The sequence below is a fragment of the Rhizobium sp. BK529 genome (genome assembly GCF_014194105.1).
Classification (GTDB): domain Bacteria; phylum Pseudomonadota; class Alphaproteobacteria; order Rhizobiales; family Rhizobiaceae; genus Rhizobium.
In genome coordinates this window covers 171,852-287,194 of record NZ_JACIAU010000006.1, presented here as the reverse complement: position 1 = coordinate 287,194, position 115,343 = coordinate 171,852, and the positions used below count along the sequence as shown (strand labels likewise).

Annotated in this window: 99 protein-coding genes, 1 tRNA gene and 4 pseudogenes (2 of these 104 cut by a window edge); 57 read left to right on the top strand and 47 right to left on the bottom strand. The window is 59.6% G+C overall.

What is annotated here, in order from left to right; all coding sequences use genetic code 11:
• The 9 genes and pseudogenes from FHX08_RS28865 to FHX08_RS28830 all read right to left on the bottom strand — a co-directional run.
• Positions 1 to 363, bottom strand: the 5' portion of a protein-coding gene (locus tag FHX08_RS28865; RefSeq protein WP_132656970.1) for a chemotaxis protein CheW. It extends 114 nt beyond the left edge of the window; 363 of the gene's 477 nt are visible here — the first part of the coding sequence; it begins with the start codon at positions 361 to 363; the stop codon falls past the left edge of the window.
• A 74-nt stretch (positions 364 to 437) separates the two neighbouring features.
• The gene (locus FHX08_RS28860; protein WP_132656971.1) at positions 438 to 2,258 is read right to left on the bottom strand and encodes a methyl-accepting chemotaxis protein; all 1,821 of its coding nucleotides are present in this window, start codon (positions 2,256 to 2,258) and stop codon (positions 438 to 440) included.
• 162 nt (positions 2,259 to 2,420) lie between these two features.
• Positions 2,421 to 3,569 (bottom strand): annotated as a pseudogene (locus tag FHX08_RS32135) (methyl-accepting chemotaxis protein); the annotation flags it as partial.
• A 153-nt stretch (positions 3,570 to 3,722) separates the two neighbouring features.
• A pseudogene (locus FHX08_RS32130) lies at positions 3,723 to 4,478 on the bottom strand (HAMP domain-containing protein); the annotation flags it as partial.
• 555 nt (positions 4,479 to 5,033) lie between these two features.
• Positions 5,034 to 6,746, bottom strand: coding sequence for a methyl-accepting chemotaxis protein (locus FHX08_RS28850; protein ID WP_132656973.1), 1,713 nt, complete (start codon positions 6,744 to 6,746; stop codon positions 5,034 to 5,036).
• 30 nt (positions 6,747 to 6,776) lie between these two features.
• Positions 6,777 to 7,286, bottom strand: coding sequence for a chemotaxis protein CheW (locus FHX08_RS28845; RefSeq protein WP_112754646.1), 510 nt, complete (start codon positions 7,284 to 7,286; stop codon positions 6,777 to 6,779).
• Complete coding sequence (locus FHX08_RS28840; protein ID WP_132656974.1) at positions 7,283 to 9,367, bottom strand: chemotaxis protein CheA; 2,085 nt, start codon at positions 9,365 to 9,367, stop codon at positions 7,283 to 7,285. The genes FHX08_RS28845 and FHX08_RS28840 overlap by 4 nt, the downstream gene beginning before the upstream one ends.
• Entirely contained in the window at positions 9,364 to 9,732 is a 369-nt protein-coding gene (locus FHX08_RS28835) for a response regulator (RefSeq protein ID WP_112544064.1), read from the bottom strand. Before FHX08_RS28835 ends, FHX08_RS28840 begins: the two co-directional genes overlap by 4 nt.
• Complete coding sequence (locus FHX08_RS28830) at positions 9,729 to 10,058, bottom strand: STAS domain-containing protein (RefSeq protein ID WP_132656975.1); 330 nt, start codon at positions 10,056 to 10,058, stop codon at positions 9,729 to 9,731. Before FHX08_RS28830 ends, FHX08_RS28835 begins: the two co-directional genes overlap by 4 nt.
• 343 nt (positions 10,059 to 10,401) lie before the next feature.
• Between FHX08_RS28830 and FHX08_RS28825 the strand changes: the two genes are divergently transcribed.
• Positions 10,402 to 12,147: a chemotaxis protein gene (locus tag FHX08_RS28825; RefSeq protein WP_132656976.1), complete on the top strand. Its 1,746-nt coding sequence runs from the start codon at positions 10,402 to 10,404 to the stop codon at positions 12,145 to 12,147.
• A gap of 10 nt (positions 12,148 to 12,157) precedes the next feature.
• Here FHX08_RS28825 and FHX08_RS28820 read toward each other — a convergent pair whose 3' ends face one another.
• A complete protein-coding gene (locus FHX08_RS28820; RefSeq protein ID WP_184328102.1) occupies positions 12,158 to 13,240 on the bottom strand; it encodes a tetratricopeptide repeat protein in 1,083 nt (360 codons plus the stop codon).
• Positions 13,241 to 13,250: 10 nt separating this feature from the next.
• The gene (locus tag FHX08_RS28815) at positions 13,251 to 13,904 is read right to left on the bottom strand and encodes a thiamine phosphate synthase (RefSeq protein WP_132656978.1); all 654 of its coding nucleotides are present in this window, start codon (positions 13,902 to 13,904) and stop codon (positions 13,251 to 13,253) included.
• Between the two features lie 108 nt (positions 13,905 to 14,012).
• Here FHX08_RS28815 and FHX08_RS28810 point away from each other — a divergent pair, with 108 nt between their 5' ends.
• A complete protein-coding gene (locus FHX08_RS28810; RefSeq protein ID WP_184328101.1) occupies positions 14,013 to 14,777 on the top strand; it encodes a sulfite exporter TauE/SafE family protein in 765 nt (254 codons plus the stop codon).
• Positions 14,778 to 14,843: 66 nt separating this feature from the next.
• Complete coding sequence (locus FHX08_RS28805) at positions 14,844 to 15,104, top strand: ArsR/SmtB family transcription factor (protein ID WP_025669780.1); 261 nt, start codon at positions 14,844 to 14,846, stop codon at positions 15,102 to 15,104.
• A gap of 154 nt (positions 15,105 to 15,258) precedes the next feature.
• Here FHX08_RS28805 and FHX08_RS28800 read toward each other — a convergent pair whose 3' ends face one another.
• Positions 15,259 to 15,432: a YdcH family protein gene (locus FHX08_RS28800; RefSeq protein WP_132656980.1), complete on the bottom strand. Its 174-nt coding sequence runs from the start codon at positions 15,430 to 15,432 to the stop codon at positions 15,259 to 15,261.
• A 230-nt stretch (positions 15,433 to 15,662) separates the two neighbouring features.
• Between FHX08_RS28800 and FHX08_RS28795 the strand changes: the two genes are divergently transcribed.
• From FHX08_RS28795 to FHX08_RS28770, 6 genes are all read left to right on the top strand, one after another.
• Positions 15,663 to 15,866 (top strand): YdcH family protein, encoded by a 204-nt coding sequence (locus FHX08_RS28795; RefSeq protein WP_007826473.1) that lies wholly within the window; start codon positions 15,663 to 15,665, stop codon positions 15,864 to 15,866.
• A 16-nt stretch (positions 15,867 to 15,882) separates the two neighbouring features.
• Positions 15,883 to 16,377 carry a 5-(carboxyamino)imidazole ribonucleotide mutase gene (gene purE, locus FHX08_RS28790; RefSeq protein ID WP_132656981.1) on the top strand — a complete coding sequence of 165 codons (495 nt, stop codon included), beginning with the start codon at positions 15,883 to 15,885 and terminating at the stop codon, positions 16,375 to 16,377.
• On the top strand, positions 16,374 to 17,441 hold the full coding sequence (locus FHX08_RS28785) for a 5-(carboxyamino)imidazole ribonucleotide synthase (protein WP_184328116.1): 1,068 nt from the start codon (positions 16,374 to 16,376) through the stop codon (positions 17,439 to 17,441). The genes purE and FHX08_RS28785 overlap by 4 nt, the downstream gene beginning before the upstream one ends.
• 174 nt (positions 17,442 to 17,615) lie before the next feature.
• Entirely contained in the window at positions 17,616 to 17,741 is a 126-nt protein-coding gene (gene ykgO / locus FHX08_RS28780; protein WP_109457334.1) for a type B 50S ribosomal protein L36, read from the top strand.
• Between the two features lie 99 nt (positions 17,742 to 17,840).
• Positions 17,841 to 18,458, top strand: a complete 618-nt coding sequence (locus tag FHX08_RS28775; RefSeq protein ID WP_132656982.1) for a hypothetical protein — start codon at positions 17,841 to 17,843, stop codon at positions 18,456 to 18,458.
• A gap of 78 nt (positions 18,459 to 18,536) precedes the next feature.
• Positions 18,537 to 19,586: an alpha/beta fold hydrolase gene (locus FHX08_RS28770; protein WP_132656983.1), complete on the top strand. Its 1,050-nt coding sequence runs from the start codon at positions 18,537 to 18,539 to the stop codon at positions 19,584 to 19,586.
• Here the strand turns inward: FHX08_RS28770 and FHX08_RS28765 are convergent.
• Positions 19,538 to 20,341, bottom strand: a complete 804-nt coding sequence (locus FHX08_RS28765; protein ID WP_184328100.1) for an SDR family oxidoreductase — start codon at positions 20,339 to 20,341, stop codon at positions 19,538 to 19,540. The two genes, FHX08_RS28770 and FHX08_RS28765, sit on opposite strands and share 49 nt — an antisense overlap.
• Complete coding sequence (locus FHX08_RS28760) at positions 20,338 to 20,667, bottom strand: nuclear transport factor 2 family protein (RefSeq protein WP_132656985.1); 330 nt, start codon at positions 20,665 to 20,667, stop codon at positions 20,338 to 20,340. The genes FHX08_RS28765 and FHX08_RS28760 overlap by 4 nt, the downstream gene beginning before the upstream one ends.
• A 106-nt stretch (positions 20,668 to 20,773) precedes the next feature.
• On the opposite strand from FHX08_RS28760, the gene FHX08_RS28755 reads away from it, so the two are divergent.
• Positions 20,774 to 21,061 (top strand): winged helix-turn-helix transcriptional regulator, encoded by a 288-nt coding sequence (locus tag FHX08_RS28755; protein ID WP_246698416.1) that lies wholly within the window; start codon positions 20,774 to 20,776, stop codon positions 21,059 to 21,061.
• Between the two features lie 82 nt (positions 21,062 to 21,143).
• Here FHX08_RS28755 and FHX08_RS28750 read toward each other — a convergent pair whose 3' ends face one another.
• Positions 21,144 to 21,860 (bottom strand): SDR family oxidoreductase, encoded by a 717-nt coding sequence (locus FHX08_RS28750; RefSeq protein ID WP_184328099.1) that lies wholly within the window; start codon positions 21,858 to 21,860, stop codon positions 21,144 to 21,146.
• Positions 21,861 to 21,974: 114 nt separating this feature from the next.
• Between FHX08_RS28750 and FHX08_RS28745 the strand changes: the two genes are divergently transcribed.
• The 4 genes from FHX08_RS28745 (at position 21,975) to FHX08_RS28730 (ending at position 27,126) form a co-directional block, all read left to right on the top strand.
• Positions 21,975 to 22,829, top strand: coding sequence for a helix-turn-helix transcriptional regulator (locus FHX08_RS28745; RefSeq protein ID WP_132656988.1), 855 nt, complete (start codon positions 21,975 to 21,977; stop codon positions 22,827 to 22,829).
• Between the two features lie 61 nt (positions 22,830 to 22,890).
• On the top strand, positions 22,891 to 24,633 hold the full coding sequence (gene ggt, locus FHX08_RS28740; protein ID WP_184328098.1) for a gamma-glutamyltransferase: 1,743 nt from the start codon (positions 22,891 to 22,893) through the stop codon (positions 24,631 to 24,633).
• A gap of 387 nt (positions 24,634 to 25,020) precedes the next feature.
• Positions 25,021 to 26,082 carry an AraC family transcriptional regulator gene (locus FHX08_RS28735; protein ID WP_184328097.1) on the top strand — a complete coding sequence of 354 codons (1,062 nt, stop codon included), beginning with the start codon at positions 25,021 to 25,023 and terminating at the stop codon, positions 26,080 to 26,082.
• A 69-nt stretch (positions 26,083 to 26,151) separates the two neighbouring features.
• Positions 26,152 to 27,126 (top strand): threonine/serine dehydratase, encoded by a 975-nt coding sequence (locus FHX08_RS28730; protein WP_184328096.1) that lies wholly within the window; start codon positions 26,152 to 26,154, stop codon positions 27,124 to 27,126.
• 54 nt (positions 27,127 to 27,180) lie between these two features.
• Here FHX08_RS28730 and FHX08_RS28725 read toward each other — a convergent pair whose 3' ends face one another.
• Positions 27,181 to 27,978, bottom strand: coding sequence for an SDR family NAD(P)-dependent oxidoreductase (locus tag FHX08_RS28725; protein WP_184328095.1), 798 nt, complete (start codon positions 27,976 to 27,978; stop codon positions 27,181 to 27,183).
• Between the two features lie 128 nt (positions 27,979 to 28,106).
• Here FHX08_RS28725 and FHX08_RS28720 point away from each other — a divergent pair, with 128 nt between their 5' ends.
• Positions 28,107 to 29,051, top strand: a complete 945-nt coding sequence (locus FHX08_RS28720; protein WP_184328094.1) for a GlxA family transcriptional regulator — start codon at positions 28,107 to 28,109, stop codon at positions 29,049 to 29,051.
• Positions 29,052 to 29,478: 427 nt separating this feature from the next.
• Here the strand turns inward: FHX08_RS28720 and FHX08_RS28715 are convergent.
• Together FHX08_RS28715 and FHX08_RS28710 are read right to left on the bottom strand one after the other, a co-directional pair.
• Positions 29,479 to 30,286: pseudogene (locus FHX08_RS28715) on the bottom strand (phytanoyl-CoA dioxygenase family protein).
• A gap of 257 nt (positions 30,287 to 30,543) precedes the next feature.
• Positions 30,544 to 31,473, bottom strand: coding sequence for a LysR substrate-binding domain-containing protein (locus FHX08_RS28710; protein ID WP_184328093.1), 930 nt, complete (start codon positions 31,471 to 31,473; stop codon positions 30,544 to 30,546).
• A 106-nt stretch (positions 31,474 to 31,579) separates the two neighbouring features.
• On the opposite strand from FHX08_RS28710, the gene FHX08_RS28705 reads away from it, so the two are divergent.
• From FHX08_RS28705 to FHX08_RS28695, 3 genes are read left to right on the top strand one after another with little or no spacing between them, the layout of a single operon-like run.
• Complete coding sequence (locus FHX08_RS28705; protein WP_132656997.1) at positions 31,580 to 31,996, top strand: tautomerase family protein; 417 nt, start codon at positions 31,580 to 31,582, stop codon at positions 31,994 to 31,996.
• On the top strand, positions 31,993 to 32,397 hold the full coding sequence (locus tag FHX08_RS28700) for a cupin domain-containing protein (protein ID WP_132656998.1): 405 nt from the start codon (positions 31,993 to 31,995) through the stop codon (positions 32,395 to 32,397). The genes FHX08_RS28705 and FHX08_RS28700 overlap by 4 nt, the downstream gene beginning before the upstream one ends.
• Entirely contained in the window at positions 32,394 to 32,945 is a 552-nt protein-coding gene (locus FHX08_RS28695) for a DUF4865 family protein (protein WP_132656999.1), read from the top strand. Before FHX08_RS28700 ends, FHX08_RS28695 begins: the two co-directional genes overlap by 4 nt.
• A 75-nt stretch (positions 32,946 to 33,020) precedes the next feature.
• Here FHX08_RS28695 and pyk read toward each other — a convergent pair whose 3' ends face one another.
• Positions 33,021 to 34,460, bottom strand: a complete 1,440-nt coding sequence (gene pyk, locus FHX08_RS28690) for a pyruvate kinase (RefSeq protein ID WP_132657000.1) — start codon at positions 34,458 to 34,460, stop codon at positions 33,021 to 33,023.
• Positions 34,460 to 34,933 (bottom strand): DUF1036 domain-containing protein, encoded by a 474-nt coding sequence (locus tag FHX08_RS28685; RefSeq protein ID WP_132657001.1) that lies wholly within the window; start codon positions 34,931 to 34,933, stop codon positions 34,460 to 34,462. The genes pyk and FHX08_RS28685 overlap by 1 nt, the downstream gene beginning before the upstream one ends.
• 215 nt (positions 34,934 to 35,148) lie before the next feature.
• On the opposite strand from FHX08_RS28685, the gene FHX08_RS28680 reads away from it, so the two are divergent.
• The 3 genes from FHX08_RS28680 to FHX08_RS28670 all read left to right on the top strand — a co-directional run bounded on the left by FHX08_RS28680 (position 35,149) and on the right by FHX08_RS28670 (position 36,613).
• On the top strand, positions 35,149 to 35,937 hold the full coding sequence (locus FHX08_RS28680; protein ID WP_132657002.1) for an N-formylglutamate amidohydrolase: 789 nt from the start codon (positions 35,149 to 35,151) through the stop codon (positions 35,935 to 35,937).
• A gap of 17 nt (positions 35,938 to 35,954) precedes the next feature.
• Positions 35,955 to 36,260, top strand: coding sequence for a DUF1244 domain-containing protein (locus tag FHX08_RS28675; RefSeq protein WP_132657003.1), 306 nt, complete (start codon positions 35,955 to 35,957; stop codon positions 36,258 to 36,260).
• An 89-nt stretch (positions 36,261 to 36,349) separates the two neighbouring features.
• Complete coding sequence (locus FHX08_RS28670) at positions 36,350 to 36,613, top strand: DUF2312 domain-containing protein (RefSeq protein ID WP_007822869.1); 264 nt, start codon at positions 36,350 to 36,352, stop codon at positions 36,611 to 36,613.
• Positions 36,614 to 36,797: 184 nt separating this feature from the next.
• Here FHX08_RS28670 and FHX08_RS28665 read toward each other — a convergent pair whose 3' ends face one another.
• Complete coding sequence (locus FHX08_RS28665; protein WP_132657004.1) at positions 36,798 to 38,672, bottom strand: DUF882 domain-containing protein; 1,875 nt, start codon at positions 38,670 to 38,672, stop codon at positions 36,798 to 36,800.
• A 179-nt stretch (positions 38,673 to 38,851) separates the two neighbouring features.
• Complete coding sequence (locus tag FHX08_RS28660) at positions 38,852 to 40,396, bottom strand: sigma-54 dependent transcriptional regulator (protein WP_132657005.1); 1,545 nt, start codon at positions 40,394 to 40,396, stop codon at positions 38,852 to 38,854.
• A 207-nt stretch (positions 40,397 to 40,603) separates the two neighbouring features.
• Between FHX08_RS28660 and FHX08_RS28655 the strand changes: the two genes are divergently transcribed.
• The 12 genes from FHX08_RS28655 (at position 40,604) to FHX08_RS28600 (ending at position 52,859) form a co-directional block, all read left to right on the top strand.
• On the top strand, positions 40,604 to 42,457 hold the full coding sequence (locus tag FHX08_RS28655; protein WP_132657006.1) for a M3 family oligoendopeptidase: 1,854 nt from the start codon (positions 40,604 to 40,606) through the stop codon (positions 42,455 to 42,457).
• A gap of 27 nt (positions 42,458 to 42,484) precedes the next feature.
• Complete coding sequence (locus FHX08_RS28650; protein ID WP_184328092.1) at positions 42,485 to 43,645, top strand: aminodeoxychorismate synthase component I; 1,161 nt, start codon at positions 42,485 to 42,487, stop codon at positions 43,643 to 43,645.
• Positions 43,642 to 44,271: an aminotransferase class IV family protein gene (locus FHX08_RS28645; RefSeq protein ID WP_184328091.1), complete on the top strand. Its 630-nt coding sequence runs from the start codon at positions 43,642 to 43,644 to the stop codon at positions 44,269 to 44,271. Before FHX08_RS28650 ends, FHX08_RS28645 begins: the two co-directional genes overlap by 4 nt.
• A gap of 2 nt (positions 44,272 to 44,273) precedes the next feature.
• Positions 44,274 to 44,558 carry a YciI family protein gene (locus FHX08_RS28640; protein ID WP_184328090.1) on the top strand — a complete coding sequence of 95 codons (285 nt, stop codon included), beginning with the start codon at positions 44,274 to 44,276 and terminating at the stop codon, positions 44,556 to 44,558.
• A 46-nt stretch (positions 44,559 to 44,604) separates the two neighbouring features.
• On the top strand, positions 44,605 to 45,462 hold the full coding sequence (locus tag FHX08_RS28635) for a heme-dependent oxidative N-demethylase family protein (RefSeq protein ID WP_184328089.1): 858 nt from the start codon (positions 44,605 to 44,607) through the stop codon (positions 45,460 to 45,462).
• Positions 45,463 to 45,592: 130 nt separating this feature from the next.
• Positions 45,593 to 47,038, top strand: a complete 1,446-nt coding sequence (locus FHX08_RS28630) for a homospermidine synthase (RefSeq protein WP_132657011.1) — start codon at positions 45,593 to 45,595, stop codon at positions 47,036 to 47,038.
• Positions 47,039 to 47,209: 171 nt separating this feature from the next.
• Positions 47,210 to 47,578: an outer membrane lipoprotein Omp10 gene (omp10, locus tag FHX08_RS28625; RefSeq protein ID WP_132657012.1), complete on the top strand. Its 369-nt coding sequence runs from the start codon at positions 47,210 to 47,212 to the stop codon at positions 47,576 to 47,578.
• Positions 47,579 to 47,778: 200 nt separating this feature from the next.
• Positions 47,779 to 49,713: a bifunctional UDP-sugar hydrolase/5'-nucleotidase gene (locus FHX08_RS28620; protein ID WP_132657013.1), complete on the top strand. Its 1,935-nt coding sequence runs from the start codon at positions 47,779 to 47,781 to the stop codon at positions 49,711 to 49,713.
• Positions 49,714 to 49,839: 126 nt separating this feature from the next.
• Positions 49,840 to 50,871 carry a ferrochelatase gene (hemH, locus tag FHX08_RS28615; protein ID WP_184328088.1) on the top strand — a complete coding sequence of 344 codons (1,032 nt, stop codon included), beginning with the start codon at positions 49,840 to 49,842 and terminating at the stop codon, positions 50,869 to 50,871.
• Between the two features lie 156 nt (positions 50,872 to 51,027).
• Complete coding sequence (locus tag FHX08_RS28610; RefSeq protein WP_184328087.1) at positions 51,028 to 51,291, top strand: hypothetical protein; 264 nt, start codon at positions 51,028 to 51,030, stop codon at positions 51,289 to 51,291.
• An 83-nt stretch (positions 51,292 to 51,374) separates the two neighbouring features.
• Positions 51,375 to 52,400 (top strand): SPFH domain-containing protein, encoded by a 1,026-nt coding sequence (locus FHX08_RS28605; RefSeq protein ID WP_132657016.1) that lies wholly within the window; start codon positions 51,375 to 51,377, stop codon positions 52,398 to 52,400.
• A 3-nt stretch (positions 52,401 to 52,403) separates the two neighbouring features.
• Positions 52,404 to 52,859, top strand: coding sequence for an NfeD family protein (locus FHX08_RS28600; protein ID WP_132657017.1), 456 nt, complete (start codon positions 52,404 to 52,406; stop codon positions 52,857 to 52,859).
• On the opposite strand, the gene FHX08_RS28595 is transcribed toward FHX08_RS28600, so the two are convergent.
• Complete coding sequence (locus FHX08_RS28595) at positions 52,860 to 53,855, bottom strand: SIS domain-containing protein (protein ID WP_184328086.1); 996 nt, start codon at positions 53,853 to 53,855, stop codon at positions 52,860 to 52,862. It abuts the gene before it with no gap.
• Positions 53,856 to 53,998: 143 nt separating this feature from the next.
• Between FHX08_RS28595 and FHX08_RS28590 the strand changes: the two genes are divergently transcribed.
• Entirely contained in the window at positions 53,999 to 55,540 is a 1,542-nt protein-coding gene (locus FHX08_RS28590) for an outer membrane beta-barrel protein (protein ID WP_184328085.1), read from the top strand.
• Positions 55,541 to 55,546: 6 nt separating this feature from the next.
• Here FHX08_RS28590 and galU read toward each other — a convergent pair whose 3' ends face one another.
• Entirely contained in the window at positions 55,547 to 56,434 is an 888-nt protein-coding gene (gene galU / locus FHX08_RS28585; RefSeq protein WP_132657020.1) for a UTP--glucose-1-phosphate uridylyltransferase GalU, read from the bottom strand.
• 204 nt (positions 56,435 to 56,638) lie between these two features.
• On the opposite strand from galU, the gene FHX08_RS28580 reads away from it, so the two are divergent.
• Both FHX08_RS28580 and FHX08_RS28575 read left to right on the top strand, forming a co-directional pair.
• Positions 56,639 to 57,862, top strand: coding sequence for a lytic murein transglycosylase (locus FHX08_RS28580; RefSeq protein ID WP_132657021.1), 1,224 nt, complete (start codon positions 56,639 to 56,641; stop codon positions 57,860 to 57,862).
• A 191-nt stretch (positions 57,863 to 58,053) separates the two neighbouring features.
• On the top strand, positions 58,054 to 59,265 hold the full coding sequence (locus FHX08_RS28575; RefSeq protein ID WP_132657022.1) for an SGNH family hydrolase: 1,212 nt from the start codon (positions 58,054 to 58,056) through the stop codon (positions 59,263 to 59,265).
• A gap of 143 nt (positions 59,266 to 59,408) precedes the next feature.
• On the opposite strand, the gene FHX08_RS28570 is transcribed toward FHX08_RS28575, so the two are convergent.
• The 3 genes from FHX08_RS28570 to gltB form a co-directional block, all read right to left on the bottom strand.
• Positions 59,409 to 60,050, bottom strand: a complete 642-nt coding sequence (locus tag FHX08_RS28570; RefSeq protein ID WP_132657023.1) for a hypothetical protein — start codon at positions 60,048 to 60,050, stop codon at positions 59,409 to 59,411.
• Between the two features lie 252 nt (positions 60,051 to 60,302).
• Complete coding sequence (locus FHX08_RS28565; RefSeq protein ID WP_132657024.1) at positions 60,303 to 61,757, bottom strand: glutamate synthase subunit beta; 1,455 nt, start codon at positions 61,755 to 61,757, stop codon at positions 60,303 to 60,305.
• Positions 61,758 to 61,981: 224 nt separating this feature from the next.
• The gene (gene gltB, locus FHX08_RS28560) at positions 61,982 to 66,706 is read right to left on the bottom strand and encodes a glutamate synthase large subunit (RefSeq protein WP_132657025.1); all 4,725 of its coding nucleotides are present in this window, start codon (positions 66,704 to 66,706) and stop codon (positions 61,982 to 61,984) included.
• Positions 66,707 to 67,254: 548 nt separating this feature from the next.
• Here gltB and FHX08_RS28555 point away from each other — a divergent pair.
• Entirely contained in the window at positions 67,255 to 68,307 is a 1,053-nt protein-coding gene (locus FHX08_RS28555; RefSeq protein ID WP_132657026.1) for a threonine aldolase family protein, read from the top strand.
• Positions 68,308 to 68,416: 109 nt separating this feature from the next.
• On the opposite strand, the gene FHX08_RS28550 is transcribed toward FHX08_RS28555, so the two are convergent.
• Positions 68,417 to 69,271 (bottom strand): LysR family transcriptional regulator, encoded by an 855-nt coding sequence (locus tag FHX08_RS28550; protein WP_132657027.1) that lies wholly within the window; start codon positions 69,269 to 69,271, stop codon positions 68,417 to 68,419.
• Positions 69,272 to 69,365: 94 nt separating this feature from the next.
• Here FHX08_RS28550 and FHX08_RS28545 point away from each other — a divergent pair, with 94 nt between their 5' ends.
• A complete protein-coding gene (locus FHX08_RS28545) occupies positions 69,366 to 70,370 on the top strand; it encodes a bile acid:sodium symporter family protein (protein WP_132657028.1) in 1,005 nt (334 codons plus the stop codon).
• Between the two features lie 72 nt (positions 70,371 to 70,442).
• On the opposite strand, the gene FHX08_RS28540 is transcribed toward FHX08_RS28545, so the two are convergent.
• The gene (locus FHX08_RS28540) at positions 70,443 to 70,913 is read right to left on the bottom strand and encodes an Hsp20 family protein (RefSeq protein ID WP_132657029.1); all 471 of its coding nucleotides are present in this window, start codon (positions 70,911 to 70,913) and stop codon (positions 70,443 to 70,445) included.
• A 323-nt stretch (positions 70,914 to 71,236) separates the two neighbouring features.
• A complete protein-coding gene (locus FHX08_RS28535; protein WP_132657030.1) occupies positions 71,237 to 71,764 on the bottom strand; it encodes a hypothetical protein in 528 nt (175 codons plus the stop codon).
• 236 nt (positions 71,765 to 72,000) lie between these two features.
• On the opposite strand from FHX08_RS28535, the gene FHX08_RS28530 reads away from it, so the two are divergent.
• Positions 72,001 to 72,972, top strand: coding sequence for an alpha/beta fold hydrolase (locus tag FHX08_RS28530; protein WP_132657031.1), 972 nt, complete (start codon positions 72,001 to 72,003; stop codon positions 72,970 to 72,972).
• Between the two features lie 38 nt (positions 72,973 to 73,010).
• On the opposite strand, the gene hisN is transcribed toward FHX08_RS28530, so the two are convergent.
• The gene (gene hisN, locus FHX08_RS28525; RefSeq protein WP_132657032.1) at positions 73,011 to 73,784 is read right to left on the bottom strand and encodes a histidinol-phosphatase; all 774 of its coding nucleotides are present in this window, start codon (positions 73,782 to 73,784) and stop codon (positions 73,011 to 73,013) included.
• 249 nt (positions 73,785 to 74,033) lie between these two features.
• On the bottom strand, positions 74,034 to 74,915 hold the full coding sequence (locus FHX08_RS28520) for an N-formylglutamate amidohydrolase (protein WP_132657033.1): 882 nt from the start codon (positions 74,913 to 74,915) through the stop codon (positions 74,034 to 74,036).
• Positions 74,916 to 75,104: 189 nt separating this feature from the next.
• Here FHX08_RS28520 and cpdR1 point away from each other — a divergent pair, with 189 nt between their 5' ends.
• The 3 genes from cpdR1 (at position 75,105) to FHX08_RS28505 (ending at position 76,323) form a co-directional block, all read left to right on the top strand.
• Entirely contained in the window at positions 75,105 to 75,467 is a 363-nt protein-coding gene (gene cpdR1, locus FHX08_RS28515; protein ID WP_007527565.1) for a response regulator CpdR1, read from the top strand.
• Positions 75,468 to 75,551: 84 nt separating this feature from the next.
• A tRNA-Val gene (locus FHX08_RS28510) sits at positions 75,552 to 75,626 on the top strand.
• A 199-nt stretch (positions 75,627 to 75,825) separates the two neighbouring features.
• Entirely contained in the window at positions 75,826 to 76,323 is a 498-nt protein-coding gene (locus FHX08_RS28505; RefSeq protein ID WP_409527425.1) for a hypothetical protein, read from the top strand.
• A gap of 13 nt (positions 76,324 to 76,336) precedes the next feature.
• Here the strand turns inward: FHX08_RS28505 and FHX08_RS28500 are convergent, their stop codons facing one another.
• The 3 genes from FHX08_RS28500 to FHX08_RS28490 all read right to left on the bottom strand — a co-directional run bounded on the left by FHX08_RS28500 (position 76,337) and on the right by FHX08_RS28490 (position 77,666).
• Positions 76,337 to 76,978: a hypothetical protein gene (locus tag FHX08_RS28500; RefSeq protein ID WP_245508354.1), complete on the bottom strand. Its 642-nt coding sequence runs from the start codon at positions 76,976 to 76,978 to the stop codon at positions 76,337 to 76,339.
• Between the two features lie 233 nt (positions 76,979 to 77,211).
• Entirely contained in the window at positions 77,212 to 77,388 is a 177-nt protein-coding gene (locus tag FHX08_RS28495; protein ID WP_165911955.1) for a hypothetical protein, read from the bottom strand.
• A 38-nt stretch (positions 77,389 to 77,426) separates the two neighbouring features.
• Entirely contained in the window at positions 77,427 to 77,666 is a 240-nt protein-coding gene (locus FHX08_RS28490; RefSeq protein ID WP_132657036.1) for a hypothetical protein, read from the bottom strand.
• A gap of 371 nt (positions 77,667 to 78,037) precedes the next feature.
• Between FHX08_RS28490 and FHX08_RS28485 the strand changes: the two genes are divergently transcribed.
• A complete protein-coding gene (locus FHX08_RS28485) occupies positions 78,038 to 79,132 on the top strand; it encodes a DUF475 domain-containing protein (protein ID WP_132657037.1) in 1,095 nt (364 codons plus the stop codon).
• Positions 79,133 to 79,258: 126 nt separating this feature from the next.
• Here the strand turns inward: FHX08_RS28485 and FHX08_RS28480 are convergent, their stop codons facing one another.
• The 8 genes and pseudogenes from FHX08_RS28480 to FHX08_RS31900 all read right to left on the bottom strand — a co-directional run bounded on the left by FHX08_RS28480 (position 79,259) and on the right by FHX08_RS31900 (position 87,279).
• Positions 79,259 to 79,429: a hypothetical protein gene (locus FHX08_RS28480; protein ID WP_165911956.1), complete on the bottom strand. Its 171-nt coding sequence runs from the start codon at positions 79,427 to 79,429 to the stop codon at positions 79,259 to 79,261.
• A 279-nt stretch (positions 79,430 to 79,708) separates the two neighbouring features.
• A complete protein-coding gene (locus tag FHX08_RS28475; protein ID WP_132657038.1) occupies positions 79,709 to 81,226 on the bottom strand; it encodes a tripartite tricarboxylate transporter permease in 1,518 nt (505 codons plus the stop codon).
• Between the two features lie 92 nt (positions 81,227 to 81,318).
• Positions 81,319 to 81,810, bottom strand: a complete 492-nt coding sequence (locus FHX08_RS28470) for a tripartite tricarboxylate transporter TctB family protein (protein WP_132657039.1) — start codon at positions 81,808 to 81,810, stop codon at positions 81,319 to 81,321.
• Positions 81,807 to 82,751: a tripartite tricarboxylate transporter substrate binding protein gene (locus FHX08_RS28465; protein WP_132657040.1), complete on the bottom strand. Its 945-nt coding sequence runs from the start codon at positions 82,749 to 82,751 to the stop codon at positions 81,807 to 81,809. Before FHX08_RS28465 ends, FHX08_RS28470 begins: the two co-directional genes overlap by 4 nt.
• A 340-nt stretch (positions 82,752 to 83,091) precedes the next feature.
• On the bottom strand, positions 83,092 to 85,017 hold the full coding sequence (locus FHX08_RS28460) for a methyl-accepting chemotaxis protein (RefSeq protein WP_132657041.1): 1,926 nt from the start codon (positions 85,015 to 85,017) through the stop codon (positions 83,092 to 83,094).
• 454 nt (positions 85,018 to 85,471) lie between these two features.
• Positions 85,472 to 86,536 (bottom strand): ABC transporter substrate-binding protein, encoded by a 1,065-nt coding sequence (locus FHX08_RS28455; protein ID WP_184328084.1) that lies wholly within the window; start codon positions 86,534 to 86,536, stop codon positions 85,472 to 85,474.
• A 43-nt stretch (positions 86,537 to 86,579) separates the two neighbouring features.
• Positions 86,580 to 87,113, bottom strand: a pseudogene (locus tag FHX08_RS28450) (GNAT family N-acetyltransferase); the annotation flags it as partial.
• 40 nt (positions 87,114 to 87,153) lie between these two features.
• Complete coding sequence (locus FHX08_RS31900; protein WP_281027486.1) at positions 87,154 to 87,279, bottom strand: hypothetical protein; 126 nt, start codon at positions 87,277 to 87,279, stop codon at positions 87,154 to 87,156.
• Positions 87,280 to 87,460: 181 nt separating this feature from the next.
• Here FHX08_RS31900 and FHX08_RS28445 point away from each other — a divergent pair, with 181 nt between their 5' ends.
• From FHX08_RS28445 to FHX08_RS28385, 13 genes are all read left to right on the top strand, one after another.
• Positions 87,461 to 88,138 (top strand): response regulator transcription factor, encoded by a 678-nt coding sequence (locus FHX08_RS28445; RefSeq protein ID WP_132657043.1) that lies wholly within the window; start codon positions 87,461 to 87,463, stop codon positions 88,136 to 88,138.
• Positions 88,135 to 89,517 (top strand): sensor histidine kinase, encoded by a 1,383-nt coding sequence (locus tag FHX08_RS28440; protein ID WP_132657044.1) that lies wholly within the window; start codon positions 88,135 to 88,137, stop codon positions 89,515 to 89,517. Before FHX08_RS28445 ends, FHX08_RS28440 begins: the two co-directional genes overlap by 4 nt.
• A 108-nt stretch (positions 89,518 to 89,625) precedes the next feature.
• A complete protein-coding gene (locus FHX08_RS28435) occupies positions 89,626 to 92,946 on the top strand; it encodes a DUF2126 domain-containing protein (protein WP_184328083.1) in 3,321 nt (1,106 codons plus the stop codon).
• A 14-nt stretch (positions 92,947 to 92,960) separates the two neighbouring features.
• Positions 92,961 to 95,372, top strand: a complete 2,412-nt coding sequence (locus tag FHX08_RS28430) for a circularly permuted type 2 ATP-grasp protein (protein WP_132657046.1) — start codon at positions 92,961 to 92,963, stop codon at positions 95,370 to 95,372.
• Positions 95,369 to 96,256, top strand: coding sequence for a transglutaminase family protein (locus FHX08_RS28425; RefSeq protein WP_132657047.1), 888 nt, complete (start codon positions 95,369 to 95,371; stop codon positions 96,254 to 96,256). The genes FHX08_RS28430 and FHX08_RS28425 overlap by 4 nt, the downstream gene beginning before the upstream one ends.
• A gap of 116 nt (positions 96,257 to 96,372) precedes the next feature.
• Entirely contained in the window at positions 96,373 to 97,557 is a 1,185-nt protein-coding gene (locus FHX08_RS28420; RefSeq protein WP_132657048.1) for a vWA domain-containing protein, read from the top strand.
• Between the two features lie 276 nt (positions 97,558 to 97,833).
• Positions 97,834 to 100,296, top strand: a complete 2,463-nt coding sequence (locus FHX08_RS28415; RefSeq protein WP_132657049.1) for a glycogen/starch/alpha-glucan phosphorylase — start codon at positions 97,834 to 97,836, stop codon at positions 100,294 to 100,296.
• Positions 100,293 to 102,500: a 1,4-alpha-glucan branching protein GlgB gene (gene glgB / locus FHX08_RS28410; protein ID WP_132657050.1), complete on the top strand. Its 2,208-nt coding sequence runs from the start codon at positions 100,293 to 100,295 to the stop codon at positions 102,498 to 102,500. Before FHX08_RS28415 ends, glgB begins: the two co-directional genes overlap by 4 nt.
• Positions 102,501 to 102,519: 19 nt before the next feature.
• Positions 102,520 to 103,782 carry a glucose-1-phosphate adenylyltransferase gene (gene glgC / locus FHX08_RS28405; protein ID WP_132657051.1) on the top strand — a complete coding sequence of 421 codons (1,263 nt, stop codon included), beginning with the start codon at positions 102,520 to 102,522 and terminating at the stop codon, positions 103,780 to 103,782.
• A gap of 3 nt (positions 103,783 to 103,785) precedes the next feature.
• Complete coding sequence (gene glgA / locus FHX08_RS28400; RefSeq protein WP_184328082.1) at positions 103,786 to 105,228, top strand: glycogen synthase GlgA; 1,443 nt, start codon at positions 103,786 to 103,788, stop codon at positions 105,226 to 105,228.
• A 6-nt stretch (positions 105,229 to 105,234) separates the two neighbouring features.
• Positions 105,235 to 106,866, top strand: coding sequence for an alpha-D-glucose phosphate-specific phosphoglucomutase (locus FHX08_RS28395; RefSeq protein WP_184328081.1), 1,632 nt, complete (start codon positions 105,235 to 105,237; stop codon positions 106,864 to 106,866).
• A gap of 12 nt (positions 106,867 to 106,878) precedes the next feature.
• The gene (glgX, locus tag FHX08_RS28390) at positions 106,879 to 108,849 is read left to right on the top strand and encodes a glycogen debranching protein GlgX (RefSeq protein ID WP_184328080.1); all 1,971 of its coding nucleotides are present in this window, start codon (positions 106,879 to 106,881) and stop codon (positions 108,847 to 108,849) included.
• Between the two features lie 89 nt (positions 108,850 to 108,938).
• Positions 108,939 to 109,427 carry a MaoC family dehydratase gene (locus FHX08_RS28385; protein ID WP_132657055.1) on the top strand — a complete coding sequence of 163 codons (489 nt, stop codon included), beginning with the start codon at positions 108,939 to 108,941 and terminating at the stop codon, positions 109,425 to 109,427.
• 15 nt (positions 109,428 to 109,442) lie between these two features.
• On the opposite strand, the gene FHX08_RS28380 is transcribed toward FHX08_RS28385, so the two are convergent.
• The 4 genes from FHX08_RS28380 to FHX08_RS28365 are packed head-to-tail and all read right to left on the bottom strand — an operon-like array spanning position 109,443 to position 114,581.
• Complete coding sequence (locus FHX08_RS28380) at positions 109,443 to 109,991, bottom strand: sarcosine oxidase subunit gamma (protein WP_132657056.1); 549 nt, start codon at positions 109,989 to 109,991, stop codon at positions 109,443 to 109,445.
• Complete coding sequence (locus FHX08_RS28375; protein ID WP_132657057.1) at positions 109,984 to 112,977, bottom strand: sarcosine oxidase subunit alpha; 2,994 nt, start codon at positions 112,975 to 112,977, stop codon at positions 109,984 to 109,986. The genes FHX08_RS28380 and FHX08_RS28375 overlap by 8 nt, the downstream gene beginning before the upstream one ends.
• Positions 112,974 to 113,315: a sarcosine oxidase subunit delta gene (locus FHX08_RS28370; protein ID WP_132657058.1), complete on the bottom strand. Its 342-nt coding sequence runs from the start codon at positions 113,313 to 113,315 to the stop codon at positions 112,974 to 112,976. Before FHX08_RS28370 ends, FHX08_RS28375 begins: the two co-directional genes overlap by 4 nt.
• A gap of 12 nt (positions 113,316 to 113,327) precedes the next feature.
• Positions 113,328 to 114,581 carry a sarcosine oxidase subunit beta family protein gene (locus FHX08_RS28365; RefSeq protein ID WP_132657059.1) on the bottom strand — a complete coding sequence of 418 codons (1,254 nt, stop codon included), beginning with the start codon at positions 114,579 to 114,581 and terminating at the stop codon, positions 113,328 to 113,330.
• Between the two features lie 242 nt (positions 114,582 to 114,823).
• Between FHX08_RS28365 and FHX08_RS28360 the strand changes: the two genes are divergently transcribed.
• Positions 114,824 to 115,343: the 5' portion of a FecR domain-containing protein gene (locus FHX08_RS28360; protein WP_132657060.1), read on the top strand. Its footprint extends 644 nt past the window's final position; the window shows 520 of its 1,164 coding nt (coding positions 1-520); it begins with the start codon at positions 114,824 to 114,826; its stop codon lies off the right edge, out of view.

The window sequence follows — 115,343 nt, the reverse complement described above, 5'->3', positions numbered from 1 at the left end:
CCAGCGCACGCCGATATCGGGCGCGGCTTCGATCTGGTCGCGCCGAAAGGGCGTCACTTCGAAGACGCGATCGGCGACGAGGCCGAGCGTCAGAACGCGGTTTTCCATGGGGACGTCGAGAACCAGCACGCGTGTATGCGGCGTTGGCACCGTCTTCGACATGCCGAGCTTCAGGCGCAGGTCGATCGTCGGAACACCCTGGCCACGCACGTCGCGCAGGCCGAGCAGATAGTCGGGACCGTTCGGAATCTTGAAGGCTTCCGCATAGTCGAGGATTTCGCGCACCACCTCCACCGGAACGGCGAAGATCTCCTCACCCAGGCTGAAGGTCACGAATTGAGCTTCCAGAGATGTTGTTGCCATATCAAGCGCTTTCGTTGGAATCGGGCGCCCCCATTATCGGGGACGCCTGTTAACATATTGGAAGGACCTGATACTCAGGCGCTTTCCCTGAAATCGGCGTCGCCATCGTCGGGGCCACCCATGGAGAGGTCGAGGGCAAAGCCCTTGGCGCGTGCCTGCTGACCGGCGACCGAATTGGCAGCCGCGGTCTTCTTGGCAGCCGGCTTTCGACTGGCAGCCGGAGCCGCGCTGCGAACTGTGACCTTCGCCGCCGGTATCCGGGACTGGCGATCGCCCGCCGTATCGACTTTGAAGAAGGCGATCGAGGCCTGCAACTCCTCAGCCTGGGTCGCCAGTTCTTCTGATGTTGCCGACATCTCTTCCGAAGCACCCGAATTCTGCTGGGTGACCTTGTCGAGTTGCTGGATCGCTTCGTTGATCTGGGCCGCACCGATATCCTGCTCGCGGCAGGCGGCACTGATCTCGGAGACGAGTTCGGCAGTCTTGCGAATATCTGGAACCAGGCGTCCGAGCATGTCGCCGGCTTCCTGTGCGGCCTTCACCGTATCTCCGGACATAGCGCTGATTTCGGCGGCTGCCGACTGGCTGCGTTCGGCAAGCTTGCGGACTTCCGAAGCGACGACCGCAAAGCCCTTGCCATGTTCACCGGCGCGAGCAGCCTCGACGGCGGCATTCAGAGCAAGCAAGTCGGTCTGACGGGCGATCTCCTGAACGATGCCGATCTTCTCGGCGATGGTTCGCATCGCCTGGACGGCACGGGAAACCGCTTCACCCGAGACTTCGGCATCCTTGGCGGACTGGCGGGCGATCTTTTCGGTTTGGGCAGCATTGTCGGCATTCTGCTTGATGTTGGAAGCCATCTCTTCCATCGAGGCAGAAGCCTCTTCAGCCGAAGCCGCCTGTTCGGTCGCACCCTGCGAGACTTGTTCAGCGCTTGCCGACAGTTCCTGACTACCTGCGGAGACATTTTCTGCGGCAGCGATCGCATCGGCGACGACACCGCGCAGGCGCTCGACCATCTGTTCCAGAGCGATACCCAACGTATCCTTTTCGGAAAGAGGTTTCGGAGAAACGGTCAGATCGCCGTTGGAGATCTGGTTGGCGATCTGTGCCGTGTTACGCAGATTGCCGGTCATCTTGGTCATCGAATTGACCAGATCGCGGATTTCGTCATTGCTCTTGTGCTCGATATCCTGTTCGAGGTCACCGATGCTGACGGCATCTGCAAGCTGGACGGCACGCTTCAGGCCACGCGAGATGTTGAGCAGGATCCAAATGGCGGCGGCGGAGGATATAACAATCAAGCCGATCGTCATGATGACCAGCATGTTGCGTGACTGGGCATACTGTTCGTTGGTGGCAGTGTCGGTTTCGGCGACGTTGCCGGTTACTGTATCGTTCAGCTTCTCAAGAATGGCGAGGAGCTGAATGGTGACCTGTTGACCCTCACCCATGGATATGGCGCCGGCCTGGACATTCGACTCATTGGTATTCTGCTTGGCAAGGTCGGCGACCCGGTCCTGCAGAGACGTCCACCTACCATAGAGATCGGCAAACTGGGCCATGCCACTGCGAATATCCGGGTCGGACGAGCCGGCCAGGCGTTCCTGCAGCGTCTTGATCTGATCGCGCTGCTGGGAGATTTCATCGACATAACCGGTGATCTTGGTCGCATCCGTATTGATGATCGCGTCCTTCTCCGCTCGGATCGAGCGCATGACGGCATCGGAAAGATCACTAGAGTCGCGAAGGTTTGCGACAGGCCCCGCAACCATGACCGAGATGTCATCGTTGAGCGAAGAGAGATTGTAAATCGAAAGACCTGCCATAGCGCAGGTCAGGAGAACAATGAAACCGAACACCAGTCCCAGTTTCAGTTTGATGGTGAAGCGCATTTCTGGACCCCTTCAGGACATTGCGGCAGTGCCGCAGAACTCAAATCTGAATGAAAAACGCTTCATGCGTTACCGGCCGGAGCCAACATAGACCGGCTCAACATCGCCGGCTGTGAAGAGGCCAGATTGCAACGGCCTCTTCTTTGTCGAAGAGGAAAGACCTTACGCGCTTTCCCGGAAGTCATCGTCTGCCGTATCCGGCCCGCCCATGGACATATCCAAGGCAAAGCCCTTGGCGCGTGCCTGTTGGCCGGCGACGCTGTTTGCGGAAGTTGCATTGCCGGCCGGTTTACGACCTGCCGACGGAGCCGGGCTGCGCGTGGTCACCTTGGCGGCCGCTGCACGCCCCTGGCGACCGCCCGTCGCCTTGCCGCCTGCCGTCTCCACCTTGAAGAAAGCAATAGACGTCTGCAGCTCTTCAGCCTGGGCAGCCAGTTCTTCTGATGTTGCAGACATCTGCTCGGAAGCACCGGCATTCTGCTGGGTTACCTTATCGAGCTGCTGGATCGCCTCGTTGATCTGTGACGCACCAATATCCTGTTCGCGGCATGCCGAGCTGATCTCTGCCACCAGCTCCGCCGTCTTCCTGATGTCAGGTACCAACCGGCCGAGCATGTCGCCAGCCTCCTGAGCGGCCTTCACGGTATCGCTGGACATTGATGAGATCTCCGCGGCAGCCGACTGGCTGCGCTCGGCGAGCTTGCGAACTTCAGAAGCAACGACCGCAAAGCCCTTGCCATGTTCACCGGCACGAGCGGCTTCGACAGCAGCGTTCAGGGCGAGGAGATCTGTCTGACGGGCGATTTCCTGCACGATGCCGATCTTTACGGCGATCGTCTGCATGGCTTCGACCGCGCGGTTGACAGCATTGCCGCTCATCTCCGCATCCTTTGCGGATTGACGCGCGATCTTTTCGGTCTGGGCCGCATTGTCGGCATTCTGTTTGATGTTGGCCGCCATCTCTTCCATCGAAGAGGAGGCTTCTTCCGCAGCCGAAGCCTGTTCGGTGGCGCCCTGCGAGACCTGCTCCGAGCTCGCCGAAAGTTCCTGGCTGCCGGCCGATACATTCTCGGCCGCCGCAATTGCATCCGCGACGACATCGCGCAGACGCTCGACCATCTGCTCCAGTGCAGTGCCGAGTGTGTCCCTGGCAGAAAGTGGCTTCGGAGAAACCGTCAAATCACCGGCGGCAATCTGCGTGGCAATCTCTGCAGTGGCACGGAGGTTGGCGACCATGCTCTGCATCGCGATGCCGAGCGTGTCCTTGCCCGAAAGCGGCTTGACGTCCACCGCAAGGTCGCCCTCGGCGATCAAATTGGCAACGTCGGCGGTGGCGCGCAAATTGGTCACCATCCCGAGCATGGCGATACCGAGCGTATCCTTGTCCGAGAGCGGCTTCGGCGTGACGCTGAGGTCGCCGTTCGAAATCTCGTTTGCGATACCAGCCGTATTGCGGAGATTATCGGTCATGATGTTGATCGTGTCGACCAGATCCTTGATCTCGTCGTTGCTCTTGATCTCAACCTTCTGGTTCAGATCACCGATGGCGACGGCATTGGCGACATTCATGATCTTGCGCAGACCGCTATTGATGCCGAGCGCGATCCACAGCGCGGCAGCGAAAGCGATAAGAGACGCGCCGACAGCCAGACCGATCAGCAGGTTTCTGGTGTTGCCATAGAGGATTTCCGTATCGTCGTCGGCCTGCGTCATCGCCTTCTGCTGATGCGTGACGAGCGCTTTAAAGACCTCTTCCAGCTCCGCGACGATGGCGCGAACCTCACCGCCGGAATAGGCTGTGGCCGCTGCCCTGTCGCCGCTTTCCTGGATGGAGGCAACCTTGTTGGAACCATCGGCGAAACGTTTGCTGAGTTCTACGAGCTTATCCCAAGTAGGCTTGGTCTCTGCCGTTGCAAGCTGTTCGCCAGCTGTCGCAAAGGAGAGCATTTCGTCCATGCTCTTTGCGGAGCTTTCGTAGTTTTTCCGGGCCGTTTCAGGATCCATTTCCAAAAGGGCGTTCTTCTGCCACCTGATGGCATCGAGCTCGGAAGCTTTGGCCTCCAAGGCGAGCTCCAGGCTTTTTGCAGGGCCCGCGATCAGATCGCCGACAGAATCGTTCAGTGAGCTTAGGCTGATAATTCCATAAACCGCGCTGCCCACCAGCAATAATATAACGAAACCGAACGCGGCCGCGAGCTTAAGCTTGATCGTGATACGCATCGCAATACCCCTATTTGAAAGCGACGTAATAAGTGTGGATCGGTGGTTCTCATTGCGGCGTCATGCAGCAACGTATTTCGGTAGCTAAGACAGCCGCGCAGAGACTTCGCGGCCTTGCGCCCGGCGTTCCTGGGCGCCGGATGCTTGTATCAGGCGCCAGTTGCCTGGCCCCCGACGGTATTAACTCAGGCGCTCTCGCGGAAACCGGCGTCGCCCTCGTTCGGGCTGTCCATAGACATAAACTGCTCGACGTCCGGACATGGGTCGTCATTCTGCAGCTCCGGGCGGCACGCATTTCAGGATAGTCACATGGAGAGGATCATCGTCGCTTGCTCCACACGCCCGTCGTCACGGCCGCTTCGGAGCTCACAATCGGCTTGCAAAACCGCAGCGCGTCTGACTGCGGAAGATCCCCGCCTTGGGGAAACCGATGCGCCGCCTGCTGTTGAAGCCGGCAGGCGGACATCTGCCGATCGATACCAACGCATACACACGTTGGGTATTTCCTAAGCCGCGGGCCAAAGGTCCGCGGCGGTTACTCCATCAGCGAAGCGCTCAGGCGCTTTCGCGGAAATCGTCGTCGCCGGCATCCGGACCGCCCATCGACATATCCAGGGCAAAACCCTTAGCGCGTGCCTGCTGAGCGGAAACCGTGTGACTATGATTGTAGCTATGCGTCGCCGGAGCCGGCTTGCGCGGAGCGGCGGCCGGCGCCTTGACGACCTTGGCAGCCGTCTTCGCACCGGTCTTCTGTCCGCCGGCGCGGGTTGTACCTGCGGTATCGACCTTGAAGAAGGCGATCGAAGCCTGCAATTCCTCTGCCTGAGCCGCAAGCTCTTCTGAAGTCGCCGACATTTCTTCCGAGGCACCGGCATTCTGCTGGGTCACCTTGTCGAGCTGCTGGATCGCTTCGTTGATCTGCGAGGCGCCGATATCCTGTTCGCGGCAGGCGGCGCTGATCTCGGAGACCAGCTCGGCAGTCTTGCGGATATCCGGAACCAGGCGGCCGAGCATTTCGCCGGCATCACGGGCGGCCTTGACCGTATCGCTCGACATGGAGGAGATCTCGGCGGCTGCCGACTGGCTGCGTTCGGCGAGCTTGCGCACTTCCGAGGCAACGACTGCAAAACCCTTGCCATGTTCGCCGGCACGGGCGGCTTCGACGGCAGCATTCAGGGCAAGCAGGTCGGTCTGGCGAGCGATTTCCTGGACGATGCCGATCTTCTCCGCGATCGTGCGCATCGCATCGACGGCGCGGTTGACGGCGTCGCCGGAAGCTTCCGCGTCCTTGGCGGACTGGCGGGCGATCTTCTCGGTCTGGGCGGCATTGTCGGCGTTCTGCTTGATGTTCGCAGCCATCTGCTCCATCGAAGCGGAGGCCTCTTCGGCGGAAGCTGCCTGTTCGGTCGCACCCTGCGAGACCTGTTCGGAGCTCGCCGAGAGTTCCTGGCTGCCTGAGGAGACATTGTCGGCGGCAGACAGAGCGTCCGCGACCACACCGCGCAGGCGTTCGATCATGACGTTGACGTTGCCGAGCAGCTCGCCGATTTCGTCATGCGTGGTGATTTCCGCCATCTTCGTGAGATCGCCTTCGGCAACTTCGCGGACAACGGTGTTGGCGCGGGTGAGACCCTTGCTGATCGTATTGGCGATCCAGAAGGCGGTGAGGACAGCGATCAGCAGCGCCACCGCGGCAACCGAGATCATCATTGTGCGCGTCGTACCATACTGCTGTTCGGCACCGTCATCAGCATCCTGCATACGCTGCTTTTCAAGCGTGAGGATCTGATCGAGAGCGGCATCGATGTCGTTGGCCGCCTGGCGGGCCGTCGTGACCGAGACATTGTTGGCAGCGTCCGGATTACCGGCCTTTATGAATTCGCGGATTTGATCGTCGGCCTGGTTGAATGTCTTGGAGAGATCGGCCACGCGATCCCAGTGCTCTTTGCCTTCGGCCGTCGAAAGCTTCGTCACGGCGGCAAAGGCATCCGTGAAGTCCTTACGAGCCTGATCGCCCTTGTCGATCGCACCGGAAGCATCATCGGCATTGCGTGCCGTCAGAAGATTCTTTTGCTGGCGAATAGCCTCAAGCTGGGCGATGTTGATCTGCTGCGCCAGGTCGAGGCGCGCGGCAGGACCGGCAAGAAGATTACCGAGCATATCATTCATCGTGCCGAGGCTGAAAATGCCGTAGGCTGCGGTGCCTATTAGCATGAGAATGATGAAGGTGAATGCACCCACCAATTTTGTCTTGATCGTCAATCGCATCGTCTTAACCCCTCAATGATTGGCCCCCGGCTAGTTGACGGCCCCCGCCGTCTCATGCCTCGATGAGAAAATTGCCTGCAAATTCGGGAGGATGATGAACTCTCCACCCCGCTTGACCAGGCAGTTGATGTAATCCGCGCGCCAGCGCATACCCACACTCGGCGGCGGCTCGCTGGCGTTCTTCGTCAGCGTCGTCACTTCGTTCACCTTATCGGTGCGGATACCGACGAGCGTCTGCTCCCCCTGCAGATCGACCTCGATGACAATGATGCGGCTGTCGATCGTCGCTTCCGAAGCTTCCATCCCGAAAGCGAGACGAAGATCGGCAAGCGGAATGACCTTGCCACGGAAGTTGATGACGCTGGCGACGAAAGGCTGGGCGCCCGGCACCGCAGTCTCGGGGAGCAGATCCAGGATTTCCTGGACGATGACCGCTTCCAGCGCGAATGTCTCGCCGTTGAGATCGAAGGTCAGAACTTCGACTTCTTCGGCATAATTCCAGTGATTATCGAATTTTTCGGCTGTTGCTGCTGTGCTCATCCTGCCACGCGCAATTGCGCCTCCTGTTGCTGACCCGCGGCAACGAGGTGCCCGACGTCAAGAATGAGAGCGACGCTGCCGTCGCCGAGTATGGTGGCGCCAGAGAAGGTCGCCACGTCGTTGTGCAGTTTCGACATCGACTTGATGACGGTCTGGTGGTCGCCGATGATCTGGTCGACCACGAGGCCGACACGTTCGGTGCCCGTCGAGATGACGACCACCTTCTGGTGTACGTCCGGCTTGGTGCCGGTGCGGAAGAGATCGCGAAGCCTGAGGAAAGGCACCAGACTGTCGCGCAGCGAGATGAAGGAGCGCCCGCGCGAGCGGAGATCTTCTTCGAGCGACAGCTCGAGGCATTCCTCGACCGCCGAGAGCGGGATCACGTAACGGCCGGAACCGACACGCACCAGCAGCCCATCGATGATGGCGAGCGTCAGCGGAATGCGCAGCGAAACTTCCGAGCCCTGCCCCGGCAGGCTGACGATATCGATTGCACCACGCAGCGCCTCTACCGTCTTCTTGACGACATCCATGCCGACGCCGCGCCCGGAGAGATTGGTGATCTGCGCGGCAGTGGAGAAGCCCGGTGCAAAAATGAGCTGGAGCAGTTCCTGATCGGAAAGCGGCTGGCCGGGCGCAATCAGGCCCGAGGATTCCGCCTTGGCGCGAACTCGCTCACGGTTGATGCCGCGACCGTCGTCCTTGATGGAAATGATGACTTCACCGCCGGACTGGCGGGCGGCAAGCGTCACGGTACCGGCTTCCATCTTGCCGGCTGCAAGGCGTTCGGCCGGCGGCTCGAGGCCGTGATCGATCGAGTTGCGAACGAGGTGAACCAGCGGGTCAGCCAGACGCTCGATGACGGTCTTGTCGACTTCGGTTGTCTCGCCTTCGGTGACCAGTTCGATAACCTTGCCGGTTTCCCGCGCCAGATCGTGGACGAGGCGGCGGAAACGCGAGAAGAGCGTTCCGACCGGCACCATGCGTAGCACCATCATCGTGTCGCGCAGCTCACCCGAAAGGCGTTCGATTTCTTCCGAGACCGAGCGGAGCGCAATATCGGAGCTGGAGCTTGCGAGCTGGCTGAGACGCGACTGAGCGATGACAAGCTCGCCAACACGGTCCATCAGTTCGTCGAGACGTTCTGCAGGGACGCGGACATTTTCCTGCGCCTTTGCCTGAGCTGCGGCCTGAGTGGGGGCGGGCGTTTCGCGCTTCACCGGGACTGCCTCAACCGGACGGAATTCCGTGGCCGCGGCTGGCGCGGATGCCACAGGCGTCGGCGCAGCAGACGTTGATGCGACAGGCGCCGCAGCCGCAACCGGAGCTTCATCCTTCTTTGCCTCGGCTAGCATAGCCTGCCGACCGGCGATTTCCTGAACGTCGAGCTCCATGTCGTCCATGACGAAGATGAAGACATCGTCGATGGCGGATCGATCCTGCTCGCTCGTCAGAACGACTTCCCACGAAACATAAAGTTCGGTTGGAACCAGATCATTGAGTGGCGGAATGCCAGCAGTATTTGCGCGGACTGTGCATTCGCCGAGATCGCGCAGCTCATCCAGAAGACCGAGCGGGTTGGTGCCGTTGGCCATGGCATTTGCCGGCAGACTGAAACGGATGCGCCAGGTCGTTGTCTTTTTGGCCGGAGCGGCCGCGGTGGCGACGGGTGCCATGGCGGGAGGTGCGGCAGACTTGGCCTCTGCCTTGCCGCCGACGGCAGCCTGGAGTTGGGCCAGCAGCTTCTGACCGATATCGCCGTGATCGGCATCCGGTTGCTCGACAAGGGCGCGCATATGATCTTGCGCGGCAAGAACGGCGGCGACAAGCTCGGCGGTTGCCGGAACCTCGCCCTTGCGAACGCGGTCGAAGGCCGTTTCGCAATGATGCGTGAAGGCCGCAAGTGCCTCGAAGCCGAACATCGCACCGGAGCCCTTCAACGTATGAAGGCCACGGAACACGGCGTCGACGAGGTCCTTGTTTTCGAGGTCGTGGGTCAGGTCGAGAAGGCCGGCTTCGATCGCCTCCAGGCATTCGGCGGCTTCGGTTCGGAAGACTGCGACGGGATCAAGTGAGCTCATCTGCCGAGAACCTTCTTCACGATCTTAACCAGATTTTCCGGATCGAACGGCTTGGTGAGCCAACCGGTGGCACCGGCGGCCTTGGCACGGGCCTTGAGATCCGCATCAGATTCCGTTGTCAGGAAGATAATCGGCACGCCGGCCTGGGCGGGCAGCTTGCGCAGTTCCTCGATCATCGTCAGCCCGTCCATGACGGGCATGTTGAGGTCGGTGACGATCAGGTCGAAATTGCCGCTCTTGGCGGTTGCCAGACCCTCGGCGCCATTGACGGCTTCGGTGACCGTGTAACCGGCATTGGTTAGCGTGACCTTGGTGGTCAGCCGGATGCTGGCGGAATCGTCGACGGTCAGGATGTTTGCGCTCATAATGTCACCTCTTTATGCAACCAGAACTTCTGGTCTTCTTGATCGAAGGCTGCCGTAAATCCGGCGCGCTCAAGAACCTTGAGCAGCGAACCGCCGACTGGAGCCGAAAGGGTAAAAGTCTTGCCTGCGGCCTTCGCCTGGCGGCGGGCGGCTTCGATGAGCTGAAGAAAACTCAGATCCGCTTCTGCGTTCTCGGGAAGACTCAGGATAATATTATTATTGTCTCGAAACTGATCGATAATCTTCGAATATACTTCCGAAGCATTACGAATGCTCAGAACTTCTGGAAGGGATATAGATTCGCAATATTGCGCCTGATTATTCAATGCAGCCTCCAAGGTCGGAGAAATACTTAACGACCCTAAAAGGACTCTCATGGCAGGCTTAACAGCACGTAAACAGCGGTTGTAGGAAACTACAATTACCGCGAGTCCGGACTCCCTGATTTATCATCCAGGATAAGTTATACTGAAGCTTGCTCATATTGTGAAATATGCATAAAAATCAAATTGATAGTGGGGAACCAGAATAGAATGCCCCAAATTTAGCCGAACTCTTTTATGGGTTGTTAATCACAACATTTACGAGTCTGCGGCGTTTACCTGCCGTTTCCATCCTGCCCGTAAAAATAGAGTCAAATTGCCTGTGTTTATAAGTAAAGGTACAAAAGTGACAAACGCGACGGCATCGGCATATACCACACTCTACACATCAGCTTCGGATATCAGCCAAACTTTGGAATCGGCCCGCACACAGGTCGAGGAACGCTTTCTCGAGGGCGGCGCCGTCCTGCTTTCCGTCATGGATGTCCTCAATCGTCTATTGACGTCCCTGGACCAGATCACCAAGGCACTGGACAACAATGAGGCGAGTGATACCAGCGCCGATCTCAATGCAACGGTCCAGAATCTGATCGAGCTTCCGGGCGCGGAGGAAAACCGTCAGCAGGCGCTTGCCGCACTTGCTCAGACCGGTTCGGAGCTGCACCGGCATGTTGCGGATATGCAGGAGACGATGCGTTATCTGCGCACTTTTGCAGTCACGGTAAAGATAACAGGCGCAGGCCTCGCCGAATTCGCAGGATTCGCCCAAGAGATCCTCGAACGCATCTATTCCGGAACCGACGAAGTCAACCGCTTTGCCACCCATCTCGACAGCCTGCAAAAGGAGGTCAAGGTCGCCCTCGCTTTCGGCAATAACCTCTCCAGAAGCTATGCCGATACTGTCCCTGCCGTTGCCAGAGCGCTCAAGGACGACGCAAAGAAGATTACCGATCATCGCCAAAATCTTGCTGCGATCGCCCGCGACGTCGGCGCGATTGCCCGTGGCGTGCAGAGCAAGGTCGCATCCACGCTTTCGGCGCTGCAGATCGGCGATATCACCCGCCAGCGCATCGAACACGTGCAGAGCACCTTCTCGCTGCTGGAAGATTTCTTCGCAAGCGAGGACGGCGCTAAACTCGATTCCGATGCACGCAAACGTCTGCACAACGTCATTCACCACCTGACAGCTGCGCAGATGGCGGATATGTGTACGGACTTCCAGCGAGATTCCCGCAATGTTGTGCAGACCATTGCGAGCTTCAGCCAGGATACGCAGGAAATTCTAAGATTGCGCGACCAGATGAGCGGCCAGAGCGGCGGCAACGGCGGCAATTTCATGCGGGCGCTCGAATCCAGCGTCTCGGCCGCCCATGAGATCGTCAAGCAGGTCGATGCCGCAACCCGTCAGGCGGATCAGGTCAGCCAGTCGACGCTCGGCACGGCCGCAACGCTTCTGCACTCCATCGAGGCGATCCGCGCGGTCAAAACCGACATTCATTATATGGCTCTGAATACCAACCTGCGTTGCAGCCGTCTCGGCGAAGAAGGCAAGTCGATCAACGTCGTCACCGGCGAACTGCGCATCTTTGCGGCCAAGCTCGACGATTCAGCCGACGCTATCGTCAACGGCCTGCCGGCGCTGGAAGCCTCGGCTGGACGCGTTGCCCCCGCCGCCAATGGCAAGAATGGCGGCCTTGCCGAAAGCCTCACCTCGGCCGTCGGCACGATCCGTTCCGCCGCCAATCTGATGGAAGACGAGCTCAAGGTACTTGCGGAACACGGCCGCGAGGTCGCAACCAAGATCAGCCTGCTGATCGGCAAGCTCGATTTCCAGCATGATCTCGGCGATGTGCTCGCCCGCTGCGCCGACGTGCTGGAAACCGTGGCCGGCGACCAGATCGCCGACATCTCCGACATGGCCGATGCAATCGCTCCGCTCGACCGCAAGATCTTCAAGCTCTACACTATGGTGCAGGAGCGCAATGTCCATCGCGACATCATTCCCGCTACCGAGGAAACCGCTGCAGCGGTCCCTGCTGAGCCCACCGAGGCTCAGAGCGACGAGGATCTGTTCGAAGACGCCCTCTTCTGAGACTGCGGTTTTAGTTGATGCGGCGAAACTTATTCGCCGCATCAATCGCAGCCTTCTGCTGATCGTCCTCGATGCCGAGGTAGAAGTCCTCAAGCGACGGGTCGCTCAGTCCTGCCCGCCGAGACAGGACGTACCATTTCGCGGCTTCGATCGGATCAGGTGCCGTGCCGAGCGCATTGATGTAAAGATGCGCGAGCTTGTTTTGTGCAACGACATTGCCCCTGTTAGCGGCAAGCTTCAGCCATTCGAAGCCGCGCACGTAATCCTTCGGCCCGCCGACCCCGTTGACCAACCAGATACCCATGTCGAGCTGGGCCGTATCGAAGCCCGCGCGTGCCGCGCGCGCCATCCATTCGCGAGCCAGCCGTTTCTTTTCCTCTGGAATATCCGGCACCTGCTGATAGATCTGCGCCACTGCATATTGCGCGTCTGCGACGCCCTGCTCCGCCGCCTTTTCATAGTAAGGCAAGGCGAGCTTCAGTCCTTTGTCGCCGGGATTGTCGGCAACGAGCGTCTGCGCCCAGTTGAATTCGGCGGACGAATTTCCGCCGTCGGCCGCCTTGCGCATATATTCGTCGGCCTTCGCCTTGTCGCGCGTGACATTGTTGCCTTCCATGAGGAGCAATGCATATTTGAACATCGCCGCCGGATCGCCGCCCTCCGCTGCCTTTCCATACCAGAAGGCGGCATTCTTCATGTCCCGCTTGACGCCAAGCCCCTGCGACAGGATTTCGGCAATCAGCGTCTGCGCCGCTGGATCGCCGAGCTGCGCCCGCGGCAGCGCCTTATCCATGGCGGTCAGATAATAACCGCGCTGATAGGCACCGAACGCTTCATCGATCGTACCCTTGTATTCCTTTTCAGGCGGCAGGTCGGGCAGCTTCGCACCCATGCGGTCGAAGACACCGACACCGTCGGAGGGCACGGTACCGTCCTTCGGCTGCGGCCGATTGGCCCGGAACGTCTGGCTGGGCGTTGTGGAAGGTGCGGTAATTGCGTCATTCGCCTGCGCCCGCGCAAACTCCGGTGAAACCGCCAGCAGGGCAGTCATGCATAGGAGGGTGTATCTCAAAGGACGGGCAGGGATCGGCATGAGCGCGATATCAATCCTCAAACCGTGGCGCTTTTTCGTCAAGCAAGGCATTGATCTGAGCCACGATCGAGGGCGCCTGCGCCGGTTCTGCAAACACGCCCATGCGCATTGCGACGAACTCCGCGCCGGTCTCTGCAACGGCAAGCGCGGAAGCCGGGTCGGTGCCGCCCATCACGATGCACGGGATTTCGATCATCGACGCCCACCATTCGGCAAGCGCCAGGTTCTTCGGATGCGCCTCCGGCTTGATGTCGCCGTCGAGTTTGCCGAAGAAGATATAGTCCGGCCGCTCCTCGCCGACTTCCAGCGCCGTGTGCCGGTCGGCCGCATTGCCGCCGCCGACGATCAGTTTGTCTGCGTAACGATCGATCGCATCGGCAATCTCGCTTGCCGGTCCGGTAATGTGCAGGCCATCGGCTTTCGAACGGCCGACGACGCGGCTGTCGCCGGCAATCAGCGCCGCAGCACCGGCGTTCTGAATGATCGGCACAAGCTTTTCAGCATGTTTCTGGAAGCTGCCATCATCGAGATCGTATTGCGGCAGAATGACGGACGCGACATCACCGCCTTTCAACGCGTCGGCAACGATCTTCACCCGTTCATCGGCGTCGGCCATATCGGGTACGACAAGAACAAGACGGCAGCGGTTTTCCGGTTCGATCATGAAGTCTTTCCATCTGCGGCGGTTTTTCCCGCTCTATGGCGGATCCGCACTCGTTTTGAGTGAGTAATTCCGATAGAGGGGGCTTGCAAGGGGAGGAACTTCAAAAGCATGCCACTAGATTTGACATTCTATTACGCCGCAGTCCCGGCTGTCATCCTTGTCGGGCTTGCCAAAGGCGGAATGGGCGATGCTTTATCGCTGATCGGCCTTCCTTTTCTCGCCCTCGTCGTCGCACCCGTCGAAGCCGCCGCAATCCTGCTGCCGATCCTTGTCTTCATGGACATGATATCGCTGGTCATCTGGCGCCAGCACGGCGACTGGACTACGCTTAAGATCATGCTGCCGGGCGCCCTTCTCGGCATTGCCTTCGGCTGGGCCACCTCCGCTCTCGTGCCGGGCAGCGTGTTGCGCATTCTCATCGGTGCCGTCACGGTGGCCTTCTGCCTGCGTTACTTCTGGAACAATTTCGGCCCCGGTAAGGGGATAGTGATCCCGCCACGCCCCCAGCGCCCGGCGCTGGCAATTCTCTGGGGCACGTTTTCCGGCTATGGCAGCTTCGTCGCCCATGCCGGCGGTGCGCCCTTCCAGATTTACGCCCTGCCTCTCAAATTGCCCCCGCGCGAATTCACCGGCACCAGCGTACGCTTCTTCGCCATTCTGAACGCGGTAAAACTCGTTCCCTATTTCACGCTCGGCCAGCTCGACACCCGCAATCTCCTGACCTCCGCCACGCTGCTGCCCTTTGCCCCGCTGGCGACGATTACCGGCGCATGGTGCGTGCGGCGCATGAAGCCGGAGATATTCTATCCCTTCATGTATGCCATGGCGCTGATCGCTGCTTTCCTGATCTTGCGCGAAGGCATACTCGAATAGGTTTACGTCCCGTTGCGATGCACAATTTCCTTGCCGGAAAAGCCTGTTTGACGTAGCGTTTTAACCATGTCGAACACGGACCCTTTTGCCGCGATTGCCGATCCGAACCGGCGGTTTCTGCTGGAGGAATTGCGGCGCGCGCCGAAAACGGTCAATGAGCTTGCCGAGGGCCTGCCGATCAGTCGCCCGGCCGTGTCGCAACACCTGAAGGCGCTGCTTGAAAGCAACCTCGTTTCCGTGACCTCGGAAGGCACGAAGCGAATTTACACGGTCAACAACCGCGGCTTCGACAAACTCAATCTGTGGCTGGATCAGTTCTGGGCCTGAAGCGCCCTCTTCTCGCAAAGACGCCAGCCCGATGCCGCATGCATGGACTGGCGCTTGATCACGGCAAATCACCGGTTCTTGCTTCAATTGCTAGAAATTGGTTGGTTTCACCTTTTCTCTGCAAGACTGATGTCTGCGATAGTCTTGGGAAAGATCAATGGACGGATGACTTGAGACGCTCGATCTCGTCCTTGATGCGCAGCTTACGGCGCTTGCATTCGGCAATTTCAGTATCGGAAATAGAGGGAGATGTTCTCAGGGCATGCAACTCCTCCTCGAGAGCAACATGCTTTTTCTGGAGCGATTCAAGATGAGCTTGAACAGTCATTTGACCCTTCCTTCCTCTTACCCCTCCCCAGCTATCCACCGCTGGAGATCCAAGGTGTCAACCAGCGGACTGTGACACATTTTTGAAGGCTTGTCGAAGGCCAAAAGATGGAGACTAAGCGGCAAATTCATGATCAACACTAACTTCCCGTTACCTCTATTTGGTGATAGGAGCTTGCGGAAATTATCGGCAGACCGGACAAGGTCCGAAGACGATTACGGGGAATGCAGATGGCCGATCAGGAACAGGCGGAAATCAGGCTCATGGTGGCGCGTCTGCGTCAGGAGCACGAGGATTACGATGCCGCGATCAACGCCATGATCGAGACGGGGTGCGATGCTCTGCGCATCCAGCGTATGAAGAAGAAAAAGCTGGTTATCAAGGATAAGCTCTCTAAGCTGGAAGACCAGATCATCCCCGACATCATCGCCTGAAGGAACAATTGTGACGATGACAGACAGACCGCCCGTCGCCATCATTATGGGCAGCCAATCGGACTGGGAAACCATGAAGAATGCGGCCGATACACTGGAGGCGCTCGAAATCGAGTATGACGCGCGGATCATCTCGGCCCATCGCACACCCGACCGGCTCGTGAATTTCGCCAAGGGCGCACGTGCCGAAGGTTTCAAGGTCATCATTGCAGGCGCCGGCGGCGCGGCCCACCTTCCGGGCATGACGGCGGCCATGACGCCGCTGCCGGTTTTTGGCGTGCCGGTCCAGTCGAAGACCATGTCCGGTCAGGACAGCCTGCTCTCCATCGTTCAGATGCCAGGCGGCATTCCCGTCGGCACGCTCGCCATCGGTAAGGCTGGAGCGATCAATGCGGCGCTTCTTGCCGCTGCCGTGCTTGCCCTCTCCGATGACGAAATCGCCGAGCGCCTCGACGAATGGCGCGAACGCCAGAGCGCCTCCGTCGCCGAATACCCAATGGACGATCTCTGATGGTCAGGACGATAGGCATTATCGGCGGCGGCCAGCTCGGTCGCATGCTTGCCATGGCCGCAGCGCGGTTGAATTTCCGCACCGTCATATTGGAGCCGCAGACCGATAGCCCTGCCGCCCAGCTTGCCAATTACCAGATTACCGCCGCCTATGACGACCCGGCAGCGCTCGCCGAACTGGCCGGGCTCTGCGATGTCGTTACCTACGAATTCGAAAATGTGCCGGTTGCTGCTGCCGAAACGCTGGCAAAGACCGTGCCGGTCTATCCGCCGCCGAAGGCGCTGGAAGCCGCACAGGACCGCCTGATCGAAAAACGCTTCATCAATGGCTGCGGCATTTCGACTGCTCGTTTCCATGCGATCGACAGTCAGGCCGATCTCGAATCCGCGTTGAGCGATTTCGGTGGTCAGGGTGTTCTGAAAACCCGTCGCCTTGGTTATGACGGCAAGGGCCAAAAAGTGTTCCGCTCATCGGCCGACAGCGCTGACGGCGCCTATGCAGAGCTCGGCTCGGTACCGCTCATCCTCGAAAGCTTCGTCGCCTTCGAACGCGAGGTCTCGATCATTGCCGCCCGCGCGATCGACGGTACGGTGCTCTGCTTCGATCCGGCCGAAAACGTCCATCGCAACGGCATTCTCCACACATCGACCATACCGGCGACAATTTCCGGTGCCACTGCCGATGCCGCGCGCAAGGCGGCCGAGCAGATCCTGGCCGCGCTCGATTATGTCGGCGTCATCGGCATCGAGTTCTTCGTTCTGGCCGATGGCAGCCTGATCGCCAACGAGATGGCGCCACGCGTTCACAATTCCGGCCACTGGACCGAAGCGGCCTGCATCGTCTCCCAGTTCGAGCAGCATATCCGCGCCGTTGCCAGCTTGCCGCTCGGCAATCCGCGCCGCCATTCCGATTGCGTGATGCAGAACCTGATTGGCGACGATATCCTTGCCCTCTCGGACTGGCTGAAGCGTGACGACACGCTTGTGCATCTCTATGGCAAGACCGAATCGCGCCCCGGCCGGAAGATGGGCCATGTGACGACGCTAACCGGCAAAGTTCCCTGAGCCGTGGCCCGGGAGCACCTGAAAACCACGGAAAAAAGCCTTCACGTGGTTGACACAGGGCAGAGGCCGGGTTATCTGCTCCCCCACCTAAAGAGCGCGCCCAGCCGGCGCGCTTTTGATTGTTAAAGACACGGGCGAATGTGAATTCCCCCAGAAACATCGCGGATCAGAAAAATGAAGATCAAGAATTCGCTCAAGTCGCTCAAGGCGCGTCATCGTGACAACCGTCTCGTTCGCCGTAAGGGCCGCATCTACATCATCAACAAGCAGAACCCGCGCTTCAAGGCTCGCCAGGGCTGATCGCGCGTATCCGGTTTGCCTGCTCGTAGGCGGGCATATCGGTTGGTTGCTTCGGTGATCACGTCAAATTTGTTTGATCTTCAGCAGTGGCGGGCTAATATGTCCGCCATGCGCTTTTTTGCTATGACCTCAGCGGCGCTGCCGCTTGCTCTCATCCTGTTCGCTCCCGCTCTTCCTGCCATGGCGCAGCAGAAGGATGTTATCGTCGAACAGCCTGCCAATACCGATTCCTCCCCCCGACAGCGTCTCGATCAGCTCTATGTACAGTTGAAACGCGAGCGCGACCCCGACAAGGCAAGCAGCATCGCCAATCAGATCCGCATGGAATGGAACGATTCCAACAGCGCGACGATCAATCTCCTGATGCAATGGGCCGATAAGGCGATCGAGGAAAAGCGCAATCCGGCAGCCCTCGACTTTCTCGATGAGGCCATCGCCCTGAAGCCGACCTATGCTGAAAGCTGGAATCGACGGGCAACGCTGAACTTCGTGCTTGGCAACTATCGCAAGTCGATGGCCGATATCGAGCAGGTGTTGAAGATCGAGCCCCGCCATTTCGGCGCCTTGTCGGGTATGGCTGCCATCCTCGCCACCACAGGCAATGATGAAATTACCCTCAAGGCCTGGGAGCGCGTTCTCGATATCTATCCTGCTGACCGCACCGCGCAGGATCAGGTCAATACGCTCTCGGAAAAGCTTGCCGGCAACCGCACCTGACAGATCCGGTGTCCACTTGACGGCGTAAGAAGGCGCACAATCTTGAACTGATGATGTCGTCATTGTGCGGTTGAGACTATGCTTGCCGAAATCTCTGCCCTCCTCGTCCCGGTCGTCGCCGCCATCGGCTATTCCTCCTACAAAGCCCGCCAATTCGAATATGCCTACCCCAATATCGGCGAACTGACCGATATCGGCGGCTATCGCATGAATGCCGTGCATGTGCCTCGGCCGGAAACCGCCGATCTTCCAGCTCTGGTTTTCATTCATGGCGCGAGCGGCAATCTGCTGGACCAGGCCGGTGCCTTCCGTGAAGCACTGCAAGGCCGCGCTGAGATGCTCTTCGTCGATCGACCGGGTCATGGTTATTCGGAACGCGGCGGGCCTGAAAATGCCCTGCCTTCGGGCCAGGCTGACGCCATCGCCAGGCTGATGGAAAAGCGCGGCATCGAAAAGGCGATCATTGTCGGCCATTCCTTCGGCGGCGCGATTGCTGCGGCCTTCGGTGTCCGCCACCCGGACAAGACGGCGGGTCTGCTCTTTCTCGCGCCGGCCTCCCACCCATGGCCGGGTGGTATCGACTGGTATTATCATGTCGCAACGGCGCCTGTTGTCGGCTGGCTCTTCAATCATGCAGTCGTCGTGCCGCTTGGCCTGCACCGGTTGGAGCGTGGCACGCTGAACGTCTTCCGCCCCAATCCGCGGCCCCTCGATTACGTCGCCAAGACCGGCCCGTCGCTGGTGCTGCGGCCGCGCGCCTTTTACAACAATGCCAGCGATTTCAAACGGCTGCATGAATATCTGACGGCTAACGCGCCACACTATTCCAAGATATCGGCGCCAACCGTCATCATCACCGGCGACAAGGATGAGATCGTCTGGGAGCACCTGCATTCGCGTGGATTGGCGCGGGACATCAAGGGATCGGAACTCGTCACCGTCAAGGGTGTTGGCCACAAGCCAGATTATCTTGCAACCGATGTCGCTATCGCCGCCATGGAGAAGATTGCCGGCAGACCGCGCGATCTTGCAGCGATGGCCCGCAAGGCCGAAGAGCGGCTGGCCGGCTCTTCCATCGATCAAACCGTCGGAACGGTGCCGCCATCGATGGTATATTCAGCACCGTGAATGGAGGCGGCACGCGGCGAAGCCAGGAAAGCCACGAGTTCGGCCACCGCTTCCGGACGTCCCGGCCGGCCGATTGATATGCCGCCGAGCGAGTCCATCAACAGCTTACGGCCACCCTCTTCATCGGTGCCTGCTTCCTGTGCGATGCGCCGGATCAGGGCCGTCGCTGCCGTGGTCTCGATAAACCCAGGTGCAACGGCATTCACACGAATACCTTTCGGCCCGACCTCCTTCGATAATCCCTTGCTATAGTTCGACAATCCGGCCTTTGCCGCCGCATAGGCAAGCGTCGCTTCATACAGCGGCAACCGCCTTTGGATCGATGAAATATGAACGATGACACCGTGGCCGCGCTCGATCATGCCGGGCAGGAAGGCCCTGTCGAGCCGCACGGGTGCCATCAGATTGGCATTGATATCTGCCTGCCAGTGCTCATCGCTGAGCACTGCAAAACCGCCGCTCGGCGCCGATGACCCTCCGACGTTGTTGATGAGAATATCGAGACCGCCGAAAGCACCCAGCACTGCCGAGGCTACGCTGTTGACGCCCTCCGCCGTACTGATGTCGGCCTGAACGAACAGCGACGGCATCTGCCCCTCTGGTAGTGACGAGCGCGCCGTCGTCGCGACCCTCGCGCCAGCAGCCGAAAATCGCCGTACGATCGCCTCACCCATACCCTTGGTGCCGCCTGTAACAAGAACACGTTTGCTGATGAACTCGTTCGGATCGAACCGAAAAGCCGGTGCGGCGCTCATGCATCGATCTCCAGGTGCGTGATGGCGCCGCCAGCAAGCGTGAAATGATAATGCAAGGTGACGGGACCGCCGGGAAAATTGCCGTCGACCAATGCAGCCACGACCGGCGCATCAGCTTCACCGGAGATTTCCTCGGGATCGACGGTCACACCATATTGGCGCGTCGTCTCCTCCATCCATTCGCGGATTTCGGCATGACCCCGCCTGTCTTCGCCCTCATCGCGCACGCTGGCATCAGCGGCAAAGCAGGCGAGCATGCCGTCGATATCCTTCTGGTTCTTGGCAGCGTAATAGGCGGCCAGTGGTTTCGGAAGCTCTATACTCATTCGCAAACTCCTCTTCGGTTGCCTCGCGAAAAGAATGGGCATAGGCTTACCAGATGACAAGAACCTACAAAAAAGTCAGGTACTTACCTGAAAGTAAGGTGATGCGATGACCCCTTATTCCGCCGCAACCGGCGTCGAGAACGTGCTGAAGATTCTCGAAGGGCGCTGGAAGCTGATCATCCTCTTCCACCTCTTCGGCGGCAACGTGTTGCGCTTCTCTGATCTCGAACGCGCAATTCCCGCCATCTCGCAAAAGATGCTGATCCAGCAGCTGCGCCAGATGGAAAATGACGGCATCGTGCGGCGCATCGTCCACCATCAGGTGCCGCCCAAGGTGGAATATCGTCTGACTGATTGGGTCAGGCCCTATGCCCCGCCTTGGACGCACTGTTGAAATGGGCAGCCCTGAAGGACAAGGACCTGACCGGCTTGATATTCACTCCCGAGGAGGCCGCCGGCAAGACGGCCTGACGCAATCAAGCAGCAAGGTGAATGCCGCCGTCGCAGGTGAGAACGTGACCGCTCATGAAAGTATTGGAGACCAGAAAGGCCACGGCCTTGGCGACGTCATCGGGCTGGCCGATGCGGCCGACCGCCGTGCGTCCGGCAAAATCCTGGAAGACGGCCTGACGCTGCTCTGCGGGCAGGAAATCCCACCACGGCGTATCGACGACACCAGGCGAAACGCCATTCACGCGCAACGGCTTCAATTCGGCTGCGAGCACGCGCACCATCGCCTCGATGCCGGCATTGACCGCGGCCAGACCAGCAGTCCCTGGCATGGCGGCCTGCGCGCTGACGGCGGAAACGAAGGTAATGCTGCCCTTCGGCTTCAGGAAAGGCAGAGCCACCTGCGCTGCTGCCGCCTGAGGGATCAGCTTCGTCTGGAAGCCCGCCAGCAGATCGCCCATATCAAGCGTCGAGAACGGGCCGGCGCCATGGCCGCTGCCAAGCGCCAGCACCAGATGATCGAACGATCCGAGACTTTCGAAAGCCTGCCTGACCGCGACGGGATCTCGGCCATCGATCGCGATCGTGGCGATCTCGCCGGAAAGATTGTCAGCCGCCGTCTTGAGCCTCGCCTCGTCCCGTGCAGCGATGGTGACTCGAAATCCCTGTTCCAGAAGCAGTTTGGCCGTGGCGAGGCCGATACCCGAAGAGCCGCCGATAATGACTGCATGCTGTAATGACATGAGAATACTCCCTTGAATGATCAAACTCCCGACATTCACAGTCGGGAGCGCTCTCATCTTGCGGAGCTCGAAAATCGTAAACAGGCCTATTCTTATCCTGGTATCGATGCTGATATGATAGCTGCTATGGATCAGAAACTGGATACATTCGATGCTCGCCGCCGCGAGTTCGCAGCCTTCCTGCGATCTCGCCGTGAACGCCTGCGACCGACCGATGTCGGTCTGCCGGAAGGTTTTCGCCGCCGCACACCCGGGCTCAGGCGGGAAGAACTCGCGATGTTGGCCGGCGTCGGCACGACCTGGTACACCTGGCTTGAGCAAGGCCGCGACATCCATCCTTCCCCGCAGGTGCTGAATGCGCTGGCGGATGCGCTACGCCTCGATGAAGCAGAACGTCAGCACCTTGTCACCCTGAATAGTCGCCAGCCGCCGCAACCGCTTTCTTCGGTGCCAGAAGTGGTCGACGAACCGCTTCGCCGAATGCTTGACAATCTCACCCATCAGCCGGCCTATGTGCTCGGTCGCCGCTGGGATGTCCTTGCCTGGAACCGTGCCGCCGACCTGCTCTTCGGCGGTTATGACCGGCTGGGGCCGGACGAGCGCAACACCATGCACCGGCTCTTTGCCGATGATTTCCATCGCAGCCTGTTGGTCGATTGGGAGGCAGTCGCCCGCGTTTCGCTCGCCATGTTCCGCGCTGACAGCGCCCGTTATGCCGGGGATCCGGATTTCGAGCGGCTGATCGCCCTGCTTGATCGGCAGAGCCCGGAATTCCGAGCCTGGTGGCCGCGCCATGAAGTCTTGGCGCCGCTGACGGGCATCAAGCGCCTGAATCATCCGGTGAAAGGTCTTATGTCCTTCGAACACACGGGCCTAGCGCTGATGAGCAAGCCCGACATGAAACTGATCGTTTATACGCCTCTCGGCGAGCACGACACCAACAGGAAACTTGCAGAGCTTCTCGCCTGATCATTGCCTGCCGTTGAATTGACGCCATATCTCTTCCGTCGCTGTCTCCGAGGGGAAAATAATGGACCGCATCCACGGAAAATCCGTCTCAATTCTTGCTGCAATCTCACTTTGTTTCGCACCGCTCCCCGCTTTTGCCGCCTCGCCGGCACCTGTCGAAGCGGAACATGGTATGGTCGTCACCGCTCAACATCTGGCAACCGATGTCGGTGTCGAGGTGTTGAAAAGCGGCGGCAATGCCGTCGATGCCGCAGTCGCTGTCGGATACGCCCTGGCCGTCGTCTATCCGACAGCTGGCAATCTCGGCGGCGGCGGCTTCATGACGATCCGCATGAAAGATGGAAAAACAACTTTCCTCGATTTCCGTGAACGTGCGCCGCTTGCAGCGACCAAGACCATGTATCTCGACGCCAAGGGCGACATCGTCCCGCGCGCCAGCCTCGATGGTTACCTCGCCATTGGCACACCCGGCTCGGTCATGGGCTTCGAAACCGCCCGAGAAAAATACGGCACCAAAAAACGCGAGGAACTGATTGCTCCGGCTCTGAAATACGCGAAGGACGGCTTCACGCTGGAGCAGGGCGACGCCGCGAGTTTTGCCGGCAGCGCCAAGCGGCTTGCCAAGGATGAGGAGGCCGCAAAAATCTTCCTGAAAGCCGGCGGCAGCCCCTATTCGTCCGGCGAAAGGCTGGTGCAGCCGGACCTTGCCGCTGTCCTGCAATCGATCTCGGATAAAGGTCCCGATGCCTTCTATAAGGGTGCGCCAGCCGATGCTATCGTCAGGGCGAGCCAGGCCAAAGGCGGCATTCTCGCCAAGGAGGATTTCGAGCAATACCAGGTGCGGGAATTGAAGCCGATCGAGTGCAATTACCGCGGCTACGACATCATTTCCTCGCCGCCCCCCTCCTCCGGCGGCGTCATCATCTGCGAAATCCTGAACGTCCTTGAAGGTTATCCACTCTCCTATCTCGGCTACGGATCGGCTGATGCCGTGCACATTATGGCCGAGGCCATGCGTTATGCCTATGTCGACCGCAATGCAGCTCTCGGCGATCCCGATTTCGTCGACAACCCGGTCACCAAGCTGCTGGACAAGAAATATGCCGCCGAAATCCGCGACAAGATCAATCCCTACAGGGCCGGCACATCAGCCAATCTGAAGCCGCTCGGCGGCAAGGAAAGCACCGAGACGACGCACTATTCCATTATCGACGACGAGGGCAATGCCGTTGCCGTAACCTATACGTTGAACGGCTCCTTTGGCGCCGGTGTGGTTGCGCCCGGCACCGGCGTATTGCTCAACAACGAGATGGACGACTTCACCTCCAAGCCCGGCGTGCCGAACCTCTACGGCCTTGTGCAGGGCGAAGCCAATGCCATCGCCCCCAAAAAGACGCCGCTCTCGTCCATGAGCCCGACCATCGTCACCAAGGACGGCAAGCCGTTCATGGTGATCGGCAGCCCCGGCGGCTCGCGCATCATCACCATCACGCTGGAAGCGATCCTCAACGTCGTCGATTTCGGCATGGACATCAGCCAGGCCGTCAATGCCCCGCGCATCCACCACCAGTGGCAGCCAGACACTGTCTATCTGGAGCCCTATGCCCTGTCCCCCGATACGGAAAAGGCGCTCGCCGCCATGGGCTATAAGCTTGATGGCGGCAATGATGCGCCAGTATGGGGACAGGCAGCCGGCATCCTCGTCGGCGGCAAGAGCCTTGCGGCCATCGAGAAGGGTGGCGGAGCCCGCTACAATGGTGCGATGGACAACCGCGCGACCGAAGGCTCGGCCAACGGTTATTGATCGCAGGCTTCAGCGGTTCCGACCCGCACGAATTCGCCGTCGATCTCGACGCGCGGCATGATGCCCAGCACGCTCGGCTGCCGGGCATCAACCCACGAGGCCTTCGCTGTCACTCGGTAATCCACCGGCACATTGACTCCGAAACCGGAAAGATCAGGAATTGCAGTCGTCGATATTCCTATCCGGCAGAGCGGAAACGGAGGCCGCCAAAAACACCGGCATCACGAGTATGGTCATCGAATCCGTCCGTGAATGAAGCAATCCCATCGAGGACCGTTTCAGGATGGATTTTCGGACCCCATTTCGAAACCTCGATCGTGATCCGGGTCGACCGCGAACGCAATCGGGTTCATTCTGAGGATCATTGCCGCTATCCGGATATCGCCGATGATCTTCGTTCCCCTGCCCTTCGTCGTGGCGCTGCTGCTTGCCATCGTCTTGATCCGCATGTTGCGGCAGGGTGATGGATCGTTCGCCGAGAAACGGCCTTTCCTGCTGCTGATCGGGCTCTACATCGCCCAATCCGTGGTGATCGGCATCCGCTGGGGTTACGACATCATCGATATCATGCCGCTGCAGTCCCTGATGGCGACGATGATCGCGGCCCTCGCCTGGGTTTGCTTCAAGGGGCTTGCCATGGAAGAGCAACCCACCCTCTCCCGTTTCTGGCCGCATCTTCTGCCGACAGCGGCAATCGCCATTTTCATCGCCTTGTACCCGGAGCCGATCAGCCTCGCCATCATCCTGATCTTTATTGCCTACGGTATCGCCCTCCTCTGGCTCGCCCGGCGCGGCCCGGATGCGCTCGTTGCCTCCCGTCTCGACGGCGCGGTGCTTTCCTATCGTTCGCTGCAGATCACCGGTTTTGCACTTATCGCCTCTGCCGTCACCGACATCGTGATCAGTTTCGACTTCACCCAGGCCGGCGGTATCCATGCAGGAGCCATCGTTGCGCTCGGCAATGTCATCGCGCTGCTGATTCTTGGCACTGCCGCTTCGATAGCAAGCAACGGCAGCACGATGGAAGCGGCATCCTCGGAGCCGCCTCCACCACCGCCGGCGACGGAAGAAGACGGAGCGGTCGCGGCAGCCCTCGACGCCCTGATGCATGCCCGTGAGCTCTATCGCGATCCCGATCTCAATCTCAGCCGCATCGCCCGGAAGATGAACCTGCCGGCGCGGCGCGTCTCCATGGCGGTCAACCGCATCCACGGCATGAGCGTCTCACAATATGTGAACGACCTCCGCATCCGCTCCGCCTGCGAGCAGCTGGTTACGACTGATCATCCCGTAACGCAGGTGATGTTTGACTCCGGCTTCATCAGCAAGTCCAACTTCAACCGCGAATTCGCACGCTTGAACGGTGAAAGTCCGACGCAATTCAGGAAACGACGTGTTACGCGGGAATCGGGTGGAGCTGCGTCCAATGTCATATTCATGTCACCGTGACAAAGTCGCCGTTCACAATCATAGATGCGCGATCTATGCATGAGCGGCATTAAAGCAGAAGAGATTCCCATGGCTTCCATTGAAATGATCGTTGCCGCCAGGGCCCGCCTGCGCGGACATGCGCGGCGCACGCCGCTTCTCTCCTCCCCCTTCCTCGATGAAATCGCCGGCCGGCGGCTGTTCGTGAAGGCCGAATGCCTTCAGCATTCCGGCTCCTTCAAGTTCCGCGGCGGCTGGTCTGCCGTCTCCGGCATTGATCCGGAACTGCGCAAGAAGGGCGTCATCGCTTTCTCCTCCGGCAACCATGCACAGGGTGTGGCACTTGCTGCACGCATGCACGGCGTCCCCTGCGTCATCATCATGCCGAGTGACGCTCCGAAGCTGAAGATCGCCAACACACGCGCCTTCGGCGCAGAAGTCGTACTCTACGACCGCGCCAATGAAGACCGCGACGAGATCGGCGCAAAACTGTCAGCCGAACGCGGCCTGACGCTCATCAAGCCCTTCGACGAGCCGCTTGTTATCGCCGGCCAGGGCACGACCGGGCTGGAAATCGCCGAACAGACGGAAGAGGAAGGAGTTCGGAATGCCGAAGTCCTCGTTCCCTGCGGCGGCGGCGGCCTGACCTCCGGCATTGCGCTGGCCCTGGAAGCGAGCGCGCCAAGCTTTCGTGTCCGCCCTTGCGAGCCGGAAAACTTCGACGACACGACGCGGTCGCTTGCCTCAGGCAAGATCGAGCGCAACGCCGCCCTCACAGGTTCGATCTGCGACGCGATCATCACGCCGCAGCCGGGCAATATCACCTTCCCGATCCTGAAGCGTCTGGCGGGGCCGGGTGTCGTGGTGACCGACGATGAGGCACTGCGCGCCGTTGCCCTTGCCTTCACGCGCCTCAAAATCGTCGTGGAACCGGGCGGGGCCGTTGCCCTTGCCGCGGCACTCTTTCACGGCGACCAATTGGACAGCGACACGGCTGTTGTTGTCACCTCAGGCGGCAATATCGACGCCGATGTGTTCACCAAAGCGCTGGAGCGTTTCGGCTGACAAAAACGTCCGCGGTGGCCTGCCGCGGACGATTCCGTTCCTGGCTGGCGGTCGTCAGGCGATCTTGTAGCGCGGTGCCGGCACCGAACGCGACAGGTTCGGCATCAGCGCCTGGCGCGCCTGCTCGTAAGCGCCCAGCAAGCCGGCATCTTCGAGCGCCGGGATCGTCGCGAATTCCCCCTCGGCAAGGCCGGCCAGTGAAGCATCGACCATGTTTTCTGCCGACATGACGATCTCGCCAGGCAGGTGCTCGACTGGCGTACCGGCAATGCCCCAGAACTCGGTAGCTGTAGCGCCCGGCAGCACGACCTGGACGCGGATATTCTTGTCGGCAAGCTCGTGCTTCAGTGACTGGCTGAAGGCGAGCACGAAAGCTTTCGTTCCGCCATAGACACCGTTGAGGATCTCGGGCGCGATGGCTACGATCGAAGCGATATTGATGATGGTGCCGCCGCCGCGGGCAACGAGACCGGATACTGCTGCATAGGCCAGCCGCATCACCGCCGTCACGTTGATGTCGACCATCTCCTGCATTTTGTCGACGTCGGAGGCGAGCAGCGGCGCAGTGCCTCCGAAGCCGGCATTGTTCACCAGCATGGTGATGCTCTGGTCCTCCTTCAGCACCTTTTCGACTTTGGCGAGATCGTCCTTCTTGCCCAGATCCGCGGATAGTGTCTCGACGCTGCGGCCCGTTTCATCGGTCAGCCGGCTTGCCAGCGCCTTCAGCCGCTCGCCATTGCGGGCGACGAGGATGAGATTATAGCCCTGCTTTGCCAGCCGATGGGCATAGATCGCGCCAATGCCCGAAGAGGCGCCCGTGACCAGTGCCGTACCCTTATGTTCTTGTGCCATGATCGTTTCTCCTTTTCGTACGCCGGCCCGATGCCTTGCGCTTGAGGAGAGTTTTACGCCCGATTGCCGATGTCCTGAATGTCATATATACCACCTTTTAGGACATCCTCTTTTCAGGACATGACACCATGCAGCAAATCGGTTTCCTGCTCTTTCCCGGCTTCCAGATCATGAGCCTCGCTGCCGTCTCGGCCTTTGAATTCGCCAATCTTGAGATCGGCGAGAAGGTCTATGAGATCCACTATGTCTCGGAGACTGGCGGCCCGATCGCCAACTCGCTTGGCATGATCATCGAGACGGAAGCCTTTGGCGATCCCGCTTTCGACACGCTGATCGTCGCCGGAGCACCGGACATCAAGCTGCCGAACGAGGCGGAGGCGAGGTTCATCCGCGCCGCACTTCCTGCCACGCGCCGCCTCGCCTCGATCTGCACCGGCGCATTCCTCCTGGCCGACGCCGGCATTCTCGACGGCCGTCGCGCCACGACCCATTGGTATCTCGCCCGTGAACTGCAGAGCCGCTACCCAGCAATCCGGATGGAAGAGGACCGCATCTACATCATCGACGGCTCCGTCTGGACCTCTGCCGGCATGACGGCCGGCGTCGATCTGGCACTCGCGATGGTCGAGAAGGATCACGGGCTGGAGATCGCCCGCGCCGTCGCTCGCATGCTCGTTGTTTACCATCGCCGCGCCGGCGGCCAGTCGCAATTTTCCGCCCTTCTGGAGCTGGAGCCGAAATCCGACCGCATCCAGAAGGCACTCGCCTACGCGCGCAGCAATCTGAAATCCACGCTTTCCGTCGAAGAGCTGGCCGAAGCGGCACATTTGAGCCCCCGTCAGTTCAGCCGCGCCTTTCGGGCCGAAACCGGCCAGTCCCCGGCCAAGGCTGTCGAGAACTTGCGGCTGGAAGCGGCTCGCCTGATGATGGAGCAGGGCCGCCATCCGATCGATACCGTCGCTCGCGAAACCGGCTTTGCCGATCGCGAGCGCATGCGCCGCGCATTCCTGCGAGCCTTCGGCCAGCCGCCGCAGGCAATTCGTCGGGCGGCCCAGCAGGAATTGCAGGCGTGATGTAACCGGCAGAGCTAGAGGCCTCCGCCCCGATCAAAAGCATCGTCCGCCACCGTCAAGAATCGCAGGTGGAGAAGGTGGAGGGGGTGGCGGAGGTTTTCTCCTAAGACTAGCCGGGGACCTTGCCAGACCGCTGGCGTAGGTGGCATCCGGCAGGTTTCAGCAAAGAACCTCCTCCACCTCCTCCACTTGATTTAAATACCTATATATCAATGGCTTGAACCGGCGGAGATAACCTCCGCCGAACCTCCTCCATTGAATGTGAACCTCCGCCACCAAGCCCCTTTCGGGCGCAAAATGGCGCCCCTTCTTGTATCAGAGCATCTCTTGGGGGAGGTTCCCTGAAATGGAGGAGGTTCCGATACCACGCAACCTCCTCCACATCTGCCATGCCGCACAAACCTGTGCAGCCGTCTTGCGATACGCCTCAACCTTGCTGAAGCGCCCTACGGATGGCGATTTCGACAGGCGAGTAGGCGCCGTCCTCACGCGCAAGCTTTAGCGGCTCGGAAGGCGCGAGGCCCGGCTGCGCCATGAAGCGCGGCTCCTTGCTCCGATGCATCTGCGCGGCATGGATAAGGAAAGGATGGCACAGATAGACCGTGCCCGCCTGCCCGGTCGCCAGAGCAAGTGGCCGGTCCTCGCCCACGTGCTCCAGCCGCAGATGCGCCATGCCGGCTTTACCGGCCGGTTCCAGCATCTTCGCGATATCCTTGTGCGATCCAACCCGGATACGCGTCGGCGCGTCTTCTTCGCCGACATCCGAGAACAGGAAGAGCATTAGAAGCGCCCCGTCCGCGCGAGGTGACGTTCACCCGCCAGGCGGAGAAATCCCGCTGTTCGCCAGGGTTTCCATCCTCGCCCGGAAAGCTCAGATCCACATGCCAGCCGGCATCGCCGGGATCATCAGGATGTGGAAAGCGAACGGGGAAGCTGCCAAGACCGTCACGCGGCTCCCAGCGTCCCTTACCGACAAGCTGATCGAAAGCCGAATGCAGCACGGGCATGTTGACCGCAGCATTGAACGGTCCGCCGCCATAGCCGGCAAGCCGTACGACCGGCCGCACCCAGCTCTTCGGATCATCGGCGGCGAAAGGAATGTCCCGCCACATGATGGCGCGGGCTTCCTCGGCTATATCTCGCGGAAAAGCATCATCGATTCGCACAAAGCCGTCCTCGATGAATTGTTCGATCTGCACGGCGCTAAGCGCCGGCGGGTAACCAACAGGTGTCATGAAATATCTCTCTATCGCCAAACCCTGCCGGCATTGTCCATTGGCCTGACGCAGGTGGTTGCAGTCCACGGCAAACACGCCAGCCAACGGGCTGGTCAGGCGGCCGCATCTTCTTTGCCCAAGGGCGGGGCTTTAAAGGCTCAAGAAGAAGACCGTAGCGATGTTGAGGGCGATCATTTTCATAGCGGATCAAGGCTATCGGGGTTCGCCGGTAGCGTCAACCGGCTGAGCAGAACATCGAGCCCAAAGCGTCCCTCTCATCCAACCCGCCGAAACGGCTTTGGCTCATCAGATGCGATCGTAACCTCCCTCACCGCTTCATGTACCGACTGCAACACCAGTTCCGCCAATCTGGCCGTTGCACCATCCGGCTCCGCCTCGGCTCGATGCAACACCAGGCCAAGCTTCGGCAGCTCCGGCAGACCGGTCTCGCCGGGCGCCAGCATCCGCACTTTGCCCGGTAAGCCAATCGGCGTGCGTACGGTAATGCCGAGCCCGGCAGCTGTCGCCGCCCAGAGGCCGCCGAGACTGGGGCTGACGAAGGAGAGCCGCCAGGAAATTCCCGCCTCGTCCAGCACCTTGGTCGCAGCATTCCGCAGCAGGCAGGGAGCTTCGAGTGAAGCAAGCGGCATCGGCTCGCCGCCCGCTGTCCATCCCGACAGACCATTCGCCGGGCCGATCCAGCGCATCGGCACATCGGCGATATGCTCGCAATGTGCGGTCATGGTGCCCGCACTCCAGGCGAGTGCAAGATCAAGCTTGCCCGTCGTCACGCGTTCGAGAAGTTCAGCATTGCGCACCACCCGTGCCTCGATCCGCACCTTCGGATGCGCGCGTGCAAAACGGCCAAGCACGTCGGGCAACAGGTTCTCGCCGAAATCCTCCTGCAGGCCGAGCCGTACCCAGCCTTCCAGCTCGACGCTTTGCACCGCTGCGACCGCCTCATCATTCAGATCGAGCAGTCGCCTTGCGTAGGCGAGCATCGTCTCTCCGGCTTCCGTCAGGGCGAGTCCACGCCCGGATTTGCGGAAGATCGCCGTGCCGGCCTGCTCCTCCAGTTTCTTGAGCTGCGCGCTGACAGCCGATGTCGAGCGTCCCAGCCGGTCGGCCGCCTTGGCGAAATTGCCAAGGTCCATACCGGTCGCAAAGGTTCTCAGCACATCCAGATCGAAGGTAATCCGTCGCATTCCACGATCCCGATTTTCAGGATGATCAATCCATAAAATTCTGATTTTTCGCATTATGGTGTCGTGGCATGCTTATTCTGTCAAGACAAAGAATAGGAGGCATCCAATGCCATTCGCTCGCATTTCCCTTTTGAAGGGCAAGTCGCCGGACTATCTGCGTAGCCTTTCGGACAATATTCACAAGGCCATGGTGGAGACTTTCAACGTGCCGCCAGCCGACCGCTTCCAAGTCATCCACCAGCACGAACCGGGCGAACTGATCTTCGACCGAAATTATCTTGCCGGCCCGCGCTCGGATGATTTCGTGTTGATTGCGATCACGACCGGCAAGCCGCGTACCCAGGAAACGCGCAATGCCCTTTTCCGCCGAATCGTCGAACTGCTGCAACAGTCGCCCGGCCTGCGTCCGGAAGACGTGATGATTGTCATCTCGACCAGCGAACCAGGCGAATGGTCCTTCGGCGATGGTCTGGCGCAGATGACCGAGCCCGGTTGGGAAGCGCGCGCGGGAGCTCCATCATGAGCGAAACTAACCCGAAGACGATGACCATCCGCCGCCCGGGTAATGCTGTTCGTTCGCCCGAAGGCATCTCGAATGCGCCCTTCTGGGTCGAAATGCTGCTCGACAATCAGGTCGATGGCGAAAACACCGCAATGCGCGCAACCCTGGATCCTGGCACGGTCACGCATTGGCATACGCATCCACGCGGCCAGTTGCTCTATGTGCTCTCGGGCATCGGCCTTGTGCAGCGCAAGGACGAGCCGGCCGAAGAAGTGAGAACTGGCGATGCCATATGGTTTGCGCCCGACGAACTTCACCGGCATGGGGCAGCACCCGACAGTCCCTTCAGCTATCTGAGCGTTCAGGGCTCAGAGAACGGACATTTCGTCGATTGGTTTGATAGCGAGGAGCCTCAGCCATGATGGCCATGCAATATTCCTTCACCCTCCCTGCCGATTACGACATGGAGATCATCGATCGCCGTATCCGCGACAAGGGGCCGGCGATGGACGGCTTCCCGCATCTCGGCTTCAAGGCCTTTCTGAGCGCCCGTCGCGGTGAGTTCGGCAGCCGGGAGAACCTCTATGCGCCCTTTTATCTCTGGAACCAACCGGAAGGCGCCAGCGATTTCATCTGCGGTCCCGGCTTTGCCGCACTCACGGATGCCTTTGGCCGGCCGCGCATTCGTCACTGGATCGTCTGGCATGCCCATGTCCTGCCGGACCTTGGCAGCGCCCGTTTCGCCGACAGCGAATACCTCGCGATCGAGCCTCATGTCTCTCTGCCCGGCTTAAGGCAACAGGAGATTGATTTGGCGAAACGGAAAGCCGGCAGCAAACATGTGCTCGCCCGCATCGCTGCCTTCGATCCGCATGATTGGACGATGGTGCGTTTCGGCCTCTATGCAGAGGCACCGACTATCTCGGGCACTAATCAGATCTATCGCATCGGCCACCTCTCTCGCGATTGAGGCAGCCGAAGCGAGATCGAAAATAGAAGCGCCCCTCTCTCGAGGAGCGCTTTGCATTCTCAGGTCTGAAAAAGATCAGATTCCGCTCTGGCCGTCAGAGCCGATATAAGCGATGCGCAGCATGTTGGTCGCACCCGGTGTGCCGAGCGGTACGCCGGCGGAGATGATGATGCGATCGCCGGGCTTGCCGAAACCTTCCGCAGCAACGATGCGGCACGCGCGGTTGACCATGTCGTCGAGGTCGGTCGCATCATGGGTGACGACGCAATGCATGCCCCAGACAACAGAGAGACGGCGAGCCGTCTTGATGATCGGCGACAGGGCGATGATCGGCACTTGCGGGCGCTCACGAGAAGCGCGAAGGCCGGTCGTGCCGGAAGAGGTATAACAGACAATGGCCGACAGCTTCAGCGTCTCTGCGATCTGACGGGCAGCGAGCGAAATCGCATCCGCGCCCGTCGCTTCCGGCTGGGCACGCTGGGCATAGATGATGCCCGGATAGTGCGGATCCTTTTCAACCGTGCTCGCGATCGAGGCCATCATCGAAACGGATTCGACCGGGTAGGCGCCGGAAGCCGATTCGGCCGACAGCATGATCGCATCGGCGCCTTCGAAGACGGCGATCGAAACGTCCGAAACTTCGGCGCGCGTCGGAACCGGCGAGGAGATCATCGATTCCAGCATCTGCGTGGCGACGATGACAGGCTTGCCCGAACGACGGCAGGCACGGATGAGCTGCTTCTGGATGCCCGGAACAGCTTCGAGCGGCATTTCGACGCCGAGATCGCCACGCGCGACCATCAGCGCATCGGAAAGCTCGATGATTTCCTCGATACGCTCCAGAGCCTGCGGCTTTTCGATCTTCGACATCAGGCCAACGCGACCGCGAGCGATCTTGCGCACTTCGGCAAGGTCATCGGGGCGCTGGACGAAGGAGAGCGCTACCCAATCAACATCGTCGGTCGCCAGAACCGCATCAAGGTCGGAGCGATCCTTGTCGGTCAGCGCACCAACGCCAAGGAGCGTGTCCGGCAGACTGACGCCCTTGCGGTCGGAAATGCTGGTACCGGCGATGACGGTCGTAACGATGCTCTTGCCGTCGCACTTTTCGGCGCGAAGCGCCAGCTTGCCGTCATCGATCAGCAGGCGATGGCCCGGCTGAACGGCTTCGAGAATTTCAGGATGCGGCAGGAAAACGCGCGTATTGTCGCCGGGGGTATCGATGTTGTCGAGCGTGAAGGTCTGTCCCGGCTTCAGCTCCACCTTCACACTGGCAAACTTGCCGACACGCAGCTTCGGGCCCTGGAGGTCAGCCAGAATGCCAATCGGCCGACCAGAGCGGGCTTCGACGGCGCGGATACGCTGCACCAGCGTACGCATCACGTCATGGCTCGCGTGGCTCATGTTGATGCGGAAAATATCGGCACCCGCCTGGTGTAGCTTCTCGATCATCGATTCCTCGGAGGAGGCCGGGCCGAGGGTGGCGAGGATTTTAACTTTGCGGTTACGCTTCATCAATTCTGGCTTTCTTGCGTCCCTGGGGTGTCGGAGAGTTGAACCATCCAGCTTCCCTGGCGGCCCGTATCGTATTCCTTGAATCCCATCTTTTGGTAACCACGGGCATAACAATCCTGTACACCCGTGATCTTGAATTCGTTTTCCGCCACGCACATCTGCACGTCACCCGTCCATCGGCCTCCCCGGGCGGCGTCTTCTGCGTAGAGGTAATAATAACGCGACTGCAATTCCCCCTCGATCAGCGTGGCGCAGGTCGTTGCCGGCACCTGCCACCAGCCCTCGGTGACCCAGCCATCCTTCGCCCGGTATCCAATCGCAACGCCAACCAGATTTTGCGTGCCATTGCATACACGGAAATCCGCGCGCGCGGCATCTGCAATGAAGAATGGCGAGGCGGCTGCAAGAGCGAACAATGCGAGACGGACCAAGGGTCCGGACCGCGTGAGGAAACTTGGCGAGGCTTGAATCAACACGGCTCCCAAATAGCTCCACGGTTATTCGTTATCCGTGTCTTCTTGCGCCGCCATCCGGCGAAAGTCAACGCAATGCTAATCGATTATATTTCCTTTCATAACCGTCCGCCGGGCGCATCTTGTCGCGCTGGCCTAACCCATCACGCTTGAACCAGTTGAAGGCGCATGCAATCACTGACCAAAGACGCAAAATGACAGCAGGCAATTTTCTGATGGAACATTTCCAACCCTTTGAAATCCTACCTGGCCAACATGACAAAGGCATGGTGATCCTCGGCGATCACGCTATGAACCGCCTGCCTAAGCGATATGACCAGCTCGGCCTGCCGGAAAGCGCCTTCATCAGGCACATAGCCTACGACATCGGAATCGAGGGGCTGGCGCGCAAGCTTTGTGAGCGGCTCGGTGTTCCCGGCGTACTCGGCGGTTTTTCGCGTCTGTTGATCGACCCCAACCGTGGTGAGGACGATCCGACGCTGATCATGAAAATCTCCGACGGCGCCATTATCCCCGGCAACCATCCGATATCGGCGGAAGAGTGGAACCACAGGATAGCAACCTTCCATAGACCCTATCACAATGCCGTGTCTGAGACGATCGACAGGGTGGCGAACGCGACGGGCAAGGCGCCGCTGGTGCTGTCCCTGCACTCGTTTACGCCCGCCTGGAAGGGTGTCCCCCGCCCCTGGCATGCAACGGTGCTCTGGGACAGCGACCACCGCGCCGTCGGCCCATTGCTCGAAAAACTGCGGGCCGATTCCGATCTCGTCATCGGCGACAACGAACCCTATGACGGTGCGCTGAAAGGTGACACCATGTACCGCCATTGCATGATCACAGGCATTCCGCACGCGCTTCTGGAAGTGCGCCAGGACCTCATCGGCGACGAGGCCGGCATCGACGAATGGGCAGAGCGCTTGGCGCCTATCTTTGCGGAGATGAACGCCGATCCGAGCCTTCATGCATACAGCGTGCATGCTTCACGCACCGGCCCTTATTGAGTGAAAGGACTTGGCTCATGACCACGCTCAGCAAAGAACAGCAGACTGAATTCGAGGCTGCCGCCTTTCGTCGCCTCGTCGCACATCTTCGCGAACGCACCGACGTGCAGAACATCGACCTGATGAACCTCGCCGGCTTTTGCCGCAACTGCCTGTCCAACTGGTATCGCGAGGCTGCGGAGGCCGAAGGTGTTGACATCAGCAAGGACGAATCGCGCGAGATCGTCTACGGCATGCCCTATGAAGACTGGAAGAACCTTCACCAGACGGAAGCATCGCCTGTGCAAAAGGCAGCTTTTGAGGTGAACAACCCGCACAAATAGACTCCACGGCCTCAAATCGCCTTGACGCTGGCTGCACTTCGCGGCAGTCACTGGCAACCCGATGCATTTCCCGAAATCAGGAGAACACGATGTCTGATGCACATGGCGTCGCTCGCGATCAGCTTCGCGCTTTTGTCGAGCGCATTGAACGCCTGGAAGAAGAAAAGAAGACCATCGCCGACGACATCAAGGACGTCTATGGCGAAGCCAAGGGCATGGGCTTCGACACCAAGATCCTCAAGAAGGTTGTCGCGCTCCGCAAGAAGGACGAGCAGGAGCGCATGGAAGAAGATGCAATCCTCGACACCTATCTGCACGCTCTCGGCATGATCGAATCCCCGCCGGAAGGCTGAGGATCTGCTCAACCACGTTTTGCGAAAGCCGCCTTCATGGCGGCTTTTCTTTTGCACGGTGACAAACCGTTCATGCCAGCTGAAGATCACGCCTTGCAGGGGATGCGAGCATCTTGCAGCCGGCCATAAAAGCAAAAGCCGCCGGATAATGCCGGCGGCTTTTGCTCTTCAGAATATAATCCGATCAACGCGTGTTGAACTTGCGCACTTCCATGAAGTTGACGGCCGTGCCGCTGAAGCGGCCGGGATCGATCGAAGCGGTTTTCTGGAAACCTTCGGCATAGACCGAGGTCGGCTGGGCGCGTAGCGTCTGGCTGACGAAGCGCGGTGCCTGCACCTTCTTGGAAGCCATTTCCAGACGTGCATTGGTTAGAGCCCACTGCGAGATCATCTTCTGCGTCAGCTTCGGCTCTGTGCGCATCGTCTGACGGCTTTCGTCGGCCGCTACCGCTTCTTGCTTCGTCGGGCGACCGCCTTTGGTGGGCAGGCCCTGGGCAACCGGGCTGTCGACGACGACAGGCTTCGGCGCGACGACAGGTGCAACAAAGCTCGCCGACTTCGTCATCGGTGCAAGCGCGGCAAGCTGCAATGGCGGCTTATCCAGTTCTGGCGGGTTCTTCGGCGCGGCGGCGTTGATTGCCTGTTCCACCGTCCGCGGCTCCGACGGCGCGTTCACAGCAACCTGCGCGTCACCGTCCTCATCCTGCTTTGCAAGTGCCGCCGCCATGGCGGGCGAAAGCGCATCCTGATCGGCCTCGTCTTCTGCCGCCTCGGGATCTGCATTCTGTGCAGCGAGCAGGTTCTCGGCAACGGCCGGACGTTCGGCCGGAGTCGGAACGTTCGTCGACATCAGATTCGGATCGACCGAGGCAAGTTCTGCATCACCCGGAGCGCGACGCGGCCCAAGGAGCGACGGAACCGGAATGCTGTAACCACTGAGATCGGCAAAATGCTCCGGCTCCTGCGGCTGGCCTGCCGGCATGGCAGCAAGAGCCTGCTGGGCTGCGTTACCTGCAGACGGCGGCACCAGAGCATTGGCAACCTCGTTGCCGGCAAGCTGGTTGCTGAAGGCCGGGCGAACCTGCGGCACTGGAGCATTCACGCTTGCGACTTCGGTCTGCTCCTGCGGTGCGGCAGCCGGAGCAGCCTCAGCCTTTGGCGGCGTCGCCTTGGCGACAGCCACCGGTGTCGTATCCTCCGAATTATCCTCTTCCTCGTCGGCGCCGCCGCCGAAGAGGTAGGCAAACAGCGTCTTCTGCTTGTGGGGTTCGTCGTCGGAAGCGGAATCAGAGGCGCTCGCCATCATGATCTGGCTGCCATTCGCCATGCGGCGCTTGTAATCGGCCATCGCCTGCTGGTAGCCCGGCAATGGCTTTCCATCGGCGGGAATGTGAATGGTGTTCCCGTCAGGGAAAAGCTTGACCAATTCGTCTCGGCTCATGCGCGGCCAGGCGCGAACGCCACCGACATCCATATGCACGAAAGGCGAACCGGACTTCGGATAAAAGCCAACACCGCCGACCTGCATCTTCATGCCGATACCGCGCAGCGTGGCGAGCTTCACGTCGGGAATGAAGAAGTCCATCGCCTTGCCGAGCATGTGCTGGCTCTTCTCGGCGACACCGGAATTGCGCGAGCGACCGCGCAGCATCTCGTTGGTGGCCGGCGAACGGAAACCGCAGACGACGTTGATATAATCCCTCGAGCCGGACTGGCGGTAGACTTCCCAGATGAGGTCGAAGAGACGCGGGTCCATCTTCGTCGGCTGATTCTTGCGCCAGTCGCGCAGGAAGCGGTTGAGCTGCTCAAGACCCTTGGGGTCGAACTTGCCATTTCGCTTGTAGGTGATGACGGCCTTTTCGCCGGTATGGATGAAATAAAGCTTCAGACTGCGGGTTTCCCCGGCGGCCTGGGATGGTGTGCTTACGAATACCGGTGAGGAAACCGCGAGTGCAAGGAGGGCGGCCATCGCCGTCCTAATTGCCTTTCCGCCAATCTTGGCGCACAGCAAGCGCCAGCTCAAGCGCGAAGGCTTGGTATTCCCATTCAGATTCGGCAACTCGATCCCCGTCAGACAGTCAATGTCCCGTGCTGTCTCAAATGGTTGTCAATTGCGGTCGCACGATGGCAAAAATGCCACACATGATCAACCTTTTCTTTACATAGTGAACGAGCCGCTAACAAGTGGTTTATGACGGGTAACCAAACGTGGTTGCCTTATTCTTAATAAAAACGCCTTTACGCTGCATCTTTCTGAGGATTATCGGGATCGATACCATAATCCTTAAGCTTCCGATAAAGTGTGGATCGGCCAATACCTAGCTTCCTCGCCACTTGACTCATTTGCCCTCGATAAAACTTTAACGCGAAACGAATCAGTTCTTCCTCGACATCTGCAAGACGGCGCACATCGCCGGCTTGATTGACGCTCGGGATAGCGTTGTCAGAGGCCTCGGGACCGCGGCGTATCGTCTCGGCGACGGACGCCGCCTGGTAATCCTCAGGAAATTCAGCATCCGGATCGAGGTGCGAATTGTCGGCGACGAGCGCCAGGTGATCCACCACCTCGTAGTTCGGAAGCTGGGCGGCGATCTGCGGGAAATCTGATTCGGTCAGCTCCGGACCTTCGGCAAGCACGACGGCGCGGAAGATCGCATTTTCGAGCTGGCGGATATTGCCCGGCCAGTCATAGGCGGTCAGCAGCGCCAGCGCGCCGGCGTTGACCGTCATGCGCCGGCCGTTCTTCTGTTCACTGGAGAAGCGGTCGGTAAAGACGCGCACCAGATGCGGAATGTCTTCCTTGCGCTTGCGCAGCGCCGGAATGGTGATCGGGAAGACGTTTAGGCGATAATAAAGGTCTTCGCGGAAGTGGCCGTTCTTGACCTCTTCTATCAGATCTTTGTTCGTCGCCGAGATGAGACGCACGTTGACCTTATGCGCCGTGCGCGCGCCGACAGTCTCGATCTCACCCTGCTGAACGGCGCGCAAGAGCTTGACCTGCACTTCAAGCGGCAAATCGCCGATCTCGTCGAGGAAGATGGTGCCGCCATCGGCTTCCATGAATTTGCCGATGTGCTTTTCGGTCGCGCCTGTGAACGCGCCCTTTTCATGGCCGAAAAGAATGCTTTCGACGAGATTGTGCGGAATGGCACCGCAATTGACCGTGACGAACGGCTTGCTGGCCCGATCGCCGCCCGACTGGATGGCGCGCGCAACCAGTTCCTTGCCGACGCCCGATTCGCCTTCGAGCACGACCGGAATGTTGGACTGCGAGGCACGCTGCGCCAGATCGATGACACGGATCATCGCCGGACTTGCCGAAACGATGTCGTCGAAGCCGACGGAACCTGAGCGCGAGCGACGGCCGGCACGGGCCTTCACCTCACGCTGGTCGAGCTTCATCGCATTGGAAATGGACGTGTTGATGCGCTCCGGAGAGACCGGCTTGACAACGAAATCGAAGGCACCGGCGCGCATGGCCTGTACGACCGTTTCGATGCCGCCCTGCCCTGTCTGGACAATGACCGGTATCTGCGTGCCGAAGTCATGCAATGCTTCGAGAAACTCGAGGCCGGTCATTTCCGGCATCATCAAATCGAGCACGATGACATTGAAAAGGCCGGGATCGCGCTTCACCATCTCCAGCCCGATGCGGCCGTTTTCGGCCTGATGCACCACATGGCCGTTTCGCTCGATCGCGTTCTTGAGCAGACGGCGCTGCACGGGGTCGTCCTCGACCACGAGAATCTGCCCTGCTCCTTTGAGCTCATTGTAACCGGTCATTGTCGCCTCACTTCATGCGAAACCTTAAGGCGCACTCTGACAGAAAGGCTTGAACATCCAGTTTTGAGAAACAATTGCATTTTAACGATTGTGACCGGCCGTTTTCGTGCCGTCACAAGGCCTTTGGCATGCCTGAAACCCCTTGATGCCGGGCCTTGCCGCGCTTAGACAGTCAAACTGCTATAGAAGAGGAAGAGGAACAGCCCCATGAGACATCAGTTTGCACACGCCGATCTTTACCTTTCGGCAACGGCTTCCGCTGCAGCAGCGGACCCGGCTCTGGGCGAACTTCCAGGTTGGCGTCTGCAGGACCTCTATCCCTCTGCCACCTCCACTGCCTTCGTTTCCGATATGGAAAAAGCCGGCAAGGCCGCGTCTGATTTCGAAAACAAATGGAAAGGCAAGTTGGCCGAAGCCGCCACAAAGAAGGGCGAGGAGGGCATCGGCCAGGCGCTGAAAGAATATGAGGCCTTGGACGATATCATGGGCCGCCTCGGCTCCTTCGCCGGCCTTACCTATTTCACCGACACGTCCAACCCGGCTAACGGCAAGCTCTATGGCGACGTCCAGGCGAAATTGACCGACTATTCCGGGCGCCTGCTGTTCTTTGCTCTCGAGCTGAACCGCATTGACGACGCAGTCATCGATGCCTGCATGGCCAACGATCCGCTGGCCGGCCATTACCGCCCCTGGCTCGTCGATCTGCGCAAGGACAAGCCCTATCAGCTGGAAGACAAGCTGGAGCAGCTCTTCCTCGAAAAGTCGATGACATCAGCTGCTGCCTTCAATCGCCTCTTCGACGAGACGATGGCCGAACTGCGCTTCGAGGTCGACGGCGAGAAACTGCCGCTCGAAGTCGCGCTGAACATGCTGCAGGAAAAGGATCCGGAAGTGCGCCGCAAGGCGGCAATGGCGCTGGCCGAAACCTTCAAGACCAATATCCGCATCTTCACGCTGATCACCAATACCCTTGCCAAGGACAAGGAGATCGCCGACCGGTGGCGCGGCTTCGAAGACATTGCCGACAGCCGCCATCTGGCAAATCGCGTCGAGCGCGAAGTGGTCGACGCACTCGCCGCAGCCGTCAGGCAAGCCTACCCGCGCCTCTCGCATCGCTATTACAAGATGAAGGCGAAGTGGCTCGGCATGGAACAGATGAATTTCTGGGATCGCAACGCGCCGCTTCCGGAAACCTCGAGCGCCGTCATCTCCTGGTCTGAAGCCAAGGACACGGTACTGTCCGCCTATGGCAATTTCGCGCCGGAAATGGCTTCGATCGCCAGGCGTTTCTTCGACGAGCAGTGGATCGACGCTCCCGTCCGCCCAGGAAAGGCGCCTGGCGCGTTTGCCCATCCGACGGTCCCGTCAGCTCATCCCTATGTGCTCCTCAACTATATGGGCAAGCCGCGCGATGTCATGACGCTTGCCCATGAGCTCGGCCATGGTGTGCATCAGGTTCTCGCGAGCGCGCAAGGCGCGCTCATGTGCCAGACGCCGCTGACGCTTGCCGAAACCGCTTCTGTCTTTGGCGAGATGCTGACCTTCCGCGCACTGCTCAACCGGACGACGGACAAGCGCGAACGCAAGGCCATGCTCGCCCAGAAGGTCGAGGACATGATCAACACGGTCGTGCGCCAGATCGCCTTCTACGAATTCGAGCGCAAAGTACATACCGCCCGTAAGGCCGGCGAACTGACGGCTGACGACATCGGCGAGCTCTGGCTGTCCGTGCAGTCGGAAAGCCTCGGCCCGGCGATCAAGATCTCCGAGGGATATGAGACCTTCTGGGCCTATATCCCCCACTTCATCCATTCGCCCTTCTACGTCTACGCCTATGCTTTCGGCGATTGCCTGGTGAATTCGCTCTATGCCGTCTACCAGAAGGCGGAGGCTGGTTTTCAGGAAAAGTATTTCGAAATGCTGAAGGCTGGCGGCACCAAGCATCATTCGGAACTGCTGAAGCCCTTCGGCCTCGATGCGACCGATCCTTCTTTCTGGAGCAAGGGCCTGTCGATGATCGAGGGCCTGATCGATGAATTGGAGGCGCTGGACAAGGCGTAAGCCGCCGACGCCCTTGCCGGAAAGCCAATGGCAGCGTCCGAACCCTTCATCCTGTTCCGGGACGATACGACCGGCGAAGTCATGCTCTTCGCCGGCCCGGAAACCACGATTGTCGCCCGCACGCGCGCAGAATTCCTGCCGGCGCTCAAGCGGATGGAGGAGGCGCGAAAGGCAGGCAAGTGGCTTGCCGGTTACATGGCCTATGGGGCCGGCCATCTTTTCGAAGAAAAACTTGCCGGCTTTGCTGAGGAGAACCGGGAGACGCCGCTTTTGCTGTTCGGCGTCTTTGATGCGCCACGGCCCGACGATCATCCGCTTGCGAGACCACGGCAGCGCATCGAAAACGAAGAGTTTCTGACCGCCCCGAAGGCTGGCTGGAATTTCCCTATATATAAAGAGCGTTTCGAACGCCTGCACCGGCATCTGCGCCTCGGCGATATCTATCAGGCCAATCTGACGATGCCGATCGAAGCGCGCTGGAGCGGCGAACCACTCGCCGCCTTCTGGTCGCTGATCGACCGCCAACCCGTCAAATATGGTGCATTCGCCAATCTCGGCGGTCCAATCATTCTCTCCCGTTCGCCGGAACTGTTTTTCCGGACTGACAAAAATGGCTGGATCGAAACGCATCCGATGAAGGGCACGGCCAAGCGCGGCACAACTCCGGCCGAAGATGCCGAGATCATTGCGGCGATGAAGGCCGATATGAAGACGCAAGCGGAAAACCGTATGATCGTCGATCTGCTGCGCAACGATATCTCGCGCATCACTGAAGTCGGCACGCTCGATGTTCCGAAACTTTTCGACGTCGAGACCTACCCGACCGTCCACCAGATGGTGAGCCACGTACAGGCAAAACTCCTGCCTGATTTGACCATTCGCGACATTTTCGCCGCCCTTTTTCCTTGCGGCTCGATCACCGGCGCACCGAAGATGCGTGCCATGGAAATCCTGCACGAGCTCGAGGACGGCCCGCGTGATGCCTATTGTGGCGCGATGGGCATGATCGCGCCCGACGGTGCCATGCGCTTCTCCGTTGCCATCCGCACCATGACCCTCTTCGATGGCGGCAGGGCCGTCTTCAATGTCGGTGGCGGCATCGTCTTCGATTCAACGGCCGAAGCCGAATATGAGGAATGTCTGCTCAAAGCCCGCTTCGCCGTCGGCGACCAATGGATCGCCCGATGACCGATTTCTCGCTGATCGAAACGCTGCGCTGGCAACCGGATGACGGCTTCATTCGCCTGCGCCTGCATCTCGCCCGTCTTTCCCGCTCCGCCCGCCGCATCGGCTTTCCCGAGCCGCTGCACGCGGCTGCCAAATTGAAAGAAGCGGTGAAAGGGGAACACGAACCGCGCCGCGTCAGGCTGATTTTTGACCGTGAGGGTCATATCGATATCACAACGGGACCCTTTGTCCCGCTTCCGCCGGACACCGTCTGGACCCTCCGTATCTCGAGCACCCGTCTCGATTCCGCCGATAGACTGCTACGTATCAAGACCACACGCCGTGGCATCTACGAGGCAGCACGCGCCGAGTTCACGCAGCAGCAGGCGGACGAAGTTCTTCTTCTCAACGAGCGGGAAGAGGTGTGTGAGGGCACGATCACCTCTGTCTTCCTCGATGATGGCTCCGGCACTCTCAGGACGCCGCCGATTTCCTGCGGTCTGCTCGCCGGCGTGTTGCGCACCGAGCTCATCTGTCAGCGCAAGGCGCGCGTCGGGCGCATCAGGCTCGACGATCTGGAGCAGGGCACGCTTTACGTCGGAAATTCGCTCCGCGGCCTGATCCGCGCTACGCTGCAAAAGGATTGATCATGTTTATCCTCTCCCTGACCTATGTGAAGCCGAACGAAGAGGCCGACAAGCACATGGAGCCGCATATGGCCTGGGTGAAGGAAGGATACGCGAAGGGCTGGTTCCTCGCCTCCGGCCGCAAGGTCCCGCGCACAGGCGGCGTCATTTTCGCCGTCGGCGACCGTACCGAGATTGAGGCCTATGCCGCGGCCGACCCCTTCACCATCCATGGCGTCGCCGAATATGACATTACCGAAGTCGCACTGACAACCGTGACCGAGGGACTGGAATCCCTCATGCGCTGAGTCACGAACCGCCCGTACTGCTCGTCAGGCTCAAAAAGGAGCGGCGATGAAACTTCCGACCTATACACCCTATGACGGCTCCGCCCGGCCCTTCACGATAGGCTTGATTCCGCTCGATCCCGCCAGATGGATCGAGCCCGACAGCGACCTCGATCGCTATCTTACGGAAAAAGCGCGGCTGGCGAACGTACGCCTCGACGATATCTTCGTCGCAGAGGAGGCAACGGAAGACGCCCAGCAGGAGGCATACGATCTTCTCCTTACGCATATCGCCGAGCAGCACCCGGCGATGTACCGGCAGAATTCCTCAGATCTGCCACCGCTTTTCAAGGCCGGTTCGCTCATTCAAGACGATCTCGTCCTCATGCGCCGCAAGGCTGATGGCTGGCATCTCGTTGCTGCCCATGTCGCCTTTCCCTCTTCGTGGTCGCTACGCGAGAAATTCAGTCGCCCGATGCATGAGATCCATGCCGACGTACCGGGCTTCAGCGAAGGTACGCGCAACGCCGCGCTCATTACGCGCATCTTCGATAATCTCCAGGTTGCCAAGCCGGTCGAGCGGCTGAACTGGTCCCTCAACACCACAGCCGATCTCTTCCTCCCCATCTCAAAACATCGGCGGGCACCTTGTGCCGAAGCCTTCACACTTCAAGAGCGTTTCGTCCGCGTCGAGCGCCAGACGCTCCGCAAGCTCCCCGTGTCAGGCGATATCCTTTTCACCATCCGCATCTACATCGACCCGGTTGCTGCTCTTGCCAGACATCCGCGGGCGGCACAGATTGCCGCACGTTTCGCCGACCAGCTGGAAGCGCTCGATGAACGGCAGACCGCATATAAGGGCCTGACGTTGCAAAGAGACGAGCTCGCGCAGAAATTGCGGGCGTTATGCAGTGCCGATATTTGACCTTTGCAGGGAACGCTCTTTATTGTGACGCCATTTTGTGATTAGAGCCGGTCACTTCACGAGCTTCGCAGCATTTTCACATGAATTCTTTAGGCTAAAGGCCTTCGTTCCCTTCCAGCAGGAGAAAAGAATGACGGAACAGAACTATCCGGTATATGGCGAAATTACCGGTCCGATCGTTATGATCGGCTTTGGCTCCATCGGCCGTGGCACGCTGCCCCTGATCGAGCGCCACTTCAAGTTCGACAAGAGCCGGATGGTCGTCATCGACCCGCGCACGGACGATGCCCACATTCTGGAAAAGCACGGTGTCAAGCACATTCAGGCATACGTGACGAAGGATAACTACAAGGAACTGCTGAAGCCGCTGCTGACTGAAGGCGAAGGCCAGGGCTTCTGCGTCAACCTCTCGGTCGACACCTCGTCGCTCGATATCATCAAGCTCTGCCGCAAGCTTGACGTGCTCTACATCGACACTGTCGTCGAGCCCTGGCTGGGCTTCTACTTCGACAAAAACATGAAGAACGAGGAACGCACCAACTATGCGCTGCGCGAAACCGTTCGCAAGGAGAAGGCTAAAAACCCCGGCGGCACGACTGCCGTTTCCACGTGCGGCGCAAATCCCGGCATGGTGTCCTGGTTCGTCAAGCAGGCACTGCTCAACCTCGCTCGGGACATGGGTCTGAAGTTTGACGAGCCGGGCCAGGACGATCGCGAAGAATGGGCAAAGCTCATGAAGAAGGTCGGCGTCAAGGGCATCCACATCGCTGAACGCGACACGCAGCGCACCATCCACCCGAAGCCGCTCAACGTCTTCTGGAACACCTGGTCCGTTGAAGGCTTCATCTCCGAAGGCCTGCAGCCGGCCGAACTCGGTTGGGGCACTCATGAAAACTGGATGCCGAAGAACGCCAAGAAGCACAAAAAGGGCTCCAAGGCCGCTATCTTCCTGGAGCAGCCCGGCGCTAACACCCGCGTACGCACCTGGTGCCCGACGCCCGGCCCGCAATACGGTTTCCTCGTTACCCACAACGAATCGATCTCGATCGCCGACTTCTTCTCGGTAAAGGACAAGGACGGCGACGTCACCTACCGTCCGACCTGCCACTATGCCTACCATCCGGCAAACGACGCGGTCCTGTCGCTGCATGAGATGTTCGGCAACGGCGGCAGAGCACAGCCGGTCCTCCACGTTCTCGATGAGAACGAATTGGTCGACGGCGTCGACGAGCTCGGCGTACTGCTTTATGGTCATGACAAGAACGCCTACTGGTACGGTTCGCGCCTGTCGCTGGAAGAAACCCGTCGCATCGCCCCCTACCAGAATGCAACCGGCCTGCAGGTGACCTCAGCCGTTCTTGCCGGCATGGTCTGGGCACTCGAAAATCCGAAGGCCGGCATCGTCGAAGCCGACGAGATGGATTACAAGCGCTGCCTCGAAGTGCAGCTGCAGTATCTCGGTCCGGTCGAAGGCCACTACACCGACTGGACCCCGCTCGACGGTCGCCCGGGCCTGTTCCCGGAAGACATCGACACCAAGGATCCTTGGCAGTTCAAGAACATCCTCGTTCGCTGAGCTCTGCTGCAATGCTTGGAAGATGCCCGCTGCAAGGCGGGCATTTTTGTAACGCCTGCTGTCTAAATGCCGGACACCTCTGCCGAAGGCTTGCCTTCGCGGAAGGCCCGCGCCATGTTTTGCGCGAAGTTCGCGAATAGTTTCCGCTCCGAATTCGCCGGGAGAAGCCTTATGAAAATCAGAACTGGTCTCGTTCTTGCGGTTGCATCGGCAGCTCTTGCCGCCTGCGTTTCCTCCGGTCCGCGGCCCCTCCCTGTTGCATCAGCACCCGCCCCGGCCGGTGTCGAGGGAACCTGGGCTGATCCGAACGGTATCGTCTCCACATTCCAGGGCGGTACCTTCACGACGCGTACGACCGACAGCAACCAGCTTCTGGCCTCCGGCACCTATATCAAAACGTCGCCGACGCTGGTCGAAATCAACATGACCTCGCTGGTTCGCAACACCCAGTCGAAAGTCAATTGCGCTCTCGTCAGCACGAGCCAGCTGAACTGCACGTCGGATGCGGGGGCACAGTTCACCTTGACGCGTCGCAGCTAATCCGCTTCTTCGACGTTGAGCGCCGCTGCCAGCTTTTTTGCCGGCAGCCCCTTGGAAAGCGACGCCATCTCCACAGCTTCTCTCTTGCGGTTGGGCCACCAAGGTGGAAACATCCGCGCGCCCGCATCGTCAATGACGATCCACGTGAGGGATGGGCAGGATCAGGGGAAAGGATCTTGTCCCTAATTAGGAGAACAGGGATGGCGAAGTCTTTCAGCTTCGGTCTTTTGACCGCGTCTATTCTGGCGCTGAGCACAGGGGCCGCATTTGCGGATTACGAACTCAATATTCTTCATATCAACGATTTCCACTCGCGCATCGAATCGATCAACAAGTTCGATTCCACGTGCTCTGCGGAGGAAGAAGGCAAGAACGAGTGTTTTGGGGGTGCTGCGCGCCTGAAGACCGCCATCGACCAGCGCCGCCAAGCTTTGACTGGCAAGAACACGCTGCTGCTTAATGCCGGCGACAATTTCCAGGGTTCGCTTTTCTACACGACCTACAAGGGCGCAGCCGAAGCCGAAATGCTGAACCTCATGAAGTTCGATGCCATGACCGTCGGCAATCATGAATTCGACGACAGCGAGGACGGGCTCGCAACCTTCCTCGACAAGGTCCAGTTCCCCGTCGTCACCGCCAATGTCAAGGCAAGTGCTGCTTCCAAGATCGGCGACCGCGTGAAGCCATCTCTCGTGCTCGACGTCGCCGGTCAGAAGATCGGCATCGTCGGCGCCGTCACCAACGATACGCCGGAGCTTTCCTCTCCCGGCCCGAATGTAACGATTGCCGACGACGTCCAGAGCATTACGGCAGAAGTCCAGAAACTTAAGGGCGAAGGCGTCAACAAGATCATTGCGTTGACCCATGTTGGCTACCCGCGCGACCTTGCGATGATCGCCAAGATCCCCGACGTCGACGTGGTCGTCGGCGGTCACTCGCACAGCCTGCTCTCGAACACCGATCCGAAGGCGGAAGGTCCTTACCCGACGATGGTCGACAATCCCGGCGGCTACAAGGTGCCGGTGGTACAGGCAGCCTCCTACAGCAAATATCTCGGCGATCTCGTCGTCAATTTCGATGACAACGGCGTCGTCAAGGAGGCGAAAGGCGATCCAATCCTGATCGATTCTTCCTTCATGCCGGATCAGGCTGTCGCCGCGCGCATTGTCGAGCTGGCAAAGCCGATCGAAGACCTGCGCAAGAAGGTAATCGGCTCTTCCGAGGGACCGATCGAGGGTGATCGCAAGGTCTGCCGCGTCAAGGAATGCTCGATGGGCAATCTGGTGGCCGACGCCATGCTCGACCGCACCAAAAACCAGGGTGTGACCATCGCCATCCAAAACGGCGGCGGCCTGCGCGCCTCCATCGACGGCGGCGACGTCACCCAGGGCGAAGTCATCACCGTGCTGCCCTTCCAGAACACGCTTGCAACCTTCCAGCTGACCGGCGCCGATATCGTCAAGGCGCTGGAAAACGGCGTCAGCCAGATCGACCAGGGCGCCGGTCGCTTCCCACAGGTCGCCGGCCTGAAATTCTCCTTCGACCAGTCGAAACCGGCCGGCAGCCGCATCAGCGATGTGCAGGTCAAGGACGGCGACACTTTCGTTCCGATCGACAATGCCAAGACCTATAGCGTCGCCACCAACAACTTCATGCGCGCCGGCGGCGATGGCTATGTCGCCTTCAAGAACGGCCAGAATGCCTATGATTACGGTCCGGACTTGGCCGACGTGACAGCCGAATATATCGCTGCGCATTCGCCGTATAAGCCCTATACGGACGGTCGCATCACGGAATTGGCGCAGGCCGCACCTGCGCCGTCCACCGAGCCGGCTCCCGCAACGCCTGCACCGGGTCCTTCCACCGAACCGGCCCCCGCGGCGCCAGCCCCGGCACCCGCGACGCCGGCAGAACCGGCGCCTGCCGCCCCTGCCCCGGCGACAGAGCCTGCTCCGGCAGCGTCCGCACCATCGACGCCTTCGACCCACGTCATCGTTGCCGGTGATACCTTCTGGGATCTCGCCAAAACCTTCTATGGCGACGGCGCGCAATGGCGCAGATTGTCTGAGGCAAACGGCAGCCCGAACCCGCGCCATCTGCGGATCGGCGAGAAAATTCAGGTTCCCGCCAAGTAAGACGATTTGTCCCGACCATGAGAGCCGGTCCGGGGTTCCCCGGGCCGGCTTTTCTTCTTATAGGGTGAACCGTGATCGGCCGGCTGCGTATGAGCCGGCGACACACGAAAGCGCGTTGGGGCCAGAATGACAGATACTTTACTCCGCCCGGCGGACCATCCCGCCGTCAAATTCGGCAAGGTCGGCGTCCTGCTGGTCAATCTCGGCACGCCTGACGGCACCGATTATACGTCCATGCGCCGCTACCTGCGCGAATTCCTGACCGACAAGCGCGTCATCGAATGGTCGCCCTGGAAATGGTATCCGATCCTGTTCGGCATTGTCCTCAACACACGCCCGCAAAAGGTCGGCAAGGCCTATGAGACGATCTGGAACAAGGATTTGAATGAAAGCTGGCTGCGCACCTATACCCGCAACCAGTCGGACCTCATGGCCGAGCGCCTCAAGGACCTGCCAAACGTCAAAGTCGACTGGGCGATGCGCTACGGCACACCATCGATCCCCTCGCGCATCGAAGCGCTGAAGGACGAAGGCTGCGACCGCATTCTGCTCTTCCCGCTCTATCCTCAATATGCGGCCGCCACCACGGCAACCGTCAACGACAAGGCCTTCCAGAAGCTGCTCACCATGCGCTGGCAGCCGGCATTGCGCACCGTGCCGGATTATCATGACGACGAGACCTATATTGATGCGTTGGCAAAGTCCGTCGAGCGGCACCTTGCCACCCTCGACTGGAAACCGGAGATGCTGATCGCTTCCTTCCACGGCATTCCGCTCTCTTATTTCCAGCAGGGCGATCCCTATTACTGCCAGTGTCAGAAGACCGGACGCCTGCTGCGCGAGCGTCTCGGATTGGCCACGGAAAACTTCATGGTCACGTTCCAGTCTCGTTTCGGGCCGGAAGAATGGCTGCAGCCCTATACCGATAAGACCGTCGAAAAGCTGGCGCAGGACGGCGTCAAACGCATCGCCGTCATGAATCCCGGCTTCGTTTCCGACTGTCTGGAGACGCTGGAAGAGATTGCTGAACAGGCCGCCCACTCTTTCAAGCACAATGGCGGCGAGCAGTTCACGCACATACCCTGCCTGAATGACAGCGAGGGCGGCATGCAGGTGCTGGAAAAAGTCGTGCGCCGCGAGTTGTTGGGCTGGGCATGATCGACGCGAGCGCCCGATTTTCTCGCGTTTCGCAATAGAAAAAAACGCCCCGCGCCCCAGATGTAAGGAATGGCCGGCAGGCGATCGCGATCTCGTCAGGGCGCAGCTCCGACGCGAATTTGCGGCCTGACGCCTTTATTGATCTGGACGTATTTCATGACTTGGGGTTTCAGGAAATTGCTTGCCCTCGCCTGCTTGATTGTCATCGCAGGCGGCGGCTACCTCGCGTGGGAATACTATCAGCGGGGCTATGCCAACGCCCCTCCCAAAGGCATCGTCGCTCAGGTCGCATGTCAGATCCGGCTCCGTGACGTCAAGGCCAGCCATCTCAGCCCGGATGATCAGCCCTTTCTCACCAATTGCCTGATGGGCGGCTACATCACGAAGAGCGACCTGGACGATGCCGGTCTATCACCCTGATTTGACAGGCAAGGCCGTCATTCCTTCCTTGCAAAGAACGTGTTAACTCACCACGTCAGGTAAGCGGGCTTTGGGAGGAATACATGCTGCTGAGCGGTTTCGATATCGTCGTAATCGTATTGGTGATTTTCGTCATCCTGGTGCTCTTTGCGGGCATCAAGACGGTTCCGCAAGGGTATCGCTATACGATTGAGCGTTTCGGCCGTTATACGCGCACGCTGGAACCCGGACTGAACCTGATTACGCCTTTCATCGAGCGCGTCGGCGCCAGAATGAACGTGATGGAACAGGTGCTGAATGTGCCAACCCAGGAGGTGATTACCAAAGACAACGCCTCTATCTCCGCCGATGCCGTAGCCTTCTACCAGGTATTGAATGCCGCTCAGGCCGCCTATCAGGTTTCCAACCTGGAAAATGCTATTCTAAACCTCACCATGACCAATATTCGTACCGTCATGGGCTCGATGGATCTCGACGAACTGCTCTCCAATCGCGATGCGATCAACGATCGGCTTCTGCGCGTCGTGGACGAGGCCGTGCAGCCCTGGGGCATCAAGGTCACCCGTGTCGAGATCAAGGATATCCAGCCGCCGCGCGACCTCGTCGACGCGATGGCGCGCCAGATGAAGGCCGAGCGCGAGAAGCGTGCCCAGGTGCTGGAGGCCGAAGGCGCACGCAATGCACAGATCCTGAGAGCCGAGGGCGCCAAGCAGTCCGCCATTCTTCAAGCCGAAGGCCAGCGTGAAGCCGCCTTCCGCAATGCCGAAGCCCGTGAGCGACTGGCCGAGGCCGAAGCCAAGGCGACGAAGATGGTCTCGGAAGCGATCGCGGTCGGTGACGTGCAGGCGATCAACTATTTCGTCGCGCAGAAATATACGGAAGCGCTGAGCTCGATCGGCCAGGCGAACAATGCGAAGGTCGTGCTGATGCCGATGGAGGCCTCTTCCATCCTCGGCTCGCTCGGCGGCATTGGCGCGATTGCCCGCGAAGTCTTTGGCGACGGCAACAACCCGCCGCCTCCCCCGCGTCCGCGCCCCGGTCCGGTGCGCTCGACGCCACCGGTCGCCCCGCCTCCGCCGAACCCGTTCAATCCTAATTCGGAGCGATAAGCCATGCTGGCGAAGATCGTCGGCGAACTTGGACCGTGGAGCTGGTGGGTGGCAGGCCTCGTATTGCTTGCCGCCGAAATGCTTGTGCCCGGCTTCTTCCTGGTCTGGATCGGCCTCGCCGCGCTCGGCGTCGGCGTCCTGTCGCTCCTCCTCTGGGATACCGCCTTCTGGATATGGCAGCTTCAGGCGCTTTTCTTCGCCGCGTTTGCGGTCATCTCCACGCTCATAGGCCGGCGGTTGACGCTGCGCAACAGCAAGACGGACGAACCTTTCCTCAACCAACGCGGCGCAAGCCTCGTCGGCCGCACGGCCACACTGCACGAACCGATCCGCGAAGGCCGCGGCCGCATTCGCCTCGACGATACGACGTGGCGGGTGATGGGGCCGGATCTGCCGGCTGGAACACAGGTCAGGGTCGTCTCCTGCAACGGTCGCGACCTGACGGTAGAGCCGACCTGATCAGGCGACACCGATCCGCAGGAGATCGTGGAAGTGAACAAGGCCGATCGGACGCTGGTCGTCATCAATGACGATGAGCGCACCGATCTTGTATTGCTCAAGCAGCGCCAGAGCAGCCGTCGCCAGGACTGTCGGCCTGACGGTCTTCGGCGAGCGTGTCATGATGTCGTCGACCATCAGTTCGGCGAGGTTGCGACCGAGGTTGCGGGACATGTCTCCGTCCGTGACGATACCGCAGAGCCGGCCCTCGGAATCCAGGACACCGACGCAACCGAAATGCTTGTGCGACAGAACCTTGATAGCGTCCGGCACAGAGGTGCCCTTCGCAACCAGGGGCAGGCGGTCACCGGTATGCATGATGTCGGCGACATGCATCAAGCTCGCACCGAGCTTGCCGCCGGGATGGAAGACATGAAAATCCGTCGCCGAGAAATCGCGCGCATCAAGAAGCGCGATCGCCAACGCATCGCCAACCGCAAGCTGCATCAGCGTCGACGTGGTTGGGGCCAAGCCGTTCGGACAAGCTTCTTCCTCGTTTGGAATCAGCAGCACCACGTCCGCGGCCATTGCCAACGACGATTGCGGGCTGCAGGTCAGCGCGATCAGCGGAATGGAAAAACGCCGCGTATAGGAGATGATGCTTTTCAGTTCCGCGCTTTCGCCGCCCTTGGAGATTGCCAGCACGACATCGTCTCCGGCAATCATGCCGAGATCGCCATGATTGGCTTCGGCGGCATGAACGAAAAAGGCCGGCGTTCCCGTTGAAGCGAAAGTGGCCGCGATCTTGGTACCGATATGGCCGCTCTTGCCGACGCCGGTCACGATCACACGGCCGGAGCTTTCGCCGATTACCTCGACGGCACGTGTAAAGGGTCCTGCCAGACCATCTTCGAAGGCACGTTCGATTGCCTCGAGGCCGCGCCTTTCGATGCTGATCGTGCGCTTGCCCGCCTCCAGCACGCTGTTTTCGATGAGTTTTACCGCTCTCCTGATCATGGCAATGCGTTAGACCTTTTCACTTTACCTGTCCACCCGACAATATTTCCCATGTATGAACACACCGCCCGCGCGGAAACGAATGGTTAACCACAAGGCTTTACCCTTGGGTAAGACTTCGAAGCATTTCAGGCGCGGATTGAATGGGCCAGGGACAACAGACGAGCAGTGTGACGCCGCTCCGCGCCAAGAGCCGTGCCGTTTCCGTTGCGGCAATCGGCCTGCTGATCGCGCCCGCTGCTTTCGCTCAGCAGGTCACATCGCAGCAGCAATCGGCAGGCACGACGAATTCCCGCACAACCGCCGTCGCCGCTGCGCAAGTCGCCGGCGCCAACGACTCGGCTGATGTCGGTGACACAGGTGATGCCACGCCCCCAATCGCCAACGCCGCTGCCGGGAGTCGGGATGCAGACATCGCGGCTTCCCCTACTCCAACGCCACAGCCCGACGACGAGATTACCGGTTCGATCCTCGACGAGGACATGCGCAGGCTGAACACCCGCGAACCGCGCCTGGACGAAACGCCGGCGCGCAAGATGCTGGAAAGCGTCTCGACGGAGCAGACGCCCGGTATCCCCCTCGGCAGCTTTGTCCTGCGTCCGAGTGTCACTCAGACCATCAACAGAGAGATCACGAAGGACGGCGGCACGAAAAAGAGCCGCGGCTTCCTCGAAACCGACATGGGTGCGACGCTGACCTCCGACTGGAGCCGGCATCAGTTGACCGTCACCTCGGAGGGCGCCTGGCAGAAGAACATTAGCGGCGAGGGTGAAGAACAGCCCTCCTTCAAGATCGATGGCGATCTGCGGCTGGATCTGACGCGCGACACCGTCGGCCACATCATCGGCGGCTATAATTTCTATCGCGAGGATACGGATGATCCGGATGCGATCACCAATGCCGATCAGCAATCCGACGTGCAGGAGTTTACTGGCGGCGCTTCTATCGAGCACGACTTCGGCATCTTGCGCGGAACGGCCGCCGTTGCAGTCTCGCGCTCGATCTATTCCGACGCCAAGCTCTCGAACGGCACGACAGTCTCTATGAGCGATCGCAACCAGACGACAGGCACGGTGCGCGGCCGCATCGGCTATGAACTCTCCCCGGCACTCATTCCGTTCATCGAAGCGTCAGTCGGCAAAACCAATTACGATGAACGCACCGATTCTGCTGGATACCAGCGTTCCGGAGATAGCTACGGCGCCAAGGGCGGCGTGCAGGTCGATATGGGCGAAAAGCTCAGGGGCGAGGTTGCTGTCGGTTATGCAACGGCCGAATTCGATGACAGCCGCCTGCAATCGATCGATACGGCAACAGTCGATGCCAGCTTGCTCTGGTCGCCGATCCGTGGAACGAATGTCAATCTCGATCTTCAAACCAGCATCCAGCCGTCGACTGCGGCCGGAGAAAGCGGTTATGTCTCGCATCAGCTGACGACGACCGTCGATCACCAACTGCGCGACAATCTGGTAACGACAGTCATCGGCGGCGTAACGCTGCGGAACTATCCGAGCGGCAGCACAATAAGCGACGAGACGGTTTACACCGCCTCGACTGGTCTCACTTGGAACATCAATCGCTACCTCGACTTCACCAGCACGCTTGGCTACGAGCTGACAAGCCGTGAGGAAGGCGACGACTCGCAGCAATGGCGAGCCGGCGTCGGTCTCAAATTGAAGCGCTGAGAAACCTTACGTCAGGCGAGCGAGCAGGTTCTTGAAGCCGCCTTCGACGCTCGGACGGATATCCGCACGCTCAAGGGCGAAGGCAACGTTGGCCAGGATGAAACCATCCTTGGCGCCACAGTCGTAAGTCTCACCCTTGAAGTGGTAGCCTGCGAAATTCTGCTCCTTGAGCAGCTTCAGCATGCCGTCGGTGAGCTGGATCTCGTTGCCGGCGCCCCGCTCCTGGGTTTCCAGGATTTTGAAGATCTCCGGCTGCAGGATGTAACGGCCATTGATGAAGAAGTTGGAAGGAGCTGTGCCCTTGGCTGGCTTTTCGACCATGCCGGTGATGCGGAAGCCTTCGCCGATGGCTTCGCCAACGCCGACGATACCGTATTTATGTGCCTGATCGGGAGCGCATTCCTCAACGGCGACGATGTTGCCGCCACTGTGTTCGTAAAGATCGATCATACCCTTCATGCAGCCCTTCTGATCCTTCATGATCATGTCGGGCAGAAGCAGTGCGAAAGGCTCGTCGCCGACAATCTCGCGGGCGCACCATACGGCGTGGCCGAGGCCGAGCGGCTCCTGCTGACGGGTGAAGCTCACCGTGCCTGCCTTGGGAAGCTGTTGCTGCAGCAGGGTGATTTCCGCCTTCTTGGCGCGCTCCTTGAGCGTCTGCTCAAGTTCGAAATGAATATCGAAGTAATCTTCGATGACATGCTTATTGCGACCAGTAACAAAAACGAGGTGTTCAATGCCTGCTTCAAGTGCTTCGTCGACGACATACTGAATGATTGGTTTGTCGACGACAGTCAGCATTTCCTTCGGGACCGCTTTTGTAGCAGGAAGAAACCGCGTTCCCAGACCTGCGACCGGAAATACTGCCTTGCGTACTTTCTTATTCAGAGTCACACCGACCTCCTGTTTTGACTATACCGTTTTTAATGAAACGCTACATCGATTTGAACTAGTATAGAATTGCTACGGTTTTGCAAATGGTGACTGGACCGGCCGTCCATGGTAAAGAATTTGTTGACTCCGTTCCTGTAATTTCGGCGTAGGACGGACATGACGTACCGCCCAGGCTAAAACTGAAGATGACGGATACGACTGCCGATGACCCAGAAATACACAAACTCCCTTCGTGGTCTTGCTCTCGCCATCGTTGTCGCCACCGCGGCTGGATTGGCCCCCAATAACGCAAATGCGGATGCCCGGTTCCAGAACTGGATCGCGGACTTCTACCAGACTGCCGCACAGAGTGGCATCAGTAAGGCAACCTACCAGAAAGCCTTTTCTGGGGTAACCGAACCCGATCCGACCGTACTCGAAAAGGCAACCTATCAGCCTGAATTCACGTCGAAAATATGGGATTACGTGGATTCCCGCGTCAACCCCTACACTGTGGAAATCGGCCGCAAAATGGCCATCAAGCACGCCAAGACGCTCGACGCCATTCAGCGTCATTTCGGCGTAGACAAGTCGATTCTGCTCGCCATCTGGTCGATGGAATCAAACTACGGCGCAGTACTCGCTAAAGATGAGCGCCTTCACTACGTTCCGCGCGCACTCGCAACGCTTGCCTATGCCGATCCCAAACGCGCCAAATACGCCAAGAAGCAATTGATTGCAGCTTTGAAGATCCTGCAGAGCGGCGACGTGCCCGCCAAGGATTTAACCGGCTCCTGGGCTGGTGCCATGGGCCACACCCAGTTCATTCCGACCAGCTATCTTCTCTATGCGGTCGATGCGGATGGTAACGGCCATCGCGATATTTGGAATTCTGTGCCCGATGCACTGGCGACCTCTGCCAATCTTCTGATGAAGAATGGTTGGGACACGGGCAAGACCTGGGGCTATGAGGTCGTGGTCCCGGCATCTGCGGCAAAGCAGGTGGGCAAGACGTATACGCTTGCGCAGTGGGCAGCGCTTGGTCTGAAACGTCCGAGCGGCAAGCCTTTCAAGGATGGCGACACGCGCGCCATGCTGAAGATGCCGGCCGGCACGGATGGCCCGGGCTTCCTGATGACGGGCAACTTCTTCACCATCAAGAACTACAATGCCTCCGACAGCTATGCGCTCGCCGTCGGCCTGCTTGCTGACCAGATTTCAGGCTACGGCGGCATGCAACAGCGGTGGCCACGTCCAGAAGGCGCGCTCGACATCACCGAGAAGTTCGAGCTGCAGACACGTCTGAAGACGCTCGGCTATTATAGCGGCGATGTCGACGGCAATTTCGGGTCCGGCTCAAAGGCCGCAATCGCCGCAGTGCAAGAGCGTTTCGGCCTGCAGCCGGATGGTGAGCCATCGCTTTCGCTCCTCCACGCGCTGCGGCGCTAGAGGGCCCTGCGTCCCATCGCACGCACAAGGATGCTCTAACTCTTTGAATCTACGTATCAGGTCTTCCGAAAATCGATTCCGATTTTCTGCCGGATACTGTAGAAGCGGGAAAAGCGTGATCTAGATAATGATGTGGAGTGGACGGAAAGCCGCCGCCTATGCAAGATGCCCGGCGGATGCGGAACTGCCCTATGACGAAGAAAATTGACCGAACCCAATGGATTCGCAGGCTCACACTCGCCGCAGCCACGCTTAGCCTTTGCCTTGGTCCGATGGTACCGGCGCATTATGCCGAGGCGCAGGAGCTTCGTTATCAGCGCCGCTCCATCCTCGATTTCCTTCTCGGACGTCGTTACATCGACGAAGAGCCGCAGCCGGAAATGAGAGACCAGCCGAGACGGCAGCAACCGCGCCGACGCCCACCGGTAGCGCAGAAGGCTATCACCCCGACGCGCACCATGCCCGTGGCACCTGCTGAGCCCGTCGTTCAAAAACTGGATAGCGCCCAGAAAATCCTTGTTGTCGGCGACTTTCTCGCCGGTGGCCTGGGTGACGGCCTCACCGCCGCCTTCGAAACCTCCCCCGGTGTTGTGGTCGAAGCCCGCAGCAACGTGTCTTCCGGCCTCGTACGCGACGATTACTACAACTGGCCCGGCGAACTGCCGAAAATGATCGACGAGTTGAAGCCGGCAATGGTCGTCGTCATGATCGGCGCCAACGATCGCCAGCAGATGGTGACTGATGCCGGCAAGGAAAAATTCCGCACCGACGGCTGGTTTACCGAATATCAGCGCCGCGTGCTCGCCTTCGGCAAGGAGGTCACGAACCGCAAGATTCCGTTGCTTTGGGTTGGGCTTCCCGCCTTCGAGCCCGATTCGATGACGGCGGATGCCGTGCAGATGAACCAGCTCTATCGCAACCAGACGGAGAGCATTGGCGGCGAATTCGTCGATATCTGGGACGGCTTTGTGGATGAGAACGGTAAGTTCATCGTCACGGGCTCTGATATAAACGGCCAGCAGGTGCGCCTGCGCACGACTGACGGCATCAATCTGACGCAGGCCGGCCGCCGCAAACTCGCCTTCTATGTCGAAAAGCCGGCGCGCCGCATTCTCGGCACTCAGGCAAGCCCCGATCTCGTGCGCCTCGACTCCGGCAACCTGCCGGCACTGACGCTGCCCGCCAATCCGGTGGAGCATACGCAGCCGATCAGCCTCTCCGATCCCAATCTCGATGGCGGAGCGGAATTGCTTGGGGCGAATACAACCTCGCCCGCCACACTGACGAAATCACCACGTGATCTGTTGGTGGAACGAGGGGAGATGGCACCGGCACCGGCGGGCCGCATCGACGACTACCGTATGCCGATGCTCAAGACGACAGCTGATGTTTCCGTGAAATGAGAAAGGCCGGCTAGAGCGCCGCGCATCCAACCGGACGCATAGAGGGCGCTCTCCCCTCCTTCCATCTACGCACCACGCTTCGCAAAAACCGATTCCGGTTTTTTCGGGCCGATGTTGTCGTGTGGTCCTGCCTGGTTTCAGGCCTACTTAGCTGTCGTCTGTGGCCAGGTCAGGTAATAGAAGTCGGCGCCGATCTGGCCGAAATAGGCATTGCTGTTATCGACCTGATCCACATAACGATCGCCCTGCTTGATGAACGACGCATCATCGCCGCGCTTCAGATGGGCGTTGAGGAAATCGCTCCAGCCGCTGGCCTCGATATCGGTGCCCGGCTTGCTGTCGGTATCGGCTTCACCAGGGTTGTCGACATCCCAGGCGGTGATGGAAACACCTTGCGTCGGATCGGAGATCGTCAGCGTGCCGTTCTCGAGAGCGGCCAGCATGTCATGCGCCGTGCCATTCGTCCCTTCCTGCTGGGCCGCCTCTTCAAGCTGCTTCTTCAGCATGGCCATGAAGGAAGAACTCGTCACATCAGGATTGTCGCCCGATGTGTCGGTCGCCTCGTCGGTCTGGTCGTTCTGCGCCGAAAGCGTATCGAGCAGGCTTGCAAGCGCATTGTTGGAAAGCAGTGACGACGTGTCCGGATCCAGACCGTAGCTGCTGAGAATACTGGCAGCGCTGGAGGAATCGCCGGCACTCTGACTGCTGTCGTCATCAGAGCCGCGAAGGTTCTTCAGGGCATATTGGGCTGATATCAGCCGCGTACTGTCGATTGCGGAAACCATAGTTTGTCCTTTGCGATAGTCCGCAGCGGCCATGTCCCTTGCGCCGCGGCCAACGGTGAAACGCCTTACGACTGAACGGCGGGGCATGTCCGGCCAATCGCCACAGGCCGGTTGGGCCTGCATACACAAGGAGGCTGCCGTTCGGGAATTGCATGAGGCTTGCCTCAAGCACAGACGCGTCAAGCGGTCGCACCACGAAAAACTCCGCCGGAATACGGCGGAGTTCAACGTCTGGTTAATTATTCAAGTAGATCAGCGCGGTAGAACCGTCGAGCCCATCAGCGCCTCGTCGATGGCGCGAGCAGCCTGACGGCCTTCGCGAATTGCCCAGACGACCAGAGACTGGCCGCGGCGTACGTCGCCTGCCGTCCAGAGCTTGTCGACCGAGGTCTTGTAATCGCGATCGTTGGCGACAACGTTGGTCGAGCCGCGCTTGTCGACATTGAGCGTCAGCTTGCCCTCAAGTTCCTTCAGCACGCTGTCGTTGAACGGGCCGCTGAAACCGATGGCGATGAAGGCAAGATCGGCCTTGATGACGAATTCCGTTCCCGGAACTGGGCGACGGCGTTCATCGACTTCGCAACACTTCACACCGGTGAGCACGCCGTCTTCGCCGATGAATTCGAGCGTCGCAACCTGGAATTCGCGAACCGCGCCTTCGGCCTGAGAGGAGGAGGTACGCATCTTCGTTGCCCAGAACGGCCAGACGGCGAGCTTGTCTTCCTTTTCCGGCGGCTGCGGACGAATGTCGAGCTGCGTCACCTTGACGGCGCCCTGGCGGAAGGCCGTGCCGACGCAGTCCGACGCCGTATCACCGCCACCGACGACCACGATGTGCTTGGCGCCCGCAAGGATCGGATCCGACGGCCAGCCGGTGCTGTCGATATTCTCTCGGCCGACACGCTTGTTCTGCTGCACGAGGTAGGGCATCGCGTCATGAACACCGGCGAGACCGGTGCCCGGGATACCGGCTTCGCGCGGCGTCTCCGAACCACCGCAGTAAAGCACCGCATCATAGTCGGCCAGAAGCTGCTCGACCTTGACGTCGACGCCGACATTGACGCCGCAATGGAAGGTCACGCCTTCACCCTTCATCTGCTCGACGCGACGGTCGATGAAGTTCTTCTCCATCTTGAAGTCCGGAATGCCATAGCGCAGCAGACCACCCGGCTTCGTTTCGCGCTCGTAGACATGCACATCGTGGCCAGCGCGGCCGAGCTGCTGAGCGGCCGCCATGCCAGCGGGACCAGAGCCGATGATCGCAACCTTCTTGCCGGTATGGATCGTCGCCGGCTGCGGGCGGATGAAGCCCAGCTCGTAAGCTTTATCGGCAATCGCCTGCTCGACCGTCTTGATGGCGACCGGTGCATCTTCGAGGTTCAGCGTGCAGGCCTCCTCACAGGGAGCCGGGCAGACGCGGCCGGTGAATTCCGGGAAGTTGTTGGTCGAATGCAGGTTCTGAATCGCCGCTTCCCAGTTGTTGTTGTAGACGAGGTCGTTCCAGTCGGGAATCTGGTTATGCACCGGGCAGCCGGTCGGCCCATGGCAATAGGGGATGCCACAGTCCATGCAGCGAGCCGCCTGCTTCTGCACTTCCGGGTCCGACATCGGGATTGTGAATTCGCGGAAATGCCGGATGCGATCCGACGCCGGCTGATACTTCGCCACCTGCCGATCGATTTCCAGGAAACCTGTTACCTTACCCATATTTTCGTCCCTTACCCTCATGACCGCCTCGCCCGCGGCCAGTTGTCTGCTCAGCCTCGATCGTGGAGGCAGGTTGTTTGTTTTGACCGTCATTCGAACATATCCCTGATTTCCATCCGCGCGCTGGCGCAAGCTCCAAGCTTGCTGCTGATCGTCGCTGAGTCATTGAGATATTTCAGTCATCCGCCACGCGCTGTTGAGGCGTGGCGGATTGTTCGGTGCAATTACTCGGCAGCGATGCCCATCCGGCTGCGCTCCATTTCCTCAAGCGCACGGCGATATTCGACCGGCATGACCTTGCGGAATTTCGGGCGATAATCGGCCCAGTGCTCAAGGATCTCCTTGGCACGGGTAGAGCCCGTGTAGTGCAAGTGGTTGGAGATCAGCTGGTAGAGGCGCTCCTCGTCGTGGCGCGTCATGTCACCGGAGACGTCGACGCGTCCCTTGTGCATGAGGTCGCCGCCGTGATGATGCAGCTTCTCCAGCATGTCGTCTTCTTCCGGCACCGGCTCGAGCTCGACCATGGCCATGTTGCAGCGGCTGGCGAAATCACCAGCCTCGTCGAGAACATAGGCCACGCCGCCGGACATACCGGCCGCAAAGTTGCGACCCGTTCCGCCAAGCACAACAACCACGCCGCCCGTCATATATTCGCAGCCATGGTCGCCCACGCCTTCGACAACGGCGATGGCGCCGGAGTTGCGAACCGCGAAGCGCTCGCCCGCAACACCGCGGAAATAGCACTCGCCTTCGGTCGCACCGTAGAGCACCGTATTGCCGACGATGATCGAGTTCTCAGCAACGATCTTCGAGTTCTCCGGCGGACGGATAATGATCTTGCCGCCGGAAAGACCCTTGCCGACATAGTCGTTGCCGTCGCCAATCAGGTTGAAGGTGACGCCACGGGCCAGGAACGCGCCGAAGCTCTGGCCGGCCGTACCTTTCAGGGTGACGTTGATCGTGTCTTCCTTCAGGCCGCGATGGTTGTAGCGCTTGGCCACTTCGCCGGACAGCATGGCACCGGCGGAGCGGTCGACGTTCTTGATATCAACCTCGAAGGCAACGGGCGTCTTCGACGCCAGGGCCGGTTCGGCAGCTGCAATCATCTTGCGGTCGAGAATGTCGTCGATCGGGTGCTTCTGGCGCGTCGTCCAGTAGGTCTCTTCCTTCGGTGCATCGACCTTGTGGAAGATCTTTGCGAAGTCGAGCCCCTTGGCTTTCCAGTGCGCCAGCATCTCATCCTTCTCCAGCAGTTCCGAAGCACCAATGATGTCATCGAGCCTGGTGAAGCCGAGGGAGGCGAGAATCTCGCGCACTTCGTTGGCGACGAAGAAGAAGTAATTGATGACGTGCTCGGGCGTGCCCTTGAAACGCTTGCGCAGCACCGGATCCTGCGTCGCAACACCGACCGGACAGGTATTGAGGTGGCACTTGCGCATCATCACGCAGCCGGCAGCAATCAGCGGAGCCGTTGCGAAGCCGAACTCGTCTGCACCGAGCAGCGCGCCGATGACGACGTCGCGGCCGGTCTTCAGACCACCGTCGACCTGCAATGCGACACGCGAGCGCAGACCGTTCAACACCAGCGTCTGCTGGGTTTCGGCAAGGCCGATTTCCCAAGGACTTCCCGCATGCTTCAACGAGGTGAGCGGCGAAGCGCCGGTACCGCCGTCAAAACCGGCAACCGTGATGTGGTCGGCGCGCGCCTTGGCAACACCGGCGGCAACCGTGCCGACGCCGACTTCCGAGACGAGCTTGACCGAAACATCAGAGGTCGGGTTGACGTTCTTCAGGTCGTAGATCAGCTGCGCCAGATCTTCGATCGAATAGATGTCATGGTGCGGCGGCGGCGAAATCAGGCCGACGCCCGGCGTCGAGTGACGGGTCTTGGCGACAACGGCATCGACCTTATGGCCCGGCAGCTGACCGCCTTCACCGGGCTTGGCGCCCTGCGCGACCTTGATCTGGAGCACGTCAGCATTGACGAGATATTCCGTCGTCACACCGAAGCGGCCGGATGCGATCTGCTTGATGGCAGAACGCTCAGGGTTCGACGAACCATCCTGAAGCGGCATGTAGCGGTCGCTCTCCTCGCCGCCTTCGCCAGTGTTCGACTTGCCGCCGATCCGGTTCATGGCGATTGCCAGCGTCGTATGCGCCTCGCGGCTGATCGAACCGAAGGACATGGCGCCTGTGGAGAAACGCTTGACGATATCGATCGCCGGCTCGACGCTATCGAGCGGCACAGGCTTGCGGCCGAGAGCGTCAGCACTCTTGATCTTGAAGAGGCCGCGGATCGTGTTCATGCGCAGTGCCGACGTGTTCACCATATCTGCGAATTCGCGGTAGCGATCCTCGGCATTGCCGCGTACCGCGTGCTGCAGGGCAGCCACGGCATCCGGTGTCCAGGCATGGCTTTCGCCACGCATACGGTAGGCATATTCGCCGCCGATATCGAGCGTGCTGGCGAGGATCGGGTCGCGGCCGAAGGCTGATTTATGACGAGCGACCGTCTCGCGGGCGATCTCTTCCAGACCGACACCTTCGATGGTCGTCGCCGTGCCGAAGAAATACTTGTCGACGAATTCCGACTGCAGGCCGATCGCATCGAAAATCTGCGCGCCGCAATAGGACTGATAGGTCGAAATGCCCATCTTGGACATGACCTTCAGAATGCCCTTACCGACAGCCTTGATATAGCGATAGACGACTTCGTTGGCGTCGACCTCCTTCGGGAATTCGCCCTTGGCATGCATGTCGAGCAACGTGTCGAAGGCGAGATAGGGGTTGATCGCTTCGGCGCCGTAACCAGCCAGCAGGCAGAAGTGATGAACTTCGCGCGGCTCGCCGGTTTCGACGACGAGACCGACCGAGGTGCGTAGCCCCTTGCGGATCAGGTGATGGTGCACGGCAGCGGTTGCAAGCAGCGCAGGAATCGCGATGCGGTCAGGCCCGATTTGGCGATCGGACAGCACGATGATGTTATAGCCGCCCTTGACCGCGGCTTCCGCGCGCTCGCAGAGACGGTCGAGCATTTCTGGCATGCCTTCGGCGCCACGCTCCACATCATAGGTGAAGTCGAGCGTCTTGGTGTCGAAGCGGTCTTCCGTATGGCCGATCGAGCGGATCTTTTCGAGATCGCCATTGGTCAGGATCGGCTGACGCACTTCGAGCCGCTTGGCGTTCGCCATGCCTTCATGGTCGAGGATATTGGGACGCGGGCCGATGAACGAGACGAGGCTCATGACGAGCTCTTCTCGGATCGGATCGATCGGCGGGTTCGTCACCTGCGCGAAGTTCTGCTTGAAATAGGTATAAAGCAGCTTCGACTTCTCGGACATGGCCGAAATCGGCGTATCGGTGCCCATCGAGCCGATCGCTTCCTGGCCCGTCGTCGCCATCGGCGACATCAGGATCTTGGTGTCTTCGGTTGTGTAGCCGAAGGCCTGCTGGCGATCGAGCAGCGAAACGTCGCGGCGAAGCGCGCGCGGCTCGACCGGCTTCAGCTCTTCGAGGATGAGCTGCGTGCGGTTCAGCCAGCTGCGATAGGGATGGGCGTTGGCAAGCTGCGCCTTCACTTCATCGTCAGAGATGATGCGGCCTTCTTCCATGTCGATCAGCAGCATCTTACCCGGCTGCAGGCGCCACTTCTGAATGATGTTTTCTTCCGCGACCGGCAGCGTACCGGCTTCCGACGCAAGGATGACGCGGTCGTCATTGGTGACAAGGTAACGGGCCGGACGCAGGCCGTTGCGGTCGAGCGTCGCACCGATCTGCTTGCCGTCGGTGAAGGCGACCGCAGCCGGTCCGTCCCACGGCTCCATCAGAGCGGCATGATATTCGTAGAATGCCTTGCGCTCCGGCGACATGGACTGGTTGCCAGCCCATGCCTCGGGGATCAGCATCATAACGGCATGTGAGAGCGAATAGCCGCCGCGCAGAAGGAATTCGAGCGCGTTGTCGAAGCAGGCCGTGTCCGACTGACCTTCATAGGAAATCGGCCAGAGCTTGGAGATATCCTCGCCGAAGAGCGGAGACGAAACCGAAGCCTGACGCGCCGCCATCCAGTTGACGTTGCCCCGCAACGTGTTGATTTCGCCGTTATGGGCGACCATGCGATACGGGTGCGCGAGCTTCCAGGACGGGAAGGTATTGGTAGAGAAACGCTGGTGCACGAGAGCGACCGCGCTTTCGAAGCGCGGGTCCGACAAATCCTTATAATAGGCGCCGACCTGATAAGCCAGGAACATGCCCTTGTAGACGACCGTCGTGCTGGACAGCGACACCGGATAGAAGTTGCTCTCCTCGCCGTCGAACTCATCATAGATGCGGTTGGAGATCACCTTGCGGACTGTGAAAAGCCGGCGCTCGAATTCGTCATTCGTCGCAGCATCTTTGCCGGCTCCGATGAAGATCTGCACATGATGCGGCTCGGTCGCGGCAATTGCCGGCGCCTTTGACAGAGATGAATTATCGACCGGCACATCGCGGAAGCCGAGGAAAACCTGGCCTTCTTCAGTGATGACGTCCTTGATCACCTTCTTGAAGTGCTCGATCTGCTTTTCATCGCGCGGCATGAAGATATGGCCGACACCGTATTCACCAGCCTTCGGCAGGGTAATGCCCTGCTTGGCCATTTCCTCTCGGAAGAAGCTGTCGGGAATCTGCACGAGAATGCCCGCACCGTCACCCATCAGCGGATCGGCGCCGACGGCACCGCGATGCGTCAGGTTTTCGAGAATGAAGAGACCGTCCTTGACGATCTGATGCGACTTCTGACCCTTCATATGTGCGACGAAACCGACGCCGCAGGCGTCATGTTCATTGCGCGGATCGTAAAGCCCCTGTTTTTTCGGCATGCCGGAGGCAAATTTACGCGTATTGGCCGTTGCACGCACGTTTGCTGCTGCGAACTGGTCAATACCCGTGGATGGCGTCATCTTCGTCATCGTCTTCCTCCTGTCGAAGCCCGCAGGGCCTGCGGGCGGCTTTTGGGTCGCACCCCGCACCCTTAAAGATAGGTGCGGCGCATGACAGCGCTGTTGCATTGTGAAGATCCGGTCGCTGACGCCTGCTTTTCAAGGAAAGCAAACCGTCGCGTTCCGCGCCTGCCATTCGCCTTCGCGCGCCGCCATGTGAAGGCTCGGCACTCGAAGGAACTATAGCGTGAAAGCCGCTCTGCGCTAGGGCTTTCGGCGCCTCTTCGGCCGAGAAGGCCAAAATAGGACAGCAACCCTGTCCTAGTTCATCAGTTCAATGACAGAAACAATCTCAGTCCGCAAGAGCGCCCTCTTAAAAAAATGTCAATTTGCGACTGAAGATTGCCAGATCGACCAAAATGGCGACATAAAATTACCCTGCACCTTATAATTTTGTTTTATTGATTGCGCAGTTCAATTTTTGTGATGCATCTAGGTTTCCTCCCTTGATCCTGTGAAGCTTTGGCGTAATGTCCGTTCCCGAACCTCCCGCCCCATCATTTTCAATGGTTTCCTCTATGATTTTTGCTTCCGATAACTGGGCTGGCGCCCATAAATCCATTGCCGAACGTCTGCTCGCCGAATCCGACGGTTTTGCCGCCGCTTACGGCAACAGTGATCTCGACAGACGAGTGGAAACCCGCTTTTCCGAAATCTTCGAGTGCGAGGTTTCGGTCTTCTTTGTTGCGACCGGCACCGCTGCTAACTCCCTGGCGCTGGCGAGCGTCCAGCGCCCCGGCGGGATCACCTTCTGCCATTCGGAAGCCCATGTGATCGAGGATGAATGCGGCGCACCGGAATTCTTCTCCGGCTCGGCCCGTCTCGTGGCCGTCGACGGTGAAGCCGGCAAGATCGATCCGTCCAAGCTTTCCGCAAAGATCGCGCACTTCCCTGAGGATGCCCTCCGCCATGGCCGCGCCAGCGCTGTGACCATCACGCAATCGACCGAAATCGGTACCGTTTATTCCCTGCCGGAAATCGGCGAGATTTCCACGATCGCGAAGAAACGAGGGCTGCCCCTGCACATGGATGGTGCGCGCTTTGCCAATGCGCTCGTCGCGCTGAAAGCAACACCTGCCGAAATGACCTGGAAGCGCGGCGTCGACATCCTTTCCTTCGGCGGTACGAAGAATGGCTGCTGGTGCGCAGAAGCGATCGTCTTCTTCAGTCCGGATCAGGCAGAGGAAATGCATTTCATCCGCAAGCGTGCCGCCCAGCACTTCTCCAAATCGCGTTTTATCGCGGCCCAATTCGAGGCCTATTTCGAGAATGGCCTCTGGCTCGATCTCGCCCGCCATTCCAACAGTATGGCAGACCGCCTGCGCGCCGGTATCGGTGCCAGCAATTCCGCCCGCCTCGCCTGGCCGACAGCCTCGAACGAAGTCTTCGCTGTCATTCCGAAGTTCGCGGCGAAAACAGCAGAGGACAGGGGCGCGAAGTTCTACGAGTGGCCAATCCCGGCCGGCATGCCGGATCTGGTTTCGGAAGGCGAAACGCTCATTCGTCTGGTCAGCAGCTTCGCCACAACGGAAGCCGATGTTGACGGCTTCCTGAAGTGCCTGGCGGTCTGATTTTCGAAAGCGCCGGACGCCTGCGCACGAGAACGTGCGTTCCAGTCTCTTTTGGAACAAAGCCTGTTTCTTCGAACGAAATCCCGCCGGAACGGCGGGATTTTTGCACTCAGGTCGAGCGCAGCCCCCTGACCTTCTTCAAAATATCCTCCGAAAGGGCCGCCACCAGCGCCTGGTCGGCTCCCTTGCGCGGCACCAGCACGAATTCGACATCCTCGAGCCCCGGCAATCGGCCCGGCGCGATTTCCTTCAGACCCGATGGCGCCATGCTGCGTGGCTGCACCAGCACCCCCATGCCGGCGCGGGCAGCAGCAGTCAGCCCGCTCAAACTGCCGCAGGTGCAGACTATGCGCCAGGCAACACCGTGGCGACCAAGCGCCTCCAGCGCGATGGCGCGCGTAACGCTCGGCGGCGGAAAGGCGATCAACGGCAATAGATCGGAGGCAAGCACGTGCTCCGGGTCACGTGCCAGCCAGACCAGCGGCTCACGATAGACGAGCCTTCCGTGTTCATCGCCGAGCCTGCGTTTGGCAAGCACGAGGTCGATCGCTCCCGCATCCTGCATTTCGTAGAGCACGCCAGAAAGAGCGACCGTCAGTTCCAGATCGACCGAAGGATGCGAACGGACGAAATCCTCCAACACCGCCGGCAACTGGCTCGTTACAAAGTCCTCGGAAACACCGAGCCGCAGCCGTCCTCGCAAGCTGCCGCCTTTGAACAGCGACTGCACCTGCCCCTCGATCGACAACATGGCGCGCGCATGCGACAGCAGGGACTCACCATCTCCGGTCAGCACCACCTTGTGCGTGTCCCGCTCAAGCAGCCGGCGCCCGAGCGAAGTTTCCAGCCTCTGGATGTGCTGGCTGACCGTCGACTGCCCGAGACCCAGCCTCTCGGCGGCGAGCGTGAAACTTCCCATCTGCTCGACGGTTACGAAACTGCGTAGCTGCGATAGATCCAGCATGGTCGTGATCCAGATTTACGATAACTGTTATTCCTTGCATCCTGGATCATAATGAGCGACAGAACAATGATTCATTTATTCCAGCGAGACTGCCATGCGCCGCTTTTTGCCTGACACATTCACGATCCTGCTCGTCTGTACCGTCATCCTCGCCTCGATTTTCCCGGCAAGCGGCACTTTTGCCAGCTGGTTCGGCGTAGCGACCGATATCGCTATCGCACTGCTCTTCTTCCTGCATGGCGCGCGCCTCTCGCGTGATGTCGTCATCGCCGGCCTGCTGCACTGGCGCCTGCACCTGGTGATCCTGCTGGCGACCTTTGGCGTCTTCCCGATCCTTGGCCTCGCCATGGGCCTCATTCCGGATTCGATCCTGCCGCAGCCGCTTTATCTCGGCATTCTCTTCCTCTGCGTGTTACCATCGACGGTGCAGTCTTCAATTGCCTTCACGTCAATGGCCGGCGGCAATGTACCGGCAGCAATCTGCTCAGCCTCGGCCTCCAACATCTTCGGCATGTTCCTGACGCCGCTGCTCGTCGGCCTGCTCTTCTCGGTCGGCGGCCATGGCGGCTTTTCTTTCGATGCGCTTCAGCAGATTCTGCTCCAGCTTCTCGCGCCTTTCATCGTCGGCCAGATCCTCCAGCCCTGGATCGGCGACTGGATCCGCTCCAAAAAGAAAATCCTGATGCCAGTCGACCGCGGCTCAATCCTTATGGTCGTCTACCTGGCTTTCTCGACGGCTGTCGTCGAAGGACTGTGGCACACCTTCTCGATCGGCGATATCGCCGCGGTCATCATTGCCGACATGCTGTTGCTGGCCCTCGTTCTCGTGCTCACCATGTATGGCAGCCGCTGGCTTGGTTTCAACAAGGCCGACGAGATCACCATCACCTTCTGCGGCTCGAAAAAGAGCCTGGCAAGCGGCGTCCCGATGGCAAACGTCATCTTTGCCGGCCAGTCGATCGGCGCGATCGTGCTGCCGCTGATGCTGTTTCACCAGATCCAGCTGATGGTCTGCGCCGTCATTGCCCAGAAATATGCCGCGGCCGCAGCCCGCCGCGCTACGGAAAAAGAACTCGAAGAAGCCGCAAGCCCGGCATGATCGAGTAAAACGACCTCAAACAAAAACGGCGCCATTTCGGGCGCCGTTCTATTTGATCCGTAGGAAAGCGGATTAGTTGTTGACGACCTGTGCCTCAATCGCCTTCGGAGCTTCAACGGGCTCAGCGGCAATAGCGATCTTGCGGGGCTTCAGAGCCTCCGGGATGCTGCGCAGGAGGTCGATGTGAAGGAGGCCGTTCTTCAGCGAAGCGGCGGTTACTTCGACATGGTCGGCAAGCTGGAAGCGGCGCTCGAAGGCGCGCTTGGCGATGCCGCGATACAGGTACTCGCTGGCATCGGCATTTTCCTCGCGCTTTTCACCCTTCACGGTGAGCGCGTGAGCATGCGATTCGATCGCGAGTTCGGTCTCATCGAAGCCGGCAACGGCCATGGTGATGCGATAGGTATTCTCACCGGTCCGCTCGATATTGTAGGGCGGATAGGTCGGAACCTGGTCCGGCTGGGAAAGGCTGTCGAGCATCGTAAAGAGACGGTCGAAGCCGACGGTGGAACGATAAAGGGGAGAGAAGTCTACGTGACGCATAATGTCCTCCTAGGGAAGCGACGTGTTGCGATAAGATGCCTGAAAACCCCATTCTTGGCAGCTTCAGGACGGTTGCGCGGACCCTTCTGGCGTCCGCAAAGTTCAGATGGGGATGGCTTTCCGGGACTTCAAGCCCCTCTTGAAATCGTTGGAATTCTTGCGTGAACCCCGCATGAACGGCAGGTTCGGCGAAGGTTCAGACGCCGCTCGCTACAGATAGACGCATCGGGTGACATTGGCCCGAAGGCTGGAGTGTATCGTCCCTTCTTCTTCAGCCTCAATTCGGCCGGCGCGAGCCTCTCAGCTCCGCCGGCCTCTTTTCTTCAGGCATAAAGCCCCGCAAGCTGGTCCTGCGTCGCATCCAGCCTGTCTGCTCCGGCAACATCCTGATGGCTGAGCATGAGAGCACTGACGATGCGCGACAGTGCCGCTGAATCACCGCTTGAAAATATGAAAAAATGGCTGCCCTTGTCCTTGCCGCCACTGTTGGAGGGCGGCACTTCGGCAACGATGGAACCGCCGCCCGGCAGCTTGGTGGTGATCGTGAAGCCCTCCGCCGGGAAGGCATCGCGGTTATCAACGATCATCTGCTCGAGCGCAAGGAACTGGCCGTTTTCCGGCGAAATACCGGTATTTTGCGGTATCGCCATGACGGCGGAATACTCGCGCGCGAACGCTGACTGTGACTTTGGGTCGTCGCTGAAGAGTTTCAGCATCGCCAGATGCACATCCGGCGGATCGATATCAAGATAATCCGATTGCAGATAATCGAGAACGGACTCCGGCCGCTCCGGCCCGGTTAATTGGTGGACGCCAGAATTGACAGTCCCGACGAAAGAAACCGAATTCATGGCCAGCCTCCCGGCGCCCCAATCTTCAGTCATGAACGTGCGAATAACCGGCCTCATGCCGGAACAAGTCTTTCGTTCGCACAAACCCTAGCGTGTCTCCGCTTTCGCGAAGCTTGCCCTATAGGAAATTTCGAATGTATTATGATCTGCTTATATTGGCGGCAATTTCGCCATTGATTTTCCCGCTTCCTGCGATATCCCCTAGTATATCTCTCACGTGAAGAAATACGCCACCCATGGAACAGGTTCTCTACTCGACCCAAGATAATCCGGCGCCGGAGAACCGTACCGAAGGTTTTTTCGAGACCCACGACGGTCACAGGTTGCGTTATGCCGTCTTCCGGTCGCAAACCTCAGTTGCCCACGGAACGGTCGTGCTCTTGCACGGACGCAGCGAATATATCGAGAAGTATTTCGAGACCATCCGCGATCTCACCGCCAAAGGCCTTTGGGTTGCCACCTATGACCTACGCGGCCAAGGTGGTTCGCAGCGGCTGATCAAGAAGCGCAATCACGGCCACATCCGCCGCTTTTCCGATTACGAGCGCGATCTCTATACCTTCCTCGAAAAGATCGTGCTGCCGGATACCCGCCTGCCCTTCTATATGCTCGCCCATTCGACTGGCGCGCTGATCGCGCTTTCCGCTGCACCCTATCTGTCGACGCGTATCGAGCGCATGGTGCTATCGGCACCTTTCCTTGGCCTTACCGGCCAAGTAGCTTCCGAGGGTATTATCCGCACGGTATCGACCACCCTCTGCGCTGTCGGCCTTGGAAGCATGCCGCTCGGCAAGATGAAAGAGCTGCAGTTCCCTGGTAATCTTCTGACATCGGATGAAACGCGTTTCGAGCGAAATATGGCGATCGCCAGGGCCCATCCGGAGCTCGCTCTAGGAGCGCCAACTGCCCGCTGGATGCACGAATGCATGAAAGCGATCGACCGGGTGACCCAGCCCTATCATCTCTTCTCGATCACCATACCCTCGGTCGTCATCGCGCCGACACGCGACGGGCTGGTGCCTTACACGGTGCAGGAACGGCTTTCTCGCTACTTCCGTGCGGGCCAGCTCGTGCCGATCAACGGCGCCCGCCACGAGATATTCCAGGAAAGGGATATCTACCGCGCCGCCGCGCTCGCCGCTTTCCACGCCTTCATTCCCGGCAGCGACGCCGAGGCGAATGAAGACGTGACGGCGATCGGCGTCTGAGCCTTTATTGTCTCAAAACCCTGCGTTGTGTGACAGGCTCAGCGCTGCAGGATGGCAATTGCCTCTTCATACACCGCCCTGCTGCCGGCAGCGATAATGGAACCACCATTTTCAGGCCGCCCGCCGTTCCAGGTCGTGATGATGCCGCCGGCGCCCTCGATGACCGGAATGATGCCACCAACGTCATAAGGCTTGAGGCTATTCTCGACAACGAGATCGACATGGCCGGCGGCTAGCAGCGCATAGGCATAACAATCGCAGCCATAGCGGAAGAGACGGACCTTGCTCTCGATTTCGCGATACTTCTCCATCTCCTCGCCAACAAAGAGATGTGGCGAGGTGGTAAAGAGGATCGCGTTGGAAAGCGCGCCGCAATCGCGTACCTGCAACCGGCGCTCGCCTTCCGGCCCGCTATAGGTCGACCCGTTCTCGTCGCCAAAATAGCGCTCGCCAGTGAACGGCTGCTCGATCATGCCGGCAACCGCTCGACCATTCTTCTGCAGACCGATCAGCGTCCCCCAGACTGGAACGCCGGAGATGAAGGCGCGCGTGCCGTCGATCGGGTCAATCACCCATACATGCTCGCGGTCGAGGCCGACATTGCCATGCTCTTCGCCCAGGATGCCATGTTCCGGAAAATGCTGCTCGATCAGCGCACGAATGGCCGTCTCCGCCGCCCTATCGCCTTCCGTGACCGGATCGAAGCCAGACGACAGCTTGTTGGTGACATTGATGCCCGAGCGGAAACGCGGCAGGGTTTCTGCCTTGGCAGCTTCGGCAAGACGGTTGAAGAACGAACGGTCAGGAAGCATGGGGAAATCCGTATAGCTGGCGAGAAACGGCGCTTTTCATAGCGAAAAAGCGGTGGAATGCAAATGTGACAGGCAATTTCGGATCAGCTGCCTAAAGATTTTGCAGCGCAATATAATGCTTGACAATTGTGCAATGCAGCAGTAGGGTCTTGGCTACAGTCTTCTGACTGTAAATACCCTCCTTGGGTGTTTCCTCCCTAGACTTAGCCGCGCTGACAAGGCGCGGTTTTTTTTGACCTCATGTAGAAATTATTCGGCAGCGAGCGCCCGATCGCCAGCGAATTTCTCGACATAATCAGCCATCTGCCGCATGAAAGACGTGATGGCAGTCGCAACGATGCCAAAGTCGGGCCGTTTCTCAAGCGTTACCTCATCGACATAGATCGAGCGGTTCACCTCAATCTGCAGCGCATGCAACCCGCGCGACGGGCGACCATAATGTTCGGTGATGAAGCCGCCGGCATAGGGTTTGTTGCGGATCGCCGCAAAACCCAATTCCTCGAGGATGCCGATTGCCGCGCGCGACAGCTCGGACGAAGCGCTGGTGCCGTAGCGGTCGCCGATGATGAAGTCCGGCCGCGCGTTGGTGCCGGCAACGCGCACATTGCCCGGCATCGAATGACAGTCGATCAGCACGCCGAAACCAAACTGTACGTGCGTGCGCGCGATCAGGCGCCGCAGCGCGAAGTGATAAGGCTTATAGACGCTTTCGACACGTTCCAGCCCTTCCTGAACGGGCAGGCGGCGCGCATAGATTTCCATGTTCTCGGCCACGATACGCGGAATGGTGCCAAGCCCCCCTGCAACCCTTAGCGAATTGATATTCGCATAGGGCGGCAGCAACCCATCGAACATGCGCGGATCGAGCTCGTAGGGCTCACGATTGACATCGAGATAGGCACGCGGGAAATTCGCAAGCAGCAGGGGGGCACCGAGATCAACGGCCGCACCAAAGAGTTCATCGACATAGTGGTCTTCAGAACGGCGTATCGATATACCTTCGAGCCGCGACTGGGCAATGAATTCCGGTGGATAAATGCGGCCGCTATGAGGAGAGTTGTAGACGAAGGGAATGGTCTGCGACACGGGCTCATGCACTTCAAAAAGCTCGTATTCGCGCATTTCCGGCACTTTCTGCCCTCTTTACCATGTCATCACGTGGCTGTGCGGGCCATGTTGCCAGTTGCCCGCCCTTAAGTCCATACTACATAGAGGGGATGGCGGTCTGGGTCAGGCGATTTCACCGGTTGTTTACTGGGCGAAGTCTAGTGTAGAGGCTTGGTATCCCATAAAACAATCAGTGATCAGCGGTCCGGATTAATGACTCAGAAGATACTTCTCGCCGAAGACGACAATGACATGCGCCGCTTCCTCGTGAAGGCGCTGGAAAAGGCTGGCTACAAGGTCCTTTCCTACGACAATGGTGCGAGCGCTTATGACCGCCTGCGCGAAGAACCATTCTCCTTGCTCTTGACCGATATCGTCATGCCGGAAATGGACGGCATCGAGCTCGCGCGACGTGCGACCGAACTCGATCCCGACCTGAAGGTCATGTTCATCACGGGTTTTGCAGCCGTTGCACTGAACCCTGATTCGAAGGCTCCGAAGGATGCGAAGGTCCTTTCCAAGCCTTTCCACCTGCGTGACCTCGTTGAAGAGGTCAACAAGATGCTTGCCGCATAAGGCGTCTTGGCGGATCGTCACAAAACTTCAAAAAAGCCTATTGACGGCTCCGGAGGTTTTGTGGTCTATGCGCCGACATCGGATGGGCGTGTAGCTCAGCGGGAGAGCACTACGTTGACATCGTAGGGGTCACAAGTTCGATCCTTGTCACGCCCACCATCCTAATTCGCTGAAAAGCAAGGCCTTTCGAGAAATCGAAAGGCCATTTTAGTTTTGCCAGTTCTTTGGGAACTGGCCCTGTGATCACCGCTATTCAGATCGCAGTGCAGCGCCAAAACCAAATTCGGACACAGAGCCATGCCATGCGCGATAATGGAGCCCGAGGCTTGATTCGCCTTGCCGGGACATGGGAATCGAAATGAAATTATCCGTACTTGCCGTCGCCGCCTTCTCCACCCTCGCCTTTGCCGCAACTGCGCAGGCCGATGACAATTTTCCAGGCGCGCCTGGCGTCATTACGCTGCCAGGCAAGTGCCAAAAGCTGGTCGTTGCCAAATTCGACGCCACGAAGGGCTGCAAGGGTGAACTGGCAAGCGTCACTCTGGTCAACGGGACGGTGACCTTCATCTTCACGTCCGACGGTAAGCTGCTCGGCTTCCAGGGTGATGGAAAAGGCATCAAGCCCGCATCTAACGGCAATGCGCGTCTGCCGCTCAGTCTGGTCACCACGGGCGTCGGCAACAAGATGACGGGTGAAGTGAAAGTCGCCGGCTCCTGCACCTTCGGCAATCCCTATGCAGGCAAACCGACCGCCATTGAATGCACGGCCGAAAGCAAAGATGCGGCCTTCACAGGCAGTTTCCGCACCAACGGCAAAGGGCCGGCACAAAAAACACCGGAAAAAAATAAGAAATAGTCGGTGGCTGCCCTTAGGCGCACCAGGAGCCGCCGGCAGCCCCCGGCTTCCTGGCCAGACCCTCGTCAATCAGTCGCGTGCCGAAGGAACGCCCGTCCCGCGAAACAACGCGCGGTGCACCTCGCTCATCCGACTTGCCGGCAGCGTTCATATTGAATGGACCGGCATTGAGAAGCGCGAGCAACCGTGACTTGGCAGCAAAGGCGATCTTCCGTTCGTCTTCGCAGCGCGCGCGGTCCACATCGGGGCTGACCATATCGGCGATGACGATCTTCTCGCCCTTGTACCAGAAGGTGCCGGCATCACCGACGCAATTGATATGCTCACCCTGCCCGCAATAGCCGAACGCCGCTTTGGCACTTTCCGAGGAGGACGAGGAAGCAGGAGAAATGGAGGCCGGCACGATCTTTGCCGTCGGCACCGGAGCCGAGGGGATCGCTGCGGGCGGCACCGGATCGTTCGTCGGCCGAGGTTTGGCCGCAGGGGCTGCGACGGCGACCTGCCTCGATGCTTCCTTGGGCGCCTGGGGCTTGGCTTCAGCCGTTTCGCGGACGATCGTAGCGGGCGCTTTGCCAAGCATAGGCCGAATGGTCTTCCAGTTGTCATATGCGGCGATCGCACCCACCGCGGCAATGCCGAGCATCATCCAAGGCATTGCGCCTCCGGAGGATGCGACGCTCTTCCTTTTTGTCGGCGCCTTGCGGCGGCCGCGTGTTGCTGTTTTGGCCATCGATCCGATTCCCTTCAACGGGCCGGATTATCGCCGCCCAATCCTTTCCGAAAGGTTGGCGAAGCAAGACTGCGCAGCGCTTTTCCAAGGCCGCGATACTTGCCGGAAATGAAAACGCCCGGCATCTGGCCGGGCGTTTCGTTCAAACTTTCCCTTGCTCAGCAGCCTTGCGCTACCGAAGGCGAGTTGGCGGGCTTTGCGGTTTGTCCACTCACGGGTGGGGATGGCATCTCGCGCTTGCCTATATCTATCCGGCGTTCGGCCGCATCGCGCACAGCCTGCCATTCATATTCATGCCGGATGAAGATATCGCGCGGCACAAGATTGATCGTCATTCGTGTCTCACCTGTCTTTTCGATTGCGGAACTGGTTTTCAGCGGACGGGCTTTGCGACATGAGCATTGTCGCTCTTGATGTCGGGGCCACCCTTTGAAAGATCGCTACCGCTCACATGCGCGGGCACATGAACGTCATGAATGGCATCCGGCGTCAACGTCAGGTCGACATGGTGCGGAGGCAGAACCTGGGCCTTCTGCATGCGGTTCGGTTTCGCCCGCTTCATGCGATCAGAGGCTTCCGCGCGCCTGTCGGGAACATGGGTCGAATTTTGCATCGTCGCCCTCCTTTAAGAGTATCTGAGATGTTTCATCGGCTCGGCTAGGTTTAACGGGTGGGCGCCTGTATGGTTCCAGAGAAAACCGTAACCCTGCCTGATCAGGCGCCTTGACTGGCGTCGCAACTTCACTACCTAGTGAAGCACCCGTCGCCTCATCCAGACATCGGCTGCGGGGGAAACCTGGTGCCGGGCCCCTCTGGCGAGAGTTTTTACGGCGCTCTCGTGATGTCGGTACCGCCTGCAATTTAGCCGGCGGATTTTTCATCAATGAAAAAGCTCACCATGCCAATCGCGCATGCCCGTTGCGGTATGCGCCTTTCTGTCTTCACCCTATCCTCCGAACAGGTTTGCGCCCGCGAGGTGCAGCCATGAACCAGCCTCAGTCTCAGAAGTCCTCGCTCGGCTATTTCCGCTGGGCCTTCATCGTCACAGGCCTCGGCCTTGCGCTCGGTGCTCTCCTCGGCTGGCAGTCGACCGGCACGCTGGGTGGCATGGCCACGGTGTTCTTTATTTGCACCGTACTGGCCGTTCTGGAGATATCGCTCTCCTTCGACAATGCGATCGTCAATGCCAATAAGCTGAAGGAAATGACCCCAGTCTGGCAGCATCGCTTCCTGACCTGGGGCATCGTCATCGCCGTCTTCGGCATGCGCATCGTCTTCCCGCTGGCAATCGTCGCCATCGCGGCAAAGATCGGTCCGTGGGAAGCGCTCGTGCTCGCGGCACGTGAGCCAGCCGAATATGCCCGCATCATGAATGATGCGCATCTGCCGATCGCAGCTTTCGGCGGCACTTTCCTGATGATGGTCGGTCTTACTTACTTCTTCAATCATGAGAAGGAAGTGCACTGGATCGGCTGGCTGGAGCGGGTCATGGCGCGTTCAGCCACGATCAAAGGCATCGAGATCGCCTTTGTACTCCTGCTGATCCTGCTGTTCTCCCATCTCCTGGAGGGCGAGGACGCGACCACCTTCGTCTATTGTGCGATCTATGGTCTCGTGACCTTCCTGGCGGTGGAAGTCATCGGCGGCCTTCTCGATGCATCGCAGCGCGCGATGAGTGAGGCCGCAAGAGGCGGCCTCGGCGCTTTCATCTACCTGGAAGTGCTTGATGCCAGCTTCTCCTTCGATGGCGTTATCGGGGCCTTTGCGCTGACCCAAAACCTCTTCGTCATCGCCATCGGCCTCGGCATCGGCGCCATGTATGTGCGTTCCATGACGATCATGCTGGTGGAGAAGGGAACGCTTGCGGAGTACCGCTACCTGGAACATGGCGCCTTCTATGCCATCCTGATCCTCTCGGTGATCATGTATGTGCAGACTCTGACGCATATTCCCGAAGTGATCACCGGCCTTGGCGGCGCGGCCCTGATCGGTGTCTCGCTCTGGTCGTCGATCCGCTACAACAGACAGGAGCGACAAAGGGAAACGCACGCTCCCGAGCGGGAGCGCCTGCACGCCTGACACTCAAAAGCCGTGGCGTTCTGGCGCTGCGGCTCGTATATCCAAAAGACAAAGCCCGCGACCAACGGCTGCGAGCTTATTCATTGAATGCATGGTTTGGATTTCAATCCAGGCATTTGACGCGTCTTACCGGATGACGCGGCCGAAGTTCACCGGATCGATACCCAGTTCCTGCAGGTCACGGGCGCGCGGCTTGCGACCACCTTCAACAGCGGCACTGACTGCGTTTGCGGCTCCGAGCGCTGCAAAAGCGCGTGCCAGGAAACCATTGTGGATCGACTTTCTGATAGCGGACATCTTCTTTTCCTCTCGCTCTGTAATTGACTAGTGACAGGTGGGGAGGCCCGAATGCACCTACAACGCGCAGGAAATCACCGCTGCTATGCAAGAAGCGCATATTTCTTTCGTCGGCAAACAAAAACCGCCCAGAAATCTCCTGCGAGAAATCCACATTTCCGCTTCTAATTCAGATAACTACTAAAAAACCCCTCAATTGAGAAATAGCAAACCGCAAAGAAATGGCCGGCCACGTCGCCACGGCCAGCCTGAATTAGGGGTCAGGGTCGTCTTTTTGTTTTAATCTTCATTTGCCGCGAGCTGCGAGAGAACCTGGCCGCGGCCACGCAATCTCAAGATCAGCGGAATGAGGAAAGCGGCAGCTGCGACGATGAGCAGGCCGCAAGCGATCGGCGACATTACGAGGGTGGTTACATCGCCCTGGCTGATCGACAGCGCACGGCGGAGCTGCTGCTCCGCCAGCGGCCCGAGGATAAGTCCGACGACGGCAGGCGCGATCGGATAGCCGAAGATCCGCATGATGTAACCGAGCAGGCCGAACGCGAGCAGCATGCCGAGTTCGAAGACCGACGGGTTGGCCCCGATGGTGCCGAGCGTCGCAAACAGCAGGATGCCGGCATAGAGCCACGGCTTCGGAACCGTCAGCAGGCGAACCCAGAGGCCGATCATCGGGAGATTCAATACGAGCAGCATCGCATTGGCGATAAGCAGGCTGGCAATAAGACCCCAGACGAGCTGCGGGTTGGTTGCAAAAAGCAGCGGCCCCGGCTGCAGGCCGTATTGCTGGAAGCCGGCGAGCATGATTGCTGCGGTTGCCGATGTCGGCAGGCCGAGGGTCAGCAGCGGCACCAAGGTGCCCGCGGCGGAGGCATTATTGGCTGCCTCAGGGCCGGCAACGCCTTCGATGGCCCCATGACCGAATTCCTCCGGGTTCTTCGACAGGCGCTTTTCCGTCGCATAGGAAAGGAAGGTACCGATTTCGGCGCCGCCGGCAGGCATGGCGCCGATCGGGAAGCCGATAATCGTGCCGCGCAGCCAGGGCTTCCAGGAACGAGCCCAGTCCTGGGCGTTCATCCAGAGCGAGCCACGCACCGCTTCCACCTTGTCCTCGCCGCGGTTGCCCTGAGCGGCAATGTAGAGCGTCTCGCCGATCGCAAACATCGCGACAGCAAGCGTCGTCACCTCGATACCATCCAGCAGGTCCGGAATGCCGAAGGAGAGACGCGCCTGGCCCGTCTGCTGGTCGATACCGACCATGGCGAGCGCAAAGCCGATGAAGAGCGAGGTAAGACCGCGCAGCGCCGAATCTCCGAAAGCCGAGGAGACGGTGACGAAGGCAAGTACCATCAGCGCAAAATATTCGCGCGGGCCGAAAACGAGCGCGAGCTTGACGATATAGGGGGCGACGAAAGCAAGGCCGAGTGTCGCGATGAGGCCGGCGACGAACGAGCCGATGGCGGCTGTGGCGAGCGCCGGTCCGCCGCGGCCTGCGCGGGCCATCTTGTTGCCCTCCAGCGCTGTCACGATCGAGGAGCTTTCGCCGGGTGTGTTCAGGAGGATCGAGGTGGTCGAACCGCCATACATACCGCCGTAATAGATGCCGGCGAACATGATGAGGGACCCGCCCGGATCGAGTTTGTAGGTGGCGGGCAGGAGAAGCGCCACGGTCAGAGCCGGCCCGATGCCCGGCAGCACGCCGACGGCCGTGCCGAGGGTCACGCCGATGAGGGCGTAGAGCAGGTTGATCGGCTGCGCAGCAACCAGAATGCCCTGCCAGAGGAATTCAAATGTGCTCATGTCTTTGTCCCAAGCGGCGGCTCCTTTGGGGCACTAGGACCGTCCGCGCAAAAAGCAAAAAACTGACAGCGCTTGGCGCGAGGCGAGTGCTGTCAGAAGAATAGATGTTCGAGCGGGCCGGCCGGCAGCGTGAGCTGCAGGAGCTGCGAGAAGATCGCCCAGACGATGAAGCTCAGCACGATGCCCACGGGCAATGAGATCCAAATCTGACGCTTGCCGAAGCCGCGTGCGGTCAGCGCAAAGAGCACACCGGTCGCAATTGAGAAGCCGGCGGTGCGCAGGAGCAGCATCTGCCCGGCTAGGCCTGCGACGACCCAGATGACGGGCGCCACTTCCTGATGTTCACGTTCAGGGAACTCGCCGCGCCAGCTCTCGACGATAGTCCAGATGCCAAGACAGAAGAGGCCGAGGGCGATGGCTTTCGGTACCGTGGATGGGCCGATACGATCATATTGCGCGATCGTCTTCAGATGTGTCGCATCCCAGAACACGACGGCCGCGACGGCGATGAGGAAAACGGCAATGGCCAGCGCCGCCCAATCTGGGCGGCGCTTCGTTGCCGAAATGTTATCGGCTTCACTCATTGAACGAGACCGATTTCTTTGAGAATGCCTTCGGTCGCCGAGACATCCTTTTCAAGCTGTGCTTTGAACTCGTCACCTGCAAGATAGGTGTCGGCCCAGCCCTTGGTCTTAAGGGTTTCCTGCCAAGCGGCAGACTTATGCAGCTTGTCGAAGTCGGAAGCGATCGAGGCGACTTCTTCATCCGTCAGGCCCGGAGCGGCGGCGACCATGCGCCAGTTCTGGATGGAAACGTCGGTACCGGCCTCCTTGAAGGTCGGCGCGTCAACACCGGGGATACGAGTGTCGCTGGAAACGCCGAGCAGACGCAGCGAGCCGGCTTTGATCTGCGATTCGAACTCGCTGTAGCTCGAAATGCCGGCCGTGACCTGGCCACCGAGAATAGCGGCGAGCGCTTCGCCACCGCCCGAGAAGGCGACATAGTTGATCTTCGTCGGATCGACACCGGAAGCCTTGGCAATCAGGCCGACGGCGATGTGGTCGGTACCGCCGGCAGAGCCGCCGCCCCAGGAAACGGCGCCGGGATCGGCCTTCAGCTTGGCGACGAGGTCGGCAAGCGTCTTGATGTCGGACGCGGCCGGAACGACGATCGCTTCATATTCGCCGGTCAGGCGAGCGATCGGGGTAACGTCCTTCAGCGTGACGGCCGACTTGTTGGTCAGCAGCGCGCCAACCATGACATAGCCGCCGACGATGAGAGCGTTCGGATTGCCAGCACTCTGGCTGCTGAACTGAGCAAGGCCGATAGAGCCACCGGCGCCCGGTACGTTCTGAACCTGAACGCTCTTGGAAATACCCTCCTGCTGCAGAACCGTCTGCAGCGAGCGGGCCGTTTGGTCCCAGCCGCCGCCGGGCGCTGCAGGAGCGATGATGGTGTAATCGGCCGCATAGGCCGGCAGCGCAATAGCCGCTGCCAAAAGAGTTGCGATGAAAGTATGCTTCACGATGTGTCCTCCATGCTGCGGCTGAGCGGACCGCTAGTGCTATTTTTGAAATGAGAGGATATTACCGATCGGCGGACCCAATTGTCCTGATAGCGAGCGGAACTCCCCCCGGAAATTCTTCAACTCTCCGCCTCCACGGAGAGGAAGTAGCCCAAGCCATCATATGAAGCTGTCATTTAGCTGACATTGGCGAGATATCTAGTGCGGAAAGACACTTTTTTGCCGCAATTCGGCGACCTGCGCTCACGGGAAGTGGTGATATGAAAGAACTGATCACAGCAGCAGTATCAATGCACAAAGGCGAGGTTCGCCGATGGCAAACCTCGCCCCTCATGTTTCCCTAATTAGAACTCGGACCATTCCTGCAGAACGGCAGCGTTGCCGTTGCTGCGATAGGCCGGGGCGGCCGCTGGCTTGGGCGTGCCATGGCCGATGCCGTACGGCGAAGCGCTGCCGCATCCGTGGATGCCTGGTTGTCATCGCCAGAGAGCTTGAAGTTCGCGATAAGATCGCGAAGACGTCCAGCTTCGGCGGCAAGCGTTGCGCTTGCTGCATTGGTCTCCTCGACCATAGCAGCGTTCTGCTGGGTCACCTGGTCCATTTGGTTGACGGCGCTGTTGACCTCTTTAAGACCGGTCGACTGCTCTCTCGACGACGTTGCGATTGCGTCCATGTGCTGATTGATCGATACGATCAGATTTTCGATCGTCTTTAGGGCATCGCCAGTCTCGCGGACGAGCTGCACGCCGCCCTGCACTTCGACCGACGAATTGCGGATCAGATCCTTGATCTCCTTGGCGGCTGCCGCAGAACGCTGGGCAAGTTCGCGCACTTCCTGTGCGACCACCGCAAAGCCCTTGCCGGCTTCTCCGGCGCGTGCTGCCTCCACGCCGGCGTTGAGCGCCAGCAGGTTCGTCTGGAAGGCGATCTCGTCGATGACGCCGATAATATTGGAGATCTGGTTCGAGGACTGCTCGATCTTCTGCATCGCATCGATGGCGTTGGCGACGACCATGCCCGAGCGCGTGGCGCTGTCGTTTGCCTGGATCGCAACCTGACGGGCCTCGTCAGCACGCTTCGACGAATTCGACACATTGATGGTGATCTGATCGAGGGCTGCGGCGGTCTGCTCGAGGGAGGCGGCCTGCTGCTCGGTGCGGCGGGAAAGATCGTCCGAACCGCTACCGATTTCGCGGGTGCCGTTATCAATCGCACCGGCGGAAGACGCGATTGACTTCATCGTATCGCCGAGTTGGAGGACGGCACCGTTCAGGTCGTGGCGGAGCGGCTCGAAATCAGGTGCAAAAGCTTCGTGGAGCTGAAAGCTAAGGTCACCGCCTGCAAGGCGCTTGAGGCCCGAGGCGAGACCCGCGGTTGCTTCGTTGAGGCGCGCCTGCGCAGCAGCTTCGGCGTCGCGTGTCAGCCGGACGCGGTCGGCTTCGGCCTGCTTGCGGTTTCTCTCTGCTTCGGCTTGCAGGTTCTGGTTCTCGATCGCAGCCTGGCGGAAGACTTCGACGGCCTTTGCCATTTCGCCGATTTCATCGCCGCGCTTCATATCGGCGACGATCACCTGCGTGTTACCGCCGGCCAGCGAGCGCATGGAGCCGGTGATGCGGCTGATCGCATTGGCAATGCCTGCGATGCCGAAATAGGCCGAGCCGCAAACCAGCAGGGCGCTGACGCCAAGGATGATGGAGAGCAGCAGCAGCGCCTTCTCGAACTCGGCATTGTTCTGCTCGGCTGCATCAGCTGCCGACGCCTTGTTGAACTTCACCACCTTGTCGACGGCGGCTGCTAGGTCATCGGCGATCGGTCCGACATCATTCTGGAAAACGTTGAGCGCCTTTTCCTTGTCGCCTGCTTTGACGAGCGCGATCAGCTGATCGCCGGCGGCGGCATATTTGGTCGCCGCATCGTCTATTTTGGCAAAGGCTTCACGCTCGGCATCGGTGTCGACCTGCTCCTTATAGTCGGCCACGGCCTTCAGCAGGTCGCCTTGCTTCGACTTGATCTTCTTCTCATAGCTGTCCGAGCCGTTTTCGGCACGGCCCATGACGTAGTCGCCATAGGAACCGCGCAGCGAATAACGCGCAATCTGGATATCCAAGGCCTTCGAAACCCCCGGTAGGAAGCTGGTCGCGAAATTATCGGCATTCCTGTTGAACGTGTTCAGGCCACGAATAGAAATAATAGCGGACAGTGCGAACAGAACGGCAATCAGTGAAAATATGCCGATCATTGACGTTTTCACATTTGGACGCGTCATGAAATAAAACCTCTAAATATGGAGAGATGCATGGTCGCGCATCTACCCCGGCCCGGGAAAAGGAAGACTGTTTGCGACATCATGCGTCTGCGCAGTCGCTCGGCGACGAGCTTGCTGCGATGATTTCATGCTGGAAATAACCGCAGGATTTTGCTTAATTTTCGCTAAATGGCGGCACTGAGAATTATCAATAAAAAATCAAAAGTTGTAGAATCAGCTGTAATAATGCGACGCCACCGCACCGAGTTTCGCTAATAAATATTACTTATTGACATAAATTCTCAATAGAATCCTCCATTTTGGGACATTGCAACGCCGCGAAAATATTTCGCCCTGCGACGATTTTTCTAATCAAAAAAGAGAGAAGGGATCCCTCTCGAGGGCCGCTTAGTTATTGAGATCATGTAATTTATTTTGGTCAGCCCGCAGGTTTTATATTGAGCGGCCTCAATTTTTACTGCGTTCGCAACACCTCGTTCCAGTGCGCAATCAGCCGCGCCCGTTTCACCTGATCGAGATAAACCATCAGGCCTGGGCTAACCGGCACGGGACGCAACTGTGCGCCGAGCAGTTCCTGCAACGTATTGGCGGTGTTCTCACCCGCCACTTCGGGGCTGACGGCAGGGATCTGCAGCTCGCGAGCCATGATCGTCTGCCCCTCCTTCGACATGAAGAAGGCGAGGTAGCGCCGCCCGAGTTCCGGCTCGGCTGCAGCCTGCGGTACCAGGCCGATGCGTGACATTACGACCGTATAGTCCTTCGGCAGCACGATGCCGACGTCAGGGTGACGCGAAGCCCAGTCAGCCGCATAGGAGCCGAGAATATTGTAGCCGAGCACGAAGCGCCCGTCGGCCACACGCTCGAGGATCGCCGAACTCGTGGAATAGAGTTTTACACCCGCCGCCCCCATCGCGCCGATTACCGACCAAATGTCGCCGAACTGTTCCTGGTCTCTCGCCATGAAGAGAAAACCCACACCGGACCGTTCGATGTCATAGGTGCCGATCCGTCCGTAAACCTCGTTGCCCTTGCGCTTCAGATAATCGACGAATTCTGCCCGCGAGCTCGGCACCGTTTCATGGGCAAAACTTGGCTTGTGATAGACGAAAACAGCGGGTTCGAAGGTCAACGCATAGGCCGTGTTGCGCCAGTTTGCCCATTTCGGCCACTGGGCGCTCATCGGCAGATTGCTCACCTGAGCGTAGCCATCGTTGGAAAGCTTCACCTGCAGGTCCATCGCGGAAGAGAAGGCGAAGTCCGCCGTCTTGAAGCCGGCATCCGTCTCTTTGACGATGCGGTCATGAATATCCCCGGTCAGCATGTCCTCATATTTGACCGCCACATCCGGATTGGCCTCCTGAAAACCGCGGATCATCGGCTGCGCGAGCGGCTCGTCGAGCGAGGAATAGACCGTCAACACCGGCGCATCGGCATTGCCCGACTTCGCCGGGTAGAAGACCTGCTCTGCGGCTGCAAGGCCGGGCACAAGGCAAAAAAGCAGAATGAAAAGGCTCCTCATGCAGAGAGAATGCCTGACCAGACAGACCGAGACAAGCGAAGCATCAAAGCTCACGCTCGAAGAAAACCAAAATAGGCTTGAGATCATCAGGGACAGCATAATAGGCATCCCGCTCGCGAAAGCCCAGACGACGATAGAGCTTCTGCGCCGCGACTTGCCGGTAGCCGGTGTCAAGCTGCATCATGCGGTAGCCGTCTTTCCTGGCGCGGGTCAGCGAGGCCTCGCAGAGTGCAAGCGCCGCGCCGCTGCCACGCGCCTTCTCTGAAACGAAAAGCCGCTTCATTTCCGAAATGCCGGGCGCAATCTCATGCTGCATCACGCAGCCGACGTTCTCTCCGTCGAGGCGTGCCAGAAACATCGCACCTTGCGGCCTTGCATGGATATGGGGCAGCTCAGCGAGCAACGTCTCGAACTTTTCGGGATCATAGTAGAGCTCCACCTGCGACCGTTCGGCCGGATAATTGTCGTAAAGCCATTGCCTGAAGGCGCGACTGAGATGCCGAACAGCATCGATCTCTTCCGGAGTTTCCGCAAGCGCGACTGACAGGTCCCCCATCTGAAAAGCCTCCCTACGAGCCTTCTCGAAGTTACCATGAGGCTCTGTCTCTCGCCATCCTTCAGGCCGTCATGATGTCGATCGCCGATGAGGACTTGACCGCCTTCTTCGAAGCCGCCACGTCCAACGAAGCGCTGAAAGGCCCGCTGACGTCGGGAGCGATCGGTCGCATCATGAGCGTGACCACGGTATCAACATTCTCCAGGCAGCCTGATCGATCTTCTTGCGCGCGAGTGCCACTCTCCTCGGCCGGATGTGTCGGCGGAGTGGATGCGCGTTCGGATCTTCCATTCACCAATTCCCAGAATCGCTGTGACAGCCGGATGCCATCCCTGATAGACTCCCCCAAAAATCGAGGGAAACATCAGTTGCGTATCCTGCTTACCGAAGACAATATCGCGCTGGCCGATGGCCTTTCGGCGATCTTGCGCGGCACAGGTCACGCGGTGGATGTCGTCCATGATGGGGCCTCGGCCAATGCCGTGATTGCAGCGGAGAATTTCGATCTCGTCATTCTCGATCTGAACTTGCCGGAGATGGATGGGCTCGATGTGCTGCGTGCCATGCGCGCCCGCGGCAGCCGCGCGGCTGTGCTCATCCTGACGGCACGCGGCTCCCCGGAAGAACGCGTCAAAGGACTGGATCTCGGCGCTGATGACTATCTCATCAAACCCTTCGACATTGCTGAATTCGAGGCGCGCGTCCGCGTGCTCCTTCGCCGCCAGGCCGGCCTGCATTCCTCGACCGTCAGTTTCGGATCGATTTCGTTTGACCTGAACTCCCGCGCCTTTTCAGCCGGCGCCACACCGCTCGATATACCAGCCCGCGAGCTCGGCCTTCTTGAAATCCTCTTCATGCGCGCCGGCAAAGTCGTCGCCAAGGAAGCGATCATACAGTCTCTGACCGCTTTCGATGACGACATCTCCACCAATGCCATAGAGCAGTATGTCAGCCGCCTGAGAAAACGGCTTTTACCGCACGGCCTGACGGTGAAGACCGCCCGCGGCATCGGTTATTATCTCGATAAACTGTCCGAGACCTCATGACCGCAGCCTATTCGCTCCGGCGCCGATTGCTTTTCTGGCTGCTCGTTTCCACCGCCGTTATCGGCATGCTGGCGCTTGCCGATACCTGGCGCGAGGCCGTGCAGACCTCGAATATCGTTTCCGACCGTGTGCTCGCAGGTTCTGCGCTCGCCATTGCCGAACGTGTCGTGGTGGCAGAAGACGGTACGCTTGAGGTCGATATCCCCTATGTTGCGCTGGAAATGCTGACGTCGGCAGCGCAGGACCGCGTCTTCTATCGCGTCGACGGCCCGCCCGGAACATTCATAACCGGCTATCAGGCTCTTCCCGTATTGAAGGAAACACAAGGCGATACGGCCGCCTTCGCCGACGATGTCTTCCGTGGCGAGCCGATCCGCGTCGCGACCTTGAGGCGCTCCGCCTCGACTGGCATCCGCTCCGTGCCTTTCGTCGTTACCGTCGCCGAGACCACTATTGCCCGCCGCCAGCTCGCGCAGGCGATCCTCGTCCGCTCCGCATTGCGTCTTGCCTTCATGATTGCCGGTGCGGCCATCATCGTCTGGATTTCCGTGACTGTGGCGCTGCGACCGCTCTACAAGCTCGGCGATGCCATCGGCGAGCGCAATCCTGACGATCTCCATCCGATCGAACAATCCGTGCCGAGCGAAGTGCAGCCGCTCGTCGATACCGTCAACTCTTTCATGGTGCGCCTGCAATCGGCCCTCAATGCACTACGCAATTTCACCGGCAATGCCAGCCATCAGCTCCGCACGCCTCTGACGATCATCCGAACACAGCTCGCGCTTTCGGCCCGTGCCGGCTCACTGGATGAAGCGCAGCAGGCCGCACTGAAGGGCGATCAGGCCGTGGCCCATGCCGAGCGCATCCTTGCCCAGCTTCTGCTGATGGCCAAGATCGATGCAGCGACCGCCAAGGAGGCGCTGGCCGCTTCGGCCATCGATCTGACCGCGATCGCCCAGGAGATCACCGCCGAGCAGATTCCGCGAGCTGGCGAAGCCGGCATCGATCTCGGTTTCGAGGGCGAGGGGCCTGCGACGATCCGCGCCGAGCCGCTGCTGATCGGCGAAATGCTGCGCAACCTTGCCGGCAACGCCATCGCCTACGCCGGCAAGGGCGCAGAGGTAACCGTGCGTATTGTTGAAGATGCCGAGACAGTGCGGCTGGAAGTCGAGGACAATGGACCCGGCATTCCGCCCGAAAAGCTGGAAGCAGTCCGAAAGCGTTTTTCCCGCGGCAACGATTCCGGCGCGCCCGGCGCTGGACTCGGCCTGCCGATCGTCGAGGAAATCGCCAATCTTTTCAATGCGAGACTTACGCTCCTTCCCGGTCGCGGCGGCAGAGGCCTCAAGGCATCGGTGACGTTCAACCGGGCCACCTGACCGCCGTTACCGCGTTAACCTTTCCGCCTTGCATTCTTTCGCTGCATTGCACACACTGGCTCTGGGAACAGCTAAGCCGATCAACGGCACGCGGACAAAAAGAGCAATATGTCGATCAAAGCCAGCATCTACCATCTGACCCACTATCAATATGACAAACCGGTCCGCCTCGGCCCACAGATCATCCGCCTGAAGCCAGCCTCGCATTCGAAGACGAGGGTTTTGAGCCATTCGCTGAAGGTCACGCCGTCGAACCACTTCGTGAACCTGCAGCAAGACCCTTACGGCAACTATCTCGCTCGCTTCGTCTTCCCCGATCCGGTCACCGAATTCAAGATCGAGGTCGATCTCGTTGCCGACATGACCGTCTACAATCCCTTCGACTTCTTCGTCGAAGAGGAAGCGACGATGTGGCCCTTCGACTATCCGGAAACCATTCGCGAAGACCTCTCTATCTATATGACGCCGGAAAAGCCTGGCCCTCGCCTGAAGGCCTTTTTGGAAACGCTTGACCGCTCCAAGCAGAAGACGGTCGACATGGTCGTCGGCCTCAACATGCGCCTGCAGCAGCAGATCGGTTATGTGATCCGAATGGAGGCAGGCGTTCAGACGCCGGAAGAAACGCTTGAGATCGCCAAGGGCTCCTGCCGCGACACGAGCTGGCTGCTTGTCCAGATCCTGCGCCATCTCGGCCTCGCCGCCCGCTTCGTCTCCGGCTATCTTATCCAGCTCACTCCCGACCTCAAGGCGCTCGATGGCCCCTCGGGCACGGAATATGATTTCACTGACCTGCATGCCTGGGCGGAGGTCTATCTCCCCGGCGCCGGCTGGATCGGCCTCGACCCGACCTCGGGCCTTTTGACCGGCGAAAGCCATATTCCGCTTGCCGCGACTCCGCATTATCGCAACGCCGCACCGATATCGGGTGGTTATTACGGCGAAGCCGAAACCGAATTCGCCTTCGACATGAAGGTTGCGCGCGTCGCCGAGCATCCGCGCATCACCAAGCCGTTTTCCGACGATGCCTGGGATGAACTCAACGAACTCGGTGAGAAGGTCGACCGCATCCTTGAAGCCGAAGACGTGCGCCTCACCATGGGCGGCGAGCCGACCTTCGTCTCAATTGACGATTTCGAGTCTGCCGAATGGAACACGGAGGCCGTCGGCCCGACGAAACGCGAGAAGGCCGACACGCTCATCCGGCGGCTGCGCGCCCGCTTCGCACCAAACGGCTTCCTGCATTACGGCCAGGGCAAATGGTATCCTGGCGAAAGCCTGCCGCGCTGGACCTTCTCGCTCTACTGGCGCAAGGACGGCCTGCCGATCTGGTCCTATGATAGTCTCGTCGCCAACGAAGGCCGGAACTATCAGGTCACGGAGGACGATGCCGGCCGTCTGCTGACCGCAATCGCCGGCGAGCTCGATCTGGCGCCCGATTTTGTGACCCCGGCTTTCGAAGATCCCGCCGAATGGCTGGTCAAGGAATCAAGCCTCCCCGAAAATGTCGATCCGTCGAATTCCAAACTCAAAGATGCCGAGGAGCGCGCGCGTATCGCCCGCGTCTTCGATCGCGGATTGACCCGTCCGACCGGCTATGTGCTGCCTGTTCAGGCCTGGAATGCACGGGCCAGCGGCCGCAGTTGGACGAGCGAAAAATGGTCGACGCGGCGCGGCCGCATCTTCCTCGTGCCGGGCGATAGCCCGGTCGGCTATCGCTTGCCGCTCAATTCCCTCGCCTATATTCCGCCATCGCAATATCCCTATATCAACCCGCTCGATCCCTTCGTGCAGCGACCGGAACTGCCGGATTTCGGACAGGATAGGGGACGCGAGCTGCAGACCGCACACTTCCAGCCCTTCACCGGTCAGCAGCCGACCATGCCGCAGTCGGCCAGCGAAATCGACGGTCACATCCGCACCGCGATTTCCGTCGAGCCGCGTGACGGCCGCCTCTGCGTCTTCATGCCCCCGACCGAGACGCTGGAAGATTATCTCGATCTCATCGCCTCGATCGAACGCGCAGCTTCCGCTCTCGGCCTTGCTGTCCATATCGAAGGCTATGCACCGCCACAGGACGAACGCATCAATGTCATCCGCGTTGCGCCCGACCCCGGCGTCATCGAGGTCAACATCCATCCTTCCTCGACATGGAAGGAAACGGTCGACATAACCACGGCCATCTATGAGGAGGCGCGAGAAAGCCGCCTCGGCGCCGACAAGTTCATGATCGACGGCCGCCATACTGGTACGGGCGGCGGTAACCACGTCGTTGTCGGCGGCAGCAATCCGAACAACAGTCCCTTCCTGCGCCGTCCGGATCTGCTGAAGAGCCTCGTCCTGCACTGGCAGCGTCATCCGTCTCTCTCCTACCTTTTCTCGGGCCTCTTCATCGGCCCGACCAGTCAAGCGCCGCGCATCGACGAAGCCCGCCACGATAGCCTCTATGAGCTGGAAATCGCACTGGCGCAGATACCGGCACCCGGTCGCGGCCTACAGCCCCTGCCCTGGCTGGTCGACCGCCTGTTCCGCAACCTCCTGGTCGACGTGACCGGCAATACGCACCGGGCCGAAATCTGCATCGACAAGCTCTTCTCGCCAGATGGGCCAACCGGTCGCCTCGGCCTCGTCGAGTTCCGCGGCTTTGAAATGCCGCCGAATGCCCGCATGTCGCTTGCCCAGCAATTGCTGGTGCGCGCGCTGATCGCCCGCTTCTGGGCGAATCCCGCGGACGGGAAGTTCGTGCGCTGGGGCACCACACTGCATGACCGATTCATGCTGCCGCATTATGCCTGGCAGGATTTTCTCGATGTCTTGGCGGACCTGCGTGAAAATGGCTTCGACTTGAGCCCCGAATGGTTCAAGGCGCAGCTCGAATTCCGTTTTCCCTTCTGCGGCGAAGTCGAATACGAAGGCTCGAAACTGGAACTGCGGCAGGCGCTGGAACCCTGGCATGTGATGGGCGAGCAGGGCGCGATCGGCGGCACGGTGCGCTATGTCGATTCGTCGGTGGAGCGCCTGCAAGTCCGCCTCGAAACCGGTAATGCCTCGCGCTATACCGTAACCTGCAACGGCCGGATCGTGCCCTTGACCTCGACAGTTACGTCAGGCGTGTCCATCGCCGGCGTGCGCTTCAAAGCTTGGCAACCAGCTTCTGGTTTACATCCGGTGCTGCCGGTGAATACGCCTTTGACTTTTGATATTTATGATACATGGTCGAAACGTTCGATCGGCGGCTGCATCTATCACGTTGCCCATCCGGGAGGCCGGAACTATGACACGTTCCCGGTCAACGGCAACGAGGCGGAAGCACGCCGGCTTGCGCGTTTCGAACCGTGGGGACACACGGCAGGCGGTTATATTCCGCGCGCCGAGACGGCCTCGCCTGAATTCCCGCTCACGCTGGATCTGAGGCGGCCTGTTGGAATTTGAAGAAACTGGGTCTGATGGGCAAAAAGCCTGCACTGGAATTGAGGGACGAAATCGGAGACCGCGACGGCACGGTCTTCGATTATGCGCCCCTGCCGGGCACCGCCGACGAGATGGTCGACAATAACGGCGCCATTCGGCCGGTCTGGCAGCGTTTCATCGCCCATCTGAACGCCATGTCCGAGAGAGATCTGGCCGAGCGTCTCGCCCGCGCCGACCGCTACCTGCGGGATGCCGGCGTCTTTTATCGCGCTTATGGTGCCCAAGGCAGTGGCGAGCGCGCCTGGCCGCTCTCCCACATTCCGGTGCTGATAGACGAGCGCGAATGGCAGGCGCTTTCGGCCGGCCTCGTCCAGCGCGCCGATCTCCTGGAGGCGATGGTTGCCGATATCTACGGCGAAAACAGACTTGTGGAAGAGGGCATCATCCCTCCCGCCCTCATTGCAGCCAACCCTGAATTCCAGCGGCCTTTGGTTGGCGTGAAACCGGCAACCGGTCACTATCTGCATTTCTGCGCCTTCGAGATCGGTCGTGGCCCCGATGGCAATTGGTGGGTGCTGGCCGACCGCACGCAGGCACCTTCCGGTGCGGGCTTTGCGCTCGAAAACCGCGTTGCGACCACACGATCCTTTTCTGACATCTACGCCGAAACACCGGTTCATCGCCTCGCTTCTTTCTTCGGCGCTTTCCGCGATGCGCTGCAGACGATGAAACATTCCGGTGACGACCGCATCGCGGTTCTGACCCCTGGCCCGGCCAACGAAACCTATTACGAACATGCCTATATTGCCCGCTATCTGGGCTTCATGCTCCTCGAAGGCGAGGATCTGACCGTCGTCAACGGCCGCGTCATGGTGCGGACCGTTGCCGGACTGAAGCCGATCGGCGTGCTCTGGCGGCGCCTCGATTCCGCCTATGCCGATCCGCTGGAACTGAACCAGAACTCGCATATCGGCACCCCCGGGCTCGTGGAGGCGCTGCGCGCCGAAACCATTACCATCGTCAACGCGCTCGGTACAGGGGTTCTCGAAACCCGCGCCCTGCTCGCCTTCATGCCCGCAGTCTGTCGCAATCTGCTGGGCGAAGATCTTCGCCTGCCGTCCATCGCCACATGGTGGTGCGGTCAAAAGGAGGAGCGCGACCATGTAGCAGCCAATATCGAAAAGATGGTGATTGGCCCGGCCTATTCCCGCGCGCCGTTTTTCGATGACGGTGGCGAATCCGTCCTCGGCTCATCGCTTCGCGCCACCGCGAAGACTTCGATTGCCGACTGGCTGACCAGCGACGGCGCAAAACTTGTCGGCCAGGAAGTCGTCACCCTCTCGACCACGCCTGCTTGGGTCAATGGCAAACTGACACCACGGCCGATGTCGCTGCGCGTCTTCGCCGCTCGCACCGCCAATGGCTGGCAGATCATGCCCGGCGGCTTTGCCCGCATCGGCTCGGGAGACGATGTCTCCGCCATTGCCATGCAATCCGGTGGAGCAGCTGCCGATGTCTGGATCGTCAGCGGCAAGCCGGTCGAGCGCCACACGCTTCTGCCCGCGGAAGGCAGCTTCACCCGTAACATGCCGGGCAGCCTGCCGAGCCGCGCCGCCGACAACCTCTTCTGGCTGGGTCGCTATATCGAGCGCGCCGAAGGTGCGCTGCGCATCCTGCGTGCCTGGCATGCGCGTTATGCAGAGGCGGCCGACCCGAACCAGCCGCTTCTGGCCGACGTCACCGAGTATCTTGCCGCCGTCGACATAGATACGGCCGAACCTGTGCCTGAATCGCTGCTGCGCAATATCGACAGCGCCGTCTATTCCGCAAGCAATATCCGCGACCGTTTCTCGCCTGACGGGTGGCTTGCCCTCAACGATCTCGCCAAGACCGCGCGCCGCTTCCATACGACGATTACGTCAGGCGACGACGCCAGCCACGCGATGACCATCCTGCTGCGCAAGCTCGCAGGTTTTGCCGGCCTCGTGCATGAAAACATGTATCGTTTCACCGGCTGGCGCTTCCTCTCGCTCGGCCGCTACATAGAACGCGGCCTGCACATGACGCGGCTTCTCGGCCGCATGTCCGGCCCGGAAGCGCCCGATGGCGCGCTCGACATGCTCCTCGAAATCGGCGACAGCGTCATGACCCACCGCCGCCGCTACAACGTCAACACCGCACGGCTGACGGTCACCGACCTCCTGGCGCTCGATCCGCTCAACCCGCGCTCGATCCTCTTCCAGATGAACGAGATCCATCGCGAGGTTGAACAGCTGCCGAACGCCTTCATCAACGGCCAGATGTCGCCCTTCTACCGCGAGGCAATGCGCCTGCATTCCGGACTTGCCGTCATGACGCCGGAGACGATGAACAGCGATGTCTACCACCGGCTCGAGCGCGAGCTGGAGCTCCTCTCCGACCTCCTGGCGCAGACCTATCTCGGATGACGGCCCTGCTCTACGATCTTACCCTGCATATGGGCTATGCCTACGACACGCCGGCATCCGGTGCGCGCCATATCATGCGCCTCATGCCACTCTCGCTGGCGAACCGGCAACGCCTGATCGCAGGCTCGATCAGCATTTCGCCGCAGCCCGACGAACAATCGTACTTCGTCGATTTTTTCGAGCATCCGGCAACATCCTTCCTGCTGCGCTCGCCGCATGAAACCCTCGATATCCGCATGCAGGCCCGCGTACAGGTCGAAAGCCAGGTCATATCGGCCGACTTCTCGCCATTGCTGGCCGACCTGCCGAAAGAAGTCGCCGGCATCTGGTCGCTCGATCCGGAATCCCCCCATCATTTCCTTGGCGACAGTCCGCGCCTGACGGAAACCAAGGCGATCACCGAATACGCAAAGGCCTGCGTCCAGCCTTCGCTGACGGTCATGCAGATCGCTTACGCGCTCTGCGCCCGTATCAATAAGGATTTCACCTACGATTCGGAGGCGACAACCGTCGACACGACGCCGTTGGAATCGTTCGAACTGAAGCGTGGCGTCTGTCAGGACTTTACCCATGTGATGATCCTTGCCTTGCGCAGTCTCGGCATTCCCGCCGGCTACGTCTCCGGCTTCCTGCGCACCATTCCGCCTCCCGGCAAGGAACGGCTGGAGGGGGCTGACGCCATGCATGCCTGGGTGCGGGTCTGGTGCGGAGAAACGGCAGGCTGGATTGAGCTCGATCCCACCAACAATATTCCCGCAGGCACCGACCATATCGTCGTCGCGTATGGCCGTGACTATGCCGATGTCGCTCCCGTTATCGGTGTACTCAAAAGCTATGGAAGCCAGCGTTCCGTGCAGGCGGTGGACGTAATTCCGCTGAAATAATCCCGAAATAGGAAAAAACCGCGGTTTTCCTAGAATTTTAGACACTGTTTTAGCGGCCGTTAAAGTCATCTGGTCCATCAATAGCGCCTAATTAGGGCTCCCTTGAATCGGTGGACATGATGAACACCCTGCATTCGCTTCTTGATCGGCTGCGGCGCGACCGTGGTGGCAATTTCGGTATGATGACGGCAATATTGCTGCCGGTGCTCATCGGCGCCGCAGGCTTCGCGATTGATACCATGAACATCATGGCTTCGCAGCGCCAGCTACAAGAAGCAGCCGACGCTGGAGCTCTTGCAGCAGCGTCCGCACTTTCTGCCGGCAAGGTCACCACCGACGATCAGGCAAAGACCCTCGCCAAGGATTTCGTGATCGGCCAGATGGCAAACTATGTCGATGCGGCAACTATCAGTGCTTTGGAAACATCGACGGCCGTGAACATCGACACGACCACCTCGTCAGGCGGCAAAAGCTACAAGATCTCGGTCAATACGTCCTATCCGCTGAGCCTGACGCCATTCATGAACGTCCTAGGATTCAAAACGTCCAAGATAGCGGCGGCAGGCACCTCAACCGGCGGCATCAGCCAGGAGCGTAGCGCGGTTTCTATGACGCTCGTTCTCGACGAATCCGGCTCGATGCTCGCAAATACCGGCACCAAGATTGTGCCGACAACGAGTTGCAAGCAATATAATACCAGCGGTCAGTCGATCGGTACGAAGAGCCCGTGCTATATTAAGAAAATTGACGCATTGAAGACGGCTGCCAACCTTCTTCTCGATCAGTTGGACAAGGCCGACCCGCAATCCAAATACGTTCGCACCAACGCAATCGCGTGGAGCGGCACCATCCAGGACTCTAATAACTTCAACTGGGGCACTTCCAAGACGAGGACCGAAGTCATCGATACGATGTCGGCAGGCGGCAACACGGAATCGTCAGTGCCGATGGAGAAAGCCTATAATGGCCTGAATTCGACAGGTGGAGGCTCGGAGTCAAAGATTCAGGCTGATGCCGGCAACAACAAGCTAACTAAATATATCGTCTTCATGACTGATGGTGAAAACAACAATTCTGCATCCGACACGAAGACGCTGGCCACCTGCGCCAATGCCAAAAAGGACGGGATCAATATCTATTCGATCGCATTCATGGCCCCCGAAGCGGGAAAAAACCTCCTGAGCACGTGCGCCAGTGGACCTACCTACTACTTCCAGGCAGAAAGTATGAACGACCTCATTGCCGCCTTTCAGGCCATTGGGCAGAACGCGGCCGCCGACAAAACCCTGCTGACGCAGTAATCAAAGCCTCCGTTCTCTCAATCAAAAAGCCGTCCCGGAACAAACCGGGGCGGCTTTTCGTTTGATCCTTATTCCACCCATCAGATCGGGAAAACCGATTGAAATCAAGTCCCTTAATCCCCTCAAATATGAAGGTTCCGCAAATTTTTCGTTTACCCGATTCCCTTGTTGCAAGTGCGTGATAACGGTGCATAAACTGCCCTGTCGGCGTAAGCGACAAATCGATTGAATCAGGCATAACATACTGTAACCAAATCAAAATTGGCGAGACTGACCATGAATACTGTTTCGAAGCCGACCATTCCTTCCCCCGCTCCGCGCAGTTCACGGCCAGAAATCCTCGCCGAGGAAATCATCGAGCGTTTGACCTACCGGATCGGCAAGGATGCCAAGGTTGCAAAGCCGCATGACTGGTTGACGGCAACCATCCTCGTGGTGCGTGACCGCATCATCGACAAGTGGATGGAATCCACCCGCAAGGTTTATGAGACCGGCGCCAAGCGCGTCTATTACATGTCTCTCGAATTTCTGATCGGGCGCCTGATGCGTGACGCCGTCTCCAATCTCAACCTGATGGAAGAGGTTCGGGATGCGCTGGCTTCGCTCGGCGTCGATATCAATGTCATTGCCGGCCTCGAACCCGATGCCGCACTCGGCAACGGTGGTCTCGGCCGCCTCGCCGCCTGCTTCATGGAATCGATGGCAACCGTCGATGTGCCGGCCTACGGCTACGGCATCCGCTACGTTCACGGTCTCTTCCGTCAGCAGATGGCGGATGGCTGGCAAGTGGAATTGCCGGAAAACTGGCTCGCTCACGGCAATCCCTGGGAATTCGAACGCCGAGAAAGTGCGTATGAGATCGGCTTCGGCGGATCGATCGAGGTCATAACCGGCCATGACGAACAGCCGCGCTATGTCTGGAAGCCAGCCGAGCGCGTCATCGCTGCCGCCTTCGACACTCCTGTCGTCGGCTGGCGCGGCAAGCGCGTCAATACGCTGCGCCTTTGGTCGGCGCAGCCGATCGACCCGATCCTGCTCGATGCTTTCAATGCCGGCGACCACATAGGCGCGCTACGCGAGAGCAACAGGGCCGAAAGCCTGACGCGCGTTCTTTATCCGGCCGATGCGACGCCCGCGGGGCAGGAACTGCGTCTGCGCCAGGAATATTTCTTCTCGTCCGCATCGCTCCAGGACATCCTGCGTCGTCACCTGCAGCAGTATGACGACTTCACATCCCTGCCGGATAAGGTGGCGATCCAGCTCAACGATACGCACCCAGCCGTTTCCGTTGCCGAATTGACGCGCCTGCTCTGCGACGTGCACGGACTGGATTTCGATACGGCCTGGGACATTACCCGCCGCACCATCTCCTACACCAACCACACGCTTCTTCCCGAAGCGCTGGAAAGCTGGCCGGTTCCGCTTTTCGAGCGTCTGCTGCCGCGCCACATGCAGATCATCTACGCGATCAACGCCAAGGTCCTCATCGAAGCCCGCAAGACCCGCAATTTCTCCGACACGGAAATCCGTTCGATCTCGTTGATCGACGAGAGCGGCGAACGCCGCGTGCGCATGGGTAACCTCGCCTTTGTCGGCTCACACTCGATCAATGGCGTCTCCGCGCTGCACACGGACCTCATGAAGGTCACGGTCTTCGCCGACCTGCATAAGCTCTATCCCGACCGCATCAACAACAAGACCAACGGCATCACGCCGCGCCGTTGGCTGCAGCAGTGCAATCCAGGCCTCACCAGCCTGGTGCGCGAGGCGATCGGCGATGAATTCCTTGATGACGCCGAAAAGCTGCGTGCACTCGACAAATTCGCAACGGACCCGAGCTTCCAGCAGAAGTTTGCAGCCGTAAAGCGCGCGAACAAGGTGGCGCTCTCCAATCTCGTCGCCAGCCGCATGGGCGTGAAGCTCGATCCGTCGGCGATGTTCGACATCCAGATCAAGCGCATCCACGAGTACAAGCGCCAGCTCCTGAACATCGTCGAAGCTGTCGCACTCTACGACCAGATCCGTTCGCACCCCGAGCTGGACTGGGTGCCGCGCGTAAAACTCTTCGCCGGCAAGGCGGCGCCGAGCTACTACAATGCCAAGCTCATCATCAAGCTCATCAACGATGTTGCCCGCACGATCAATAACGACCCGTCCGTCCGCGGCCTGCTGAAGGTCGTCTTCGTGCCGAATTACAATGTCTCGCTTGCAGAAGTCATGGTTCCAGCCGCGGATCTCTCCGAGCAGATCTCGACTGCCGGCATGGAAGCGTCAGGCACCGGCAACATGAAATTCGGCCTCAACGGCGCGCTGACGATCGGCACGCTCGACGGCGCCAACGTCGAGATGCGCGACAATGTCGGCGAAGACAATATCGTGATCTTCGGCCTGCAAGCCGACGAAGTCGCCAAGATCCGCAGCGAGGGCCATAATCCTCGCGCGATCATTGAAGGCTCGCGTGAGCTGGCGCAGGCGCTGGCTGCCATCAGCTCCGGCGTCTTCTCTCCCGATGACCGCAACCGTTACACCGGTCTCATCGATGGCATCTATTCGCACGACTGGTTCATGGTCGCCGGCGACTTCGATGCGTATGCCGCCGCCCAGCGCGAGGTCGACCAGATTTGGACCAATCAGTCCTCCTGGTACGAGAAGACGATCAACAATACGGCACGGATGGGCTGGTTCTCGTCCGACCGTACGATCAGACAATATGCCGATGAGATCTGGAGAGCCGGATGAAGCCACCGAAAGCCGCCCCTGAAGTGAAGCTTCCCTGGGAAATTTCGGCAGACGAAATCGCGGCAATCCTCAGCGGCTCGCAGGCCAATCCTTTTGCCGTCCTGGGCGTGCACCAGGTCGGCGAGACCTTCGTTACCAGATGTTTCCTTCCAGGCGCCGAAGCCGTCACGGCGATGACGCTGGATGGAACACCGATCGGCGATCTCCATCAGCTTCATCCGGATGGTATTTTTGCCGGCCAGGTCTCCATTACCAAATTTCAGCCGGTGCGCTATCGTGCCCGCCGCGCTGACGCCGAATGGGCGGTGACCGATGCGTACAGCTTCGGCCCGGTACTCGGGCCGATGGACGATTATTACGCTCGGCAAGGTTCGCATCTGCGGCTGTTTGATAAGATGGGGGCTCATCGTATCAAGCACGAAGGGACGACCGGCATTCACTTCGCTGTATGGGCGCCGAATGCGCAGCGCGTCTCCGTCGTCGGCGATTTCAACAATTGGGACGGTCGCCGTCATGTCATGCGCTTCCGATCCGATTCAGGCATCTGGGAGATCTTTGCCCCCGATGTACCTCTCGGAGTCCCCTACAAATTCGAAATCCGAGGTCACGACGGTGTGCTGCTGCCGCTGAAAGCGGATCCCTTCGCTCGCCGCAGCGAACTTCGCCCGAAAACCGCCTCCGTGACGGCCGCCGAGCTTTCACAGGAATGGCAGGACGAGGAGCATCTGAAGCACTGGCGCGAAACCGACAAGCGCCGGCAACCGATCAGCATCTATGAAGTTCATGCCGGCTCCTGGCAGCGTCGACAGGATGGCTCCATGCTGTCCTGGGACGAGCTTGCCTCAAGCCTCATCCCCTACTGCGTCGATATGGGTTTTACCCATATCGAGTTCCTGCCGATCACCGAACACCCCTACGACCCCTCCTGGGGCTATCAGACGACCGGCCTCTACGCTCCGACGGCCCGTTTCGGCGAACCGGAAGGTTTCGCCCGTTTCGTCAACGGCTGCCATAAGGTCGGCATCGGCGTGATACTCGACTGGGTGCCGGCACATTTCCCGACGGACGAGCATGGTCTCGGCTGGTTCGACGGCACTGCACTTTATGAGCACGCCGACCCGCGAAAGGGCTTCCACCCGGACTGGAACACGGCGATCTACAATTTTGGCCGCACCGAAGTCGTATCTTACCTCGTCAACAACGCCCTCTACTGGGCCGAGAAGTTCCATCTCGACGGCCTCCGCGTCGATGCCGTCGCCTCGATGCTCTATCTCGACTATTCGCGCAAGCATGGCGAATGGATCCCCAACGAGTATGGCGGCAATGAAAACCTGGAAGCCGTTCGCTTCCTGCAGAACCTCAATACCCGCATCTACGGCGAGCATCCCGGCGTCATGACCATTGCCGAGGAATCGACCTCCTGGCCGAAAGTTTCGCAGCCGGTTCACGAAGGCGGCCTTGGCTTCGGCTTCAAGTGGAACATGGGCTTCATGCACGACACGCTGAGCTACATGAGCCGCGATCCTGTTCATCGCAGGCATCATCACAATGAGCTGACCTTTGGCCTACTCTATGCTTATTCCGAAAATTTCGTCCTGCCGCTGTCCCACGATGAAGTGGTGCATGGCAAGGGTTCGCTGATCGCCAAGATGCCGGGCGACGACTGGCAGAAATTCGCAAACCTGCGCGCCTATTACGCCTTCATGTGGGGCTATCCCGGCAAGAAACTGCTCTTCATGGGGCAGGAATTTGCCCAATGGGCCGAGTGGAGCGAGAGCAAGGCGCTGGACTGGAACCTGTTGCAATATCGTATGCACGAGGGCATGCGCCGCCTGGTGCGCGACCTGAACTTCACCTACCGCAGCAAGCCAGCGCTCCATGCCCGCGATTGCGAAGGCGACGGCTTCGAATGGCTCATCGCCGATGACTACGAAAACTCGGTCTTTGCTTGGTTGCGTAAGGCGCCGGGCCAGAAGCCTATCGTCGTCATCAGCAACTTCACGCCCGTCTATCGCGAGAACTACTCGGTTCGTCTGCCGTCCGCAGGACGCTGGCGGGAAATCCTCAATACCGATGCCGACATCTATGGCGGCAGCGGAAAGGGCAATGGCGGGCGCGTGCAGGCCGTCGATGCCGGCGGTGAGACAAGCTGCTCGATAACCCTGCCGCCGCTGGCGACAATCATGCTTGAACCCGAGAATTAGTGACTGGTGGGAGGAGAAAATGGTAGAAAGACGCATTCAGCCACTTGCCCGCGATGCAATGGCCTATGTTCTCGCCGGCGGCAGGGGAAGCCGCCTCAAGGAACTGACCGATCGGCGTGCCAAGCCAGCCGTCTATTTCGGCGGCAAAGCCCGTATCATTGATTTTGCGTTGTCCAATGCTTTGAATTCCGGCATCCGCCGCATTGGCGTCGCCACGCAGTACAAGGCGCATTCACTGATTCGCCACATGCAGCGCGGTTGGAACTTCTTCCGCCCCGAGCGAAACGAGAGCTTCGACATCCTGCCCGCCTCCCAGCGCGTTTCCGAAACGCAATGGTATGAAGGCACCGCCGACGCCGTCTATCAGAACATTGACATCATCGAGGATTACGGCGTCGAATACATGGTCATTCTCGCCGGCGACCATGTCTATAAGATGGACTATGAATACATGCTCCAGCAGCATGTCGATTCCGGCGCGGACGTGACGATCGGCTGCCTGGAAGTGCCGCGCATGGAGGCAACCGGCTTCGGCGTCATGCACGTCAACGAGAAGGACGAGATCTTCGCGTTCATTGAAAAACCGGCCGATCCGCCGGGCATTCCGGACAAGCCGGATTTTGCGCTGGCCTCCATGGGCATCTATGTCTTCCATACGAAGTTCCTGCTGGAAGCGCTGCGCCGCGACGCCGCCGACCCGACATCCAGCCGAGATTTCGGCAAGGATATCATCCCATATATCGTCGAGCACGGTAAGGCGGTCGCTCACCGCTTCGCCGAGTCCTGCGTCCGCTCCGATTTCGAACACGAGCCCTACTGGCGCGATGTCGGCACGATCGATGCCTATTGGCAGGCCAATATCGACCTGACGGCGATCGTCCCGGCTCTCGATATCTATGACAAGGCCTGGCCGATCTGGACCTATGCCGAGATCACGCCGCCGGCGAAATTCGTCCATGATGACGAAGACCGCCGCGGTTCGGCAACCTCCTCCGTCGTTGCCGGCGACTGCATCATCTCAGGTGCGAGCCTCAACCGCAGCCTTCTCTTCACAGGTGTACGGGCCAATTCCTACTCCAAGCTGGAAGGAGCGGTTATCCTGCCCAACGTGAAGATCGGTCGGCGCGCACAACTCAAAGACGTTGTGATCGACCACGGTGTCATCATCCCGGAAGGTCTTGTCGTCGGCGAGGATCCAGAACTCGACGCACGGCGCTTCAGACGGACGGAAAGCGGTATTTGCCTGATCACGCAACCGATGATCGACAAGCTGGATATTTGACTTATGAAAGTTCTTTCGGTTTCGTCCGAAGTCTTCCCTTTGATCAAGACAGGGGGCCTTGCCGATGTGGCAGGCGCCCTGCCCATAGCCCTCAAATCCTTCGGCATCGAAACCAAAACCCTCATGCCCGGCTATCCCGCCGTCATGAAACTCCTGCAGAATCCGGTCCTTCGGCTGGAATTTTCGGATCTGCTCGGCCAGCCGGCAAGGTTGCTCGAGGTGGAGCATCAGGGCCTCGATATTCTCGTGCTCGATGCGCCTGCTTATTACGACCGCCCCGGCGGTCCCTATCTCGATACGACCGGCAAGGACTACCCTGACAACTGGCGCCGTTTCGCCGCTCTTTCGCTGGCAGGCTCCGAGATCGCCGCCGGCCTGCTGCGTGGCTGGCGACCCGATCTGGTGCATGCCCATGACTGGCAATCCGCAATGGTACCGGTCTACATGCGTTATTATCCGACGCCCGAACAGCCGAGCATTCTGACAATCCACAACATCGCTTTCCAGGGTCAGTTCGGCGCCGATATTTTCCCCGGCCTGCGCTTACCGCCTCATGCTTTTGCCACCGAAAGCATCGAATATTACGGCACTGTCGGTTTCCTCAAGGGCGGTTTGCAGACTGCCACAGCCATCACCACCGTCAGCCCCTCCTATGCCGAGGAAATCCTGACCCCGCAATTCGGCATGGGCCTGGAAGGCGTCATCGCCAGCCGCCGAAACGTGCTGCATGGCATTGTTAACGGCATCGACGCCGATATTTGGAATCCGGCGACTGATCCGGTCGTCCACACGCATTACGGCCCGACGACGCTGAAGAACCGCATCGAGAACCGCCGGTCCATCGAAGAATTCTTCCATCTCGACCACGATGACGCGCCAATCTTCTGCGTCATCAGCCGCCTGACCTGGCAGAAGGGCATGGATCTTGTCGCCAGCGCCGCCGACGAGATCGCGACGATGGGCGGGAAGCTCGTCGTGCTCGGCTCCGGCGAAGCGGCCCTCGAAGGCGCGTTGCTCGCCGCTGCCACCCGCAACCCTGGCCGCATCGGCGTTTCTATCGGTTATAACGAGCCGATGTCGCATCTCATGCAGGCTGGCGGCGACGCGATCATCATTCCATCGCGCTTCGAGCCCTGCGGCCTCACCCAGCTTTATGGCCTGCGTTATGGCTGCGTGCCGATCGTGGCGCGCACCGGCGGTCTCAACGATACCGTGATCGATGCCAATCATGCTGCACTTGCGGCAAAGGTGGCGACAGGCATACAATTCGCGCCGGTAAATGAAGAAAGCATGCTACAGGCACTGCGCCGCGCCATGCACCTCTATGCGGATCAAAAAGTCTGGACCCAATTGCAAAAGCAGGGCATGAAGTCGGATGTCTCTTGGGAGAAGAGCGCCGAACGTTATGTTGCCCTGTATACCAGCCTCGTCTCGAAAGGCATGTGACCTAAAATGATCAAGTCCGTTCCCACCACGCCCTACCAGGACCAGAAACCCGGTACATCGGGCCTGCGTAAGAAGGTTCCGGTCTTCCAGCAGCCGAACTATGCGGAAAACTTCATCCAGTCGATCTTCGATTCCCTGGAAGGCTATCAGGGCAAGTGCCTGGTCATCGGCGGCGACGGACGCTACTACAACCGCGAAGTCATTCAGAAGGCGATCAAGATGGCCGCCGCCAACGGCTTCGGCAAAGTCATGGTCGGCAAGGGCGGTATTCTGTCGACGCCGGCAGCGTCCAACATCATCCGCAAGTACAAGGCCTTCGGCGGCATCATCCTCTCGGCCAGCCACAATCCGGGCGGCCCGACTGAAGACTTCGGCATCAAGTACAATGCCAGCAACGGAGGCCCTGCGCCGGAAAAGATCACCGACACGATCTTCGCCCGCTCCAAGGTGATTGAAAGCTACAAGATCGCCGACTTCGCCGACGTCAATATCGACCGCATCGGCAAGGAAGAGCTGCCAGGCGGCATGATCCTTTCGGTTATCGATCCGGTCGAGGACTATGCCGCGCTGATGGAAGAGCTCTTTGACTTCGGCGCGATCCGCAACCTGATCAGCCTCGGCTTCCGCGTCGCCTTCGACGCCATGAGCGCCGTCACCGGCCCCTATGCCAAGGAAATCTTCGAGAACCGCCTCGGCGCTCCCTCGGGCTCGGTGCGCAACTTCATGCCGCTTCCGGATTTCGGCGGCCATCACCCAGACCCGAACCTTGTTCATGCCAAGGAGCTCTATGACGAGATGATGGGTGAGGATGCGCCAGATTTCGGTGCCGCATCTGACGGCGACGGCGACCGCAACCTTATCATTGGCCGCGGCATTTTCGTCACCCCGTCCGACAGCTTGGCGATCCTCGCCGCCAACGCCAACCTGGCGCCTGGTTACTCCGGCGGCCTCGCCGGCATTGCCCGCTCCATGCCGACGTCAGGTGCGGCAGATCGCGTGGCTGAAAAGCGCGGTATCGGCATCTACGAAACGCCGACCGGCTGGAAATTTTTCGGCAACCTGCTCGACGCCGGGATGGCAACGATCTGCGGCGAAGAAAGCGCCGGTACCGGCTCCAACCATGTCCGCGAGAAGGACGGCCTCTGGGCCGTGCTGCTGTGGCTGAACATCCTGGCCGTACGCGGTGAAAGCGTGCAGGAAATCGTCACCCAGCACTGGCAGACCTACGGCCGCAACTATTATTCCCGCCACGACTACGAAGGCGTCGATAGCGATGCCGCCAACGGCCTGATCGACAATCTGCGCAGCCAGCTTACGACCCTGCCCGGCAAGACTTTCGGCGATCTCATCGTCGAGAAGGCGGACGATTTCGCCTATAACGATCCGGTCGACAAGTCGGTCAGCGAGCATCAGGGTATCCGCGTCCTGTTCAAGGGCGGCTCCCGCGTCGTCTTCCGCCTGTCGGGCACCGGCACGTCTGGCGCAACCCTGCGCGTCTATATCGAGCGTTACGAGCCGGATTCGACTCGCCACAACATCGAGACGCAGGAAGCGCTGGCCGATCTGATCGCGGCCGCGGAAAGCATCGCCAATATTCGTGAGCGCACGGGACGCAACGAGCCGACCGTGATCACCTGATCCGGGGGGCGTATGAGGGGCAATAGTTCCGCACAGGGCGGCGCCATCGTCTTCGAGACGGGCGTTGAATTTGCTGTCTGGTCGCATCATGCGGCGCAGATTGATCTCTGTCTCTTCGACGATGATGGCAAGGAATACGCAAGGCTTCCCATGGCCCGCGACAGCGGCCATGTCTTCCGGCTCTTCGTCGACGGATTGAAGGAAGGCGCTCGATATGGCTATCGCGCCGACGGCATGTACGCTCCAGACAACGGCCTCTGGTTCGATCCTTCGAAGCTCCTGATCGATCCCTATGCCAAGGCGGTCGACCAACCCTTCCGTTACGATCCCCGCCTCGGCATCTTTGGCGAAGATACGCAAGACCTGGTGCCGAAGTCAGTCGTCACCAAAGACTTACCCGTCAAAATCCGAGAGCCGCTCTTCAAACCGGGCGGCTTTATTTATGAAGTGGCAGTCAAACCCTTCACCATCCTGCATTCGGATGTGCCGGAAGCTCTGCGCGGCACGGTCGCTGCTCTGGCCCACCCCTCTGTTGTCGCTCACTTGACACGCATCGGCGTCGATGCCGTCGAGTTAATGCCGATTGTCGCCTGGATCGATGAGCGCCACCTGCCGCCGCTCGGCCTGGCGAATGGCTGGGGTTACAATCCCGTTGCCTTTATGGCGCTCGATCCGCGCATCGTGCCTGGCGGCATCGCTGAATTGCGGGATACGGTCGCGAAGCTGCATGACGAAGGCATTGCCGTTATCCTCGACCTCGTCTTCAATCATACCGGCGAAAGCGACCGCTACGGCGCGACGCTGTCGCTGCGCGGCATCGACAATCTCAGCTACTATCGTCACATGCCGGACCGGCCATCCGTGCTCGTCAATGATACCGGAACCGGGAATACGGTCGCGTGTGATCATCCCTATGTTCAACGGCTCATTATCGACAGTTTGCGCCATTTCGTCGGCAATGCCGGAGTCGACGGCTTCCGTTTTGATCTCGCACCCATTCTCGGACGCACTGCAAATGGCTTCGACCGGAACGGTACATTGGCCGCGATGCTGGCCGACGACCTGCTCGGCGATCGCATCATGATCGCCGAACCCTGGGATATCGGCTCCGGCGGCTATCAGCTCGGCAATTTCCCGGCGCCCTTCCTGGAATGGAATGACCGCGCCCGCGATGACATCAGGTGCTACTGGCGCGGTGACGATTGGAAGACAGGTTCGCTCGCGACCGTGCTGGCCGGCTCGTCGAACATATTCTCAGCCAACGACGGAAAAGGAACCCGCAGCGTCAATTTCCTTGCTGCCCATGATGGCTTCACGCTCATGGACCTCGTCTCCTACAGCGGCAAGCACAATGAGGCGAATGGCGAGAGCAATCGCGACGGCCACAACGAGAACCATTCCTGGAACAATGGCGTCGAAGGCGAAACCGCCTATCCCGTCATCCGGGAACGCCGCAAGGCTGATGTCAAGGCACTCCTCTCCACCCTGTTTGCCAGCCGCGGCAGCATCATGCTGACGGCCGGCGACGAGGGCGGGCGAACTCAGCACGGCAACAACAATGCCTATTGCCAGGACAATGAAATTACCTGGGTCGACTGGAAACTGCTGGACGAAGACCTAATCGCCTATACAGCCTTCATCGCCGCACTTCGCCGCCGTTTCTCGGTCTTCTCCGACCTTACGTTCTTTTCCGGAAACGGTGATGTGGAATGGATTTCGCTCTCCGGTGAGCCGATGATCGTAGGCGAATGGGAGACACCCTCGCTGTCCACCCTCGGCATGGTGCTTGCGACTCACGATCGCTCCTCCCGCGGGCAGATTCGCCTCGCTGTCTTGTTCAACCGTTCCGAACAGCACCAACTCTTCACGCTTCCCTCAGCCGGCGAAACAAACTGGAGTCAGATTTTACTGGATGGTGAGCGGAAAGTCGGCGCCCGTGCCACAGTTGAGCCGCGTTCGGTGGCCTTTTTCGTGGAAAATTGATCCACGCCAGCTGCCCCCGCGAATCGTTGTCGCAATCGTCATAAATGCGCGATAAGGCTTTGAGGCTGCGGTTGTTTTACGAGGAATGCATGGTCATGGAAATTTCGCTCTCGGAGGTCCGAGGGCTGGTTGGTACGGAAACAGGATTATCTGACTGGATTCTCGTCGACCAGAAGATGATCGATGCTTTTGCTGAGGCGACTGGCGACCATCAGTTCATTCACGTCGATCCCGTCCGTGCAGCAACCGAAAGCCCTTTCGGCGGCACCATCGCTCATGGCTTCCTAACGCTCTCGCTGCTATCGACGATGAACTACAATTGCCTGCCCAAGGTGCGCGAGCAGACGATGGGCATCAATTACGGCTTCGACAAGGTCCGCTTCATGTCGCCGGTCAAGAGCGGCACGCGCATCCGCGGCCACTTCGTGCTCTCGGACGCCCGTTTCCGCGGCGCCGGCATGCTGATGACGACCTATGACGTCTCGATCGAAATCGAGAACGAGAAGAAGCCGGCGCTGACCGCCCGCTGGATCACCATCATCCAGTTCGATCCGAAGGATCGTCCGGAAGACGCATAAGATTCTTCGCGAGCCTTAATGGCCGGCATCCTCAGCACCTTCGGCCAGCAGCCCGAAGACATAGTCCGAAAACGACCGCCAGCATTCCACCCGGAACGTATCGTCTTCAGTACGGAAAAGGACGATCTCGGCCTTACCGAAGATCGTCCGCGTGCAGGCGCCCACCGGGAAAATCTCCAGAGAGAGATTCTGCGGGCAGCCGGCAGACAGCGTAGCCTCTGCACCCGGTCCGGAAACAATGATGCCTACATTGCGGTGGGAGACATCGACGGCCGAATGCAGAACTCCGGCACCGGAAAGAAGCGCAGGGAGATCCGAACCAGCCTCATCGATAACGAGCCACTCGTCCGGCCCGAGCCAGAGCGCCGAACGTCCTTCAGCACGGCCGGAAGTCTTGGGCATCGTGGGCAAATCCAGCCCCAGCGCGGAAGAAAGTGCCGGTACGGAATCAGCCGGCGCGCGCAGCGAAATGCGGCTTGCCGTCGGTGTGACCGTCAGGCGCGCCGTGGCCGAACCGGCAAGGAGACCGAAGAGAGCCGGCTTGCGAATTGCGACTTCAGCCATGGATACGGCCTCCTTCCTTGTCAAAGAACACCAGATCCGTCACCTCGACCGGAATGGTCCGATCCGGCATCGGCACATAGAGCGTTTCGCCCATCAGATTGCGGCCACCTTCAACCAGTGCAAAAGCAATCGAGCGGCCGCAATTTTCCGACCAGTAGGCCGAGGTCACGTGACCGAGCATCGTCATTGGCTTGGGCTGGTTCGGATTGGCGACGATCTGCGCACCCTCTTCCAGCACCAGCTTCGCATCCTTCGTCACAAGACCGACGAGTTGCTTGCGGCCTTCCTTGACGAGATCGGGGCGCTTCAACCCGCGAATGCCGACGAAATCCGGCTTTTTCTTTGAGACCGCCCAGGAGAGCCCCGCATCGTCGGGCGTCACCGTGCCATCCGTATCCTGGCCGACAATGATGTAGCCTTTTTCGGCGCGCAATACATGCATGGTTTCCGTGCCATAGACACAGGCACCGAGCGGCTCGGCATTCGACCAGACGGCCTCCAGCACCGACTGACCGTAATCGGCCGGGACGTTGATTTCGAAGCCGGTCTCGCCAGTAAAGGAAACACGGAAGAGGCGCGCCGGAACGCCAGCCACCTTGCACTCGGCAACACTCATATGCGGGAATGCTTCGTTGGAAATATCCAGACCTTCGACCAACGGCGCCACGATCTCGCGCGCCTTCGGCCCCTGTACCGCAATAACGGCCCATTGCTCCGTCACAGAGGTCAGCCACACCTTCAGATGCGGGAATTCCGTCTGCAGATAGTCTTCCATGTGGTTGAGAACGCGCGGCGCCCCACCGGTTGTGGTCGTCACGTGGAAACGGTCTTCCGTCAGACGACCAACGACGCCATCGTCATAGATGAAGCCGTCTTCGCGCAGCATGATGCCGTAGCGGCATTTGCCCGGCTTCAGCGTATCCCAAGCGTTGGTGTACATGAGGTTCATAAATTCCGCGGCATCCGGCCCGACGACCTCGATCTTGCCGAGGGTCGAGGCGTCGAAGATACCGGCGACCTCGCGTGCCGTGCGGCATTCGCGGGCAACGGCCTGATGCATCGTTTCGCCGGCGCGCGGATAGAACCAGGCGCGCTTCCAGTTCCCGACATCCTCGAAGACTGCGCCTTTCGCTTCTTCCCAGGCATGCAGCGGCGTCTTGCGCGTCGGGTCGAACAGCGGCCCCCGGGAATGCGAGATCAGCGCACCATAAGTCACTGGCGTATAGGGCGCGCGGAATGTGGTGAGACCGACCTGCGGAATATCCTTGCCAAGCGTTTCGGCGGCGATCGCCAGACCATGCATGTTGGAAAGCTTGCCCTGGTCGGAGGCCATGCCGTTCGTCGTGAAGCGCTTGATATGCTCGATCGAATGCATCCCCTCGCGCACAGCGAGGCGGATATCCTTGGCGCAGACATCGTGCTGGAAATCGATGAAGGCCTTCGCATTCGTGTCCGGCCCGGCGCCTTCGGCAGCACCGATCATGCCGCCCGTCCAATCGAAGGCCTGCTCGACGGAAATCCCGATCTTGCCGCCCGGCTCTCTGCCGACGGCCTGCGCCATCAGTTCACCCGCAGCAAGCGACTCTTCGACGGTCTGTTGCAGTCCGTCCGTGCCGTTGCACGCACCGACGGACAGGCAATCCTGCGCATAGGTGCCGGGCAGGAAACGCTGCGTCCCAGCATCGAAAGCGACCTTGCCCCGCGACTGCGAGAAGAGATGAACGGAAGGCGTCCAGCCGGCACAGACGAGCAGTGCATCGACGCTGATCTTGCGCGGCGAACCACCGCCATTACGCGCTACCGTCATCGAGGAAATGCGAAGAGCACCTGATGTGTTGACGACTGACTGGCCGGTCAGCACGTCAATGCCGAGCGCACGGGCCTCGGCAAGCACTGCCGCCCCAGGCGTCTGCCTGCTATCGACGATGGCGGCGATCGATACACCTGCCCGCTTCAGGTCGAAAGCGGCCTCGTAAGCGGAATCGTGGGCGGTGTAGACGCCCACCTTCTGGCCGACGGCAACGCCATAGTGATTGAGATACATGCGGCCGGCTGAGGCGAGCATGATGCCCGGCCGATCGTTGTTCGGAAACACCATATGCCGCTCGATCGCACCGGTCGCAAGCACGACGCGCTTGGCGCGGACCTGCCACAATCGTTCGCGGGGCAGGTCACGGGCCGGACGAGCGATATGATCCGTGACCCGTTCGACAAGGCCGACGAAATTGTGGTTGTAATAGCCGAAGGCCGTCGTGCGGGTCAGGACCTGCACATTGTCCATTGCCTTCAGCCGTGCAAGTGTCTTCTGCACCCAGGCATAGCCGTCGAGCCCGTCTACTTTCACACCGGTATCAAAGCGCAGAGCGCCGCCGGCCTCCGCCTGCTCATCGCAGAGGATGATTTTCGCACCGGCCTCGGCAGCGGCCAATGCTGCCGAAAGCCCGGCGATGCCCGCACCGACGACAAGAATATCGCAATGGGCATAACGGCTGGCATAATGATCCGGATCGGCTTCGGTGGGAGCAACTCCCAGGCCGGCAGCGCGGCGGATCATTGGCTCATAGACATGCTTCCAGGCCGCCCGCGGCCACATGAAGGTCTTGTAGTAGAAGCCGGCCGCGAAGAACGGCGAGAAAAGATTGTTGACGGCACCGACATCGAAGGAAAGCGAGGGCCAGCGGTTCTGCGAGGCCACGATCATGCCGTCGAAGACTTCCTGCACGGTCGCTCGGACGTTCGGCTGCTTCCGGGCGCTGTCGCGCGCAACATCAATCAGCGCATTCGGCTCTTCGGCACCGGCCGAAAGAATGCCACGCGGGCGATGATATTTGAACGATCGGCCGATGAGATGTACGCCATGGGCAATCAGGGCCGAGGCAACGGTATCGCCTTCGAGCGCCGTATAGCTCTTGCCGTCGAAGGTGAAGCGCGCGGTTTTGGCGGGCGTCAGCCGGCCCTTGCCGGCGATACGGTTTGCACCGCTCATTGCGCCTCTCCTTCCACAGCTTCATAGGTTTCCACCGGCGCATGCGGTTCGGCCGCAGTTCCGATATCAGGCTTCGGCTCGCCGGCCTTGTAGGTCATGATGAATTTGTCGCTCACGGTATCGCGAGCCGCGTTGAAGAAGCGCCCGCAGCCATGTATGTGCCGCCAGCGCTCGAAGATCAGACCTTTCGGATTGTCGCGCAGGAAGAAATATTTCTCGAATTCCTCATCCGAGATCGAGGCAATATCGGCCGGCCGGGCAATGTGGGCATCGCCGGCGCCGCGGAATTCGAGCTCCGAGCGCTCTTCCTGACAGTAAGGGCAGTAGATCAGCAGCATGTTGTCCTCGCGTCAGTGCGCAACGGCGGCAGCAGCCGCCTCGTCGATCAGCCGGCCGGTGCGGAACCGCTCCAGCGTCAGCCCGGCGTTGAACTTGTGCGGTTCGTCGCGGGCGATCAGATGGGCAAAGAGATTGGCCGAACCGGGAGTCGCCTTGAAACCGCCGGTACCCCAGCCGCAATTGACGTAAAGTCCGGGAACCGGAGTCTTCGACTGGATAGCCGAACGATCAGGCGTATTGTCGACGATACCGCCCCACTGGCGCATCATCTTCACGCGGCGGAACATCGGAAAGAGCTCGCAGATCGCATCGAGCGTATGCGTGATGATCTGCAGACCGCCAGTCTGGGAATAGGAATTATATTGGTCCGTGCCTGCACCGATGACGAGCTCGCCCTTGTCGGACTGCGAGATATAGGCATGCACGGTGTTCGACATGACGACACAGGGGAAGATCGGCTTCAGCGGCTCGGAGACCAGTGCCTGCAGCGGGCTCGATTGCAGCGGCACGCGCACATCCGCCATCTTCATGACTGTCGTCGTGTGGCCGGCGGCCGACACGCCGATCTTCTTCGCGCCGATGAAGCCTCTGTTGGTCTCGACGCCGGTTACGCGTCCGTCGGGACCACGGCGGATGCCGGTGACTTCACAATTCTGAATGATGTGGACGCCGCGGTCGGAGGCCGCGCGCGCATAACCCCAGGCAACTGCATCGTGGCGCGCCGTGCCGCCGCGGCGCTGCAATGCGGCCCCATTGATCGGGTAGCGCGCCGTCGCCGAAATATCGAGCGGCGGGCAATAGGCCTTGGCCTGCTCCGGCGTCAGCCACTCATTGTCGATGCCGTAGAGCCGGTTGGCGTGGATATGCCGCTTGAAGCTCTGCATGTCGTGCACATTGTGCGACAGCATCATCACACCGCGGGGCGAATACATGACGTTGTAATTGAGCTCCTGCGACAGCCCCTCCCAGAGCTTCATCGAGTGCTCATAAATGTGCATGCTCTCTTCGTAGAGATAGTTGGAGCGAATAATGGTGGTGTTGCGGCCGGTATTGCCCCCGCCGAGCCAGCCTTTTTCCAGGACCGCCACGTTGGTGATGCCATGTTCTTTGGCGAGATAGTAGGCCGCGCCCAACCCGTGCCCGCCGCCGCCGATGATGATCACCTCATATTCGCGTCGCGGCTCCGGCGAGGTCCACTGTTTTTCCCAGCCCCTGTGCCCGCGCAGAGCCTCCCGCGCTACGGCAAAAACCGAATATTTCCGCATCCGCCATCATCTCCTTCAGGCAAAGGCATTTTCGTCGTGGCCATACAAATCGCAAATCGAAATGCGGCACAACGGTTCTTTTGCGACGTGAAAGAGCTTTTGTTTTGACACGACGCCAGGTGCACCGCGACCATTGGCTGCTATCTTCCTTCGCAGGTGCGGCATAATCCTTTTCTCACCCAACAGGGCAGGCAGAAGCGCCCAGTCGAAGATGCTAATATTCCTTGTATGTGGGGTGTTAGATGTTGGGTTGGCGCTGCATATGGATCGCGGGCTTCTGCCTTGCGCTGTCAGGCGCATGGCCTACACACGCAGCCGAACCCGTCGGTCAGGCAACCCTCATCAGAACCGAAGTGACGGGACAGAGCGGTCCGATTATCGTCAATGACGAGGTCCATCGCGACGAGCGCATCCGCACTTCCCAATCGGGGCTAGGCCAATTCATATTCCGCGACGGCACCAAACTGGCCGTCGGCTGGGGTTCTTCCGTCGTCATTGATAAATATGTGTTCGACGACGACGACTCCGTCAAACGTCTCTCGATCAAGGCGGCCAAAGGCACGTTCCGCTGGGTCAGCGGCAACTCGAAATCCTCTGCCTATCAGATCCAGACACCGGCCGGCACGATTGGCGTACGCGGTACCGCCTTTGATTTCTATGTCGGCCCCGACGGTACGACCGCCGTGGTGTTGCTGAATGGCGCGGCCAGCTTCTGCGGTCCAGGCGGCTGTCGGCAATTGCAGCAGCGTTGCGATTGCGTCA

What these genes read in the sequence shown, in the direction of transcription:
- FHX08_RS28860 (WP_132656971.1), bottom strand. Translation starts at nt 2,258, where the DNA reads ATGCGCTTCACCATCAAACTGAAACTGGGACTGGTGTTCGGTTTCATT.
- FHX08_RS28850 (WP_132656973.1), bottom strand. Translation starts at nt 6,746, where the DNA reads ATGCGATTGACGATCAAGACAAAATTGGTGGGTGCATTCACCTTCATC.
- FHX08_RS28845 (WP_112754646.1), bottom strand. Translation starts at nt 7,286, where the DNA reads ATGAGCACAGCAGCAACAGCCGAAAAATTCGATAATCACTGGAATTAT.
- FHX08_RS28840 (WP_132656974.1), bottom strand. Translation starts at nt 9,367, where the DNA reads ATGAGCTCACTTGATCCCGTCGCAGTCTTCCGAACCGAAGCCGCCGAA.
- FHX08_RS28835 (WP_112544064.1), bottom strand. Translation starts at nt 9,732, where the DNA reads ATGAGCGCAAACATCCTGACCGTCGACGATTCCGCCAGCATCCGGCTG.
- FHX08_RS28820 (WP_184328102.1), bottom strand. Translation starts at nt 13,240, where the DNA reads ATGCCGATCCCTGCCCGTCCTTTGAGATACACCCTCCTATGCATGACT.
- FHX08_RS28815 (WP_132656978.1), bottom strand. Translation starts at nt 13,904, where the DNA reads ATGATCGAACCGGAAAACCGCTGCCGTCTTGTTCTTGTCGTACCCGAT.
- FHX08_RS28810 (WP_184328101.1), top strand. Translation starts at nt 14,013, where the DNA reads ATGCCACTAGATTTGACATTCTATTACGCCGCAGTCCCGGCTGTCATC.
- FHX08_RS28805 (WP_025669780.1), top strand. Translation starts at nt 14,844, where the DNA reads ATGTCGAACACGGACCCTTTTGCCGCGATTGCCGATCCGAACCGGCGG.
- FHX08_RS28800 (WP_132656980.1), bottom strand. Translation starts at nt 15,432, where the DNA reads ATGACTGTTCAAGCTCATCTTGAATCGCTCCAGAAAAAGCATGTTGCT.
- FHX08_RS28795 (WP_007826473.1), top strand. Translation starts at nt 15,663, where the DNA reads ATGGCCGATCAGGAACAGGCGGAAATCAGGCTCATGGTGGCGCGTCTG.
- purE (WP_132656981.1), top strand. Translation starts at nt 15,883, where the DNA reads ATGACAGACAGACCGCCCGTCGCCATCATTATGGGCAGCCAATCGGAC.
- ykgO (WP_109457334.1), top strand. Translation starts at nt 17,616, where the DNA reads ATGAAGATCAAGAATTCGCTCAAGTCGCTCAAGGCGCGTCATCGTGAC.
- FHX08_RS28775 (WP_132656982.1), top strand. Translation starts at nt 17,841, where the DNA reads ATGTCCGCCATGCGCTTTTTTGCTATGACCTCAGCGGCGCTGCCGCTT.
- FHX08_RS28770 (WP_132656983.1), top strand. Translation starts at nt 18,537, where the DNA reads ATGCTTGCCGAAATCTCTGCCCTCCTCGTCCCGGTCGTCGCCGCCATC.
- FHX08_RS28765 (WP_184328100.1), bottom strand. Translation starts at nt 20,341, where the DNA reads ATGAGCGCCGCACCGGCTTTTCGGTTCGATCCGAACGAGTTCATCAGC.
- FHX08_RS28760 (WP_132656985.1), bottom strand. Translation starts at nt 20,667, where the DNA reads ATGAGTATAGAGCTTCCGAAACCACTGGCCGCCTATTACGCTGCCAAG.
- FHX08_RS28755 (WP_246698416.1), top strand. Translation starts at nt 20,774, where the DNA reads ATGACCCCTTATTCCGCCGCAACCGGCGTCGAGAACGTGCTGAAGATT.
- FHX08_RS28750 (WP_184328099.1), bottom strand. Translation starts at nt 21,860, where the DNA reads ATGTCATTACAGCATGCAGTCATTATCGGCGGCTCTTCGGGTATCGGC.
- FHX08_RS28745 (WP_132656988.1), top strand. Translation starts at nt 21,975, where the DNA reads ATGATAGCTGCTATGGATCAGAAACTGGATACATTCGATGCTCGCCGC.
- ggt (WP_184328098.1), top strand. Translation starts at nt 22,891, where the DNA reads ATGGACCGCATCCACGGAAAATCCGTCTCAATTCTTGCTGCAATCTCA.
- FHX08_RS28735 (WP_184328097.1), top strand. Translation starts at nt 25,021, where the DNA reads ATGATCTTCGTTCCCCTGCCCTTCGTCGTGGCGCTGCTGCTTGCCATC.
- FHX08_RS28730 (WP_184328096.1), top strand. Translation starts at nt 26,152, where the DNA reads ATGGCTTCCATTGAAATGATCGTTGCCGCCAGGGCCCGCCTGCGCGGA.
- FHX08_RS28725 (WP_184328095.1), bottom strand. Translation starts at nt 27,978, where the DNA reads ATGGCACAAGAACATAAGGGTACGGCACTGGTCACGGGCGCCTCTTCG.
- FHX08_RS28720 (WP_184328094.1), top strand. Translation starts at nt 28,107, where the DNA reads ATGCAGCAAATCGGTTTCCTGCTCTTTCCCGGCTTCCAGATCATGAGC.
- FHX08_RS28710 (WP_184328093.1), bottom strand. Translation starts at nt 31,473, where the DNA reads ATGCGACGGATTACCTTCGATCTGGATGTGCTGAGAACCTTTGCGACC.
- FHX08_RS28705 (WP_132656997.1), top strand. Translation starts at nt 31,580, where the DNA reads ATGCCATTCGCTCGCATTTCCCTTTTGAAGGGCAAGTCGCCGGACTAT.
- FHX08_RS28700 (WP_132656998.1), top strand. Translation starts at nt 31,993, where the DNA reads ATGAGCGAAACTAACCCGAAGACGATGACCATCCGCCGCCCGGGTAAT.
- FHX08_RS28695 (WP_132656999.1), top strand. Translation starts at nt 32,394, where the DNA reads ATGATGGCCATGCAATATTCCTTCACCCTCCCTGCCGATTACGACATG.
- pyk (WP_132657000.1), bottom strand. Translation starts at nt 34,460, where the DNA reads ATGAAGCGTAACCGCAAAGTTAAAATCCTCGCCACCCTCGGCCCGGCC.
- FHX08_RS28680 (WP_132657002.1), top strand. Translation starts at nt 35,149, where the DNA reads ATGGAACATTTCCAACCCTTTGAAATCCTACCTGGCCAACATGACAAA.
- FHX08_RS28675 (WP_132657003.1), top strand. Translation starts at nt 35,955, where the DNA reads ATGACCACGCTCAGCAAAGAACAGCAGACTGAATTCGAGGCTGCCGCC.
- FHX08_RS28670 (WP_007822869.1), top strand. Translation starts at nt 36,350, where the DNA reads ATGTCTGATGCACATGGCGTCGCTCGCGATCAGCTTCGCGCTTTTGTC.
- FHX08_RS28660 (WP_132657005.1), bottom strand. Translation starts at nt 40,396, where the DNA reads ATGACCGGTTACAATGAGCTCAAAGGAGCAGGGCAGATTCTCGTGGTC.
- FHX08_RS28655 (WP_132657006.1), top strand. Translation starts at nt 40,604, where the DNA reads ATGAGACATCAGTTTGCACACGCCGATCTTTACCTTTCGGCAACGGCT.
- FHX08_RS28650 (WP_184328092.1), top strand. Translation starts at nt 42,485, where the DNA reads ATGGCAGCGTCCGAACCCTTCATCCTGTTCCGGGACGATACGACCGGC.
- FHX08_RS28645 (WP_184328091.1), top strand. Translation starts at nt 43,642, where the DNA reads ATGACCGATTTCTCGCTGATCGAAACGCTGCGCTGGCAACCGGATGAC.
- FHX08_RS28640 (WP_184328090.1), top strand. Translation starts at nt 44,274, where the DNA reads ATGTTTATCCTCTCCCTGACCTATGTGAAGCCGAACGAAGAGGCCGAC.
- FHX08_RS28635 (WP_184328089.1), top strand. Translation starts at nt 44,605, where the DNA reads ATGAAACTTCCGACCTATACACCCTATGACGGCTCCGCCCGGCCCTTC.
- FHX08_RS28630 (WP_132657011.1), top strand. Translation starts at nt 45,593, where the DNA reads ATGACGGAACAGAACTATCCGGTATATGGCGAAATTACCGGTCCGATC.
- omp10 (WP_132657012.1), top strand. Translation starts at nt 47,210, where the DNA reads ATGAAAATCAGAACTGGTCTCGTTCTTGCGGTTGCATCGGCAGCTCTT.
- FHX08_RS28620 (WP_132657013.1), top strand. Translation starts at nt 47,779, where the DNA reads ATGGCGAAGTCTTTCAGCTTCGGTCTTTTGACCGCGTCTATTCTGGCG.
- hemH (WP_184328088.1), top strand. Translation starts at nt 49,840, where the DNA reads ATGACAGATACTTTACTCCGCCCGGCGGACCATCCCGCCGTCAAATTC.
- FHX08_RS28610 (WP_184328087.1), top strand. Translation starts at nt 51,028, where the DNA reads ATGACTTGGGGTTTCAGGAAATTGCTTGCCCTCGCCTGCTTGATTGTC.
- FHX08_RS28605 (WP_132657016.1), top strand. Translation starts at nt 51,375, where the DNA reads ATGCTGCTGAGCGGTTTCGATATCGTCGTAATCGTATTGGTGATTTTC.
- FHX08_RS28600 (WP_132657017.1), top strand. Translation starts at nt 52,404, where the DNA reads ATGCTGGCGAAGATCGTCGGCGAACTTGGACCGTGGAGCTGGTGGGTG.
- FHX08_RS28595 (WP_184328086.1), bottom strand. Translation starts at nt 53,855, where the DNA reads ATGATCAGGAGAGCGGTAAAACTCATCGAAAACAGCGTGCTGGAGGCG.
- FHX08_RS28590 (WP_184328085.1), top strand. Translation starts at nt 53,999, where the DNA reads ATGGGCCAGGGACAACAGACGAGCAGTGTGACGCCGCTCCGCGCCAAG.
- FHX08_RS28580 (WP_132657021.1), top strand. Translation starts at nt 56,639, where the DNA reads ATGACCCAGAAATACACAAACTCCCTTCGTGGTCTTGCTCTCGCCATC.
- FHX08_RS28575 (WP_132657022.1), top strand. Translation starts at nt 58,054, where the DNA reads ATGACGAAGAAAATTGACCGAACCCAATGGATTCGCAGGCTCACACTC.
- FHX08_RS28570 (WP_132657023.1), bottom strand. Translation starts at nt 60,050, where the DNA reads ATGGTTTCCGCAATCGACAGTACGCGGCTGATATCAGCCCAATATGCC.
- FHX08_RS28565 (WP_132657024.1), bottom strand. Translation starts at nt 61,757, where the DNA reads ATGGGTAAGGTAACAGGTTTCCTGGAAATCGATCGGCAGGTGGCGAAG.
- gltB (WP_132657025.1), bottom strand. Translation starts at nt 66,706, where the DNA reads ATGACGAAGATGACGCCATCCACGGGTATTGACCAGTTCGCAGCAGCA.
- FHX08_RS28555 (WP_132657026.1), top strand. Translation starts at nt 67,255, where the DNA reads ATGATTTTTGCTTCCGATAACTGGGCTGGCGCCCATAAATCCATTGCC.
- FHX08_RS28550 (WP_132657027.1), bottom strand. Translation starts at nt 69,271, where the DNA reads ATGCTGGATCTATCGCAGCTACGCAGTTTCGTAACCGTCGAGCAGATG.
- FHX08_RS28545 (WP_132657028.1), top strand. Translation starts at nt 69,366, where the DNA reads ATGCGCCGCTTTTTGCCTGACACATTCACGATCCTGCTCGTCTGTACC.
- FHX08_RS28540 (WP_132657029.1), bottom strand. Translation starts at nt 70,913, where the DNA reads ATGCGTCACGTAGACTTCTCTCCCCTTTATCGTTCCACCGTCGGCTTC.
- FHX08_RS28535 (WP_132657030.1), bottom strand. Translation starts at nt 71,764, where the DNA reads ATGAATTCGGTTTCTTTCGTCGGGACTGTCAATTCTGGCGTCCACCAA.
- FHX08_RS28530 (WP_132657031.1), top strand. Translation starts at nt 72,001, where the DNA reads ATGGAACAGGTTCTCTACTCGACCCAAGATAATCCGGCGCCGGAGAAC.
- hisN (WP_132657032.1), bottom strand. Translation starts at nt 73,784, where the DNA reads ATGCTTCCTGACCGTTCGTTCTTCAACCGTCTTGCCGAAGCTGCCAAG.
- cpdR1 (WP_007527565.1), top strand. Translation starts at nt 75,105, where the DNA reads ATGACTCAGAAGATACTTCTCGCCGAAGACGACAATGACATGCGCCGC.
- FHX08_RS28505 (WP_409527425.1), top strand. Translation starts at nt 75,826, where the DNA reads ATGAAATTATCCGTACTTGCCGTCGCCGCCTTCTCCACCCTCGCCTTT.
- FHX08_RS28500 (WP_245508354.1), bottom strand. Translation starts at nt 76,978, where the DNA reads ATGCCTTGGATGATGCTCGGCATTGCCGCGGTGGGTGCGATCGCCGCA.
- FHX08_RS28495 (WP_165911955.1), bottom strand. Translation starts at nt 77,388, where the DNA reads ATGACGATCAATCTTGTGCCGCGCGATATCTTCATCCGGCATGAATAT.
- FHX08_RS28490 (WP_132657036.1), bottom strand. Translation starts at nt 77,666, where the DNA reads ATGCAAAATTCGACCCATGTTCCCGACAGGCGCGCGGAAGCCTCTGAT.
- FHX08_RS28485 (WP_132657037.1), top strand. Translation starts at nt 78,038, where the DNA reads ATGAACCAGCCTCAGTCTCAGAAGTCCTCGCTCGGCTATTTCCGCTGG.
- FHX08_RS28480 (WP_165911956.1), bottom strand. Translation starts at nt 79,429, where the DNA reads ATGTCCGCTATCAGAAAGTCGATCCACAATGGTTTCCTGGCACGCGCT.
- FHX08_RS28475 (WP_132657038.1), bottom strand. Translation starts at nt 81,226, where the DNA reads ATGAGCACATTTGAATTCCTCTGGCAGGGCATTCTGGTTGCTGCGCAG.
- FHX08_RS28470 (WP_132657039.1), bottom strand. Translation starts at nt 81,810, where the DNA reads ATGAGTGAAGCCGATAACATTTCGGCAACGAAGCGCCGCCCAGATTGG.
- FHX08_RS28460 (WP_132657041.1), bottom strand. Translation starts at nt 85,017, where the DNA reads ATGACGCGTCCAAATGTGAAAACGTCAATGATCGGCATATTTTCACTG.
- FHX08_RS28455 (WP_184328084.1), bottom strand. Translation starts at nt 86,536, where the DNA reads ATGAGGAGCCTTTTCATTCTGCTTTTTTGCCTTGTGCCCGGCCTTGCA.
- FHX08_RS28440 (WP_132657044.1), top strand. Translation starts at nt 88,135, where the DNA reads ATGACCGCAGCCTATTCGCTCCGGCGCCGATTGCTTTTCTGGCTGCTC.
- FHX08_RS28435 (WP_184328083.1), top strand. Translation starts at nt 89,626, where the DNA reads ATGTCGATCAAAGCCAGCATCTACCATCTGACCCACTATCAATATGAC.
- FHX08_RS28430 (WP_132657046.1), top strand. Translation starts at nt 92,961, where the DNA reads ATGGGCAAAAAGCCTGCACTGGAATTGAGGGACGAAATCGGAGACCGC.
- FHX08_RS28425 (WP_132657047.1), top strand. Translation starts at nt 95,369, where the DNA reads ATGACGGCCCTGCTCTACGATCTTACCCTGCATATGGGCTATGCCTAC.
- FHX08_RS28420 (WP_132657048.1), top strand. Translation starts at nt 96,373, where the DNA reads ATGATGAACACCCTGCATTCGCTTCTTGATCGGCTGCGGCGCGACCGT.
- FHX08_RS28415 (WP_132657049.1), top strand. Translation starts at nt 97,834, where the DNA reads ATGAATACTGTTTCGAAGCCGACCATTCCTTCCCCCGCTCCGCGCAGT.
- glgB (WP_132657050.1), top strand. Translation starts at nt 100,293, where the DNA reads ATGAAGCCACCGAAAGCCGCCCCTGAAGTGAAGCTTCCCTGGGAAATT.
- glgC (WP_132657051.1), top strand. Translation starts at nt 102,520, where the DNA reads ATGGTAGAAAGACGCATTCAGCCACTTGCCCGCGATGCAATGGCCTAT.
- glgA (WP_184328082.1), top strand. Translation starts at nt 103,786, where the DNA reads ATGAAAGTTCTTTCGGTTTCGTCCGAAGTCTTCCCTTTGATCAAGACA.
- FHX08_RS28395 (WP_184328081.1), top strand. Translation starts at nt 105,235, where the DNA reads ATGATCAAGTCCGTTCCCACCACGCCCTACCAGGACCAGAAACCCGGT.
- glgX (WP_184328080.1), top strand. Translation starts at nt 106,879, where the DNA reads ATGAGGGGCAATAGTTCCGCACAGGGCGGCGCCATCGTCTTCGAGACG.
- FHX08_RS28385 (WP_132657055.1), top strand. Translation starts at nt 108,939, where the DNA reads ATGGTCATGGAAATTTCGCTCTCGGAGGTCCGAGGGCTGGTTGGTACG.
- FHX08_RS28380 (WP_132657056.1), bottom strand. Translation starts at nt 109,991, where the DNA reads ATGGCTGAAGTCGCAATTCGCAAGCCGGCTCTCTTCGGTCTCCTTGCC.
- FHX08_RS28375 (WP_132657057.1), bottom strand. Translation starts at nt 112,977, where the DNA reads ATGAGCGGTGCAAACCGTATCGCCGGCAAGGGCCGGCTGACGCCCGCC.
- FHX08_RS28370 (WP_132657058.1), bottom strand. Translation starts at nt 113,315, where the DNA reads ATGCTGCTGATCTACTGCCCTTACTGTCAGGAAGAGCGCTCGGAGCTC.
- FHX08_RS28365 (WP_132657059.1), bottom strand. Translation starts at nt 114,581, where the DNA reads ATGCGGAAATATTCGGTTTTTGCCGTAGCGCGGGAGGCTCTGCGCGGG.